Here is a 114,932-nt window from a genome sequence, read left to right on the forward strand (position 1 = left end):
TCTTGACCTCGACGGCGAGGAAGCCGGGACGGTAGACGGTGTTCGCGGCGATCATGACCACGAGCACGAGCGCCGGCCAGAACAGGCGGTGGCCGGTCAGCGGGCGGAGGCGGTCGGCGACGGCGGTCATCGGGTCACCTCCTCCCGGGGCGTTCCACTGGCGATGGTGCGCATGACGCGGTCGGCGTCGAGCGTGTCGTCGTTGTCGAGCTGGGCGACCATCTCGCGGTCGCGCATGACCGCGACCCGGTGGCTCAGGCGCAGCACCTCCTCCAGCTCGGCGGAGATGAACAGCACCGCCATGCCGCCGTCGGAGAGCTGCACGACCAGCTTCTGGATCTCGGCCTTGGCGCCGACGTCGATACCGCGGGTCGGTTCGTCCAGGATGAGCAGGCGCGGTTCGGTGATCAGCCAGCGGGCCAGCAACACCTTCTGCTGGTTGCCACCGGAGAGGTTGCGCACCGGCAGTTCCGGGTTGGCCGGACGGATGCTGAGCGCCTCCATGTACCTGCGGACCAGCTCGTCCTGCCTGCGGCGCGGGATCGGGCGCAGCCAGCCGCGCGCGGCCTGCATCGCCAGGATCATGTTCTCCCGGACCGACAGCTCCGGGACGATGCCCTCGGCCCGGCGGTTTTCGGAGCAGAACCCGACGCCATGCTCGATGGCCTGGATCGGGTTGCGCACCGGCGCCCGGCCGCGGTCGAGCCGGACCTGGCCGTGGTCGGCCCGGTCCGCGCCGAAGATCAGCCGCGCCACCTCGGTCCGGCCGGAGCCGAGCAGGCCGGCCAGGCCGACCACCTCACCGGCGTGGATGCGCAGGCTGAACGGGGCGACCGCGCCGCGCCGGCCGACGCCGGCGGCGTCCACCAGCGGCGCCTTGCCGTCCGGTACGACAGTGGCGCGCTTCTGCTGCTCGTCCAGCCGCTCCAGCACGTCCAGCTCCTGCCCGATCATCTTCTCGACCAGGCTGAACTGCGGCAGCTCCTCGGTGCGGTACTCCCCCACGAGCTGGCCGTTGCGCAGCACCGTGATCCGGTCGGCGATGCCGTAGACCTGGTCGAGGAAGTGGGTGACGAACAGGATCGCGATCCCCTCGTCGCGCAGCTGGCGCATGATCCGGAACAGCTGCGCGACCTCGCCGGCGTCCAGGCTGGACGTCGGCTCGTCCAGGATCAGCACCCGCGCCCGCACGTCGATCGCCCGGGCGATGGCGACCATCTGCTGCACCGCGAGCGAGTACGTGCCGAGCGGCGCGGCGACGTCGAGGTCGAGGTCGAGCCGGACCAGCAGGTCGCGCGCCCGCCGGCGCATCTCGCCCCAGCGCACCGCGCCGAGCCGGCGCGGCTCGCGGCCGATGAAGACGTTCTCCGCCACCGACAGGTTGGTGCAGAGGTTGACCTCCTGGTAGACGGTGCTGACGCCGGCCGCGGCGGCCTGCATCGGCCCGCTGAACGAGACCTGCTCGCCGTCGAGGGTGATGACGCCCGCATCGGTCCCGTAGACGCCTGTCAGCACCTTGATCAGGGTGGACTTGCCGGCGCCGTTCTCACCCATCAGGGCGTGGACCTCGCCCGGGAACAGCCGGAAGTCGACGTCGTGCAGCGCGCGGACCCCGGGGAAGGTCTTGCTGATGCCGGTCATGGTCAGGACCGGACGGTTACCCGTCATCCCATCGGACCTCTTCTAGACGTGGTGGCACGGGGGCCGCCGTCTCGCGACGGCGACCCCCGGGGTGGGTCAGTACTTGCGGTTGGGCAGTGCCTCCTTGGCCTGCTCCTGGGTGAAGGTGGTCTCCTCGGTCTCGATCCGGGCGGGGACCTCCTCGCCGGCCTTGACCTTCTTGGCCAGGTCCATCAGCTGCGGGCCGAGCAGCGGGCTGCACTCGGCGATGAAGTTGAACTTGCCGTCCGCGAGGGCCTGCATGCCGTCCTTCACCGCGTCGACGGTGATGATGGTGATGTCCTTGCCGGGCGTCTTGCCCGCCGCGGTGATCGCCTCGAGCGCGCCCAGGCCCATGTCGTCGTTGTGCGCGAAGAGCACGTCGATCTTCGGGTTGGCCTTGAGGAACTGCTCCATCACCTGCTTGCCGCCGGCGCGGGTGAAGTCACCCGACTGCGAGGCGACGATCTTGAGGTTGGGGTTGGCGGCGATGGCCTCGGCGAAGCCCTTCTTCCGGTCGTTGGCCGGCGCCGAGCCGGTGGTGCCCTGCAGCTCCACGATGTTGACCGGGCCGGACGCCGCCTTCTTCTGCTCCACCAGCCACTCGCCGGCGAGGCGGCCCTCCTTGACGAAGTCCGAGCCGAGGAACGTCTTGTAGAGCGACTTGTCGGCCGAGTCGACCGCGCGGTCGGTCAGGATCACCGGGATCTTGGCGTCCTTGGCCTCCTTGAGCACGGTGTCCCAGCCGGACTCCACCACCGGCGAGAAGGCGATCACGTCGACCTTCTGCTGGATGAAGTTGCGGATCGCCTTGATCTGGTTCTCCTGCTTCTGCTGGGCGTCGTCGAACTTCAGCTCGATGCCCGCCTCGGCAGCCGCCTCCTTGATCGAGGTGGTGTTCGCGGTGCGCCAGCCACTCTCGGCGCCCACCTGGGAGAAGCCCAGGACGATCTTGTCGTTGCCGCTGCCGCTGCCGGAACCGTCGCCGGTGTCGCTGTTGCCGCACGCGGCCATGCTGGCGGCGAGCAGCACGCCGGCGAAGGCCGCGACGACCTTGCGTGCCGTGCTCCTGCTTCTCATCGATTCTCCTCCGGGGTTGGATGTTCCGGGCGCGCGACCGGCGGGAAGCCGGCGCGGCCCGGGTGTGGTGGTGGGGGTGCGCGGCGCTCCCGGGGTTCAGTGCGCCGGCGGGCGTTGGCCGTACACGTTCTGGTAGCGGTCGTAGAGCGAGTCGATGTCGGCCGGCGCGATCGGCACCGGCTGCCCGAGCGCACGGGCCAGGTGGGCGGTTCTGGCGACGTCCTCGCACATCACGGCCGCCTTGACCGCCGCCCGTGCGTCGCGGCCGATGGTGAAGACGCCGTGGTTGCGCATGAGCACCGCGGGTGAGCGGTGCCCGGACAGCGTGCTGACGATGCCCTTGCCGATGTCGTCGCCGCCGATCAGCGCGAACGGTCCGATCGGGATCTCCCCGCCGAACTCGTCGGCCTGCGCGGTCAGCCAGCACGGGATCGCCTCGCCGCGGGCCGCCCAGGCGGTGGCGTACCCGCTGTGGGTGTGCACGACGCCGCCGACCTCGGGCATCGCGCGGTAGACGTAGGCGTGCGCGGCGGTGTCGCTGGACGGGGCGCCGTCGCCGTCGACCACAGTGCCACCCAGGTCGCAGACCACCATGGCCTCGGCGGTCAGGTCGTCGTAGTCGACCCCGCTGGGCTTGATGACCATCAGGTCCTGACCGGGTACGCGGGCCGACACGTTGCCGGCGGTCCAGGCCACCAGGTCGTAGCGGGTCAGTTCGCGGTGCAGGCGGGCCACCGTCTCGCGCAGCGCGTCGACCTGGCTGTTCATCCGACCACCTCCAGGGTCGCGGGGGCGCGGTCCGCGGCGGCGTCGGCCGCCGCGTTGCGGATCGCCCGCAGGCGGAGCATCACGTCGTTCGCGCCGCGACCGAAGTGGTCGTGCAGCGCGCGGTACTCGGCGTACAGGGCGTCGTACGCCCGCACGTTCTCCGGCACGGGCCGGTAGACGGCCTCGTCGATGCGCCCCATCGCGGCGGACGCCTCGTGGATCGTCGGGTACGCCCCGGCGGCGACAGCCGCGTGGACGGCCGAGCCGAGCGCCGGGCCCTGGGCGGAGCCGATGATGCTCAGCGGCCGGTTCGTGACGTCGGCGTAGATCTGCATGAGCAGCCGGTTGGAGGTGAGCCCGCCGGCCACCACCAGGTCGTCGACCGGCACGCCGGCCTGCGCGAACGCCTCGACGATCATCCGGGTGCCGTACGCGGTGGCCTCCAGCAGCGCCCGGTAGACGTCCGGCGGCCGGGTGGCGAGCGTCAGCCCGACGACCATGCCGCTGAGGTCGTGGTTGACCAGCAGGGACCGGTTGCCGTTCCACCAGTCCAGCGCCACCAGGCCGTGCGCGCCGACCGGCTGGGCGGCGGCGGCCTCGGTGAGCCGCTCGTGCGAGTCGAACCCGGCCGGGGCGGCGTGGCGGACGAACCAGCCGAAGATGTCCCCCACGCCGCTCTGCCCGGCCTCGAAGCCCCAGGCGCCGGTGCTGATGCCGCCGTCGACCACGCCGCACATGCCCGGCACCTCGGCCGGGTGGGTGCCGTTGAGCACGTGACAGGTGGAGGTGCCCATGATGGCGACCAGCCGGCCCGGGCGCAGCGCCTGGGCGGCGGCGGCCGTGACGTGCGCGTCGACGTTGCCGACCGCTACCGCGATGCCCTCGGGCAGACCGGTCCAGGCGGCGGCGCGGGCGCCGAGCGTGCCGGCCCGCGCGCCCAGCGGCAGCAGCGGACCGTCCAGCTTGGCCACGAAGTCGGTGAAACCGGGATCGAGGGCGGCCAGGTAGTCCGGCGACGGGTACCGGCCGTCCTGCCGGATGCCCTTGTAGCCGGCGGTGCAGACGTTGCGCGTCTCGGCGTCGCAGAGCTGCCACACGATCCAGTCGGCGGCCTCGATGAAGCGCTCGGCCCGCCGGTAGACCTCCGGGTCCTCCTCCAGGATCTGCAGGCCCTTGGCGAACTGCCACTCCGCGGAGATCTTGCCGCCGTAGCGGCCGAGCCACGGCTCGCCGCGTTCGGCCGCCAGCGCGTTGATCCGGTCGGCGTGCGGCTGCGCGGCGTGGTGCTTCCAGAGCTTCACCCAGGCGTGCGGCCGTTCGCGCAGCTCCGGGAGCTCGCACAGCGGTGTGCCGTCGGCGAGCGTGGGAAGCACAGTGCAGGCGGTGAAGTCGGTGCCGATGCCCACCACCCGGGACGGGTCGACGCCGGCTTCGGCGAGCGCCGCCGGCACGGCGTTGCGCAGCACCTCGCGGTAGTCGTCCGGGTCCTGCAGGGCCCAGTCCGGGGGCAGTGCCGGGCCGCCGTCGGGTAGCGCGGTCTCGATGACCCCGCGCCGGTACTCGTGCACCGCCGTGCCGAGTTCGGCACCGTCCCGGACGCGGACCACGAGCGCCCGCCCGGACAGCGTGCCGAAATCGACCCCGATCACGTACCGGTCGGACGTGTCCACTTCGCTCATTTGCACCTCCGCCGTGTCACGGGGATAGTGTTAGCGCTCACATATACATCCGTCAAGACACGTCCGGGCAACAGGTGCGTAACGAGGATCGGCTCTTCCGGACACGCCCCGACCGGCCCGGACGGACCGGCGCGGCCACCGCCCAGGGAGATCCACACGGGCGCGCCGCCGGCCCGGTCCCCAGCTCTGGAAAACAGCGATGTTAGCGACAACAATCGATGCCTTCGGAGATCGCCAAGCGGGCGCAGCCGGCACCATGGCCCGGAGTGCCGGGGGGATGCCGTTCGGGCCCTCACGGTGCCGCTCAGCGGCACTTTTCCCGGCCGCGCCACCCGCCTGAGCGGTGGTCGCCGCCGTCGCCGCAGGGGCCTCTGCTATTTACAGGCCTGGATGTCAGCGATAACATTCTCGCCATCCCAGCTTCGTGGCGCCGCCGTCCGGGAAACCCCGGCGCCGCAGCCGGGCGGCGACGTGGACGGCGACCCCGTCGACCGCCGGACCCACCACCCACGAGCGCCCGCCGGTGACCGGCCGGCCCCTCTCGACTGCCGTGCCGCGTACGCCCGGTGCCCCACGGGCGACGTCGTGCGCTCGGCGGGCCGCTCCCAACCGGACGCCGGCACGGCCGGCGCCCGGCGACCGAGGAGGATCAGTGCGCAGATGGACCCGACGGACGCTCGCCGTCCTGGGCGTCGCGGCGGTGGCGCTCGCCGCCACAGTCACCGGCCAGGCGATGGCCCCGCGTCCCGCCCAGGCGCTGAACAACGGCGTCGCCCGTACCCCGCCGATGGGCTGGAACACCTGGAACACCTTCGGCTGCAACATCAACGAGACCCTCATCCGCCAGACCGCCGACGCGATCGTCAGCAACGGCCTGCGCGACCTCGGATACAAGTACGTCGTCGTGGACGACTGCTGGTTCGACCCGAACCGGGACGCGCAGGGCAACCTCCAGGCGCACCCGCAGCGGTTCCCCAGCGGGATGAGGTCGCTCGGTGACTACCTGCACGCCCGCGGCCTGCTGTTCGGCATCTACCAGGTGCCGCTGGACAAGACCTGCGCCCAGGTCGGCGGCGCGTTCCCCGGCGCCACCGGCAGCCTCAACCACGAGTACCAGGACGCCCGCCAGTTCGCCGCGTGGGGCGTGGACTACCTGAAGTACGACTGGTGCTCCTCCACCGGCACCATAAACGACCAGGTGGCGCGGTTCGGGATCATGCGCGACGCGCTGGCCGCCACCGGCCGGCCGATCGTCTACAGCATCAACCCCAACAGCTACCACGCCAAGACCGGGCCGCAGCGCAACTGGAGCGACGTGGCGAACCTGTGGCGGACCACCGAGGACATCACGAACGCGTGGAACACCGGCCAGACAAACGGCTACCCGATGGGCATCCAGAACATCGTCGACGTCACGGTGCCCCTGGCCGGGTACGCCGGCCCCGGCGGGTTCAACGACCCGGACATGCTCGAAGTCGGCCGGGGCGGGATGAACGACACCGAGATGCGCAGCCACTTCGCGCTCTGGTCGATCCTGGCCTCGCCGCTGATGATGGGCAACGACGTACGTTCGGCGAACGCGGCCACCCTCGCCATCCTGCGCAACGCGAACCTGGTCGCGATCAACCAGGACACGCTCGGCCGCCAGGCGGTCCAGGTCTCCTTCGACGGCACCCGCCGGGTGCTGGCCAAGCCGCTCGCAAACGGCGACGTCGCGGTGGCCCTGTTCAACCAGGGCGGCTCGACCACCACCGTCTCCACCACGGCGGCGGCGGTGGGCAAGAGCGGCAGCTCGTTCACGTTGCGCGACGCGTGGACCGACGCCACGTCCACCAGCACCGGGACGATCTCGGCGAGCGTGCCCGCGCACGGCACGGTGGTCTACCGGGTCAGCGGGGGCGGCACCACCACCCCGCCTCCGGTCCCGACCACGTTCCGGCTGCGCAGCGAGTCGTCCGGCCGGTGCCTCGACGTCGACAACGCCGGCACCGCCAACGGGACCGGAACGCTGATCTGGGACTGCCACACCAACGCCAACCAGCAGTTCACCGCCAACGGGCAGGCGTTGCAGGTGCTCGGCAAGTGCCTGGACGTGCCGACCAGCGCGACGGCCGGCACCCGGGTGCAGATCTGGGACTGCAACGGCGGCACCAACCAGCAGTGGACGTTCAACGGCAACGGCACGGTGAGCAACGTGCGCTTCCCGTCGCTGTGCCTGGACGTCGACAACGCGGGCACCGCGAACGGCACCCGGGTCATCCTCTGGACCTGCCACGGCAACACCAACCAGCGGTGGAGCCGGGCGTGAGCGGCTACCGCCGGTGAACGGCGGCCGGCCGGACGAAGGGGCGAGCGTCCGGCCGGCCGTCACCGGGCGCCGGCGGCCCGGCGCTTGTTCCAGATGTCGAACGCCACCGCGACGAGCAGCACCAGGCCCTTCACCACCGACTGGACCGACTGGTCGATGCTCATGAGCTGCATCCCGTTGCTCATCACCGCCATGATCAGGCCACCCACCATGGCGCCGACCACGGTGCCGACGCCACCGGTGACCGCCGCGCCGCCGATGAACGCCGCGGCGATCGCGTCCAGCTCGAACATGTTCCCCGCCGCCGGCTGGGCCCCGTTGGAGCGGGACGAGTAGATCACGCCCGCCACCCCGGACAGGAAGCCCATGTTGACGAAGATCCAGAAGTTGACCCGCTTCACCCGTACGCCGGACAGCATCGCCGCCGGCAGGTTGCCGCCGATCGCGTACACCCGGCGGCCGAACACCGTCCGGCGGGTGAGCAGGCCGTAGACGAGCACGAGCACGGCGAGCACGATCAGCACGATCGGCAGGCCCCGGGCGTGGGCGAGCTGCCAGGCGAACCACATGACCACGGCGCCGACCACCACGACCCGCAGGACGAACAGCGGGAACGACTCCACCGGCTGCTCGTGGCGCACCCGGGCGACCCGGGTGCGGAACACGCTCGCGGCGTACCCGACCACCGCGAACGCGCCGATGAACAGCGTGAACGCGTCGTAGCCCTGGCCGCCCAGCAGTCCGTTGAGGAACCCTGCGGCCACCCGCTGGTACTCCTCGGGGAACGGCGACAACGAGATGTTGTCCAGCACGCGCAGCGTCAGGCCACGGAACAGGAGCATGCCGGCCAGGGTGACGATGAACGCCGGGATGCCGGCGTACGCGACCCAGAGGCCGTGCCACGCGCCGACCGCGACACCCACCGCGAGCGCGGCCAGGACGCCTACCCACCAGGGCAGGCCCTCGCGGATGACGAGCACCGCCGAGACCGCTCCGGTGAGCGCCACCACCGATCCCACCGACAGGTCGATGTGCCCGCCGATGATCACGATGACCATGCCGATCGCGAGCACCAGGATGTAGGAGTACTGCAGGACGATGTTCGTCAGGTTGCCGGGGCTCAGCGAGACGCCGTCGGTGAGGACCGCGAACAGCGCCACGATCACCACCAGGGCGATGTAGATGCCGCTCTGCCGCAGGTTGCCCAGGATCAGCGTGCGCGGGTCACTGGTGCCGGTGTGCAGGGTCGCCGCCGCGCCGGTGTCCGGGGTGGCGATCTTCGTGGCGGGGGGAGGCTTCGTGCTGGTCATCGGACGAGATCCCTGTCCTTGGTCATGAGTTCCATCAGGTTCTCCTGGGTGGCGTCGGCCACCGGCATCTCCCCGGTGATCTGTCCGGCCGCCAGGGTGTAGATGCGGTCGCACATGCCGAGCAGCTCGGGCAGTTCGGAGGAGATGAGCACGACGGCCTTGCCGTCGGCCACCAGCCGGTTGACGATCGTGTAGATCTCGAACTTGGCACCCACGTCGATGCCCCGGGTCGGCTCGTCGAGGATCAGCACGTCCGGGTCGGTGAACAGCCACTTCGCCAGCACGACCTTCTGCTGGTTGCCGCCGGAGAGCTTGCCCACCACCGACATCACCGTCGGCGCCTTGATGTTCATGTCGCGCCGCCCCCGCTCGGCGACCTGGATCTCCCGGTTGCCGTCGATCCAGCCACGGTGGGCCAGCTTGTCGAGCGCGGCGGCGGAGACGTTGCCCCGCACGTCGTCGATCAGGTTGAGGCCGTAGTGCTTGCGGTCCTCGGTGGCGTACGCGATGCCGTTGGCGATGGCCTCGGCCACCGTGCGCGCCCGCACCTCGTGGCCCTTGACGAACAGCCGGCCGCGGATGTCCCGGCCGTACGACCGGCCGAACACGCTCATCGCCAGCTCGGTGCGCCCGGCGCCCATCAGGCCGGCGATGCCGACCACCTCGCCGGCCCGCACGCGCAGCGAGGCCCGGTCGACGACCAGGCGGTCCTGGGTCGGGTGGCGCACCGACCAGTCCTCGATCCGCAGCACCTCCTCGCCGGGCGTCACGCTGCGGGTCGGGTAGAAGGCGGCCAGGTCGCGACCGACCATGCCGCGGATGATCCGGTCCTGGGTGACGGCGCCGTCGGACATGTCCAGCGTCTCGACGGTACGGCCGTCGCGGATCACAGTCGTCGAGTCGGCGACGGCGGTGATCTCGCCGAGCTTGTGCGAGATCATGATGCAGGTGATGCCCTGGTCGCGCAGCCGGCGCAGCAGGTCCAGCAGGTGCGCCGAGTCGACGTCGTTGAGCGCCGCGGTCGGCTCGTCGAGGATCAGCAGCCGGACCCGCTTGGACAACGCCTTGGCGATCTCCACGAGTTGCTGCTTGCCGACACCGAGCTGGATGACCGGGGTGACCGGGTTCTCGTGCAGCCCGACCGACCGCAGCAACGCCGCGGCCTCCGCGTTCGTCCGGTGCCAGTCGATGAGCCCGCTGCGGCCACGGCGCTCGTTGCCGAGGAAGATGTTCTCGGCGATCGACAGGTAGGGCACCAGGGCCAGTTCCTGGTGGATGATCACGATGCCGCGGGCCTCGCTGTCCTGGATCCCCCGGAACCCGACCGGCTCGCCGTCGAAGACGATCTGACCGTCGTAGCTGCCCGCCGGATGGACGCCGGACAGCACCTTCATCAGGGTGGACTTGCCGGCGCCGTTCTCACCGCAGATCGCGTGGATCTCGCCGCGCCGTACGGCGAGCGAGACGTCCTGGAGCGCGGTCACCCCGGGGAAGGTCTTCGTGATGCCACGCATCTCGAGGATGTGATCGCTCATGGGTATCCGTCCTGCTCGTGGTCGTGGTGTCCGGAGCGGGCGGGCCCGGGGCGCGGTGGCCGCCGGGCCCGTCGCCGCGGGTCAGCCGGCCCGGCCGGCGGCCACCTCCGCCTCGGTCAGGTAGCCCGAGTCGATGAGGACGGACTTGATGTCCTCCTTGTAGACGGTCTGCACCGGCAGCAGGAAGGCGGGCACGACCTTGACGCCGTTGTTGTACGCCTTGGTCTCGTTGGCCTTCGGCTCCTCCTTGCGCAGGAACGCCTCGGCGGCGATGACCGCCTGCTCGGCCAGCAGGCGGGTGTCCTTGAACACGGTGGAGCTCTGCACGCCGTCGTTGATGAGCTTGACCGAGGCGACCTCGGCGTCCTGGCCGGTCACCACCGGCATCTTCTTCGCGCCGCCGCGGTATCCGGCGTTCTGCAGCGCGGTGATGATGCCGCGGGACAGGCCGTCGAACGGCGACAGCACGCCGTCGACCTTGCTGCCGTCGTTGTAGCTGGAGGTGAGCAGGTCCTCCATCCGCTTCTGCGCGGTCTCCTGCTGCCAGCGCAGGATGGCGGCCTGTTCGATCTTGGTCTGCCCCGACTTGACCTTCAGCGTCCCGGCGTCGAAGTACGGCTTGAGCGTGTCCATCGCGCCGTTGAAGAAGAAGCCGGCGTTGTTGTCGTCGAGCGAGCCGGCGAACAGCTCCACGTTGAACGGGCCGGTCGCGGTGCCCTTGGCGCCGTCCTTGGTGAGCAGGCCGAGCCCGACCAGGAGCGCGTTGGCCTGCGCCACCCCGACCTTGTAGTTGTCGAAGCTGACGTAGAAGCTGACGTTGGGGCTGTTGCGGATGAGCCGGTCGTAGGAGATGACCGGGATCTTCGCCGCCGCGGCGGCCTGGAGCTGGCCGCTGAGGGCGGTGCCGTCGATCGGGGCGATGACCAGCACGTCCGCGCCCTTGGTGATCATCTGGTCGATCTGCTGCGACTGGGTGGGGATGTCGTCCCCGGCGTACTGGAGGTCGACCTTGTAGCCCTTCGCCTGCAGCTTCTCCTTCACCGAGTTGCCGTCGGCGATCCAGCGTTCCGAGGTCTGGGTCGGCATCGAGACGCCGATCGTCAGGTCGCCGGGCTTGGCCGAGCTGGTGTCTCCGCCGCCTCCCGCGCCCTCACCGCTGCAGGCGGTCAGGCTGATCACGAGCGCGGCACCGCTGAGTGCGGCCAGAAGTCGTCTGCGCACGAGCGTCCTCCCTGTCGTGGCGGTCCCTGTGACACAGGTAACCCTCACGGGGAGTGTTAACGCTCACAAGTTGCCCCGTCAACCAATCGCGCGAAATGCGCATGTCTCTTTCTCGTAACAGAGACGACGGTCCAGGTCGGACGGGACACGGGGTGGAGTACCGCGGGGGCGACGGCACGCCGCCCCCGCGGTCACCCGGTTCAGCTGGCGGAGCAGGTGGGCGTCATGCCCGATCCGCTGCCGTTGCCCTGGAAACCGAACTCGGTGCTCTGACCGGCGCCGAGCTGGCCGTTGTAGTCCACGTTCGTGAACCGCACCGTGCCGCTGTTCCCGCTGGCCGTCGCGCTCCAGGTGTTCGTGATGCTCGCGCCGCCCGGCAGCGTCATGCTGACGGTCCAGCCCCGGGTGCCCGACGAGCCCGCCGTCACCCTCACCGTCGCCACGAACCCGCCGGTCCACGAGTTCAGCGTCACCGACGCCGAACATCCGCCCTGACCCGGCGGCGGCGTGGTCGGGTTGTTCGGTGGCGGGGTGGTCGGGTTGTTCGGCGGCGGGGTGGTGGTCGGCGGCGGGTTGTTGGTGCCGGAGTTCAGCGCGTCGAGCACCGCGTTGTACGCCGCCTTCTTGTTGCCCCCGCAGTCGAACAGCAGCGCGTTGTCCGAGCCGCGCCACGAGTCGCAGTCCCGCACGCCCCACACGGTGATGCCGGCGCAGCGCGACACCGCCAGGCAGGCGCGGGTGACGGCGGCGTAGATGTTCGCCTGGTTACCGCCGGTCATCACGTCCAGCTCGGTGATCTGCACCTCGACGCCCAGGTCGGCGAAGCGCTGGAGGTTGGCCTGGTAGTCGCCGGGGATCGTGGTGCCCAGGTGCGACTGGAAGCCGACGCAGTCGATCGGCACGCCGCGCGACTTGAAGTCGCGGACCATGTTGTAGATGCCCGTCGACTTCGCGTTGATGCCGTCGGTGTTGTAGTCGTTGTAGCAGAGCTTCGCGCCCGGGTCGGCCGCGCGGGCCGCCCGGAACGCCGCCTCGATCCAGTCGTTGCCGGTGCGCTGGAGGTTCGAGTCACGGCGACCGCCGCTGCCGCCGTCGGCGAACGCCTCGTTCACCACGTCCCAGGCGTAGATCTGGCCCCGGAAGTGGGTCGCCACCTGGGTGACGTGGTTGATCGCCGCGTTGCGCAGCGCGGTGCCGGACAGGCCCTGCGCCCAGCTCGGCTGCTGCTGGTGCCAGAGCAGGGCGTGCCCGCGCACGCTCATCCCGTTGGCCCTGGCGTGGCTGACCAGCCGGTCACCGCCGGTGTAGGAGAACCGCCCCTGCTGGGGCTCGGTGGCGTCCCACTTCATCTCGTTCTCGGCCACCACGGAGTTGAACTCGCGGTTCAGCACCGTGGTGTACGTGTTGTCGGACAGCTTGCCGGTGGCGACCGCGGCACCGAAGTAGCGGCCCTTCTCGGCCGCCGCCGCGCGCAGCGTCGTGCCGGCGCTCGCGGACGGCGCCAGGGCCACCGCCATCCCGGCGGCGAGCGCGCCGGCCAGGATGCCGGTGGTCAGCAAGGCTCTCTTTCGTCTCATGCGGATTCCTCTTCCGGGGGTTACGCGATGGTGGTGGTGCGACGTCCCGACCCCGCGTCCGGTGGCGGTGTCGGGGTACGACCAGCGCGGCTCGCCCGGTGAGCCTTGCGGTGCTCATGCCCTGCCATCGACTGTGAGCGATAACATCCCCCAGCGTCAACCCCTGCCCTAGGGATAGACGTCCTCGTGCGCCTTGCGGTAGTCGGCGATCTCGTCCAACCGCCCGGCGGCCGCGTACCTCACCCAGGCCGGGTTGCCCAGCAGCGCGCGGCCGAGCGCGACCAGGTCGAACTCCCCGTCCGCCAGCCGCGCGGCCAGCCCCGCCACCGACTCCGGTCCGGCCGGGCGCAGGAAGTCCCGCCGCAGCCCCACCGAGCCGACGGTGATCGCCGGCAGGCCGGTGAGGCGCTTGGCCCAGCCGGCCAGGTTCAGCGCCGAGCCGGCGAACGCCGGTTGCCAGAAGCGCCGTTGCGAGGCGTGCAGGACGTCCGCGCCGGCCTCGGCGAACGCGGTGAGGATCCGCGCCAGCTCGGCCGGGGTCTCGGCGATCCGCGCGTCGAACGCACGCTCCTTGAACTGGGAGAACCGCACGATCACCGGTCGGCCCGCCGGGACCCGCGCGCGTACCGCACGCACCACCGCCGCCGGGAACGCCGCCCGCCGGGCCGGTGAGCCACCGAACGTGTCGGTCCGGCGGTTCGTGTACGGCCAGAGGAACTCGTCCAGCAGGTAACCGTGCGCGGCGTGGATCTCGATCGCGTCGAACCCGGCCCGGACCGCCACCTCCGCCGCGTCCGCGTACGCCGCCAGCAGGGCGTCCGCGTCGGCGACGGTCATCGCGTGCGGCACCGGGCGGCCCGGCTCGCGTACTCCCGAGGGGGTCCAGGCCGGACGGCCGTCCACCGGTTCGCGGAGGCTGCCCAGATGCCACAGTTGCGCGGCGATCCGGCCGCCGGCGGCGTGCACCGCCTCGACCACGCCCCGCCAGCCGGCCTCGGCCGCGCCGGCGGTCATCCGGGGCACGGTGTCCTCGTGGCCGGCGCTGGGATGGTCGACGAGCACGCCCTCGGTGACGATCAGGCCGATGCCCGCCGCGGCTCGGCGCCCGTAGTAGTCGGCCATGTGCGCTGTCGGCACGCCACCCGGCGCGCGGTTACGGGTCATCGGCGCCATCACGAAGCGGGACGCCAACGGCAGTCCGGCGACGGTGACCGGCTCCAGCAGCGGCGCCAGCGGCGATGCGGTGTCCAGTGTCGCGTTCATGACCCGACGCTAGGAGTTGACACCGGTGTCAAGGGCAAGCGTTCAGGCGGCCGGTTCCCGGGTGTCCCCGGTCACCGTCATGTCGGCCACCACGTCGTCGAGCACCGCGACGGCGTGCGCGAGCCGCGCCATCTCCGCTGTCATCCGTGCCCGCTCCTCGCGCAGCCGGTCGGTGAGCCACGAGGTGCGGATCTCCGGATCGGTCACGCAGGGCAGCAGCTCGGCCATCCGGCGACTGCTGAGGCCGGCGTCGAACAGCCGCTGGATGAGCCGGACCCGCTCCACCGCCGGCTCGGCGAAGACCCGCTGCCCGCTCGGCGTCCGCAGGGCGGCGAGCAGGCCCTGCTGCTCGTAGTACCGGATGGACCGGGCGCTGACCCCGGTACGCGCCGACAGCTCCCCGATCCGCATCGCGCCTCCCCGCTCGCCGGACCTCCATCATCGAGCATGCCGCGCCGGTCAGGACAGCAGCTCGACGTAGCCGTCGGTGCCGTGCACGCGGATCCGCCCGCCGTCGGGGATCAGCCGGGTCGCGTCCGGCACCGCGACCACCGCGGGCAGGCCGTACTCGCGGGCGATCACCGCGCCGTGCGTCATCAGGCCGCCCACCTCCGTCACCAGGCCGGCGACGGCCACGAACAGCGGCGTCCAGCTCGGATCGGTGTACGCGGTGACGAGGATGTCGCCCGGCTCCAGGTCGGCACCGGCCAGGTCCGCCACGACCCGCGCCCGCCCCTCGACGACGCCGGCCGAGACCGCCAGCCCGGCCAGGGCGCCCGGCGGCACGTCGTCGCGCCGGTACGCGCCGTCGAGCGCCTCGCCCTCGGAGGTGAGCACCCGGGGCGGGGTGAGCGCCTGGTGCGCCCGGAACTCCTCCCGGCGCCGGCGGATCAGCCCGGCGTCCACCCGGCCGGTGGCCGCGACCGCGCGGAACTCGTCGAAGGTCAGGTAGAAGACGTCCTCGGGGTCGGCGAGCACGCCGGCTCGGGTCAGCCGGCCGGCCTCGGCCGTCAGCGCCTGCTTGTAGACGGCGTAGCGGCTCACGATGTCGTACTTCGGGTACTCGCGGTAGCCGGCGAACGTCCGTACCCGCTCGATCATGGCCTGTGCCTCGGCGGCCCTGCGGTCGCCGTCGGGCAGCGCGCGCAGGCGGTCGAGCACCTCCCGGGCCTTGGCCTCGGCCCGCTCCCGGCCGTGGGCGAAGCGGCGCGCGGCGGCGCCCGGGGCGAAGGTGCGGACGTTGTCCAGGATCAGCGGCACGAGCGTGGCGGGCCGCTCGCTCCACCGGGGCCGGCTGATGTCGATCTCCCCGACGCAGCGCATGCCGTACCGGTCGAGGTAGCCGGCGATGGCGTCGCGCGCCCGCGCGCCGCCCGGCAGCTTCGGCAGCTCGTCCAGGAAGTCGTCGCCTGCGGCGTCCCGCAGGAACGCCACCACCTCGGGGTACGCGCGGATCACGTCGGCCACGTCGAGCAGCGCCAGCCCCATCTCCGCGGTGACGTTGCCGGGTGCGGACAGCGTGAGCGTGTCGGTCGCGCCGCGCTCGCCGAGCCACTCCCCCAGCCTGTCGTCGAGCCACCAGGCGGCCTGCATTCCCGCCATGATCACCTGGCCGCTCAGCGGGTCGGTGAGCACCCGCTTGTGTTCGGCGAACGCGCCGGTCAGGAAGTCGAACAGCTCGGTTCCGGATCGGCCGCGGATGTCGCGGCGCAGGGCGGCGACGGACGCCCGGCTGCGCTCGACCAGCGTGGCGACGATCGCCGGGTCGGTGTCGATCGGGGGCGGCGGGCCGCCGGCCGGGCGGGCGGCCGGGGCCGGATCCGGCGCGGCCGGCAGGACGTCGCGGGCGAGGATCGTCTCCAGCGCGTCCCGGGTGAGCGGGTCGGCCCGGCCGATCATGTCCAGGAACGCGGCACGGCCTGCCCGGGTGGCCAGGTGCGGCGTGGCGTCGACGAACAGCCGGCCGCCCGCCTCGTGCATCGGCGCCATGGCGGTGAGCCGCCACATCGACAGGCCCAGCGGCGTCATCGCGTCGGTCATCATCTGCTGGTGGCCGACCGAGAGGTAGACGTGGAACCGCCCGTCAGCGGCGGCCGGCACCGGGTACAGCGTGGTGATCGGCCGGCTCTGGAGGATGTGGATGTCGTCCCCGGTCAGGGCCCACTCGATGTCCTGCGGGCAGCCGAAGCGCGCCTCGATCAGCCGGCCCAGCGCGGCCAGGCGTACCGCCTGGTCGCCGGTCAGCGCGGGCCGGGCCCGCCGCGCCGGATCGACCTCGGTCTCCCGGGTGCCGCCGCCTGGCGCCGCGTGCACCGCCCGGGACTTCGCGCCGATCGTCCTGGCCACCACCGCGCCGTCGCGCACCGTGAAGACGTCCGGGTTCACCAGGCCGGAGACCAGTGCCTCACCGAGACCGAAGCCGGCCTCCACCGAGACCACGGTCCGGTTTCCGGTGACCGGGTCGGCGGTGAACATGATCCCGGACGCGTCCGGCACGACCATCCGCTGCACCACCACCGCCATCTCCACGGCGCGGTCGTCGATGTCGTGCCGCCGCCGGTAGGTCACCGCCCGCTCGGTGAACAGCGAGGCCCAGCAGCGGCCGATGTGCCGCAGCACCTCGGCCGTGCCCACCACGTTCAGGTAGGTGTCCTGCTGGCCCGCGAACGAGGCGGCCGGCAGGTCCTCCGCCGTCGCGCTCGACCGCACGGCGTACGCGGCGTCCGCGCCGAGCCCGGCCAGCGCGGCGGTGACCGCCGCCGCGACCTCGCCGGGCAACGCGGTCCCCTCGACGACGCGGCGGACCTCGGCGGCGGCCGTCCGGATCGCCGCCGGGTCGTCCGCGTCCGCGCGGGCCAGCCGGTCCAGCGGGCCGGCGAGCGCCGGCGTCCGCGCCACGGCCAGCCGGAAGGCGCCGGTCGTGACGCAGAAACCACTGGGTACGCGGACCCCGTCGATCCGCGTCAACGCGCCCAGATGCGCGCCCTTGCCGCCGACCGCGGCGATGCGTGTCTCGTCCACCTCGCGCAGTTCCCACACGTACCGTCCGGCCATGCCGTGCCCCCGTTTCCGCAGCTCGATCCGCGTCGGGCGAGAATTCTGCGGCACCACCCGGGCCTTGCGGCAAGACCCGGGGTGCGATATATGTTGATAGTGGCGAGGAGATCTGTCTCCTTGCCATTCGTTTTGCGCTCCCCACGGACCCCCTGCCCTGACCCGCCGCCTGGTGAGTCAGATCTCCCCACCCCGGGTGGAGTGCCGAGGGCGCGACGGGGCAAGAATCGACCACGAGGCCGCGGGCACGCCGCGGACTGGACGAGCGGGACCGGACGGGGTGGGGGAGACTCGGGCGATGAGCGGCGCTGACACCGACCCGCGTACGCGTGCCGACGTCTTCGCCGTGGACGGTGAGATCGGGCCGGACCTGGCGCGGATCGACTGGTCGGCGCATCCCCTCGGGCCGCCGGACACCTGGCCGCAGAGCCTGCGGACCGCGGTGCGGATCCTGCTGTCCTCCCGGTTCCCGATGTGGATGGCCTGGGGGCCGCAGCTCAGCTTCTTCTGCAACGCCGCCTACCGGCGGGACACTCTGGGCCGCAAGTACCCGTGGGCGCTGGGGCTGCCGGCGAACGAGGTGTGGGCGGAGATCTGGGACGACATCGGCCCGCGCGTCGACACCGTGCTGCGCACCGGCGAGGCCACCTGGGACGAGGGCCTGCTGCTGTTCCTGGAGCGCGCCGGCTACCGGGAGGAGACGTACCACACGTTCTCCTACAGCCCGCTGCGGGACGACGACGGCGGCCTGGTCGGGATGCTCTGCGTGGTCAGCGAGGACACCGAGCGGGTCATCGGTGAGCGGCGGATGGCCACGCTGCGTGACCTCGGCTCGGACCCGAGCGTCATCCGCACCGAGCAGGAGACGCTGGCGTTCGTCAGCCGCCAGTTGGCCCGCAACCCGCAGGACCTGCCGTTCACGCTCACCTACCTGTACGACGACGACGGCGCCCGGCTGGTGGAGGCGACCGGGCTGACGCCGGGTCACCCGGCAGCGCCGGCCGTCCTGTCCCCCGGTGACCCGGCGGCGCCATGGCCGGCCGGCGCTCCGGCCGACGGCGAGTCGGTGCGGGTCGCGCTCGACGGCCCGGCCTTCACGGACCTTCCCGCGGGTGTCTGGGCCGCCGCGCCCACCGAGGCGCTCCTGGTCCCGCTACGGCAGCAGGGCGGGGCGCCGTACGGTTTCCTGGTCGCCGGGCTGAACCGCTACCGGGCGCTGGACGACGGATACCGCGGCTTCGTGGAGCTGACCGCCGGACACCTGGCCACCGGTATCGCCAGCGCGCGCAGCTACCAGGCGCAGCAGCGGCGGGCCGAGGAGCTCGCCGAGCTGGACCGCGCGAAGACCGCGTTCTTCTCCAACATCAGCCACGAGTTCCGCACCCCCCTCACATTGATCATGGGACCGCTGGACGAGCTGCGCGGCCGGTTGCCGGACGCCGACGAACAGGTCCGCGCCGAGCTGGACGTCATCCGCCGCAACGGGCTGCGTCTGGGCAAGCTGGTGAACAGCCTGCTCGACTTCTCCCGGATCGAGGCCGGGCGGATGCAGGCCCGCTACGAACCGGTGGACCTGGCCGCGGTGACCGCCGACCTGGCGAGCGTCTTCCGGTCGGCGATCGAACGGGCCGGTCTGTCCTTCGAGGTCGACTGCCCGCCGCTGCCCGAGCCGGTGCACCTGGACGTCGGCATGTGGGAGAAGGTGGTGCTCAACCTGCTCAGCAACGCGCTGAAGTTCACCTTCGACGGCGCCATCCGGGTGGAGCTGCGCGCCGAGGGCGACGCGGCAGTGCTGCGGATCTCCGACACCGGCATCGGCGTACCCGCCGACGAGATGCCGCGCCTGTTCGAGCGGTTCCACCGCATCGAGAACGCCCGTTCCCGCTCCGACGAGGGCAGCGGGATCGGCCTGGCCCTGGTCAAGGAACTGGTCACGCTGCACGGCGGCGACATCGACGCGCACAGCGCGGTGGGCAGCGGCACCACCTTCACGATCCGGCTGCCGTTCGGCGCCGCCCACCTGCCCGCCGACGCGCTCGCCCCGGCGGGCACCGGCCGGACGCCCGCGTCGGCCGAACCGTTCGTGCAGGAGGCACTGCGCTGGCTGCCCGCCGACCCGGGAGCCGCGCTCGGTGGCGACGATCCGGCCGGCGGGCCGGTCCAGCCGCTGCCCGGCGGGGCGCCGGCCCGCGTCCTGGTGGCCGACGACAACACCGACATGCGGGAGTACCTCACCCGGCTGCTGCGCTCGGCCGGGCACGAGGTGCAGGCCGTCGCCGACGGGCAGGCCGCGCTGGAGGCCGCCCGCGCGCACACCCCGGACCTGGTGGTCAGCGACGTGATGATGCCCCGGCTCGACGGCCTGCAACTGGTCGCCGCGCTGCGCGCCGACCAGCGTACGGCCGGCACCCCGGTGCTGCTGCTGTCCGCCCGCGCCGGTCAGGAGGCCTCGATCGAGGGGCTGGAGGCCGGCGCCGACGACTACCTGGTCAAGCCGTTCCCGGCCGCCGAGCTGCTGGCCCGCGTACGCGCCAACGTGGAGCTGGCCCGGCTGCGCAACCACCACGCCCGCTGGCGTACCGCGCTCGTCGACTCGTTGCAGGAGGCGTTCTTCGTCTGCGACGAGGAGGGCGCGGTGATCGAGATCAACGCGGCGTTCACCGGCATCCTCGGCTACGACACCGACGGCCTGCCCTACCCGGCGGTGCACCCGTGGTGGCCGGACCGGGAGGCCGAGCCCGAGGCGCACCGCCAGGTGGCGGAGGCGTTCTCCACGCTCGTCGGGCAGACCCGTGGCACCTACACCGTGCCGGTCACCCATCGCGACGGGCACCGGATCTGGATCTCGGCCGCGTTCAACCAGGTCGACGACCCGGACGGCGGGCGCCGGATGATCGTCGGCACGTTCCGGGACGTCACCGCCGAGCACTACGCGGTGCAGCGGGAGACCGCCCTGGCCGGGCTGAGCATGCGGCTGTCGCAGGCCGAGGACCTCACCGACGCGCTGCACGGGGTGCTGGACGAGCTGCGCAAGCTGTGGCGGGCGGCGGGCGTGCTCACCGCCGTCTTCGGTGACCTGCCCGCCCCCGACGTGACCGCCACCGACCCGGCGGCACGGTGGGAGACGTTGCCGCACGAGCGCCGGCAGGCGTTGCTCGCGCTGCGGGACACGCCGCTGCTGACCCCGGTGGCGACACGTACGCACGGGGCCGGCATCGCCGTCGAACACCCGCACGGCACCATGGCGCTCTGGATCGACCTGGGCGAGAAGCGGCCCTTCACCGAGCAGGACCAGACCCTGCTGGCGCTGCTGGCCGGCCACATCGGCCAGGGACTGCACCGGGTGCACCAGATCGACCAGCAGCGGGAGACCGCGCTGGCCCTGCAGCGGGCGATCCTCGGCCCGGCGCAACTACCCGCCGGTTTCGCGGTGCGGTACTCCCCCGCCGCGATGCCGCTCAAGGTCGGCGGCGACTGGTACGACACAGTGGAACTCCCGGACGGGCGCATCGGCATCGTGGTCGGCGACTGCGTGGGACACGGCCTGCGGGCCGCGACGGTGATGGGGCAGTTGCGCAGCGCCTGCCGGGCGCTGCTGTTGCAGGACCCCAGCCCGGCCGGGACGCTCGTGGCCCTGGACCGGTTCGCCGCGCTGCTGCCGGGTGCGGCCTGCGCCACCGTCTTCTGCGGCGTCCTCGACCCGGCCACCGGCCTGCTGCGCTACTCCAGCGCCGGTCACCCGCCGGCCATCGTGGTCCGCGCCGACGGCACTCCCGAGCTCCTGCAGCACGGCCGGTCCCGGCCGCTGGCCGTACGCGCGGGCCAGGAACGGCCGGAGGCGGAGGCGACGGTGCCGCCGCGCGCCACCCTGATGCTCTACACCGACGGCCTGGTGGAGCGCCGCCGCCAGCCGATCACCACCGGCATCGCCCGCGCGACCGACGCGATCCAGCAGGGCCACCAGGCACCGGTCGAGACCCTGGCCACGGAGATCATGGACCGGCTCACCCCCGACGGCGGCTACCACGACGACGTGGCGCTGCTGCTCTACCGCCACCCCGGGCCGCTGGAACTCGAGTTCCCCGCCGAGTCGACGCGGCTGGCCGAGGTCCGCACCGCGCTGCGGGGCTGGCTGGACCGCTGCGGGCTCGCCCCGGCCCACGCCTACAACATCCTGGTGGCGGCCGGGGAGGCGTGCGCCAACGCGATCGAGCACGGGCACCGCGACGACCCGGGCGGCCGGATCCGGCTACGCGCCGCCGCCACCGCCGGCGGCCTGCGCCTGAGCGTCACCGACAGCGGGCACTGGCGGGACCGGGACCAGCCTCCCGACCCGCACCGCGGCCGGGGACTCGTGCTCATGCGCGCGCTGATGGACAGCATCAGCGTCACCCCCGGGGCCACCGGCACCACAGTCGACATGCAGGCGAGGATCACGCCATGAGCACGTCCCTGACTCTGACCACGAGCGACAGCCCCGACGGCGTACGCGTGCTGACCGCCGTCGGTGAGATCGACATGAGCAACGCGTCCACGTTCGCCGACGCGCTGGCCGAGGCCGTACGCCCCGACGGTGAACCCCTGGTGGTGGACCTCACCAAGGTGGAGTACCTGGACAGCGCCGGGCTGGCCGCGCTGTTCCCGCACGCCGACCGGATCGCGTTGATCGCCGGCCCGCTGCTGGAGCCGCTGCTGACCATCTCCGGGCTGGCCGACCTCACCACGGTCCGCGGCGCCTGACACCCGCACGGGCGTCAGGCGCCGCCCGCGAGGTCAGGCGCCGTGGCGCACGATCACCAGCGGCGAGTGGGCGTGGTGCAGCACCGCGTGGCTGACCGAGCCGAGAAGCAGCCCGCCCAGCGCGCCGCGGCCGTGCGCGCCGACCACGACCAGCTGGGCGTCCTTCGACTCCTCGACCAGCACCCGGGCCGGGGCGCCGGAGATCGACCGCTGCCGCACCGGCACGTCCGGGTAACGCTCGGCCCAGCCGGCGATCGACTCGGCGACGACGCGCCGGGACTCCTCGGCGAGCGCCTCCGGGTCGTACACCAGGGGGAGGATGTCGCCGGGGCCGATCGGAGTGGGGTACAGCCAGGCGTGCACCACGATCAGCGGCGCGCTCCGGCGGTCGGCCTCCTCGTACGCGAATCCGACCGCCGCCGTGGACAGCTCGGAGCCGTCCACACCGACCACGACCGGGCCGTCGGCGCGCGCCTCGCCGCGCGTCACCAGCACCGGGCAGTGCGCGCGGGCCGACACCTGGAGCGTGACCGAGCCGATCAGCAGACCGGCGAATCCGCCCAGGCCGCGGTGGCCGAGCACGACCAGCGCCGCGTCGCGGGACTCGGCGACCAGCACCGCCGCCGGAGCGCCGTCGACCACCACGCCGGTCACCGGTACGTCCGGCGCGACCTTGCGGGCCTCGGCGACCGCCTCGGCGGCGCAGCGCTCGGCCTGGTTGCGCAGGCCGGCGCCGGCCGGCGCACCCGGGGCCGGGGTGAGCGGCGCGCGGGTCAGCGGCCAGATGAACGCGTGGACCACCTGCAGCGGGCGGTTCCGGTCGGCGGCCTCACGGGCGGCCACCCGGACCGCGTCCAGCGAGGCGGCGGAGCCGTCCACACCCACCACGACGGGGGCCTGCGAGTGGAGCGTCATGTCGTCCTCCTTCACTCGTCCTCAGCCTGCCCGTCAGGCGGCCGGCCGGGCAGGGCCCGCGGTCCCGGCGTGGGGGTCGTTGGTCCCGCGAAAGCGGCGGGTCAGACGCAGCACCAGGCCGGGCAGCACACCGATCGCGGCGCAGGCGAGCAGGTCGAGCGCGCTCAGCGGGGACGTGCCGAGCAGCTCGCGCAGCGGCGGCAGCAGCACGCCCGCCACCTGGAGCACAGCGGAGATCGCGACGGCCACCGGCAGCGCGAGGTTGCGTTCGCGCGTGCCCGGGGTGCGGGTCGCGCGGACCGCCAGCGCGACGCCGAGCTGGGCCAGGCCGAGCACCACGAACACCACCGACTGCCACGGCCGGTCCGCCGCGGCGGCCCACACACCGGCGCCGAGCGTCGCCGCGGCGATCAGCGCGCCGGTGAGCAGCACGTCCCGGCCCAGGCCGCCGCCGAGGACCGACTCCTGCGGGGAGCGGGGTGGCCGGCGCAGCGTGCCCGGCTCGGCCGGTTCCGCGCCGAGCGCCACCCCGGGAACGCCGTGGGTGAGCAGGTTGATCCAGAGGATCTGCGCCGGCAGCAGCGGCACCGGCAGGCCGAACAGCGGACCGAGGAGCATCACCGCGATCTCGGCCACGCCACCGGCGAGCGCGTAGCGCAGGAACCGGCGGATGTTGTCGTAGATCCGGCGGCCCTCGCCGATGGCGGTCGCCACGGTGGTCAGGTCGTCGTCGACGAGCACCAGGTCGGAGGCCTGCCGGGCCACCTCGGTGCCGCCGCCCATGGCCACTCCGATGTCGGCGCGGCGCAGCGCCGGGGCGTCGTTGACGCCGTCACCTGTCATCGCCACCACGTGGCCCTGGGTCTGGAGACCGGCGATGATGTCGAGCTTCTGCTCCGGCTGGGTCCGCGCGTACACCCGGGTCTCGGGGTGGGCGCGGCCCGGGTCGCCGTCGTCGCCGTTGGCGAGCGGGTCGCCGTCGCGCCAGAGCCCGAGCCGCCCGCCGATGGCGGCGGCGGTCGCCGGGTGGTCGCCGGTGATGAGGACCAGCCGGATGCCGGCCTCCTCGAAACCCGCGGCGATGCCGGGCGCCGCCGCGCGCAGCGGGTCGCCGACCGCGACCAGGCCCAGCGGGCGCAGGCCGGTCGGCCGGGCCGGGTCCGGCAGGGTGTCGGCCACCGCCGAGGCGACCGCGAGCACGCGCAGCCCTTCGGCGGCGAGCCGGTGCGCGGCGTCGGTCAGCTCGGCCAGTTCCCCGGCGTCGGCGTCCACCAGCGGCGCGGCCAGCAGGTTCTCCGGTGCGCCCTTGCAGACCATCAGGTAGCGCCCGTCGCTACGGCGGTGCACTGTGGTCATCCGGCGCAGGTCCTGGTCGAACGGGGCCTCCGCGACCCGGGGCCAGGCGTCGCGGGTGGTGTCCGGGTCCAGACCGCACCGGGCGCCGAACGTGACGAGCGCCGCCTCCAGCGGGTCACCGATGGCGGTCCACTCCGGCCGTTCGTCGGTGGGCGCGCTCACCGTGGCGTCGTTGCAGAGCAGCCCGGCGCGGGCGAGGGCGCGCAGCTCGTCGGGGGCACTCACCGGTTCGCCCCGGTGGTGCACCTCGCCGTCGGGCGCGTAGCCGGTGCCGGTGACGGCGTAGCGGTCGCGGCCGGGGACGACCGCGTACTGCACCGCCATCCGGCCTTCGGTGAGCGTGCCGGTCTTGTCGGAGGCGATCACCGTGACCGAGCCGAGGGTCTCCACCGCGTGCAGGCGGCGGGGGATGGCCCGGCTGCCGGCCATCCGGCGCGCGCCCAGGGCGAGCGCGAGCGTGACGACGGCGGGCAGCGATTCCGGTACGGCCGCCACCACGAGGCTGACCGCGGTGACCGCCATCTGCGTGACCGGCCGCCCGTCGAGCACGCCGATGGCGAAGACCAGCCCGGAGAGCAGCACGGCGGTCAGGCCGAGCACCCGGCCGAGCGAGGAGAGGCGTCGTTGCAGCGGGGTGGGCGCCGGCCGGGTCGCCGCGACCAGGGCGCTGATCCGGCCCAGTGCGCTCGCCGCGCCGGTACGTACCACGGTTCCGGTGGCACGGCCGGTGGTGACCACGGTGCCCGCGCTCGCCTCCTCCCCCGCGACCCGGGCCACCGGCACCGACTCGCCGGTCAGCGCCGACTCGTCCAGGCTGAGGCGTACCGCGTCGGTGAGGCCCAGGTCGGCGGGCACCACGTCGCCCGCCTCCAGCCGGACCAGGTCGCCGCGGACCAGGTCGGCGGCGGGCAGCACGAGGTCGCGGCCGTCGCGTACGACGCGCGCGGTCGGCGCGGCGAGCCGGTCCAGCGCCGCGACCGCCCGGTCGGCGCGTACCTCCTGCACCACGCCGATCGCCGTGTTGATCAGGACGACCAGGACGATCACCGCGGTGTCCGGGTAGTCGCGCAGCAGCGTGGTCACCACTGCGGCGGCCAGCAGGAGCGCCACCAGCGGGTCGGTGAGCTGGCGGAGGACCCGGCCGGCGAGGCCGCGCTTGCGCGGGGCGGCCACGGTGTTCGGCCCGTCGGCGCGCAGCCGGGCGGCCGCCTCGGCGGAGCCGAGCCCGGTCGCGGGGGCCGGAGAGATCTCGGTGGGCGTCGTCGCTGTAGCGGGCCCGCCGTTGATCACCACATCGTCCTCCATGTCGTCGCCGCCCGCGCCGGGCATTACCAGCATGCCGCGCGATTGTCCCCGGTTAGCAGGCCCGAGGGCCCGCCGGGCCCGGGACCAACGGCCCTGCGCGGTACGGGGCAGCGCGGCGCCCGGCTCGTCGGTAATGTCTGCGCGGTGAGCCGGACACTCAGCGCCACCGGGCCGAGACCTCACTCGGGTCACCGGTGGGTCCGCGGCGCGCTCGCGGTGCTTCTGCTCGCGTCGGTCGGCTGCGGGAAGGCGATCGGGGAGCAGAGCGGCGACACACTGGCGCGCGACGCCGCGGCGGTGGAGGCGAAGCAGCTCAACACGGAGTTGGGCCACCGTAACCGGGTGCGCGACGCGGGGTCGATCGCGGCGGCCGAGATCGTCCAGGAGACGGAGGACGCCACGTCGGGCGGCGGTGCGGCAGTCCGGCGGGAGGCGCTGGCCTGGTCCGGCCGCACCGCCGGGGACGAGCGGGCCACCGTCGACGTGCGGTTCGTGGTGACGGTGCCCGAGCAGCCGGCGGTGTCGATCGGCGGCGCGAGCAACACCGCCGGTGAGGCCGTCCGCTGCTACCGCTACGAGTTCCAGCTCTACCGCTACACGACGTACCACGAGATCGGCTGCCCGAGCGGCGCTGCTCCCCCGCCGCCCACTGCCGCGCCGGTGCCGCGCCTGCCCGAGGACGGGCGGAAGCGGCTGACAGCGGTGCTGCGCGACGCCACCCCCGCCACGCTCGCCGCAGCGGTGCGGGCGGCCTTCCCGCAGGAGTGGATCACGGTCGACACGACTGTGCACGAGGGCGCGCTCGTCGCCGCCGTCGGCGTACCGGCCGAACGGGACTGCCTGCTGCTCGTCCGCACGCCCGCCGGGAAGATCGACTCTCCCGGGTACGACCGGATCTGGCTGGAACCGGGCGAGACCGGCTGCAAGACGGGCCTGTACGTCTCACCGCCGCGCTGAGCACGTGCCGGTTTGCCGCGCGACGGCCGGGGCACCTGACGGGCATGACGGATCCGGAGCAGTCCCAGCGGCAGCAGGAGGGCGCGCTCGAGCGCGGGCAGGTGTTCCAGGACGCGGAGGGGCGGCGCACCCGGGATCCGGGCGCCGGGGCGGAGAACGCCGAGAGCGAGGCCGACCGCAACGCCGAGCACCTGGCACGCGGCGAGGTCGGCCCGGGCGTCCCGGAGGACTGACACACCGACCCGGATGTCAATGTAGCGTTGACGGGTGAACCTGGGGAGCCTGTCCGAGATAGCCGCGGCCCGGATCGCGCTGGACGACCGCGAGCTGGACCTGATCGACCGGGCCCGCCACGACGGCGCCACCTGGGCCGAGATCGCGCAGGCGCTGGGCCTGGCCAGCCGGCAGGCCGCCGAGCAGCGCCGGCAACGCCTCGTGGCGGCCCGCCGTGCCCGGCTGAGCCGGCTCGACCCGGCCGGCTCCCCCGATCTGCCCGCGCTCCGGGCAGGCGTCACCGACCTGCACCGCTGGATCGAGGCGGACCGTGCGTGGGACGGCCGCTTCCCCCGCGCGGCGTTGACGCGCCGCACCTGCGCGCTCGCGCTCGACGCCGCCGCCGGGCCACTGCACACGCTGGCCGCACACCTCGCCGACGACCTGGCCGGCGCCGGGCAGCGGCTGCCCGGCCCGGCACGCGACGCGGCCCGGCGCATCACCACCGCACTGTCAACCTTTCGTTGACATGTGATCGACACATTGCCTCGTCATGGCTCAACTCGGAAGGATGTGAGTCCATCGGACTCAACCGTTCGGGGGATCCATGCGTCGCAACGCCGTCCTGTTCGTGGCCGTCTCACTGCTGTCCGGCCTCGGCGGCAGCGCCATGGCGCTGGTCTCCGGCATCTGGATCCTGGACCTCACCGGTTCCACCGGGCTCGCCGCCCTGGCCGGTCTCTGCGTCTACGCCCCGACACTGGCCGGACCGTGGCTCGGCGGCCTGCTCGACCGGGCGCCCCGGCGCCCCCTGGTGATCGGCGTCGACCTCGCGCTGGCCGCCGCGCTGCTGAGCCTGCTGGCGGTCCGCGGGCCCGGCCAGGCATGGCTGGTCTACGCCGTCTCGCTCGCCTACGGCGTCGGCTACGTGCTCGTCGACGCCGGCGAGACCGCGCTGCTGCCCGCCGCGCTCCCGCCGGCCCGGCTGGCCGACGTCAACGGCTGGCGGTCGAGCGCGCAGGAGGGCATGAAGCTGGTGGCGCCGCTGGCCGGGGCGGGTCTGTACGCGTGGCGGGGCGGGCACGTCGTCGCGGTGCTCGCCGCCGTCGTACCGGTGCTCGTGGCCGCCCTGTACGGCGCGTTACGCCTGACGCGGACGGCACCCGTTCCCCCGCCCGCGCGCCCGGTGGGAGTGCGGGACGGGCTCGCCGCGCTCCTTGCCCGGCGGGCGGTACGCGTGCCGGTGGCGCTCGCGGCGGTGTCCATCGCGATGTCCGGCTTCACCACCGCGGCGCTGTACGACGTGGTGGTGACGGACCTGGCGCTGCCGGCGACCTTTCTCGGCGTGCTGGCGAGCGCGCAGGGCGGGGGCTCGCTGCTCGCCGGGCTGGTCGCCGGCCGGCTCGTCCGCCGCCACGGCGAGATCACGGTCGGGGTCGCCGGCGCCGTCCTGTTCGCCGCCGGCTGCCTGGGACGCTGCCTGCCGTGGTGGCCGGGCACGCTCGCCGCCTCGGTGGTGATCGGCGTCGGTCTGCCGTGGACGCTCGTCGCGGCGGTCACCGCCGTGCAGACGTACACGCCGCAGGCGATGCTCGGGCGGGTCGCCGCAAGCGCCAACACGGCGATGTTCGGCCCGATCACACTCGCCATCCCGCTCGGGTCGGCGGCGGTCGCCGTCGGCGGCCGGCCGCCACTGGTGCTCGCCGCAGTGGTGTGCCTGGCCGCGGCGCTGGTCGTTCGCGGCCGCCTGACCGCGCGGATGCGGCCCGTCCCCCAGGGGTGAGGGGACGGGCCGCACGATCGTCAGCGCCAGGTGTCGCTGACGGCCCGGGTGCCGCCGGCCGGCGTGGTGAGCGTCCGGTTCGCGCCGGACTCCCAGGTCACCGTGCCGTCCGGGTTCTTCTTGACGTACTTGTACTCGACCGCGGTGTTGGCGGGCAGGTCGACGGTGGCCCGCCACACGGGGTAGGCGGCCGACGAGAGCGCGACCGCGCTGGCCGGGTTCCAGCCGCCGAGCGCCGGGATGTTGCCGACCACGAACACGTTCTGCCCGTAGACGGTGGTCGCGGTGACGGCGAACGTGGTGGCGACAGCCGTGCTGACGGTGTCGCCGCGGAACGTCTCGGTCACCGCGGCCGTGCCGCCGGCCGGCGTGGTGAGCGTCCGGTTCGCGCCGGACTCCCAGGTGGCGGCACCGGAGGCGGTCAGCTTGACGAACTTGTACTCCAGCGCGGTGGACCGGGGCAGGTCGGCGGTGGCGCGGTAGGTGCCGCCGCCCTGCGCGGTGAGCTTGACGCCGCGCGCGGGCGTCCACGAGCCCAGCTCGGGGATGCCGCCGACGACGTACACGTCCTGGCCGGCGGCCAGGTTCGCGGTGACGGTGAACATGGTGGCGATCCGGTCACTCGGGCTGACCGTGGGGGACGCGGTCGGCGAGGCCGTCGGCGACGCGGTCGGAGAAGTGGTCGGGGAGGCCGTCGGGGACGGGCTCGCGCCCGGCCGGGCGTTCACGTGGATCGCGACCGCGTCGTTGGCCGGGATCGTCACCGTCGCCCGGCCGCCGGAGACGGTCACCGTGGAGCCGGTGCAGCCGCTGCCGGTGGCGACGCCGGAGATGACGTCGCAGTACCGGCCGTCGGCGAGCCCGGTGACGAAGGTGGCGGTGGTGGCGGAGCCGGAGTCGTTGATGCCGATCCACGCCCGGTCGCCCCGGTGGAAGCCGATCACGTTGCTGCTCACAGTGGTGAAGTCCGAGACGGTCTTCACCTGGCGGGCGGTGTTGGCCCAGCCCACCATGCCCTTGACGCCGGTGCTGCGGCTCAGGCAGGTCCAGGCGGTGCCGCAGACCGTGTCGGTGACCCGTCCGGTGCCGTCGTGCGGCGGGGACTGGTTGCGGTTGGACCAGGTGAAGCTGTCGTAGACCGACGGCTTGCCGTGCGGATAGGCAAGCGCGAAGTAGTTGGCCAGCACGTAGTCGGTGCCGTTCTTGTACGACAGCACCACGCCGTCGCGCTCCAGGTCGTGGTTGGTGACCATGGCGAAGACGTTCGCGCCGGGCGCGTCGAGGTTCCAGCTCGGCACGTTTGCCAGCGCCGAGACGGAGCCCTGGAACGCCGAGCGGATGCCCTTGGCGTACGCGAAGTCGAGCACGTCGCCGTTGCCGATGTACGCGCGGGCCTGCAACGCCGGATTGCTCGCCCCGTCGAAGATCTCCTGCGCGACGTACGGACGCCGGCCCTCGGCGACCGTGTTGTTCAGCTTGCCGAGGACGGCCGCGAAGTCGTCCTTGCGGATGTGCTTGACCGCGTCGACCCGGAAGCCGTCGACGCCGAGCCCGATCAGGTCGTTGAGGTAGCCGGCGATCTTGTTGCGGACCGCTTCCTTCTCGGTGTACAGGTCGGACAGCGACAGCAGCTCGCAGCTCGTGACCTGGGCCTCGTTGTTCCAGTCACTGATCGCGCCGCCGGTCGGGCAGTTGTCACCGGGGCGGTGGAAGTCGCCGGCGCCGTACGGCACGGCCGGGTAGCTGTAGCCGGAGAACTCGGTGCCGGCGTAGCCGCGCGTACCGGCCGGGTTGTTGGTGCCGGCCATGTGGTTGACCACCGCGTCGACGTAGACGCGGACACCCGCGTTGTGGCACGCGGTGACCATGGCGGCGAACTGCTGGCGGTTGCCGAACCGGCTGTCCAGCTTGTACGACACCGGCTGGTACACCTCGTACCAGGGGTACGCGCCGTCGACGCTGGCCGGCAGCTTCACCGACTCCTGCGGCGGCGCCACCTGCACCGCGCCGTAGCCGGCCGGTCCGAGGTGGTCGGTGCAGGCGGCGGCGACCGAGGTCCAGTTCCATTCCCAGAGGTTGGCGGTCACCTCGCTGTCGTTGAGGACGACGGCGGCGCGGGCGGGGGTCGGGGTGGTGGTGGCAGCGGCGACGGCGACAGTGCCGCCGGCCGCGACGAGCGCGGCGGCGAGCAGCAGGCGACCGGCACGGCCACGGGGGTGTGGCCTGGCGGATGGCATGGTCGGGGGACCTCTTCCGTGGGGTCGAAAGGGCGAGCGGGGGTGGGGCGGCCGTCCCGGGTAGCGAACACCATGCGCCATCCATGAAATTCTTTGCAAGAGCTTGCGGCAAAGTTTTCGAAACCAGCAGGCAACACGAATGGGGACGGATTTACGTTCACCAGCGGCGATCCACGCTGGACAGCACGGCCGGACATCGGAGGAGGTTCCCGATGCGCGGGAGGGGTTGGCTCACTTCGCGGGAAGACCGCAACTTCCGAACAGATTTTCCAGCGTTTGCGGGTGCGCCCGACACCCGCCGGACACGGACGAGCCCCGGCCCGTCGCGGCGCGACGGACCGGGGCTCGCTCAGATGTGGCGGATCAGGCCAGGTCGAAGCGGTCCAGCTCCATGACCTTCGTCCAGGCGGCGACGAAGTCGCGGACGAACTTCTCCCGCGCGTCGTCGCTGGCGTAGACCTCGGCGAGCGCCCGCAGCTGCGAGTTGGAGCCGAAGATGAGGTCGACAGCGGTGGCGGTCCACTTCACCTGGTCGGTCGCCAGGTCCCGGATCTCGTACACGTGCTCCTCGGACTCCGCGGCCTTCCACCGGGTGCCCGGGGACAGCAGGTTGACGAAGAAGTCGTTCGTGAGCACTCCGGGCCGGTCCGTGAGCACGCCGTGCGCGGCGCCACCGACGTTGTTGCCGAGCGCGCGCAGGCCGCCGACCAGGACGGTCATCTCCGGCGCGGTCAGGTTCAGCATGTACGCGCGGTCGATCAGCAGCACCTCCGGCTGGGTCTTCTCGCCCGGCCGCAGGTAGTTGCGGAACCCGTCGGCGCGCGGCTCCATCACCCGGAACGACTCGACGTCGGTCTGCTCCTGCGTGGCGTCGGTGCGGCCCGGGTGGAACGGCACCGCCACCTCGACACCGGCGTCGCGCGCCGCCTGCTCGACAGCGGCCGAACCGGCCAGCACGATCAGGTCCGCGAGCGAGATCCGGGCGCCACCGGCCGCGTTGAACTCCTGCTGGATGCCCTCCAGGGTGGACAGCACGGTGGCGAGCTGCTCGGGCTGGTTGACCTCCCAGTTGCGCTGCGGCTCCAGCCGGATCCGCGCGCCGTTGGCGCCACCGCGCTTGTCGGTGGAGCGGTAGCTGGCGGCCGACGCCCAGGCGGTGGAGACCAGCTGGGCGGTGGTGAGGCCGGACTCCAGCACCTTTGCCTTGAGCGCGGCGACGTCGGCGTCGTTCACCAGCTCGTGCTCGACAGCCGGCACCGGGTCCTGCCAGAGCTGGGCCTCCGGCACCCACGGGCCGAGGAAACGGCTGACCGGGCCCATGTCACGGTGCAGCAGCTTGTACCAGGCCTTGGCGAACGCCAGCGCGAACTCGTCCGGGTTCTCCAGGAAGCGGCGGGAGATCTTCTCGTACGCCGGGTCGACGCGCAGCGACAGGTCAGTCGTCAGCATGGTCGGCTTGTGCTTCTTGGACGGGTCGTGGGCGTCCGGGATGATCGCCTCGGCGCCCTTGGCGACCCACTGCTTCGCGCCGCCGGGGCTGGTGGTCAGCTCCCACTCGTAGCCGAAGAGGATCTCGAAGAACCGGTTGCTCCACTCGGTCGGGCGGTCGGTCCAGGTCACCTCGAGACCGCTGGTGATCGTGTCGCCGCCCTTGCCCTCGCCGTACGTGCTCAGCCAGCCGAGGCCCTGGGCCTCCAGCGGCGCGGCCTCCGGCTCGGGGCCGACGTGCCGGTCGGCGGGGCCGGCGCCGTGGGTCTTGCCGAAGGTGTGGCCACCGGCGATCAGCGCGACGGTCTCCTCGTCGTTCATCGCCATCCGGCGGAACGTCTCGCGGATGAAGTGCGCCGCCGCCAGCGGGTCGGCGTTGCCGCGCGGGCCCTCGGGGTTGACGTAGATCAGACCCATCTCGGTCGCGCCGACGCCGGCCACCATCTCCTTCTCGGAGGAGTAGCGCTCGTCGCCCAGCCAGGCGTCCTCGGGGCCCCAGAAGATCTCCTCCGGCTCCCAGACGTCCTCACGGCCGAAGCCGAAGCCGAAGGTCTTGAAGCCCATCGCCTCCAGCGACACGTTGCCGGCGAGCACCAGCAGGTCGGCCCAGGAGATCTTCTGGCCGTACTTCTGCTTGACCGGCCAGAGCAGGCGGCGGGCCTTGTCCAGGTTGGCGTTGTCCGGCCAGCTGTTCAGCGGAGCGAACCGCTGCCCGCCGTCGCCGGCGCCACCGCGGCCGTCCTCGATCCGGTAGGTGCCGGCGGCGTGCCAGCTCATCCGGATCATCAGGCCGCCGTAGTGGCCGAAGTCGGCCGGCCACCAGTCCTGCGAGGTGGTGAGCACCTCGGTGATGTCCCGCTTGAGCGCCTCGACGTCGAGCTTGGCGAACTCCCTGGCGTAGCTGAACTCCGGCCCCAGCGGGTTGCCCTTGTCCGCGTGGGCGTGCAGCACCGACAGGTCGAGCTGGTTGGGCCACCAGTCGCGGTTGCTACGCGGACGACCGCCGGTCTTCGGGGTCGGCGAGTCGATCGCCGGGTTCTCGCTCTCGCTGCCGTGCGCGGTCACGGAGTCGTGCGCGACCGGGCAGCCGGCCGCCTCCTTGGCGTCCACGCCCTGCGGGCTGACGGGCCGGTTGTCCTGGGTGTCGCTCATCTGCTTCCTTCCGAACTGCGGATCACTGGGCGGTGCGGTCGGCCGCGCAGCCGGGGCAGGTGCCCCAGTAGACGACCTCCGCCTCGTCCACCACGAAGCCGTGGTCGTCGGAGGCGGTGAGACAGGGGGCGCGGCCGACGGCGCACTCGACGTCGGCGATGGCGCCGCAGGAACGGCACACGACGTGGTGGTGGTTGTCTCCCACCCGCGATTCGTAGCGCGCCGTGGCGCCGGCCGGCTGGATGCGCCGGATCAGCCCGGCATCGGTGAGTGCCCGCAGCACATCGTAAACCGCCTGGTGGGAGACGGTGGGCTGCTCGGCGCGGACCAGTGCGATCACGGTGTCGGTGTCGACGTGCGGGTGGTCACGCAGCGCGGCCAGCACCGCTAGGCGGGGCCGGGTCACCCGCAACGAGACCGCCCGGAGCTGCGTCTCGAAGTCGGCCGTCATGCGACGACCTTAGTCCGGTCTTTTGGAATGAATCAAGTTTTTGCCGAGGTGTGTCGGCTGTCACATGACCGCGCTTCGGGCACGCGAAACGGGGGTGCCGCGCCAGGCGCGGCACCCCCTCCCCGGAAGAAGGTTCAGGCGGCGGAGCAGCTCGCCGTCGGCGTGTTGCTGTTGCCGTTCTTGTAGAGCGTGATGCCGAAGTTGTTGCCGTTGCCGTTCGGGCGCGCGGTGAGCGTGCCACTGGTGCCGCTGACCGACGCGTTCCAGCTGTTCTGCAGGCTCTGGCCACCCTGGGTCTGGATGTTGACCACCCAGTTGCTGGTGCCGCTGACCGAGAAGGTCACGTTGAACCGGTCGCCCCACTCCTCGGCCCGGCTGACGCTGACCGTGCAGCCACCGTTGTTCGGCGGCGGGGTGGTCGGGTTGCCACCGCCGGTCCCGCCGATCGTGATGTTGGAGTTGCCGCTGCTCTGGTAGCCCTCGGTGGCCAGGATCTGGTAGTCGTGCGTACCGAGGTTCATGCCGTAGCGGGACCAGGCGTCGAAGTGGTTGCCGGCGGTGATGGTGCCGCCCACGCGCTTCGACTGCCGGACGCTCCAGTACTGGTAGAACGTCCGGGTGCCCTCGATCGACGGGGCGTTGACCCGCTGGGTCCGGTAGATGTCGTACGTGCCGCCGTCGGAGGACACCGAGCCCATGTAGCCGCTGCCCGGCGGGCGCCAGCTACCCCAGCTGTCGACGATGTAGTACTCGACCAGCGGGTTGCGCGTCCACCCGTAGAGCGTCAGGTACGCGTTGCCGGACGGGTTGAAGCTGCCGGAGTAGCTGACCGTGCGGCGGCCGCCCGGGTTCCAGCCCTTGCCGGCGACGAAGTTGTTGATGTTGCTCCACTGGGTGCTGTACTGACCGCCGTTGCCCATGGTCATGGAGACGTTGCCACTGTCTTTCCAGAAGGAATAGAAGTAGCCGTTGTTGGTGCCTGTCGAGTTCGACGTGACGGTGGTGTCGGCGTAGGCCGGACCCGACGTGACCGCCGTCGCCCCGGCGGCGATCAGCGCCACGGCGCAGGCGCCGCCGAGGACCATCCTGAGGCGTCCGCGCCTGCGGATGCCCGTACGGACGGGGGCGTCTTTCATGGACGGGTTTCCTCCCTGTGACGGCTGGCGGGCGGCCAGCCGGGTGGCGCGAGCCGCGTGCGCTCGCCCGCCCGCGGACGGCGGGACCGGGGCGACAGCCGCGCCACGGCGGTGGTGGGACATCGACGTCAATCGAGATACGCCGATGGCCACAGTATTGGAGCCCTGGTTCATCCTGTCAACAAGTTCCGGAAATGTTGTGGTAACCGCAGCCCGGGCCCTGAACGGGCGTTACGGCAGCCGGAAAGGGCGTCCGATCAGCGCCTACAGAGGGGGCAGCGGGCCGCTAACCGGGGGCGAACCGGTGTCGGTTTCCGAAACTTTCGGATCCGTTCCGGATCACCGTCGCCGCACCCGGGCCGCCCCATCGGAGTGTCCACATTGACGGCCCCGCCGGCCGGTCGGTTCAATGGCGGCCGGATCGGAGCCGGACCGATTCCGGCCGGGTGAACCGAGGACGTCGCACACCCGTCCGGCGTACGCCATCACCGGAAGGACCGCCTGTGACCCCCGATGCCCCCGGCCCGCGCTCCCGGCCGCGCCGGATCCCGCGCGGCGTCGTCGCCGCCGGAGCCGCCGGCCTGGCGGCGCTGAGCCTGGTGGTCGCCGCCCTCGGCTGGAACGTCGCCACCGCCCGCGACGACGCGCCGGCCGGCCGGACCGTCACCGCCGAGCAGCTCACCGCCATCCGGGCCGCGAGCCGGTCCTGCCCCGTGCTGACCCCGGCGCGGCTGGCCGGCCAGTTGATGGCCGAGTCGGGTCTGGACGGACGGGCCGAGCGGACCGCGTCCGGCGGGCGGGGCCTGGCCGGACTGGACGACGAGCGGTGGCGGGCCTGGGCACCGTGGCCGGACGCGCAGCGCACGGACGCCGGCGCCAACGTCCTCGCGCTGGCGCACCACATGTGCGACCTGACCGGGCAGCTGCGCGCGGCGGCCGTGCCCGGCGACCCGTGGCGGCTGTCGCTGGCCGCCTTCCACACCGGCTTCGACGAGGTCCGGTCCGCCGCCGGGGTGCCGGCGGCGGCGACCGGGTACGTCGACGAGGCGACCCGGTACGCCGCGCACTACGGCCGGCTGGCCGGCTTCACCGAGTCCGGTCCGGGCGAGGGCGATCGGCGGCAGCCGAAGGCGGTCCCCGCCGCGTACGTCCGCCTGGTGGTGCGGGCCGGCTCGGTGTGCCCGCAGGTGCCGCCGGCCGCGGTCGCCGCCCAGCTGATGGCCTCCTCCGGCTTCGACCCGAACCTGCTCGGCGACGACGGCCGCAAGGGCATCGCCCAGTTCCGGCCCGACGTGTGGCGTGCCCACGGGCCGGCCGGCGCCTCGCCGTGGGATCCCCAGGCGGCCGTGCCGGCGGCCGGCGCCACGCTCTGCGCGCTGCGCCGGGAACTGGCCGCGCTCGACGGCGACCCGGACCTGCTGGCGCTGGCGGCGTACCGCAACGGGACCGACGCCGTGCGCCACACCGGTGGCGACTTCGACGCCGGCACGCAGGCGTTCCTGCGCACGGTCCGGGAGTTCACCGACTTCTACGCCCTCGACGGCCGGCTGCGCGGCACGCCGCCGGGCTCCGCCACGCCCACTCCTGGCACGCGTACGCCGAAGCCGTCGTCGTCCCCGTCCACGCGCCCCTCCACGCCGTCACCGGCGGCGGGCCGTCCGGACGAGCCGGAGAAGCCGGCCGCACCGGCCCGCCCGGCCGGGGCGAAGCAACTCGTCGGCAAGGAGACCGGCCTGTGCGCCAGCGGCGGCAGCGGAGACGGCGTACGCGTCGTGCTGCGGCAGTGCCGGGAGGAGCGCCTGCAGTGGTGGACGTTCGCGTCCGACGGCAGCGTCCGGGTCGACGGCGGCCTCTGCCTGGACGTGGCGTGGGGCGAGAAGCGCGACGGCGTGCCGGTGCAGACCGCGTGGTGCAGCGGCAACCCGGCCCAGAAGTGGGAGTGGATCGAGAGTCAGGGGCGGCGTTCGCTGTTCAACCGGGCGACCGACCGCTGCCTGGACGTCGACGGGCACGCCGCGGGCGCCCCGCTGAACGCCTGGACCTGCGTGTTCAACGTGAAGCAGACCTGGTCGCTGCGCTAGCGGTGCGGCCGGGCCGCCAGCCGGACCGGATCAGGGGGTCGTGGCCAGGAAAACCCCGAACACCCCGCAGCAGACCAGGCCGACGACGGCCAGCGTGACCAGCAGGAAGCTGTAGTTGGACCACAGGCCGAACCGGGTGACGTCGGTGCCGTACCCGTCGTAGACCCGGTTGCGCCACCCGCCGAAGCGGAACGAGAGGTGGTGCGCCGCCCCCGGCTGGACCGCGAGCGCCGTGGTGATGAGCGGGACACCCATGAAGTCGGTGTACCGGACGTCGTGCGACCCGGCCGGGACCGCCACGTGCCACGTCCCCTCGCCGGGAATCGCGACCAGCTGCCGGTCGATCTTGAAGCGGCTGGTCACCGGCGCGGGGATCATGTACGGCCCGCGGTTCACCGAGACGACGAGCACGCCGCAGCCGGGCGGCGGGGCGATCGGGTGCGGGTAGGCGATCAGCGGGCTGACGCCGCCGGGCATCGGCGGGTACGGCTGCGAGGGGAGGTAGGACACGGCCAGATTCTGGCACGGCCCCGCCAACCGTCGATCTTCGCCTGACGGCCCGTGGCACCGGGCGCGCGGGCGCGGTGCCGGCGTGACGGGCGCGGTTACGCTGCCGTCCATGCGGGACGTCGTCCGGGTCTGGATCGTCGCCGTCGCGGTGCCGGCGGACGAGCTGGCCCGCTACCGGGCGGTGCTCGACGCGGACGAGCGGCGCCGGGCCGCGCGGCTGGACACCGAGGCGCTGCGGGACCGGTTCACCGTCGCGCACGGCGCGCTGCGTCTCCTGGCCGGGCGGGCCACCGGCGCGGCACCGGCGACGCTGGCCTGGCGGCCGGGCCGGTACGGCAAACCGGCGCTGACCGGGCCGTGGGACGGCCTGCACACGAGCCTGTCGTACTCCGGCGATCTCGTGGCGGTCGCGTTGAGCGAGGGCCGGCCGGTGGGGGTGGACATCCAGCACGTCGCGCCGGGCGGGGATCCGGTGTCCGCGTCCCTGCGTCTCTTCCATCCGCAGGAGGCACGGCACGTCGCCGCCGGGGCCGACCACGCCGACCGGGCGCTGCGGTTCACCCGGCTGTGGGCCCGCAAGGAGGCGGCCGTCAAGGCGGCCGGGGGCCGGCTGTGGCCCAATCTCGGCATGCCGGTGCACCGGGGCGACGTGGTCGAGTGCGTCGAGCCGGCCGGCCCGCACCGGCTCGCCGACCTGCCCGCGCCCGCCGGGATCGCGGTGGCTGTGGCGCTGGCCGGCGACGGGCCGTACGCCGTCGAGCGCCACTGCGGCGCCGGCGGGTGACGGTCGCGGTCAGCCCGCGGTGGCGCCGCACCCGTCCTCGCCGACACCGGCGAGCATGTCGGTGGTGGTGTGCGCCCGGATGCCGGGCGGCACCGGGTCGGCGAACCGCGCGACGACCGCGCGGACGTGGGTCTCGGCGGGCTCGGCCAGGCCGTCGTAGACGGCCACGAACACGTCCCGGGCCGCCCGGCGCGGCCACCCGGCCGGGAGCAGTTCCAGCGGCAGCCGCGGGTCGAGGGTGGGAAACCGCCGGTACGTGTCCATCACCTCGGTCCGCGCCCGCACGGCGGTGGCGCCGTCGACTGTGGCCAGACGTGACACCAGCGGGCTCCACCGGCGCAGGAACGCCTCGTACCGTCCGCTTATCGCGTCGACGTCCCAGGCGTCGACGGGGGCACGCTGGCCGATCGTGTCCAGCGCGTCCTGCCGGCCCCGGAACACGGTGACCGCGCCGAGGGCGAGCTGGGCGAGCCGGGCCCGCGCGGGCGCGGCGAGCTCGTACGGCGAGATCCACAGCCCGTCGTAGAGCGGCGCGAAACCGAGCCAGCGCAACTGGCCGCGCAGCGCCCGGCGCTGCGCGCCGTGGTCCTGCGGCAGCGAGAAGGCGACGATGGTCCAGCAGCCGTCCCACGCCTGCACGTCGGTCGTGGAGGCGATGATCCAGTTCCCGCCGGCGGACAGGTACTCGGCGGCGGAGCGGCTGAGCCGGTAGAAGCTGTTGCGGCCCTGCCGGCTGCCCTCCAGGACACCGCGGCGGGCCAGCCGGCTGATCGCGGTACGGGCGCCGGCGCTCGTCACGCCGGCCTCGCCGAGCAGGGCGACGATCGCCGCGGACGGCAGGGCGGCCCGGGTTCGCAGCGTGTAGTCGGCGAGCAGGGTCACCGCGACGCTCTGCGGCGACGTGCCCGCCTGCCGCCGGGGCAGCCGCGCCGCGGGCCCCTCGTCCGGGTAGATCTCCTCGATGTCGAACGGGTCTGCCACACGCGCTCCGGGCTCGGCTCAGGGACGGTGCACCGACTGTAGACGAACGCCGCCGCAGCTCATCGGAGTGCATCGATTGACACTTCAGCGCCCGGCGGGAACACTATGTGCCACACGACGGAGCCGGGCCGGGCGAGACACGTCAGTGGGCGAGGCGCGGCAACCGCGGCGGTCCGGGCCGCCGACGCGGCGCGTACCCGCCCGTCACCGCCCGCACAGGGCGATCGAAGGAGATTCCGTGAGAATCAGAGCCAAGATGGTGGTGGCCCTGGCCGCGTCGCTGGCGGCGGCCGGCCTGGTGCTCCCCACCGTCCAACCCGCGTACGCGGCGTCGCTGGCCGAGGTGACCAGCTTCGGCGACAACCCCGGCCGGATGCGCATGCACGTCTACGTGCCGGACAACCGTCCGACCCGGCCGGCCACAGTGGTGGCCATGCACGGCTGCGGCGGATCCGGCCCCGGCTTCTACTCCGGCAGCGAGTTCGCCGGCCTGGCCGACCGGTACGGGTTCATCGTCATCTACCCCAGCGCCACCCAGCAGGCCGGCTTCGGCAACTGCTTCGACACCTGGTCCGACGCGGCCAAGCGCCGCGGCGGCGGCAGCGACCCGGTGTCGATCATCTCGATGATCCGCTACGTCCAGCAGCAGTACGGCGCGGACCCGGACCGGGTCTACGCCACCGGAAGCTCGTCCGGCGGCATGATGACCAACCACATGCTGGCGCTCTACCCGGACGTCTTCAAGGCCGGCGCGGCGTTCATGGGCGTGCCGTTCAACTGCTTCGCCGGCGCCGCCGACTATCCCCCCGGCTCCAGCCAGTGCACCGGCGGGAACATGAACCGCACCCCGCAGCAGTGGGGTGACGCGGTCCGCCAGGCGTACCCCGGCTACACCGGGCCCCGTCCCCGGGTGCAGTTGTGGCACGGCACCAACGACACGCTGGTGCCGTACTCGCTGCTCCAGGAGACGATCGAGCAGTGGACGAACGTGTTCGGGCTCAGCCAGACACCCACGTCCACCGACGCGCCGCAGTCCGGCTGGAACCGGCGCCGCTACGCGGACAGCACCGGCACGGTCCAGGTCGAGGCGTACAGCATCCAGGGCGCCGGGCACAGCCTGCCGTCGGCCGGCATGGCCGCTGCCGCCGTGGCGTTCTTCGGCCTGACCACCACGCCCGGCCCGACCACGCCGCCGCCCGGCCCCACCACGCCCCCGCCCGGACCGACCACTCCCCCGCCGGGCCCGACCACCCCGCCGCCGGGTCCGACCACGCCCCCGCCCGGCACCGGCGCGTGCTCGGTGAGCATCGAGCTGAACGCCTGGAACAACGGGCTGACCGAGAACATCACCATCACCAACACCGGCTCGACCACGGTGAACGGCTGGTCGCTGACGTTCACGCTGCCCGGCGGCCAGACCATCACCTCGGGCTGGAACGCGTCCTACTCCCCCTCCTCGGGTCAGGTGACCGCGCGCAACGTCGGGTACAACGCGGTCATCCCGGCTCGCGGCTCGACCAGCATCGGGTTCCAGGCCACGCACACCGGCAACACCGGCCGGCCCGGCTCGTTCAGCCTCAACGGCGCGCCCTGCACGCTCGCCTGACCGGCGCTCCACACTCCGGCGTTCTTCCCACGGCGCCGGGGACGGCCCCGCGACCCGAGAGGTCGCGGGGCCGCTTCGCGCATGCTGATCATCGGCCCGGCCCGGCGGCGCCGTCACGGATTGTGGTCGGGCAGACAGCCGTGTCCGTCATTTTTGCCGACACCGCGTTGTTAACATAGCGACATGGTGTCGACAAGTTTGAGAGGTGGCGGCTGATGTTCCTGGCCATTCGCGAGCTGGGGTTCGCACGGCTGCGATTCGCCCTGATGGGGGCCGTGATCGCGCTGATCTCGGTGTTGATGGTGATGCTGTCCGGCCTGTCCGTCGGGCTGGTCCGCGACGGCGTCTCCGGCCTGCAGAACCTGCCGGTCACCTCGTTCGCCTTCGCCCACGGCGTGCAGCACGACTCGGCCTTCTCGCGCAGCGTGGTGGACGCCTCGGCGGTGGACACCTGGCGCGACCAGCCCGGCGTGGCGGAGGCGACCCCGTTCGGCAACACGCTCATCAACGGGCGCACCGACGGGGGCACCGAGGTCGACCTGGCGCTGTTCGGCGTCGAGACCGACTCGTTCCTGTCGCCCGCCGTCAGCGAGGGCGACCGCCTCGGCCCGGCGGACGGGATCGTGGTGAGCCCCACCGCCATCGACGCGGGCCTGCGCGTGGGCGACACCGTGACGGTGGACCGGCTCGGCACGCGGCTGCGCGTGGTCGGCGTCACCGAGCAGCAGGACACCTTCGGCCACGTCGACGTGGCGTACGTGCCGCTGGCCACCTGGCAGGCGGTCAAGTCCGGCACCCCGGCCGGCGCGCAGGTGCCGGCGCAGGCGGCCCAGGAGATCACCGCCGTCGCGGTCCGCGCGGCCGACGGCGACTCGGTGAACCTGGCCGCAGGCGACAAGGCCGCGGGCACGGAGAGCCTGACCCTCGAGGAGTCCTACGGCGCCTCGCCGGGCTACACCGCCGAGACGACCACGCTCCAGTTGATCCAGGGCTTCCTCTACGCGATCTCGGCGCTCGTGGCCGGCGCGTTCTTCGCGGTCTGGGCGATCCAACGCAAGCAGGAGGTCGCGGTGCTGCGGGCACTCGGCGCCTCGACCCGCTGGGTGCTGCGCGACGCCCTCACCCAGGCGCTGATCCTGCTGGCCCTCGCCATCGCCGTCGGCATGGGGATCGGCCTCGGACTCGGCGCGCTGATCTCCGGCGGCAACGTGCCGTTCGCGCTGCACCCGCAGAGCATCGCCGCCGCCGCGGCCGGGCTGCTCGTGCTCGGCCTGGTCGGCGCGGCAGCCGCCGTCGTCCGCCTCACCTCCATCGACCCGGCGACCGCCCTGGGAGGCAACCGATGAGCAGCCGGACCACCCCGTCCCCCTCGACGCCGGGCACCGCCCCGGCCGAACTCGGCCTGGTCATGCGCGGCGTGCACCTTCGCCACGGCGACGGCGCGGAGACCGTGCACGCGCTCGACGACGTCGACCTGACCGTCACGCCGGGCGAGCTGGCCGCGATCGTCGGGCCGTCCGGCGCGGGCAAGTCCAGCCTGCTCGCCGTCGCCGGCGGGCTGGCCCGCCCCGACGAGGGCACCGTCACGGTGGCCGGGCACGACATGACCGTATCCAGCCGCCGGGCGCGCACCGAGCTGCGCCGCCGGCACGTCGGGTTCGTGTTCCAGTCGGGCAACCTGCTGCCCGCGCTGACCGCCGCCGACCAGCTGCGCCTGCCGCTTCGGCTGGGCGGGCGGCGGGAGCGGTCCGGACGCGACCCGCTGGAGATGCTCGCGCACGTCGGCCTGGCCGGCAAGGCCGACCGCCGGCCGCACCAGCTCTCCGGTGGCGAGCGCCAGCGGGTCGGTATCGCCCGGGCGCTGATGACCGAGCCCTCGGTGCTGCTGGTGGACGAGCCGACAGCGGCCCTGGACCGGGCCCGCAGCCACGACATCGTCCAGCTGCTCGCCCAGGAGGCGCGGGAGCGCTCGGTGGCGGTCGTGATGGTCACTCACGACCATGACGTGCTGCAATACTGTGACACCGTTTACGAGATGGTCGACGGCAAGCTCGCCGCGAGCTGAGCACGACAGCGGGGAACGACGCGGGCGGCGGACAGAGACGGGGAGGTCGGCGTGCCGAAGATCCAAGCCTCGACCGTTGCGGAACACCGGGCCGCGCAGCGGGCGGCGTTGCTCGACGCCGCCCGCGCCCTGCTCTCCGAGCACCCGGAGCGGATCCCGAGCCTCGCCGACGTGGCCCGGCACGCCGGGCTGGCCCGGTCCAGCGCGTACTCGTACTTCAAGTCCCGCACCGACATGTTCGACGTGCTGGTCGCCGACACCTTCCCCCGGTGGTCGGCCTTCGTCGAGGAGCAGATGGCCGAGGCCGGCACACCGGGGGCGAGGATCCTGGCGTACGTCGAGGCCAACCTGCAACTGGTCGCCCGGGGGGACCACGCGCTGGCCCGGGCGCTGGCGTCGGCGGGTGACAGCGAGGTGCTGGCGACCTCCAGCCGGCTGCTGCACGACAGCCTCGAAGCGCCGCTGCGCGCCGCGCTCACCGAGCACGGGGCCAGCGACCCGGACCGGATGGCCGAACTCGTCCAGTCCATCGTGTACACCCTCAGCCGGATGATCGAGAACGGGCTCGACCTGGCGGTCGCGACCGGTCTCGCCCGCGAGCTGCTCACGCCGTACCTGCGCCCGGACGCCGGCTGACCCGGAGCCCGCAGCCGGGCCGGCGGCGGGTGCGACGGGTGCCGGCCCGGCGCGGGTCAGGGCGTGCCGAGGGTGGCGCGGGCGGCCAGGATGTGCGCCCGCATCACCGAGCCGGCCCAGGCCCGGTCCCGCGCCTCGAACGCGTCGATCAGCTCCCGGTGGTGCGACATGCTGCGCGCCATCGCCGCCTCGTCGTAGCGGCGGAAGGTGCGGTTCACCAGCGGCGTCTGCACCACCGCCCCGAGCAGCGCGCTCAACCGCCGGTTCCGCCCGGCGCCGAGGATGATCTCGTGGAACTGCGCGTTGCAGACCGCGATCCGGTCCGCCCGGTCCCGGCGCTGGCCGGCCGCGTAGCCCTCCATCTCGGTGCACAGCTCACGCAGCCGGGCGATCTCCTCCGGCGTGATCCGGGTCGCGGCCAGCTCCGCGCCGTAGCCCTCCAGCAGGGCGCGCAGCTCGAAGATCTCCTCCAGGTCCTGCTCCCGCCAGGCCGGGACGGTGGCGCCCCGGTTGGCCTCCCAGTCCACCAGGCCCTCGGCGTGCAGCCGGCGCAGCGCCTCCCGCACGGGGGTACGGCTCACCCCCACCGCTGCGGCGAGATCCTCCTCGGAGAGCTTCTTCCCCGGCTCGTACGCCCCGCCGAGGATGCGCGTCTTGATCGACTCGTACGCCGACTGCGTGGCCCGGCCCATGCGTCCCCCTTTGTTCACCGATGGTGAACCTACATCGACGCGGTGGAACCGCCGTTGACGGCGTACTCCGAGCCGGTCACCTGCCGGGCCCGCTCCCCGGCGAGGAACAGCACCACCTCGGCGACGTCCTCCGGCTCGTTCATCCGGCCCAGCGGGAGCTTGCGCAGGTCACGCACGACGTGGTCGGCGGCGGCGGAGACGTCGATGCCCAGCCGGAGCGCGACCGACGCCAGGTAGGCGTCCATGGTCGCGGTCCGCGTCGGGCCGGGTGCGACGGTGTTCACCCGCACGCCCCGGGAGCCGTACTCCAGCGCCAGGCCCTTGGCGAGGCTGAGCAGCGCCGCCTTGCTGACCGCGTAGTCGAGCATGTGCGGCTTCGGGTGCCGCGCCGCCTCGGAGCCGATGTTGACCACGCTGCCGCCGCCCCGCTCGACCATGAGCGGCACGAGCGCGCGGCACAGGCGCACGCAGGACATCACGTTGACGTCCCAGGTGCGCTGCCAAGCCGCGTCGTCGATGTCGGTGAACGCGTCCCGGTACGGCGCGAGCGCCACGTTGTTGACGAGCACGTCAGCGCCGCCGTACCGGCTGGTCACCTCCCGCACGACGGCGGCGACGCCGGCCGGGGTGCCCAGGTCGGCGGTGACCGCGACCCCGGCGCAGGCGGACACGTCCAGGTCGGCGGAGAGCACCTCGGCGCCCTCGCCGGCCAGCCGGCGGGCGACGGCGAGCCCGATCCCCGATCCGGCGCCGGTGACGACGGCGACAGTGCCCCTCATCCGCTGCTCCCCTCGGCGCCGCCAGCGAGCACCTCGTCGTTGTGTTCGCCGAGCGTCGGCGCGAGCCGGCCGCGCGGCAGCGGCGAGGCCGACATGACGATCGGCGAGGCGATGCTGCGCAGCCGTCCGGCCACCGGGTGCTCGACCGTCGACACCAGGCCCGACTCGGCCGACTCCTCGTCGCGCAGGATCTCCTCGTAGCCGGCCAGCGGCGCGCACGGCACGTCGATCGCCGACAGCTCCGCCAGCCACTCGGCCGTGGTACGCCCGCGCAGCACCTCGGCGACCACCCGGTAGAGCCCGTCGGCGTTGGCGATCCGCTTGCCGACCGTGTCGTAGTCGGGATGGCGCAACAGGTCGGCGCGGCCGACCAGGGTGAGGAACCGTTCCCACTGCCGGCCGGTGTAGATCAGGACGCAGAGGTGCCCGTCGGCGGTGGCGTACGGGCGGCGGTTCGGCGCGGCGGTACGCGGGTAGCGCGGCGGCCCGGTCGGCGGGTCGAACGTCCAGCCGTCGAGCTGTTCGAGCAGGCCGAAGGCGACCATCGTGTCGAACATCGGCACCTCGACCCGCTGCCCCTCGCCGGTGGCGTCGCGGTGCCGCAGCGCGGCGAGCACGGCGGTGGACGCGGTGAGCCCGGTGATCTTGTCGGCGAGCGGCGTGACGACGTACCCGGGCTGGTCCTGGTTGACGCTCTGGAGCGCGGCGATCCCGGAGGCGCCCTGGATCACGTCGTCGTAGGCGGGCCGGTCGGCGTGCCGGCTGGTGCCGCGGAAGCCCGGGATCGCGCAGTAGACGATCGCCGGGTGCAGCGCGCGTACGTCGTCGTAGGTGAGCGCGAGCCGGGCCGCGGCGGCCGGGCGCATGTTGTGCACCAGCACGTCCACGGCCGGCACCAGCCGGTCGAAGGCGGCCCGGTCGGCGGGCGCCTTGAGGTCCAGCAGGACGCTCTTCTTGCCCCGGTTCATGTTGAGGAACACCGCCGCCATGCCGGGGGTGCGGGCGGCGCCGAGCTGGCGGGCGATGTCGCCGCCCGGCGCCTCCACCTTGATCACCTCGGCGCCCAGGTCGGCCAGCATCAGCGTGCAGTACGGGCCGGAGAACGTGCTGGTCAGGTCCAGCACCCGCAGTCCGGTCAGCGGCCCGGTCACGGGAACCCACCGGCCCGGCTCAGCACGCCCGGCAGTTCGGCGCCGAACACTTCGCCCAGCCACCTGGCGTTGCCGATCGCCGCGTCCAGCGACACCCCGGTACGCGTCCCGGAGCGTTCCAGCGCGTACACCACGTCCTCGGTGGCCACGTTGCCGGTGGCGGCCGGCGCGAACGGGCAGCCGCCGATGCCGCCGACGCTGGCGTCGATCGCCCGCGCCCCGGCCCCGACGGCGGCCAGGACGTTGGCCGTGCCCAGGTTGCGGGTGTTGTGGAAGTGCCCGCGCAGGCTCGCGCCGGTGCGGTCCCGTACGGCGGTGAACAGGCGCTCCACCTGCGACGGCACGGCGACGCCGATGGTGTCGGCCAGCGCCACCTCGTCCGGCGCCACCGGTGCCAGGTCGTCCACGACGCGCAGCACGCGCCCCGCGGGCGTCTCGCCCTCGAACGGGCAGCCGAACGCGGCCCCGACCGTCACCGACGTGCGCAGCCCCTGCTCGCGGGCGCGGGGCAGCAGCCGCCGCACCTGCGCCACCGCCTCGGCGGTGGACGTGCCCTGGTTGCGCCGGCAGAACGTGTCGGTGGCGACGACCACGAAGTTGACCTCGGTGACGCCGGCCGCGACCGCCCGGTCCAGGCCGCGCCCGTTCATCACCAGGCCGATCGAGGCCAGGCCCGGCTCGTCGCGGACCAGTGCCATCACCGCGTCGGCGTCGGCGAGCTTCGGCACCTTCGCCGGGTTGACGAAGCTCGTCACCTCGACGCGCCGGCTGCCCGCCGCGACCGCGCGGCGTACCAGTTCGGCCTTCTGCCCGGTGGTCAGCTCCGCCGGGTGGTTCTGCAGGCCGTCCCGGGGGCCCACCTCGACGATCTCGACGTTCAAGACAGCGCCTTCAGTCCGGCCTGCGCGACCTCCATGTCCTGCGTGTAGTGGCCGCCGCTGACCCCGATGCCGCCGACCAGCACGTCGTCGACCTTCACCGGATAGCCGCCGCCGAAGGTCACCAGCCGGTCGATCGCGGGCGGGGCGCCCATCGCCAGCGGGCCGTCGTCCTTGATGAAGTCGTACCAGCCGTCGCTGCTGAGCCCGAAACCCACCGCCGTGTACGCCTTGTCCTGCGCCAGCTGCACGCTCACCAGCGGCGCGCCGTCCATCCGCTCGTACGCCTTGAGCACCCCGCTCTCGTCGCACACGGCGACGGTGACCGCGAAGCCCATCTCCTCGGCCCGGGCGACGGCGGCGGCCACCATCGCCCGCGCGGCCGGCCCGGAGATCGAGCGCTTCTTCACCACGTACGGGTTCTTCGCCATGACTGCCTCCTCAGATCGCGCCGGCGGCGCGCAGTTCGGTGATCCGGTCGTCGGCCAGGCACAACACCTGGCGCAGGACCTCGTCGGTGTGCTCGCCCAGCCGGGGGCCCACCGAACGCAGCCGGCCCGGGGTGCGGGACAGCCGGGGCGCGACGTTCTGCATCGGGAACGCGCCCATCTCGGGGTGGTCGAGTTCGACGATCGCCTCGCGCGCGGCGAAGTGCTCGTCGGCCAGCATCTCCCGGGCGGTGTACACCGACCCGGCCGGAACGCCGCCGAGATGCAGCAGCCGCAGCAGCGCGGCCGGCTCGAACGTGACGGTCCACGCCGCGATCAGGTCGTCCAGTTCGGCCTGGTGCGCCCCACGGGCGGCGTGGGTGGCGTAGCGGGGATCGTCGGCCAGCTCCGGCCGGTCCATCACCGCGGCCAGGCGGCGGAACACGGTGTCCTGGTTCGCGGCGATCAGGACGGTGGCGCCGTCGCGCGTCGGGTACGCGTTGCTGGGCGCCACGTTGGGCAGGATCGAGCCGGTCCGCTCCCGGATGTAGCCGGTGAGCGCGTACTCCGGCACCAGCGACTCCATCAGGGCCAGCACCGACTCGTAGATGGCGCTGTCCACCACCTGGCCCTGGCCGGTGCTGCCCGCCACCCGCAACGCCATCATGGCGCCGAGCGCGGCGAACGTGCCGGCCAGCGAGTCGCCGAGGCTGACGCCGATGCGGCTCGGCGGCGTGGACGGGTCACCGGTGACGTACCGGATGCCGCCCATCGCCTCGCCGATCGAGCCGTAGCCGGCCCGGGAGGCATACGGGCCGTCCTGCCCGAAGGCGGTGACCCGCACGACTACCAGCCGCGGGTTGATCCGGTGCAGCTCCTCCGGCGCCAGCCCCCAGCGCTCCAGCGTGCCCGGGCGGAAGTTCTCCACGAACACGTCGGCGCCGGCGAGCAGGTCGCGCATCACCTGCTGCCCCTCGGGCATGCGCAGGTTGCAGGTGACCGACTTCTTGTTGCGGGCCACGACCGGGAACCACAGCGACTTGCCGTGCGGCTTCTCCCGCCCCCACTGCCGCATCGGGTCGCCGCCGTCCGGTTGCTCGACCTTGATCACCTCGGCGCCGAAGTCGCCGAGGAGCTGCGCGCAGAACGGCCCGGCCAGCAGCACGCCGGCCTCCACCACGCGTACGCCGGTGAGCGGCCCGTCGGGAAAGCCGCCGGTCATCCGGCCGGCTCCGACAGGCCGAACATCCGCTCGATGCGCGCCTCGGCGAACCGGGAGACCGCGCCCGCGCGGGACACCGAGCGCACCCCCTCGATCTTCAGCAGCGCCGGGCGGACCAGCGAGCCCATGGTGACCGGCGCGGACGGGCAGGCCGCGCAGCGGCCGTGGAACGTCACCCGGGCGTCGCCGTCGGCGTCCACGTCGACCGTGACGCCGCCGCCGTGCGCCTCGACGAGCTGGCGTACCTTGCCGTCCAGCGCGCGGTCGGCGGCCTTCGCCGTCTTCTCAGCGCCCATCCTTGCGGCCCTTCTTCGCGGACTTCTTGCCGCTCTTGCCGTACAGCTCCTTCTTCTTGGCCTTCACGTCGATGCCGAGCACCCGGGCGAAGTTCAGGCCGAAGATCTTCTCCTTGATCTCGTCGGTCAGCTCCGGGTAGCCGTAGCCGTCCTGGAGGTCCTCCGGCATGCGCATCTCGGCGAACAGGTCGATGTACGCCTGCACCTTCGGCCAGACGAACGCCTCGGAGCCCCACAGCAGCCGGTCCGGGCCGACGTGCAGCAGGCACTTGCCGATGGCGTGCAGCGCGGCCCGGGGCGCGACCGGGTACTGGTTGATCCAGGCGGTCAGCGCGAGGTGGATGTTCTCGTACCGGGCCGCGATGTTGATCGTCTCGTTGATGAACGGCTCACCGAGGTGGTGCACGATGAACGTCATCTCGGGGAAGTCCTGCGCCGCGCGCTCCAGGTCGTACGGCGCCAGGTCGGCGATGTGCTGGGTGTTGAACGCCAGCCCCTTGTGGAACTGCACGTTCGTCACGCCGTGTTCGAGGGCGGTCTCCCACAGCGGGTACGCGACCTGCCGGTCGTCGATCTTCCAGGACAGGCCGCCGGAGTGCGCCTGGTAGAACTTGAAGCTGGTCGCGCCCCACTCCTCGATCTGCCGGATCATCTCGGTCACCGCGCCGTAGCGGCCGTGGGTGATCGGGTCGACGCCGCCGCAGAACAGCACCCGGTCCGGGTACGCCTCCTTGAGCTTGTAGTTGTTCTCCGCCGGGGAGAACCCCAGCTTCCAGCCGCCGTGGCTGGGCACCGTCTGGGCCATCGCCATGTCGGTGTCGGACTCCTCGAACATCAGCCGGTACGCGTCCTCGACGGAGAGTTCCCGGCCGGAGATGTCGTCGTACGGGTAGCCCGGGGCGGAGTACTTGCGGGCGTACTCGACGAGCGCGTTCGTCGACTTCTTGCCGCCGTGGTTGAAGTCGATGTTCTCGTCGGTGAGTTTGTACATGTGGATCGCGTTGTCGAGGACGAAGAAGTCGTTCTTCATGTGCTGGGGCGTCCCTTCGGGGTGGTGTCGTTCTCCAGGCGTTCGACGTGCCGGACCGCGAGCTGGCGGCGGCGCCGCACCGACCACGCGGCGACCGAGACGCCGGCGATGACGGCGAGGCCGTTGAAGACGCGCTCGATCCAGGTCGCGGCGCCGAGGTGTTGCAGGCCGGCGATGGTGAAGGTGATGAAGTACGCGGCGATCACCGTGCCGAGGATGTTGACCCGGCCGGGCCGCAGCGCGGCGGCGCCGAGGAAGGCGGCGGCGAAGGCGGGCAGCAGGAACTGCTCACCGACAGTGGGCTGGGCCGAGCCGATCCGCGAGGCCAGCAGCACGCCCGCGAGCGAGGCGAGCACCGCCGCACCGACGAACGCCCGGATGGTGTAGCTGCGGACGTTGATGCCCGCCCGGGCGGCGCCGCGCAGGTTGCCGTCCATCGCGTAGAGCCGCTGCCCGAAGGGCGTCCACACGACGATGAACTCCAGCACCAGCACCAGCACCACGAGGTAGATCAGCGGCAGCGGGACGCCGCCCAGGTCGCCTCGGGCGATCTCGGTGAACGCCGGCGGCACGTTCTGGTACAGCACCCGGCCGCCGGTGACCATGTAGAGCAGACCCATCAGCAGGCTGCCCACGGCGAGCGTGGCGATGATGGAACTCATCCCGAACTTCAGCACCAGCAGGCTGTTGAGCAGGCCGACCGCGACGCCGACGGCGAGCACGGCGAGCAGGGCCAGCCAGATCGGCACGTCCCGCACCGCCATCAGCCAGATGCTCACGCCCTGCGCCAGGCCCAGCATCGGGCCGACCGACGCGTCCAGGTAGTGCGCCAGCAGCGGCAGCGTGGCCGCCATCGCCACGATCACCGTCACGGTCTGGTTGACCAGGATCAGCCGGAAGTTCGTGGTGGTGAAGTAGGTGTCCGGGGTGAGCACGGAGAAGACCGCGATCACCAGCACGAGCATGCCGAGCAGCCCGAACCGGCTCACCCCTTCGACCGCCCGCTCCCCGGCCCCGGCGCGGGACCGGTCGGCGCTCTGCTTGACGACCGTACGGCCGCCGCCCGGCGGCTTCCGTGTCGTGGCGGCGGTCATCGGACCGCCTCCCCCGCCGTGACGAGCGTGCCGGCGACGATCAACTGCACGCACCGTTCGACGTCGAGCCCTTCGGTGGGGCCGTGGTAGACGTTGCGGCCGCCCTTCATCACCAGCAGCCGGTCGGCCATCGAGAGGATCTCCGGGATCCGGTGGCTGATCACGATGACCGCGTAGCCCCGGTCCCGGAGGCGGCGGATGAGGGCGTTGACGCCGTCGGACTCGGTGGTGCCGAGCGCGGCGGTCGGCTCGTCCATCACCATCACGCGCGGCTCGTTCTCGGTGACCAGCGCGCGGGCGATGGCGACCATCTGCCGCTGCCCGCCGGAGAGCCCTTCGACCAGGACGTTCATGTCGTGCAGGTCGATGCCCAGTTCCTCCAGCACCGCCCGGGTGCGCTCGCGCATCGCCCGCTTGCGCAGGACGGGCAGGCCGTGCACGCCGCCGGTCCACTCCCGGCCGAGGAAGACGTTCTCGACGATGCTCAGGTTGTCGGAGAGCCCGAGATCCTGGTAGATCATCTCGATCCCGGCGGCCCGGGCCGCGCCGATGGTGTGCGGTGCGAGGTCCCGGCCGGCCACCCGCAGGCGGCCGGAGTCCGGTGCCAGCGCGCCGCTGACCATGCTCATCAGCGTCGACTTGCCGGCGCCGTTGTCCCCGACGACGCCCAGGATCTCGCCCGGGCGTACGTCGAAGGAGACATCGGTGACGGCGCGTACCCGGCCGTAGGACTTGCTGACGCCCACCGCCTCCAGCACCGGGGCGGCACTCATCGGGCCTCGCTCCACATCTTCTCGTAGCGCTCGGCGTAGTTCACGTAGCTGTTCCAGTCGACCGCGCCGTCCTTGGGGGCGTTCGACTTGTCGAACACGGTCGCCGGGATGCCCTGCTCGGCGTCGGGGAGCGCGGGCTGACCGGCGGCCAGCCGGCCGACCTGGTCGATGGCGGCGTAGGCGTTCCAGCCGCGGATCGCGCCGAAGTCGGCGAGCTGGTCACCGGCGGCCACGCTGCCCAGCCGCTCCGGCTCGGCGTTCTTGGACAGCACCTTGATGTCGTTGCGGCCGGCGGCCCGGATGGCGGCGATGACGGACTCCACGCCGTTGCCGTACGGGGTGAGGATGTACTGCAGCTTGTCGCCGTGCTTCTGGATCAGCGAGGTGGTGATGTTCTGCATCTCGATCGGGTCGACCGCCTGCGCCAGCGTGCGCTCGCGGACCTCCAGCAGCTCGCAGCCGGTGCAGCCGGCGAGCACGCGCTTGCTGGCGTTGAGCGCCTCGACAAGGTGCGGGTAGCCGACGTCCCAGAGGAAGACGACCTTGGCCTTGCCGTTGGAGTCGGCGACGGCCTTGGCGGTGGCCAGCACCGCCTGGAACGTCTCCCGGCTGGACACGTGCGCGTCGTATCCGACCGCGCCGCCCTCGGCGACGGCGGAGACACCGACGACCGGGATCTTCGCCTTCTGCAGTTCGGCGATGCCGTCGGCGACCTGGTTCTCCGGGATCGCGACGGTGATGACGGCGGTGGGCTTGTTGGCGGCGGCGGTGGCCAGCGCCTTCTGGTAGCCCTCCGGGGTGCCCTGCCCGTCCAGGATCTCGGCGCTCCAGCCGAGCTTCTCGGCGATGGCGGTGGCCCGCTTGCCGACCTCCTCGCAGGAGGTGCCGATCTTGCAGACGATGATGTTGAGCTTGCCGTTGGCCGGCGGCTTCACCGACGTCGTCGGCCCGGACCACTCCTCGTAGACCTTGATCTTGTCGAGGGTGATGTCGGCTTCCTTGCCCTCGAAGTAGAGCATCCCGCCGGTGCCGGCGTCGATCAGCTTGCGGGCCATCTCGGTGTACTCGTCGTTGACCGCGGCGGGCGTGCCGGAGGCCGCACTGTCCTCACCCGAGCCGCAGGCGGCGGTGGTGAGCAGAAGGGCGGCCACCCCGAACGCGGCGGCTGCGGCGCGGAGCCGGCGGGCTCCGAAAGTGTGTGTCACGGTGCTACTCCCTCGGTGGGTGGCAGGCGTCGAAGAGAAGCGAGTCGATGAGTCGGCGCAGAGGGGCAAGAACCGAACCTGGCGCGGGACGGCGCCTCGGGTTGCATGCAATCGCAGTCCAACACGATCAACATCGACAGTCAATAGTTCACAATGCCGAAACATAAGCCCTGTTAGAGGGCGTTTCCGCAGCCCGGGAAGGGGCAGGATTCACCCCGACCGGACGGAGAAATTGTATTTTTCCGACGTGCGGATCTCGATGCGCGTCAGTGGGCGGACGCCCTCGGACGACCGACGCTCAGGATCTCCCGGCCGTGCTCGGTCATCGACGCCTCGGACCAGCCGGTGCTGTCGCCCCACTCGACCTCGACCTCGTCGACCTCCGGCGCCAGCCGTCCGATCTCCCGCCGCACGCTCTGCTCGAAGAACGGCGTGTACATGCAGAACGGACCTGTGGTGATCAGGTCGAGCGACACCCGCAGCCGGCCGTCCGGCTCCCGGCGCGCCCGCACGTCACGCACCAGCCCCATGTCGACGATGCCCACGCGCCGGCCGACACCCAGCCCGCAGGGGTCGTAGACGGTGTTGCAGGCCCGCAGCAGGCGTGCCCGCAGCTCGGCCGCGGCCGGGTCCACGCCGCTCACGCGGCCAGCCGTTCCCGGTGGCGGGCCCACGGCCGGGGGGCGTGCGCGAGATACTCCTCGCGCCGCCGGGCCGGCTCGTCACCGGCCACCGCCGCGCGCACCTTCTCCTCGTCCAGGCCGTGCAGGCGCAGGGCGTTGCCGCCCATCAGCTTGGCGAGCACGTCCGGGGTGAACTCCGGAAAGCCCCACCCGTCCACCAGGTCCCGGGGCATCTCGAAACTCATCAGGGCGTCGATGATCGGCTGCGGGTGCGCGGACGGCACGCCGGTGGCGAACATGATGCGGTCCGTGCCGCCGTGCATCATGAGCATGCCGACGATCTCGGCAAACCGGCGCGGCTTGCGCACGATCATGTTCGACACCGACTCGATCGTCGCCCAGATGTTCGGGTGCGTCCGCAGTTGCAGCGCGCAGTCCTCCAGGAACGCCCAGCCGCTGTGCACCACCTCGAACGTCAGGTCCGGGAAGGCGATCGCCGCGCAGGTCACGTCGTCCACGTGGTTGAGCACCCGCGGCCCGGCCCCGGCGGGCACCGCCTTGTGCGCGCCGATGTGACGGACGCCGAGGTCGAGAGCCTTCTGGAGGTAGGGAAACGCCAGCTCGCGGTCGTCCAGCAGCATCAGCTTCGAGGAGTTCACCTCCGGGTCGATCAGCCCGTTCGTCGGGTAGAACTTGAACCCGTCGATGTCGTCCTCTTCGGCGCGCTGCTGCATCAGGTCCAGCTCGGCGGGGCCGCGCAGCGGATCCACCGGCGCGAAGAGCAGCACCCGGTCCGGGTACCGCCGCTTCAGCTCGCGGCCCAGCTCGTACGGCGACGCGCCGCCGTCGAAGAACCCGTCGATCTCCACCCCGTGGTAGATCATCACGTCGACGGCGCTCTCCACGAACACGATGTCCGCCAGTTCCTCGGCGGTCCAGCCGGCGGTGAACTCGTCCCGGGTCATGAGGTAACCGGGCGCCGGCGACTCGACCGAGGTGTGGCCGATGCGGTACAGCGCGTTCACCATGCCGTCGTACGCGGCCTGGGAGCAGTGCGGCGCCCGGTTCCCGGGCCGGAAGTCGTACCCGTGGACGACACCGTCCACCACGACCATCCCATTGATCATGTCAACTCCGTTCTCCTGTCGACGGGAGTGCGACGAGGCGGTGGACGGGCACGGCCGGTCACCGCGCCGGCCGCCCGTCGCAGCAGTGCGCGGCATGTGATCGCGGCCACCATCGGCCCGAGAATGTACACAACATAGGGGCGCACTTCCGGGTGGTCAAGAAGGCGCCGCCGCCAACAAGGGCGGCCGGCGCGCACCGCGGCGACGCCATCACCTGGTGTTTTTCCCGATTTTCTCGACACGTCGGGTCGAATGGAACCCAACCTGGAGCGCTACAGGCCTCGCCTCATCGCGAACCCTTGACAGTGATTGCATACATTGCTTGACTCCCTCGGCATGACAGAGCAGGCAGCGGCAGTCCCACGTCCCGGGGACGTCGAGCGCCGCCGGGACGAGGTCCCACCCCCCACCACCACACCGGTCCTGCATGCGCGGGGCATCGCTCGCAGCTTCGGCGCCGTGCGGGCACTGCGCGACGCGTCGCTGACGTTGCGGCGCGGCGAGGTCATGGCACTGATGGGCGACAACGGCGCCGGCAAGTCGACGCTGGTGAAGACGCTCGCCGGCGTGGTCACACCGGACCGCGGCGAGATCCTGGTCGACGGGACGCCCCGCCGGTTCGCCGGTCCCGCCGACGCGCTCGACGCCGGCATCGAGACCGTCTACCAGGACCTGTCACTGATCGACTCGATGAGCGCGGCGGAGAACGTCTTCCTCGGCCGGGAGCCGCTGGGCCGCGGCCCGGTGTCCCGGCTGCTGCGCCTGGTGGACCGCCGGGCGATGGCGCAGCGGACGCAGAAGGCCGTCGACCGCATCGGCGCCCGGCTGCCCTCGCTGTCCTCCCACGTGTCCTCGATGTCCGGCGGGCAGCGCCAGGCGCTCGCCGTCGCGCGGGCCACCATGTGGGGCCGCAACATCGTGATGCTCGACGAGCCGACCGCGGCGCTCGGCGTCACCGAGTCCGGGCACGTCCTGGAGATCATCACCGCGCTCAAACAGCAGGACATCGCCGTGCTGATGATCTCGCACAACCTCGAACACGTCTTCCGCGTCGCCGACCGGGTCACGGTCATGCGACAGGGACGCACGGTCGGCGAGCTGACCACCGCCGAGGCGTCCTCCGGCGACATCGTCGCGCTGATCACCGGAGCGGCGCCCGCCGCGACGGTGACCGAGTCCTGACACCGGCCACACCGGCCGAAGCAAGCCGAGAGAAGGGATCAGAGTGAGACGCAGATCGTTCGCGAGCGCCGCGCTCGTCGTCGCGCTGGGTATGACGGCGGCGGCCTGCTCCACCGAGGGGGCCGCCCCGGCGGCGCCCGCGGAGGGCAAGGCGATGGAGGCCAAGGACGTCCGGATCGGGTTCGCCAACTTCGCGGAGCCGGCCAGCCCCGTCCTCGGGGCCATCGACGTCGGCATGCGCAAGGAGGCCGAGAAGCGCGGGTGGGAGATTCTCGTGCTCAACAACGACCGGGACGGGCCGACAGCTGTCGCCAACGCCGAGACGATGGTCTCGCGCGGCGTCACCCACGTCGTGGAGTTCCAGGGCGACGGCAAGGTCGCGCCGCAGATCATGGACATCTTCAACAAGGCCGGGATCCCGGTCATCGCGATCGACATCGCCCACCCGGGCGCGCACTTCTTCGGGATCAACAACGTCGAGTCGGGGCGGCTGTCCGGCCGGGCCGGCGGGACGTACGCGAAGGAGAAGTGGGACTGCAAGCCGGACCTCGTCACGGTGCTGGAGAACGAGGAGTCGGGTGACGTGGCGCTGCTGCGCACCGAGGGCATCCTCAAGGGACTCAAGGAGGTGTGCCCGGACATCGACGGCGTCATCACCCGGCGCAACTCGCCGACCACGCCGGACGGCGCCCAGGGTGTCGCCCGCGACATCCTGGTCTCCAAGCCCGACGCGAAGAAGATCCTGGCGCTCGGCGGCAACGACAACATGATCATCGGCACCATCAACGCCGCGGAGCAGCTCAGCCGCGCCGGTGACATCTACGGCTACGGCCTCGGCGCCGACCTCATGCTGTTCGGGGTCGACACGCCGGGCCTGGGCGGCTCGACAGCGTTCTGGTACGAGGGCTACGCCAAGCAGATCTACACGATCCTCGACCGGATGGTCGGCGGCGAGAAGATCCCCGTGGTCGACTCACCGAAGGACCCGAACGCGCTGTTCAACCCGGTGTGCGCGTTCCCGAAGGACGCCGTGCCGTCCATCCCCCCGCTCAAGGAGCGGATCGACGCGCTCTACGCGAAGGACGCCCCGGCCAAGTCTGCCGCCGAGCAGTACTGTCCCGCGGGCACCGAGACGTACGGGCTCGACAAGTGAGCACCTGACCATGTCCCTGTCTGCCCCGCAGGCAGCCGTCCGGCGGAGCACGGTCCTTCCCGTGCTCCGCCGCCACGGCGCCACACTCGCCCTGGTCGCGCTCTGGGTCGCGCTGGTATTGGCCACCGCCGCGAAGTCGCCGGCCTTCCTGTCCCACCAGACCGTCATCGCCGTGGCCTTCAACATGGCGTTCATCGGCGTCCTCGTCGTCGGCGTCAGCCTGGTGATGCTCAGCGGCGCCGAGTTCGACCTGTCCGTCGGCGTCACGGCGGTCGCCGCCGCGCTGATCGCCGCCCAGTTGCTGACCGACGGCGCGTCGTTCGCCGTGGTCCTGGTGGCGGTGCTGGTGTTCGGCACGCTCATCGGCATCGTGAACGCGGTGCTGATCGTGCGCGTGCGCATCCACCCCATCGTCGCCACCCTCGGCACGATGTTCCTGGTCAGCGGCACCACCCGGCTGTTCATCGAGTTCGTGCCGATCCCGCGCGAGAGCTTCCTGCGCCGGCACGTCGCCGGCGACCTGTTCGGCGTACCGCGGGTCTTCTGGATCATGGTGCTGCTGCTCGCCGCCGTCGCGTTCGTGGTCGGCCGGATCCGCCTGGGCCGGCACGTCGTCGCGGTGGGCGGAAACCGGCACGCCGCGCTCGTACGGGGTCTGCGTCCGGACCGGATCCAGGCCGGCGCGCTGGTGTTCTGCGGCCTGGTCGCGGGGCTCGCCGGGCTGGTCCTCGCCTCCCAGGGCGACATCGTCCAGTCCACGCTGACCCCGGGCACCGAGTTCCGGGTGATCTCGATCCTGCTGCTCGGCGGGATGGCGCTCACCGGCGGCCGGGGCAGCTTCGTCGGCGTCGCCGCAGCGCTGCTGCTGCTCAACACGCTGCCCACGGCCATCGTCACCTGGGGGGTCTCCTCCAGTTGGCAGCCGGTCGTCGAGGGAGTCGTGCTCGCGGTCGCGCTCGCCGTCAACAGCGTCAGGAGCACACCATGACGACCACACGTACCCGGGCCGGATGGACCGGCCTGCTCAGCCGCCCGTCCGCCACGAGCGTGCTGCTGTTCGTGGTGGCGCTGGCCGCCGCGCTGAGCTTCGCGCCCGACTTCGCCAGCCGCGCCAACATCTCCAGCATGCTCGGCGACCTGCTCGCCCCGGCGATCATCCTGCTGGCGGCGAGCCTGGCGATGACCGGCGGCGTCGCCGACCTGAGCGTGGGCTCGGTCCTCGGCCTCGGCGCGGTCGTCTACGCCACCGTCTACACCGCTTCGGGTTCGTGGCAGGCGGGCGTGCTCGCCGCGCTCGGCGTCGGGCTGCTGGCCGGACTCACAAACGGCGTCCTCGCCCTGGCGTTCGGCGTCTGGCCGCTGATCGCCACGCTGGGCATGCTCGTCGCCGCCCGGGGCCTGGCCAAGGTGATCAGCGACGGCAGCTCGGTGGCGGCGTACACCCCGGAGCTGAGCACCGCGCTGAAGACCACGATCGGGCCGCTGCCGGTGCCGGTCCTGGTGGTGCTGGGACTCGCGCTGGTGTGCAGCGCGCTGGTCCGCCGGTCCCGCTGGGGCACCCACCTGCGGGCCACCGGGGGCGACGAGGTCGTCGCCGCCCGCGCCGGCATCCGGGCCGGCCGGGTCCGGCTGGCGCTGTTCGTGCTGACCAGCACCGCCGCCGCGGTCGCCGGCTGCGTCCAGGTCATGCGCACCGGCGCCTCGGCCATCACCCTCGGCGAGGGCACCGAGCTGTACGTCTACGGCGCGCTGCTGATCGCCGGGTTCCGGCTGGCCGGCGGCGGGCACGGAAGCCCGATGACCGCGTTCCTGAGCCTGCTCTCGCTGAGCATCGTGCTGAACATCTTCCGGCTGCGCGGCATGCCGCTGCCGCTGGGCGACATCCTGCTCGGCGTGACGCTGCTCGGCGCGGTGTCGCTCGGCTGGATCCGCGAGCGCACGCAGCGGCACTCCCCCGAGCCGGAACCCGAACCGGAGGCCCGGCCGCACGCCGTGCCGGCCTGAGCCTCCGCCCGCACCAACGAGACGACCGACGAGAGAACAGGGACGACATGAACGACTACGCCCGCGGCCCGCTGTCCGGCTTGCGCGTGATCGAAGCCGGGGTCCTGCTGGCCGGGCCGTTCTGCGGCCAGATCCTCGGCGACCTCGGCGCCGACGTGATCAAACTGGAGGAGCCGGGGCGGGGTGACCCGATGCGCGAGTGGGGACGCGAGCGCCCGTACGGCAAGTCGCTGTGGTTCCCGGTGCTCGGCCGGAACAAGCGCTCGGTGACCCTCAACCTGCGCGTCCCGGAGGGGCAGGAGGTGCTGCGCCGGCTCGCCGCCGAGGCCGACGTGCTGGTGGAGAACTTCCGGCCCGGCACGCTGGAGCGCTGGGGCGTCGGCCCGGACGTGCTGTGGGACATCAACCCGCGGCTGGTGATCGTCCGGGTGTCCGCGTACGGGCAGTCCGGGCCGTACGCCGAACGCGCCGGGTACGGCTCGATCGGCGAGGCGATGGGCGGCATCCGCTACACCACTGGCGATCCCGACTCGCTGCCCAGCCGCGTCGGCATCAGCATCGGCGACTCGCTGGCCGGCACGTTCGCCGCTGTGGGCGCGATGGGCGCGCTGCGGGTGGCCGAGGCGACCGGCCGGGGCCAGATCGTCGACAGCGCCATCTACGAGTCGGTGCTCGCGCTGATGGAGTCGCTGGTGCCGGAGTACGCGATCGGCGGCTACACCCGGGAACGCACCGGCTCGATCCTGCCGAACATCGCGCCGAGCAACGTCTACGTCGCCTCCGACGGCGGCATGGTGGTGATCGCGGCGAACCAGGACACCGTCTTCCGGCGGCTCGCCGAGGCGATGGCGCAGCCGGAGCTGGCCGCCGACCCGCGGTTCGCCGGGCACACCGACCGCGGCCGGCACCAGCGCGAGCTGGACGAGCTGATCGCCAAGTGGTGCGCCGGCTACGCCGGGGACGAGCTGCTGGAGCTGCTGCACCGCCACGGTGTGCCCGCCGGGCGGATCTACACCGCCAAGGAGATGCTCGCCGACCCGCACTTCGCCGCCCGGGACGCGATCGTCCGGCTGGAGCACCCGGACCTCGGGGAGTTCCCGATGCAGAACGTCGTGCCCAAGCTGACCGCGACGCCCGGCGGTGTCCGCCGCGTCGGGCCCGAGCTGGGCGAGCACACCGACGAGGTGCTCCGCGACGTCGCCGGACTCGACGGCGACGAGATCTCGCGCCTGCGCGCCGCAGGCGTCGTCTGAGCCCCGCTCCACCCACCCACCACGGAAGGAAGCCCCTCATGGACAACTTCACCAAGACGTCGGTCACCATCGGCGCGGCGCAACGGATCCTCGCCGCCGCGATCGGCAAGGCCGAGCAGATGGCGCTGCCCTGCGTCATCGCCGTCGTCGACGAGAGCGGCGTGCTGAAGGCGTTCGCCCGGATGGACGGCGCCGCGCTGCTGTCGGTGCAGGTCGCGCAGGACAAGGCGTACACGGCGGCGGGATTCGGCATGCCCACCGACGGCTGGTACGACTTCATCAAGGACGACGCGCCGCTGGCCACCGGTGCGACCACCGGCATCGACCGGCTGGTGGTCTTCGGCGGCGGCTACCCGATCACCGCCGACGGCGCGGTGATCGGCGGCATCGGGGTCAGCGGCGGGCACTACACGCAGGACATGGAGGTCGCGCGCGCCGGGCTGGACGCCGTCGCGTGAGCCGGATGCCGGCACGGGAGGGGGGCCGCCCGGCCCTCGGCCCCGTGCCGGCTCCCGCCCGGCGCGCCCCGGCTGGTCCCGCCGGGGCGGAACGGCCGGGGCGGGCCGGAGCGGCCGGTTCACTCGATGCCGGCCAGCCAGGACTCGTAGTCGAGCGCGGCGGTCAGCTCCGGCCGGTCCCGGCCGCGCAGCGCGCGGGCCAGCGCCGAGGCCGGGCCCGCGCCGATCGAGGCGAGCCTCCCGGCGAGCGCGGCCCCGGCGTCCGGATCGTCCGACACCGAGCCGACCAGGCCGTGCCGCAGCGCCTCCTCGGCGTCGAGCGTGGCGCCGGTCCAGGCCAGGTGCGCCAGCACGCCGGCGCCGGCGACACCGGCGAGCAGCCGTCCGGCGCCGCCGGCCAGGAACGCCGCGGGCGAGCCGGTGCCGAACGTCGCGGTCGGCGCGGCGACGCGCAGGTCCGCCGCGAGCGCCAGGCCGAGCCCGAGACCGCGTACCGCGCCGGTCACGTGGACGACCACCGGGCCGGGCGCGGCCTGCACCCGCAGCACCAGTTCGTGCAACTGCCCGCGTACGACCGGCTGGGCGAGGTCGTCGGGCTCGTGCCGCCAGGCGTCGCCCTGGACCCGGATCAGCAGCGGCTCCCCCGGCGTACGGGCGTGGCGCTTGAGCGCGTCGAGCAGGGCCGCGCGGGCGGCCGGGCCGAGCCGTTCGCCCGCACCCGGGTCGGTGGCCTCGTGTACCTGCGTCACGTGTCTCTCCTATCGGCCGGTGAAGCGGGCCGGACGCTTCTCCAGGAACGCGTCGATGCCCTCGATGTGGTCGTCTGTGGACAGCAGCGTCAGCAGCAGCGAACGCTCGTGGGCGAGGCCGGCGGTCAGGCCGACCTCCTCGGCGGTACGCAGCGCCTGCTTGCCGAGGCGGGCCGCCACCGGGCTGCGGGCGGCGATCGAGGCGGCCAGCGCGATCCCCGCCTCGACCACCCGTTCGGCGGGCACCACCTGGCTGACCAGGCCGATGCGCTGCGCGGTCCAGGCGTCCACGAGGCGACCGCCCAGGACCAGCTCGGCGGCCCGGAACCGGCCGGCGACACGGGCCCAGCGCTGCGTGCCGCCGGCACCCGGGATGATGCCGAGGTTGATCTCCGGCTGGCCGAACACGGCGGAGTCGGCGGCGACCACGGCGTCACACGTCATGGCCAGTTCGCACCCGCCGCCCAGCACGTATCCGGCGACGGCGGCGACGGCCGGCTTGCCGAAGCGGGCGAACCGGTGCCAGCACTCCAGCCGTTCGGAGAGCAGGTAGTCGGCCGGGGACGTGCGGCGCAGCTCGCGGATGTCCGCGCCGGAGGCGAACAGCCGGGGGCCGCCGGTCAGCACCAGCACCCGTACCGCCGGGTCGGCCTCGGCCCGGTCCATCGCCGCGGCGAGCGCGCGCAGGACGTCGGCGCTGAGCGCGTTGCGTGTCTGCGGCCGGTCGATGGTGGCGACCGCCACCGCGTCGTGTACCGCGTAACCGACGGGTTCCACGGATCACCTCCCTGTCGTCCACACCAGGCGAACATACTCTTCGGTATGTCGTCAAGATCTTCGTGGACGGCGGAAGAAGCGCAATGCACAAGGGAAAACAGCATCCGGGAAGCGCTTGACATGCCTGCCTGGCACCACCTAGACATCTAGACATACGCAACGGTATGGCGCTGCGCGCAACGACCGGCCCGCGCCGGAGAACCGGGAGGCACCACGTGTCCGTGATCTGGGAGCCACGCCTCGACGACGAGGGGCGCCACTGGCGCGACCTCGCCCGGGACGTGGCGGCACGCCACTTCGCGCCGCTGGCCGAGGAACTCGACCGGGAGCAGCGCTACCCGTGGGAGAGCGTGCGGGTGCTCGTCGAGCAGGGGCTGGCCGGGCTGCTCGTGGAACGCGAGCACGGCGGGCGGGGCGCGTCGTTCGTGACCGCCTGCGCGGTCATCGAGGAGGTCTCCCGCGCCTGCCCGTCGACCGGCGCGATCCTCACCGCGTACGCGCTCGGCGCCACCCCGCTGATGCTGGCCGGCACGCCCCAGCAGCGCGAGCGCTACCTGGGCGGCCTGGCCCGGGGCGAGGCGATCAGCTTCGCGCTGACCGAGGAGGGTGCCGGCAGCGACGCCGCCCGGATCCGCACCACAGCCGAGCGCGAGGGCGCGGGCTGGCGGCTACGCGGCGAGAAGATCTACATCGGCAACGGCGGCGCGTCGCGGTACTACGTGGTCTTCGCGCTGACCGACCCGCAGGCCGGCACCCGCGGCATCACCGCGTTCCTGGTGGACAAGGACGCCGACGGCGTGGTCATCGACAGGTACGAGGACAAGATGGGCATCCGCGGGACGCTCACCAGCAACCTCAAGCTGGACATCTGGGTGCCCGACGGCGACGTGCTCGGCGACCTCAACCGGGGCATGCGGCTGGCCATGCGGACGCTGTCCGCCGGGCGGATCAGTGTCGCGGCCCAGTCGCTCGGCGTCGCCCTGGCCGGCTTCGACGTCGCGTCGCGGGAGGCGGCCCGGCGGGAGACGTTCGGCCGGCCGATCATCGACAACCAGGGCATCTCGTTCCCGCTGGCGGACGTGGCCACCGGCATCACCGCGGCCCGGATGATCACGTTCGAGGCCGCCCGGACGCACCAGGAGGGCGGCGACGTCGGCATCCTCGGCGCGATGGCCAAGCTGTACGCCAGCGAGGTCGCGCACCGGGCGGTGGACACCGCCGTGCAGGTGTTCGGCGGCGACGGCTTCTGCAAGCCCTGCCCGGCCGAACGGCTCTACCGGGACCAGCGGATCCTGGAGATCTACGAGGGCACCTCGGAGATCCAGCGGCTGGTGCTGGGCCGGGCGATCAAGGCGTCGGTGGCGGCATGAGCGCGTCCTGGCGGCTGAGCGTCGACTGGCCCGCGTCCGGCGCCGCGCGGGTGTTCGACCTGGCGCAGCAGATGTACACGGGCATCCCGCACCACCCGAACCACCCGCCGTACAGCTTCACACTCACCAAGCGGCACGGCGAGATCATGTACCCGGACGGCGTCTCCGCCGCCGCCGAGATGATCACCACGGGCGGACACGTGGGCACCCACGTCGACGGGCTCGCCCACGTCTCCCGGCTCGGCAAGGTGTACGGCGGCGTGGATGTCACCGCGAGCCAGTCGTACGCCGGCGGGGTGCCGGACGTGTCGGTGCACGAGCTGCCGCCGATGCTGGCGCCCGGTCACCTGGTGGACGCGACAGTGGCGCTCGGCCGGCCGTTGACACCGGCCGACGGCGTCGGCGCGGAGCTGTTCGAGCGCTGGTTCGCCGACCGGCCCCGCCCCCGCCCCGGCGCCGTGGTGCTGGTGCGCACCGGCTGGGACGAGAAGTGGACGGACAACGCCGCGTACCTCGGTGTCGCCACCGGCGCACCCGGCGTGGACGTCAGCGGCGCGCGCTGGCTCACCGACCACGGCGTGGTGGCGGCCGGCGCGGACACCATCGCGTTCGAGCACATGCCCAGCCCCGCGCTGGCCGTGCACTGCCACCTGCTCGTCGACAACGGCGTGCCGATCATGGAGGCGATGAACCTCGCGCCGCTGGCCGCCGAGCGGGTCTGGGACTTCTTCTTCATCGCCGCCCCGCTGTCCATCCGGGGCGGCACCGGGTCGCCGATCCGCCCGCTCGCCGTCGTACCCGACACCACCGCACCGGAGACCACAGCATGACCGCCGACGACGAGACCACCGCGCGTCCGCCCGCCCCCGGCCGGCGGGACATCCTGGAGGCCGCCGCCACCGCGTTCACCCGCAACGGGTACGCGGCCACCACCATCGACGACATCGCCCGCGAGATGGGCGCCACGAAGGGCCGCGTCTACCACTACTACCGGGCGAAGGCGGACGTCTTCCTGGACATCGTCACCACCGGCATGCAGGAGCTGATCGACGGGATCGAGCCGATCGCCGGCAACGCCGGCCTCGATCCGGCCAACCGGCTCTGGCGGATGGCGCACCACCACGCCGGCCTGATGATGACCCGCAACTCGTTCCAGCGGGTGGCGATGCGCGCGGTCGAGATGCGCCGGCTCGGCGAGGCCCCGGCCCAGCAGCAGGCGTTGGAGACCGTGATCGCCATGCGCGACCGGTACGAGCAGATCTTCGCCGACGTCATCGACGAGGGCCGCAAGGCCGGGGTGTTCCGCGAGGTGGACAGCCGGCTGGCCACCAAGCCGCTGCTCGGCGCGCTGAACTGGATCAGCCTCTGGTACGACCCGCAGCGCGGTGACTACAACACCCGCCAGCGGCTCGCCGACGAGTACGCCGACTTCATCGTCGGCGGGCTGCGCCGGAGCCCGCGATGACCGGGCCGTTCTCCGAGCGCCACTGGCACGAGGCCGAGACGTGGCCGCGCGAGCGGCTGGCCGCGTACCAGCTCACCCGCCTGAAGTCGCAACTGTCCTACGTGTACACCGCCAGCGACTTCTACCGCACCCGGTGGGACGCGCTCGGCTTCCACCCGGGCGACGTGCGCGAACTGGCCGACCTGCGCCGCCTGCCGCTGGTCGGCAAGGCCGACTACGTGGCCGACCTGGCCGCCCACCCGCCGTGGGGCAGCGCCGTCGCCGCGCCGGTCGCCGACCGCCGCCGCGTGCACTTCTCCTCCGGCACCACCTCGAACCCCACCCCGGTGCTGTGGACCGCGCACGACCTGGACCGCTGGGCCGACCTGTACGCGCGGGCCGCGTACAGCCAGGGCGTGCGGGACACCGACGTGTACCAGTGCCTGTTCAGCTACGCCTGGTTCGTCGGCGGGCTCGGCGCGACAGCCGGCTACCAGCGCATCGGCGTGACGCTGCTGCCCGCCGGCTCCGGCGACACCCAGCGCCAGATCGACACGATCTTCCGGTACGGCACCACAGCCGTCGGCGGCACACCGTCGTTCATGCTGCACCTGGCCGAGACCGCGGAACGCGCCGGCACCCCGCTGCGCGACTCGCCGGTGCGGCGCATCCAGGTCGGCGGCGAACCGGGCGCCGGGGTGCCGGCCACCCGCGCGCACATCGAGCAGCGCTGGGGCGCGAAGTGCTTCGACGGGTACGGCAGCCTGGAGTTCCAGCCGATCGCCTGGGAGTGCGAGGAACAGGCCGGCGGCCACCTGGCCGAGGACTTCGCGTACGCCGAGGTGCTCGACCCGTACACCCACGAGCCGGTGCCCGACGGCACGCCCGGCCTGCTGGTGCTCACCCACCTGGACAAGCGGGCCACGCCGCTGGTGCGGTGGGCGACCGGCGACGTGGTGGTCCGCGACAGCGCCGCCTGCCCGTGCGGGCGCACGCTCGCCCGGCTGCCGGGCGGCGTCGTCGGCCGGGCCGACGACATGCTCGTGGTACGCGGGGTGAACCTGTTCCCGTCCGCAGTCGAGCAGGTCGTCCGGGCCACGCCCGGCACCTGCGGCGAATACCTGATCGTCCTCGACGAGGACGTCACCGACCCGGCGACGGGCTACCTCACCGGCATCAAGCTGCGCGTCGAGGTGGCCGGCGACGGCCGGCGGGTCGCGCGCGAGCTGGCGCACGCCGTGCGCGCCGAGCTGACGGTGCGCGCGGTGGTGGAGACCGTCGCCGAGGGCACGCTGCCGCGCAGCACCCACAAGAGCAAGCGCGTCGTACGCGCCGACCGAGAGGCTCCGTGATGGACAGGCAAGCGTTCCTGGTCGGCGCCGTGCGGACCCCGCACGGCCGGTACGGTGGCGCGCTGCGCGACGTGCGGGTGGTGCGCCTGGGCGGGCTGGCCGGCGCCGAGGCGCTGGCGCGGGCCGGCGTGCCCGCCGAGGCGGTGGACGAGACGGTGGTGGCCAACTGCCGCCAGGCGGGCAACGGGCCGAACCCGGGACGGCAGATCTCGCTCGCGGCCGGTGTGCCGGTGCCGGTCCCGGCGCAGACGATCAACATGGCCTGCGCCTCCGGCCTCAAGGCGGTGCAGCTCGCGCACCGGTCGGTGCTGTCCGGCGAGGCCGACGTGGCGCTGGCGGTGGCGGCCGAGAGCATGAGCACGATGCCGTACCTGGCGCCGTACACGCTGCGCTGGGACGGGGTGCGGCGCGGCGACGTCCTGCTCCAGGACGGCTGGCGCGACGGCGGCACCGACCCGATCTGCGGCATGAGCATGGGCGAGACGGCGGAGAAGGTGGCCCGCGAGTTCGGCGTGTCCCGCGCCGACCAGGACGCCTGGTCGGCGCGCAGCCACCAGCGGCTGGCCCGCGCCTGGGAGTCCGGCGCGATGGCCCGGGAGGTGCTGCCGCTGGACGAGCTGGACCGCGACGAGACGGTACGCCCCGACACCACACCGGACCGGCTCGCCCGGCTGCGTCCGTCCTTCACCGACGGCGGCACCGTCACGGCCGGCAACGCCAGCCAGATGGCCGACGGCGCCGCCGCGGTGGTGGTGGCCGGCGGCGAGGCGGTACGGCGGCACGGGCTCACCCCGCTGGGCCGGATCGTCGGGTTCGCGGCAGTCGGCGTCGACCCGACGATGATGGGCGTCGGACCGGCGGAGGCGATCCCGCTCGCCCTGCGCCGGGCCGGGCTGACCGTACGCGACGTGGACCTGTTCGAGATCAACGAGGCGTTCGGCGCGCAGATCGTGCAGAACGTGCGCGCGCTGGGCCTGGACGAGGAGCGGGTGAACGTCAACGGCGGCGGCATCGCCCTCGGCCACCCGACCGGCCAGAGCGGCGCCCGGCTGGTCGTCTCGCTGCTGCACGAGCTGGCCCGCCGCGACGGCCGGTACGGCGTGGCGAGCCTCTGCGTCGGCGGCGGGCAGGGCATCGCCGCGGTGATCGAGCGGGTGACCCGGTGATCGCCGTCGTGGTCGGCCTGGGCCCGATGGGCCGGGGCATCGCGCAGGTCCTCGCCGGGGCGGGGCACACCGTCCGGGTCGTGGACGCCACCGCCGAGCTGGGCCGCGCCGGCCTGGAGCGGATCCGTGCCGACGGCGCGACCGGCGATCTCGACGCCGCCGCCGACGTGGAGACCGCGCTGGCCGGCGCCGACGTGCTGATCGAGGCGATCGTGGAGGACATGGACGCCAAGCGCGCCCTGCTCGCCCGGGTCGCCGCCGCCGGCGGGCCGGACCTGCTCGTCGCCTCCAACACGTCGTCGCTGAGCGTCAACGAGATGGGCCGCGCGTTCGGCGCCCCGGAACGCCTGCTCGGGCTGCACTTCTTCAACCCGCCCACCCGGATGCGCCTGGTGGAGGTGATCTCCGGCGCGGCCACCGGCGAGGCGGCCGTACGGCGGGCGCTGGCGCTCGTGGAGTCGCTCGGCAAGACCGCTGTGGTGTGCCGGGACTCGCCGAACTTCATCGTCAACCGGGTCTGCCGGCCGCTGTACTACGAGGCGCAGCTCCTGCTCGCGCAGGGCGTCGAGGCGGCGGTGGTGGACGCGGTCGCCCGGGGCGCGCTCGGGCACCCGATGGGACCGCTGCAACTGCTCGACTTCACCGGGCTGCACACGCACCTGGCCTCCTCGGAGACCGCGCTGCGCGAGTTCGGCGACCCCCGCTACCGGCCCATCCCCCAGGTGCGCGCCCTGGTCCGGGCCGGCCTGACCGGCAAGGCCGCCGGCCGCGGCTTCTACGACTACGCCGCCGAGTCGCCGCGCGACGCCAACGCCCGGGTGGTCCGGCGGCCCGGGCCGCCGAACGGTCCGGCGGCCCGCGTGGTGAGCCTCGGCGCGCCGACCCCGCAGCGGGTGGCGGAGCTGGCCCGGCTGGCGGGGCGGCAGAACGTGGTGCTGGACAGCTCCGACGCCGGCTGGGCCGACGTGCTGCCCGCCGAGGTCGGCTGGATCCGGCTGCACCGGCGCGCCGACGACGCCGTGTTCGCCGAGGTGGTCGAGGACCCGGTCGCGGGCGTCGCCGTCCCCGGCTTCGTCGACCGGCTGCTGGATCACCTCGGCGCGCCGTCGGTGCGGGTGCCGGCGCTGCCCGGCCTGGTCGGCGATCGGCTCGCCCACTGCCTGGTGAACGAGGCGGCCACCGTGGTCGAGGAGGGCACCGCCACCGCCGACGACGTGGACGTGGCGCTGCGACTGGCGATGAACCATCCGCGCGGCCCGTTCGAGACGCTGCGATCGACAGGGGCGGGGACCGTGTACGAGGCGCTGCGGTCGATGGCCGACGCGTTCGGCGATCCCCGCTACCGGCCGGCGCAACTGCTGCGGCGGCAGGCGATCGGCGAGGCGAGGGCCGCCCGGTGACGCGGGACGACGACACCGGCGTGGGTGTGCTGCGCGCCGGCCTCCTCGCCGGTCGGCACGCCGTGGTGACCGGCGCCGGCAGCGGCATCGGCCGGGCGGTGGCGGTACGCCTGGTGGAGCTGGGCGCACACGTCACCGGGCTGGGCCGGCACGCGGACACGCTCGCCGCCACCGGCGAGGCGATCACCGGCGAGGCGGCCACCGGCGGCGGGCGTTACACGTACGCGGTCTGCGACGTCCGCGACCACGACCGCGCCGCCGCCACCGTCGCCGGGGCAGGCGAGGCGCACGGCATCGACCTGCTGGTGAACAACGCCGGCGGGCAGTTCTTCGCCCCCGCCACGCGGATCTCGGCGGGCGGCTGGGCGGCAGTGGTCGACCTGAACCTGACAAGCGTCTTCCACCTCACCACCGCCGCGTACCCGTACCTGCGGCGTGCCCGGGGCGCGGTGGTGAACATGTCGCTGTCCGGTGTGGAACGCGGCGGGCAGGGCATGGCGCACGCCGTCGCGGCCCGCGCCGGGGTGCTCGGGCTGACCCGGACGCTGGCCCTGGAGTGGGCCGCCGACGGCATCCGCCTCAACTGCCTCGGGCCGGGCACGGTGCTCACCGCCGCGCTCGACGCCGAGGCCGACCGGCACGTCCGGGACAACCTGGTGGACCGGGCCACGCCGCTGCGCCGCCCGACCCGCGCCGAGGAGGTCGCCGAGCTGGTGGCGTTCCTGGCCGGCCCGGCCGCCGCCATGATGACCGGCCAGCTCATCCAGCTCGACGGCGGCGCGCACCTGGGCCCGGGGCTGCACATGCTGGCCGAGGCGTACCGGTGAGCCGCGCCCTCGCCGCCGTCGTGGCCGAGCACGTACGACCGGGCCGGCGGGTCTACCTGGGCAACTTCGGCGCGCAACTGTTCGCCGTGGGCCACGAGATGATCCGGCAGCGGATCCGCGACGTGGACGTGGTGATCGCCTCCGGCGGGCTGCTGATGGACCAGTTGCTCGGAGCCGGCGTGCTGCGGTCGGCCACGTACGGCCACTGCTGGAGCCCGGTCGGCCCGGCGCCGGCCTGGAACTTCCGGCGGGCCGCGCAGGACGGCGACACCCGGGTCACGCTGCACGAGCTGAGTCTCGGGCTGCTCACCGCCGCGCTCACCGCCGGCGCCTGGCGGGTGCCGTTCATGCCGGTGCCGGACCTGCCCGGCACCGGCTACGTGGACGAGGACTGGAGCCGGGGCCGGCTGTCCCGGGTCGACTCGGCGTTCGGGGCGGCCCGGGTGGTGCGGGCCGAGCGGCCCGACGTGGCGTTCGTCCACGTGGACCTAGCCGACACCGGCGGCAACGGCGTGATCCGGGGCCCGCTGGGTGAGGTGCTGGTGGCCGCCCAGGCGTCCCGCCGTACCGTGCTCGTCGCCGAGCAGGTCACCGACGCGGAGACGGTCCGCGCCGCCGGGATCAGCATCCCCGGGCTGCTCGTCGACGCGGTGGTCGAGCACCCCGGCGCGGTGCGCCCGGACGGCGCGGTCGGCCGGTACCCGCGCGACGTGCGGGCGTACGAGCGGTACGCCAGCTGTTCGGCCACGCCCGACGGGTTCCGGCGGTGGCTCGCCGAGGAGGTGCGGTGACCACCGCCGACTTCCTGGTCCGGGCGGCTCGGGAGTTCCGGCGCGGCGGCTGGGTGTTCACCGGCTTCCACTGGCCGGTGCTCGCCGGCCAGTGCGCGTACGCGCTGCCCGGCGAGCCGTTCAGTCAGGTCTTCGAGGCCGGCGCCAGCGCGCACCGGCCCGGCGCCGACGTGCCGACGAGCACCACCGACTACCCGGCGTACGCCGACGGGTTCGGCTGGCTGGGCGGCACCGCCGACGTGCTGCTGGCGATGGGTCACCGGTTCGACCGGGTGGTGCTCGACGCCGGCAACGTCGACCTGCGCGGCCGGATCAACTCGTCGTACCTGGGCCCCCGGGAGCGGCCCACGGTGCGGCTGCCCGGCGGCGGGGGCGCCGCCGACATCGCGGCGGCGGCGCGGGAACTGGTGCTCCTGCACGGGGCGAGGGATCCGCGCCGGATCGTGCGCGCGGTCGAGCACGTGACCGCCGCGCCCGCACCGGACGCGCTGGTGCGGCTGCACACCCGGTGGGGCGTGGTGCGGCTCGGCGCCGACCCACGGCTGGAGGAGGTCACCGCCGACGGCGAGGTGCTGCGCGGCCACCTGGCCGCGCTCGGCGTACCCGTCGGCGACGCGGCGCCCGCGCCGCCGGTCGGCGACGCCGAACGCGCCGCGGCGGTCGGCGTACTGCGGCGGGCCGCCGCGCGCGGTTACTCAGTGGCGAAGGGAACGGACAGGGGATGACTGACGACGATCTCGGCAAGCTGCGCCGGCAGGTACGGGAGCTGGTCGGCGAGTGGCGCGACGACGACCGGTTCCGGCCGGTGTGCGACGCGTGGCTGCGCTCGTACGACACGGAGTTCAGCCGCGCGCTGGCCGGCCGGGGCTGGATCGGCCTGACCTGGCCGCGCGAGTACGGCGGGCAGGCCCGCTCGAACCGGGCCCGGCTGGTGGTCACCGAGGAGCTGCTGCGCGCCGGGGCGCCGGTGGCGGCGCACTGGATCGCGGACCGGCAGATCGGCCCGGCCGTCCTGCGGTACGGCTCCCCCGCGCTGCGCGAGCGGTACCTGCCGGCGATCGCCGCCGGTGCGGTGACGTTCTGCCTCGGCATGAGCGAGACCGAGTCCGGCAGCGACCTCGCCTCGGTGCGTACCACCGCCCGCCCGGACGGCGACGGCTGGCGGCTCACCGGCGGCAAGATCTGGACCAGTCACGCCCACCGGTCCACGCACGCCTACGTGCTGTGCCGTACCGGCACCGGCGGCGACCGGCACGAGGGGCTGACCGAGCTGATCGTGGACATGTCCGCGCCCGGTGTCACCGTCCGGCCGATCGTCGACCTGCGCGGCGAGCACCACTTCAACGAGGTCGTCTTCGACGACGTGCGCGTGCCCGGCGACCACGTGCTGGGCACCGCCGGCAACGGCTGGACGCAGGTCACCGAGCAGCTGTCCTTCGAGCGCGGCGGGATGGAGCGGGTGCTCAGCACGTATCCGCTGCTGGCCGCCACGATCGACGCGTGCGCGGACCGGCGGGACGCGGACGCGGTGCTCGGCGAGGCGCTGGCCCGGCTGGCCGGGCTGCGCGGCCTGGCCTGGCGCATCGCCGGTGAGCTGGACGGCGGGCGGGCCCCGGTGCACGCGGCGGCGGTGCTGAAGGACCTGGGCACCGAGTTCGAGGCGGACGTCAACGAGATCGCCCGTACCGTGCTCGACGTCGAGCCCGACCCCGACGGCGACGGACCGGCCGGGCTGCTCGCCCAGGGGCTGCTGGCCGCGCCGGGCTTCTCGATCCGCGGCGGTACCACCGAGGTGCTGCGCACAATCATCGCCAAGGACGCCGCCCGGCCGCCCCGGCGCGGCGGCGACGAGCTGCGGGAACTGACCGACGACGTGCTCGGCGGGCACGGCGGCGACCCGGACGGCCTGCCCGCGCTCTGGTCCACGGTGCACGAGCTGGGCTGGACCGGCGTGTCGGTGCCCGAGGGCGCGGGCGGCTCCGGCGGCACGCTCACCGACCTGGCCGCGCTCGTACGCGGGCTGGGCCGCCACGGCGTCTCCCTACCGCTGGCCGAGACCGTGCTGGCCGCCCGGCAGCTCGCCGCCGCCGGCCGCGACCTGCCCGACGGCGTCGCCACTGTGGTCACCGGAGGCGGGCTCACGGTGGCCGGCGGGCGGCTGCGCGGCACGGCCGCCCGCGTGCCGTGGGCCGCCGCCGCGCGGACCCTGCTGGTGTACGCGGGCGACGAGGCCTTCGTGGTGCCCGCCGACCATCCCGGCGTCCGGGTCGCACCCGGCCGCAACCTGGCCGCCGAGCCGCGCGACGACGTCGCGTTCGACGTGCCGGTCACCGACGGCATGCGGCTCACCGGCGCCGCCCCCGCCGCGACGGTACGCGCCGAGGCGGCGCTGCTGACCGCCGCCGCGCTCACCGGCGCGCTCGAGACAGCCGTGGAGCACACCCGGCAGCACGTGACGACGCGGGAGCAGTTCGGCCGGCCGTTGCTGGCGTTCCAGGCGGTCGGGCAGACACTGGCCCGGATGACGTCGCACACGCTGCTGGCCGGCACCGCGGTGGACGCCGCGCTGGCCGGCCCGGACCCGCTGCGGGTCGCCGCCGCGCGGGTGCTCAGCGGCCGGGCCGCGACGCTGGTGGCGCGCGGCGCGCACCAACTGCACGGGGCGATGGGCGTGACCCGGGAGCACCCGCTGCACCTGTCCACCCGCAGGCTCTGGTCCTGGCGGGACGAGAACGGCACTCAGCGGTTCTGGGCCGCCACGCTCGGCGCGGCGCTGGTGCCGCGCGGCAGCGCGGGCGTCTGGTCCTGGCTGACCGAGCAGGAGGACGAGTCATGAGCAGAGTGGAACTGCACAACGCGGACGGGCGCTGGACGCTCACACTCAACGACCCGGACCGGCGCAACGCCATCGACGCGGAGATGCGCGACGCGCTCGGTGACGCGATCGCCGAGGTGGCCGCCGACCGGTACGCCCGTACGCTCGTGGTCACCGGCGCGGGCACGGCGTTCTGCGCGGGCGCCGACCTGCCCGCGATGTTCGGCGAGCCCGGCCGCGGCGTCGCGGAGATCCGCGCCGACCTGCACCGCGTCTACGACAGCTTCCTGCGGGTACGGGCGCTGCCGATCCCGACGATCGCCGCGGTGCAGGGACCGGCGGTGGGCGCCGGGCTGAACCTGGCGCTGGCGTGCGACACCCGGATCGTCGGGCCGAAGGCGAAGCTGATCGCGTCGTTCACGAAGCTCGGCCTGCACCCGGGGGGCGGCTGCACCTGGTTCCTCACCCGGGCGCTCGGCCCGGAGCGCGCCCTGCAACTGCTGCTCGACGGCGGGAGCGTGGACGGACCAGAGGCGGTACGCGTCGGGCTCGCCGCGACACTCGCCGACGACCCGCTGGCGGCCGCGCACGAGCGCGCCGAGCGGTGGGCGGCGCTGGACCCGGCGCTGGCCCGGGACATCAAGACGTCGGTGCGCACCGCGGAGACGTCCGGTTTCGCCGCCGCCCTGGAGTTCGAGTCGTGGGCGCAGGCGTCCTCGGCGACCGGGCCGGCGATCCAGGAGGCGGTGGCCGCGTTCCGCAGGTGAGCCGGCCGGCGTGAACCGGGCGGGGCGCTCCTGTGCGCCCCGCCCGGCGGCGTCTGCCGGTGGTTGCGGTCAGACCACAGCGGGCTGCGCCTCGACGGCCAGGGCGAGCGAGCCGAGCAGCGCGGCGTCCTGCGCGAAGTCCGACAGCACGATCTCCGGCGGGTACGGCAGCGTGTGGTTGAGCCGTTCGGTCAGCAGCTCCCGCACCAGGTCGTTGCCGGCGACGCTGCCGACCAGCACGATCCGCTGCGGGTCGAGCAGGAGGCAGCACGTCACCAGCTGGCGGGCCAGTTCGTCCACCCGGAGGCGGAGCTGCTCGCGTACCGGGCCGGGCTGCTCGGCGGCCGCGCACAGGCCGGCCGCCCGGCCGTCCACCCCGAGCCGCTGCGCCAGCTCGTCGAGGGCCCGGCCGGAGAATGTCGCCTCCAGCATCGGTTCCAGGCGGGGCGGCCAGCTGAGGTCGGTCAGTCCGTAGGCGATCTCGCCGGACGCGCCGTGGCGACCCGGCAGCACCTCGCCGTTGACGGTGACCGCTGCGGCCACCCCGGTCCCCAGCCCGACGACCAGTCCCGGGTCGGCGTCGCGCAGCGCGCCGAGCCGCAGCTCGGCGTGCGCGGCGGCCTTCAGGTCGTTCACCACCCGCACGTGCGTCAGGTTCAGGTGGGCGCGGACCGCGTCGGCCAGCCGCAGCCGCTCCCAGCCGGGGACGTTCGGCGCCAGCTCGATGCCGTCGTCGTGCACGATGCCGGGTGAGGCGATGCCGGCCGCGACGATGGTGCCGCCGGTCTGCTCGGCGAGGTCGCGCGCCCGGTCCAGCGCCCGGGTGAGGGCCTGCGGCGCGCCCTGCTCGGCGTTCGTGGGCAGGCGCTCGGAGACGAGCAGCCGGCCGTCGGTGTCACCCACGCCGATGGCCATCTTGGTGCCGCCGAAGTCGATGCCGAGCAGGCGCGGATTTGCCGGTCGTTCCATGGTGATGTCAGATCGCCCTTCGGGCCGTCGGTCCAGATCACGTGGTCGCCGCGACACGACGTCCGCGACCACGGCCAGCGGCGTCGGCCGGCCCGTCACTGGCCTGCCCTCGCCGCGACCGCCTCGGCGAGAGCCGCGTCGGCACGGGTCAGCCGGTCGCGCAACGCCTGCGCCCGCTCCTGCACCGCGTCGAGCATTGTAGACAGTCGTCCGACCTGGTCCCGGACGGCCGTCTCGCCGGGCCCGTCGGCCTGGGCCCGGCGCAGCACGAGTTCGGGGCGGACGGCGGCGGCCAGCAGGTCCCGTACCGCGGCGCCGTCGAGCGTCAGGCCGAGGTCGGCCGCGGTGGACCGGACCAGCTCCCCGGTCCAGGTGGCCGGAGCGCCGCCGCGTACCAGCCGGCCGAGCAGCGAGTGGGCGCCCCGGAACGGCACGCCGTGGCGGGCCAGCGCGTCGGCCGCCGCGGTGGTGGTGGCGCCGGAGGCCACGATCTCCTCACCGGACGGCGGGCGCAGCGGGTCAAGCTTCTCGATCAGGCCGCCGAGCAGCGAGAAGAACCGGTACGCCCGGTCGTCGCCGTCCCAGAGCCGGGCCTGCACGTCGGTGGTGGCGTTGTTGGAGTCCTCCCACCAGGCCGCGCCGACGTTGTTCAGCACGCTCGCCGCGTCGGCCGCCGAGGCGCCCGCCATCGAGACGAGGTGCTCCAGCACCACCGGGTTGCGCTTCTGCGGCATGATGCTGCTGCCCTGGGTGAACTCGCCGGGCGTGACCACCCAGCCCCAGCTCAGCCAGTCCATCAGCGTGCGGGCCAGCCGGGCGCCGGTGGCGAGCGCCTGCGCGTTGAGCGTGGCGACCCGGACGAGGTGGTCCGCGCCGGCCACCGCCTCGTACGAGTTGACGATGAGCTGGTCGAAGCCGAGCAGGTCGGCCAGTCGGCGGGGCGAGATGTCCAGGTCGGTGCCGGCGAACGCGCAGGAGCCCAGCGGCGAGCGGTTCATCTCGTCCAGCAGGTCGGCGTACGCGGCGGCCTCACCGGCGAGCGCCTCGGCGTAGCCGGCGAAGACGTGCCCGATGCTGGTCGGCTGGGCCGGGCGGCGGTGCGTGTAGCCGGTGATCACCACGTCGGCGTGCCGGTCCGCGCGGTCCAGCACGGTACGGCCGGTGGCCAGCAGCGCGTCGAGCACCTGGAGCAGCTGGTCGCGCAGCACCATCCGGAACACGCCGGCGTCGAGGTCGTTGCGGCTGCGCGCGAGCTGCACGCTCAGTTGCGACACCTCGATGCCGGCCGCGGCGGCGAGCCGCTTCTCCAGCGTGTAGTAGACGTCCTCGACGCTGCCGTCGTACTCCAGTTCCTCCGGCCGGTCGCCGGTGAGGGCGACCAGGCCTCGCAGCATCGTCGCGGCGGCCTCGTCGGAGATCAGTCCCTGCTCGGCGAGCATCACGACGTGGGCCTTGCTGGCCGTGACCATCGCCGGGTAGAGGTGGGCGACGTGGTGGTCGAACACGACGCGCAGATGGTGCTGTTGGTAGACGGTCAGTGACGGGCTCATGGTGGCCTCCCGAGGTGGTGCGTTGTCGTGCGGCGTGCCGCGCGTGGTCATCCGGTCGTCCGGTCCGGCCGGTCGGCGCCGGGCGGCCCGGGCAGCGGCGCGGCCAGCCACGCCTCGACCAGCTGGCGCAGGCGGGTGCCGGCGGTGACGCGGATCCGGTCGCCGGCCTCCCGGCCGGCCAGCGAGACGTGGCCCGACCAGCCCTGCCAGGGATCCGGCCGCGACTCCACCAGCACGTACGGGTACGGGGTGGGCAGTTTCGGTTTCGGCGGCAGGTCCGGCGCCGCGTCCAGGCGCACCGCGTCCGGGTCGAAGCCGAGCACCGCGGAGCTCTCGTACGCGCCGCCGTGTCCCCGGGCCGGCAGCTCACCGAACATCTCGGTGGTCTCGTCCGGGCCGACGAGCTGGAACCAGTTCACCAGCATCATGCTGGCCCGGTGCCGCCCGGACACCCACTCCATCGCGGCGCGGACGGTGGACATGTTGGCGTCGTGCCCGTTGACCACGAGCACCCGGGTGAAGCCCGCCTCGACGATGCCGGCGAGCACGTCGGCGAGGTAGCCGACGGCGATCTCCGGCCGCAGCGCCACGGTGCCCGGCCACTGCCGGGTCTGGCCCGGGCAGGCGGCGTACGGCGTGGCCGGGAACAGCACCGCCCGGGCGGACCCGGTGGCCAGTTCCCCGGCGAAGCCCTCGGCCAGGATCAGGTCGGTGCCGATCGGCAGGTGCGGACCGTGCCACTCGACCGCGCCGACCGGCAGCACCGCCAGGTCGGCCGCCTCGGTCACGGCGGCGAACGCGTGCCCGGGCACCCGGGTGACCGGGAGCAGCCCTCCCCCGGTCCGCCACCGCTCGATCAGTTCGTCCACTGCTCGGCCCTCCGGGTCGCGGTGCGGCTGCTCTCCAGCCGCCCGGAGAACCACATCACCACGAAGATGAGCAGCACCTGGAGCATGCCGTAGGCGGCCGCGGTGCCCAGCTCGAAGCTGTACATCCGGTTGTTGATGGCGACCGAGATCGGCACCGTCGACGAGGTGTAGATGAGCACCGAGGCGACGAACTCGCCGACACCGTGCACGAACGCCAGCAACGCGCCGGCGAGCACGCCGGGCAGCATCAGCCGCACGGTGATCGTGTAGAACGCGCGCAGCCAGGAGGCGCCCAGGTTGCGCGCCGCGTCCTCCAGCGACGGGTCGATCAGCGCCAGCGTCGCGGAGCTGGACCGGAACACGATCGGCAGGAACCGCACGAAGTAGGCAAGCGGCAGGATCCAGAACGTGCCGACCAGCACCTGCCCGAAGCTGAAGGCGTTGCCGGTGCTGAACGCCGAGATCAGGTTGATCGCCACGACGGTGCCGGGCAGCGCCCAGGCGATCATCACGGCCACGTCGAGCAGGCCGCGCCCGACGAACGTCAGCCGCCGCACCGCGTACGCGACGAGCACGCCGATGACCACGCAGCCCACGACCGCGAGGAGGCTCATCTGCACCGAGTTGAGGATCGGCTGGAACGCCTTGGGGTCGGTGAAGATGGTGACGAAGTTCTCGAAGGTGTACGTCGGCGGCAGCACCTCGGTGGTCCAGGACCGGTCCTCGGAGAACGCGACGAGCGCGATCGCGCCGACCGGGGCGAGCAGGACCAGCGTGGCCAGCACCGAGGCGAGCGGGGCCAGCCAGCGGCCGATCGGGTTGGTGATCTCCCGCCGGACCGCCGAGACGCCCTTGGACTGGGACTGGTAGTTACGCCGCCCCTCGTACCAGCGCATGCTCAGCAGGAAGATGATCGAGACGATGCCGAGCACGGAGGCGTACGCGGAGGCCATCGGCAGGTCGCCGTTGGTGCGGTTGATGTAGATCTGCATCGTCATGGTCTGGCTGACGTTGAACAGCAGCGGCGCGGTGTAGGACGCCAGCGACGTCATGAAGACCAGCAGCGACGCCGAGATCAGCGCCGGGGTGAGCATCGGCAGCAGGACGGTGCGCCACACGCGTACCCGGCCCGCGCCGAGGTTGTACGCCGCCTCCTCGACCGACGGGTCCATGCCGGCCAGCGCCGCCGAGGCGGCCAGGAAGAAGAACGGGTACATGGTGAACGTGTGCACCACCAGCACGCCGGCGATGCCGTCGAAGGCAAGGACCGGCTTGTCGGTGCCGAGCAGCGCCTGGAGGCCGCGCGGCACGATGCCGATGTTGCTGTAGAGCAACTGGAAGGACACGGCGCCGATCAGCGGCGGCAGCGCCGCCGGCACCAGGATGAACGCCTCGATGAGCCGCCGGCCGCGGAAGTGGAACCGCTTGAGCAGGAACGCCATCGCCACGCCGACGACGCCGCAGAGCAGCACGCTCGCGGCCGAGATGAACAGCGAGGTGAACAGCGACTCGCGGGCCACCCCGGAGGAGGAGAGGAACTGGAGGTAGTTGTCGCTGCCGTTGGCGCTGACGCTCTCCCGGAAGGTGGCGAACATCGGCTGGACGACGAAGCCCCAGAGCACCAGGACCAGCGGCAGCACCAGCAGGTAGGGGAACCATCGGGAGTTCGCCCCGCCGGCCAGGCGCCGGCCGAGGGCCGCCGCCCAGCCGGGGGCGGTCGGGGTCGCAGCGGTCACGGCTTGACCACCCAGAGCCGCTCCGGTGTGAGCCGCAGGCCCACGACGTCGCCGAGCGCGATGCCGGCGGGCGCGTCGACCAGGGCGGCCATCACGTCGTCGCCGTCGACGTCGACAGTCACGTGGGTGGCCATGCCGGTGAACTCGACGTGGCTGACCCGGCCGCGCATGGCCGCAGTCTCGTCGTCGCCGCCGAGCGCGATGTGCTCGGGGCGCGCGGAGACCAGCGCGGTGTCGCCCTCGGCGAGACCGTGTCCGGTGGGCGCGCCGATCTCGATGGTGGCGCCGCCGGGCAGGCGTACCCGGACGCGCTGCTCCGTCGCGCCGGTCACCGGCAGGCTCAGCACGTTGCTGCGTCCGATGAACCGGGCCACGAACGCGTTCGCGGGCTGGTAGTAGACCTCGTGCGGGGTGCCGACCTGCTGGACCCGGCCGGACTCCATCACGGCGATCCGGTCCGACATCGCCATCGCCTCGGCCTGGTCGTGCGTGACGTAGATCGAGGTGGTGCCGCTCTCCCGCTGGATGCGCCGGATCTCGGCGCGGGTCTCCTCGCGCAGCTTCGCGTCGAGGTTCGACAGCGGCTCGTCGAGCAGCATGGTGCGGGGACGGATGACCAGGGCCCGCGCCAGCGCGACGCGCTGCTGCTGGCCGCCGGAGAGCGCGTCGATGCGACGGTCGCCGTACCCGGCGAGGTGCACCTGGGCGAGCGCCTCGGTGACCCGGCGGGCCTGCTCGGCGCGGGAGACCCGGCGGACCTTGAGCCCGTACGCGACGTTCTGCGCCACAGTCATGTGCGGGAACAGGGCGTAGTTCTGGAACACCATGCCGGTGTCCCGCTTGTTCGGCGTCCAGTGGGTGACGTCGTCGTCGCCGAAGTGGATGTGACCGGACGTCGGGAAGTAGAAGCCGGCCACCATGCGCAGCGTCGTCGTCTTGCCACAACCGCTCGGTCCGAGCAGCGTGAAGAACTCGCCGGCTCCGATGGTGACGGTGACGTCATCGACCGCCGCGGAGTCGCTCGACTTGGCGAAGCGCTTACTGACCGCCGTCAGTCGGACATCGATCATTTCGTGGGTCCTTCCAGGACGAAGCCGGGCCGTGCCGAGGCACGGCCCGGTTCCGAGCGTCTTAGCCCTTACCCTTGATCTGGGCGTTCCAGTGGGTGATCCAGGCGGTCTCGTTCTTGCCGATCACGTTCCAGTCGACGTCCATCGGCTTGAGGTCGAGCTTGGTCAGCCACTCGGGCTTCTCGGCGATGTCGACGGCGGGGATCTGGAAGTAGTCCTTGGCCAGGCTGGCCCGCAGCGAGTCGTCGAACAGGAACTCGAGGAACTTCTTCGCGCCCTCGCTGTTGCCGCCCTTGACCGCCGCGACGCCGTCGACGAGCACCGGCGCGCCGGAGGCCGGCATCACGTAGCCGAAGGGCATCTTCTCGTTGGCCTGCAGCAGGATGTCCTGGAGGTTCCAGGCGCTGACCACGCCCTGCTCACGCGACATCTTCAGGTAGAGGTCGCTGGGGTTGGCGGCGTACTCGACGGTGTTGGCGTCGAGCTTGCGCAGCCAGTCGTAGCCGGGCTGCGGGTTGGACCCGTCGGCCGTGAAGCGCTGGATCATCGAGGCGTAGATCGAGCGCATGGTGCCGGAGGCGGCCACGTCCCGGATGATGATCTTGTCTTTCCACTTCGGGTCGACCAGGTCGTCCCAGTCCTTCGGCGCGGTCTCCGGGGTCAGCGCCTTGTTGTTGTACATGATGACCTCGGGCAGCAGGATCTCGCCGAACCAGCGGCCCTCGGCGTCCTTGTACCGCGCGTCGATCTTCGAGGCGAAGGACGGCTGCCAGGACTCCAGCAGGCCCTCCGACGCGCCGGCGGCGAGGCCCTGCTGGGTGCCGCCCCACCAGACCGACGCCTGCGGGTTGGCCTTCTCGGCGCGGACCCGCTCGAGCACCTCCTGGGCGCCCATGTTGAGCACCTCGACCTTGCCCTTGTACTCGGGGTTCTTGGCCGTGAACTGCTCGACGACGTAGTCGGTGACCGACTTGTCGCGGGCGCTGTAGATGACGACCTTCTCGGCCGACGCGGAGCCGGAGGAGCCGGTGTCCTTGTCGTCGTCGCTGCTGCCGCACGCGCTGACGGCAAGCAGTGCGCTGAACGCGACGGCCAGGGCCAAACGACGTTTCATTGGTACCTCCATTTTGCGGGGGAACTATCGGAAGCGGGGAAAGTCGGTGTGCGATCCCGTCCCGGGACCGGGGTGTGCCGCATCGCGCCGCGACCGGCCGTCCGGCGTACGGACGCGGTCGCCGCGAGGACGGCGGTGACGATGGGGTGGGTGTGGTGTCGGGGCCGGGGTCAGGGGTAGTCGGGGGCCGGGGTCGGGTGGTGGTCAGGGAAGCGAGGGTCGGGGCACCGCGGCCGAGAGCGCGTAGCTGATCGCTCCGTGCAGCACGGCCTGGTCGCCCAGGGTGGCGCGGCGCACCTCGGTGGGGGCCGGCGTCCGGGCGGAGACGAGGGCCTGGAGCTGGTCCAGGGCCGCGTCGTCGAGTTCCGCGGCGGCGCCGCTGAGCAGCACCAGCCCCGGATCGACCACGCAGGCACAGGAGAGGATGAGCCCGGCCCAGGCGCCGAGCACCTCGTCGAGGTAGTCGCGGGCCGGCGCCGAGGTCGCGGCGAGCCGGCTCAGCTCCCGCACCGGCGACTCGGGCCGGCGGCCCGGGTTGAGCGCGACCACCCGCTCCGCTATGGCGTTCACCGACCACTGGGCCTCGAACTCGCCCACACCGGTGTAGCGGCGCTCGGTCGCGCCGCCCAGCGGCAGGAAGCCGACCTCGCCCGCGGCCCCGCTGGCGCCGCGGCGGACCTTGCCGTCGAGCACGAGCCCGGCGCCGATGCCGTCGGCAACGTGGATCAGCAGCAGGTTGGCCACGTCCGCGCCGGCGCCGGCGACGCACTCGCCGGCGGCCATGAGGTTGACGTCGTTGTCGACGACCACCGGTACGCCGAGCCGCCGCTGCACCGACTCGCCGATCGGCCACGCCTCGACCAGTCCGACCGACGGCGCGAGGCGTACCGCGCCGTTGCTGGACACCCCGGGCACCGCGATCGCGACGCCGCGAAGCGACGGCAGGTTGTCGCCGACCAGGTCGAGCACGAACTCGCAGACGGTCTCCACCACGTCCGCGCCGAGACGCGCGACGCGGTGCGCGATGACCGCGCCCTCGCTGTCGGCGATCTCGCAGCTGATCCGGGGCGGCTCCAGCGACACCGCCGCGACGAGCTCGGCGCGGGGGTTGAACTCGAGCATCTCCCGGGGCCGGCCGGTGGTGGGCGCGCCAGGGCCGCGTTCGATGAGGTAGCCCTCGGCGACCAGCTCCCGCACGAGCGCGGTCACGGTGGCCGCCGAGAGGCCGGTCATCTCGGCGAGGTCCACCCGGGACAGCCGTCGGGCCTGCCGGGCGGCCAAGATCACCGAGAGACGCTTGATCTCACGGGACCGCTCACGGCTGACCGGGCTGGTCGGGGCTTTGTCAGACACGCTTTCTTCCTAGTGAGAAAAAAGTGTGGCGTCAAGTAACGAGATGATCTCGACGCTCCGACCAGGAAATTTTTGGGAAGCCGCAAGCCGGGCGGGCCGGGGCCACCCCGACATGGCGCGCAAAATTGGGCCCTCGCGTCCACATTGGCCCCGCAAACCCGGACAAAGTATTTCCCGCGCCTGCTGCCGCTTCGACACACAGACCGCTGAGCTGGGCGGATCGTTTCTTCGAATAAGGAAGAAAGTCGGCGAGGGCTATTGACGACACCTCCGCAAGATCCCTAGGTTACGGCCCGAAGGCCTTCCGGTGGATCGACCCGTTCCCACCGTCTGCACCGCTCACGCCGTGACGGTGCGCGTAACCACCATCCCGTTGTCGAGCACCACGACCAGTGAGGACGCGTGGTCCTCAGTGGACAGCTGTCCGTGTCACGGACCCGACGCGAGCCACCGGGTCAGCCGGCCCGCGCCGGGTCCGTGACCGTCCCCCAGCCGCAGCACTCCCGCTTCGAGACGAAGAGGTATGCCCATGAGATGGCGCACCAGCGCGGCGATCGCCATGTGCGGTCTGCTGTCGTTGGGCCTGGCCACTCCGGCCCAGGCCAACCCCCAGAACGCAGCACCGAAGAAGTCCGACAAGCCCGTCGACCTGGACATCATGTTCATCGGCGCCCACCCGGACGACGAGGCCGGCCAGCTCGGCATGCTCGGATACTGGAACGAGTATCACGGCATGAAGGCGGGCGTCATCACCACCACCCGCGGCGAGGGCGGCGGCAACGCCACCGGTCTCGAAGAGGGCCCGGAGCTCGGCATCCTGCGGGAGGCCGAGGAGCGCAAGGCCGTCGGCTGGGCCGGCGTCGAGCACATCTACAACCTGGACGCGCTCGACTTCTGGTACACCGCCAGCGCCCCGCTGACCGAGGAGGTCTGGGGCCACCAGGAGACGCTGTCCCGGATCGTGCGGGTCCTGCGGACCACCAAGCCCGAGGTCATCCTCACGATGAACCCGTCGGCGACGCAGGGCAACCACGGCAACCACCAGAAGGCGGCCATGCTGGCCGTGGAGGCCTTCTACGCGGCGGCCGACCCGAAGGCGTTCCCGGACCAGATCAAGAAGGAGGGCCTCGCGCCCTGGCGGGTCTCCCGCATCTTCCAGACCGGCGGCAGCGGCACCGCCAGCAACGGCCCCGCCTGCGAGACCACGTTCACGCCGGCCGAGGCCAGCAACGTCGTCTTCGGCACCTGGCAGGGCTACGAGTCGGCGCGCCACGACGGCAACCGGTGGAACACGGTCCAGACCTGGGCCCGCCGGGAGTACGTGTCGCAGGGCTGGGGCAACAGCTCCTTCCCGACCACCAACCCCGACGCCATCGGCTGCAACCGGCTGACGCTGATCGACACCCGCACCCCGTACCCGGACCCGAACGTCGGCGCCGGCACGGGCGCGCTCCAGGGCGCCACCGTGCGCGCCCCGGGCGGCCTGCCGCTGGGCACCGAGGTCCATGTGCGTCCGCGCACCTGGGAGGCCGTCGCGGGCCAGCCCATCAAGGTGGACACCGTCCTGTACGCCGAGAAGGCCATCCCGGGCGCCAAGGTCACCCTGAACGTGCCGGCCGGCTGGACGGTCAGCGGCAACGGCGAGGTCGGCACGCTGACCCCGCGTAAGCAGGTCGTGAAGACCTTCACCGTCACGCCGCCCGCGCAGGTCGAGGTGGGCACCCGCTTCAAGCTCGACGCCACGCTGACCAGCAAGAAGGACGGCAGCGGCACCAGCAGCGCCCGGGTTCAGGGCACCGCGCCGGTGCGCGGCACGCTGGAGCCGCTGGAGGAGATCGCCGACTTCCGCGCGTGGGCCGTGCGGAACAAGACCCAGCAGCTCGACGCGCTCATCGAGTCCCTGCTGAACATCCCCAGCGGTGGCACCCGCAGCGTCAAGGTCAACCTGACCAACCACGGCACCCGCGTCGAGTCCGGCGCGGTCAAGCTGAACGTCCCCGCCGGCTTCTCGGTGGCCGAGCAGCAGGTGCCGTACAGCGGGCTGCAGCCGGGCGCCAGCACCTCGGTGACGTTCACCGTCACCAACACCGACACGTCGCTGCCGACGGCCAACCGGGCGCCGGACAACGGCGCCTACCGGGTGCAGATCGAGACCAGCTACACCGGGGGCAGCGCCAGCGAGCCCGGCGCGTTCAACCTGGTCCCGGTCACCACGATCCCGAAGGCCACCACCGCGCCGACTGTGGACGGGCACGCCCACGACCACGAGTACACCGGCGAGGTCATCGACATCTCCACCCGCTGGGAGGGCACCGCCGCCCCGGCGTCGGACATCTCCGGCACCGCCCAGCTGACCCACACCGACGACGCCCTGTACGCCCTCTTCACCATCACCGACGACGTGCTCGGCACCGTCCTGCCGCCGGAGGACTGCAAGCGTCCGCGGCGTAACGACAACATCGAGTTCGGCATCGACCCGCGCGGCAACTCGGCGAACACCTCCACCGTGTTCAACATGGCGCTCTTCCCGGCCACGAACGACCCGGCCAACGGGAACCCGCCGTGCTTCGCCCGGGAGCGGGACAACCACCAGGGCGGCCCGGAGACCGCGCCGGGTGTGGAGATCGCCTCCGTCGTGACCAGCAACCCGTACACGGGGTACCGGATCGAGGTCAAGATCCCGTTCAGCGTGCTGCCGGACACCATCGACCCGAACCGGATGGGCCTGAACATCCTGGTCAACGACTCGGACACGCAGGACCTGACCGCGCAGACCCGGGTCGGCTGGTCGACCTGGAGCGGCGTACGGGCCGACCCGTGGCGCTGGGGCAACGCGACGCTGCCGGACCTGGCGGCGAAGCCGTCGGCGCCGAAGGCTCCGATCATGCCGGACACCGCGGCGCTGAGTGTCGACTCGCCGCAGACCCTCCTGCAGTCCGTCTCGGACGGGGTGGCGCCCGGCGGCTACGCCAAGCTGCCGGACGACACCGTGAAGATCAAGAAGGTCACCCACACCGCGAACAAGGTGTCGGTCCAGCTCCAGGTGAAGAAGGCGGGCACCGCCCGGGCCTTCGTCTGGGACGGCACCCGGGTCGTGGCGCAGGCCAAGGCCGACCTGCGCAAGGAGGGCACGCTCGTCCTGCCGGTGACCGGGTCGCTTCCGGCCGGCACCTCGCTGCTCGTCTCGTACGAGCACGACGGCGCCACCACCGCTTCGGCGAAGAAGCTGAGCTGACCGGACGGTGAGCGCGTCGACCTGACGCGTGCGCCGCGATGGGCCGGGCCGGCAGGCCCGGCCCATCGTGCCGTCGTACTACCCGGACCGTGAGCCGATCGGCGGACCGGCGCCGATCGCGGCCGGCGCCTCGGCCGGCTCTCGCCACCAGCGGCGTGACGCCAGCGCGGCCAGCCCGGCCCCGGCGGCGTTGAGCAGGACGTCGTCGACCGAGGAGACCCGGTCCAGCCGCAGGACGTACTGCGCCACCTCGACCACTACCGAGCAGCCGGCGGCGAGCGCCAGGATCCGCGGCACCGATGCCAGCGCCGCGAACCGCAGCGGGGCGAAGAACCCGAGCGCCGCGAAGACCAGCAGGTTGCCGACGATCTGGACCGTCACCGTCAGCGGCCCGCTCGCGAGGACGGTGAGCAGGTCCCGCAGCGGCACCAGGCTCACCCGGCCGGGGACGGCACCGGCCCGCTCCCCCGGCAGCATGATCATCCAGACCCAGGGCGCGGTCCCGTAGACGATGCCCACCTCGGCCACCGACCTGCGCCATACCGCCGCCCCGGCGCCGCGCCGGCGGGCCAGGAGCCACACCGCGAGCGCGGCGGCCGGCAACGCGGCCACCGTGACGAGCACGACCCCGGTGATCGTGCCGAACCAGCCGTGCCATCCCGCGACCACGCCACCTCCACCTCCGTCCGGCCGGCGGCCGTCCGGGTGCCATCCTGCCTCCCGCCGCGCGTCGTCGTCAGCGAGCACCGGCCGGTCCCGTCGAGTACGCGGGGAGCCCGGCCGGCACGCCCCCGGTCCTCACCCGTCGGCGCGGGCCGCCGGCGGCGTGGCCATCCGGTGATTCTGGCCGGGCACCCGGAAGTGGTGGAACGTGACGGTGGCGCTGAGATCGAGCGCGTGCACCCAGTGCCACCACCCGACCGGCACCAGCAGCATCTGCCCCGGTTCGAGCACGGTCTCCAGCACCGTCGCCTCGGCGTACCGGGGATGGCGGTCGAAGTCCGGCCGCGCCGCGTCCACCGCGCTGAACGTCCCGCCGCGGGGGTGGACCAGATGCCGCTGGTACGACGGCACCAGCCGGACGTGCTTGCGGCCGAGCACCTGGCAGAGCAGCACCGTGCTGTTGTCCACGTGCAGCGGCGTCACGGTGCCCGCCGGTCCCAGCAGCAGGTGGCCGCCGCCGGCCGGGTCGACGAGGTGCGCGGGCGGCCGCACGTCGGCGGCGAGCGCCCGCAGCGCCCCGTTCCAGTTCTCGTTGCGGGGCACCATGTAGTAGTCGTTCGTCCGCGCGCCGGAGCCGAGCATCGCCAGGTAGTCGACGAAGGCCATGGTGGTGCGGTGCCTGTCGTACTGCCAGGCGTGGTCGGGGTTCGCCTCCCGGCCGGTCATCACCTCGACGACCGCGTCCGGGCAGCTCCGGGCCATCCGGTCCAGTGTCCAGTCCAGCGCCGGCCAGTCCGCCATCAGGCCGTCGAGCACGACCGGCCGGTTGCCGTAGTAGTAACGGCCGAAGAACTCCTCGGCGGTGATGTCGGCCCGGCGCTCCAGGACGCGGCCCCCGTCGTCGTCGCGCAGCACCCGGTAGGTGTCCAGCACCGACTCCATCCAGTCGTAGCGCAGCGCGAGCCGCCGGCAGACGGCGAAGTACGGATGGTCGGCGAGCGCCGCCAGCTCGGCGTCGACGGCGTCGGCGTCCGCGCCGCCGGCCACGGCCGCCGCCCGGGCCTGCCCGGCGGCGACTCCCATCGCCAGGTTCTCGGCGAGCCACTCCCGCCAGACGGGGAGCAGGCCCGGCGCGGCGGCCACGGTCACCGGGTGGCCTCGACGGACGGAGCGGCCGGCGCGGACGGCCGTAGTGCCAGCACCACGGCGTCGACGCGGCCGTCGGTGGGCGGCGGGGTGAGCCGGGGCGCCCGGGTGTACTCGGAGCAGTTGACGTAGGAATTCTTGACGTGGGCCGGGATGTGGTCCGGCGTGGTTTCGGTCATGCCGGGCAGTCAAGCGGCGAGGCGTCCCGGTCCGCCAGGGACGCCGATCCCGTCCGGCCCGGGACGCCGCCACCACGCCGCACGGCCGATCCCCGGTCCCGTCCCGGCCGGGACATCCGCCCCCGGCCGCCGGGACACCCCCGCCCGGCCTGCCATCCGGCTCACGCCGTTCAGGTGGTCCCCGGCGCCGTGCGTCCTGACACAGTGGACCCGACATGCGTGACGACTTCCGTACCCGGAGGGCGGTGGCCTGGGCGGTCCTCGCCGCCACCGGCGTGCTCACCCTCGGCGCGGTCGCCGGCTGGGCGGTGGCGACTCCCCCGTTCACCGCCACGCAGCTCTACTCGCTCGTCGACCTGCTCGACGGCGTCGTCTACGGCGCGGTGGCGTGGCTGATCCTGAGTCGCCGGCGCAGCGGCGGCCGGCTTCCGGGGTGGATCGCCACCGCGACAGCGCTCGGCGGCGCGCTCGCCGCGTGCTGCGGCCAGTGGCAGCTCGCCGTCGGCGGGCCCGCGCTGTTGACCGCCCTGCACCACTGGGCCTGGGTGCCGGGCCTCTACTCGCTCGTCGTGGTCATGCCCTGGCTGCTGCCGGAGCGGCCACCCGGCCGGCTCGAGCGGATCGCCGTCGCGGCCGGCCTCGGGTACGTGGCGCTGACGGTGGCCGTCCTCGTCACCGCGCCGCCTCCGGTGGGCGTGGTGCCGCTGACGCCGGAACTGCGCGAGGCACGCGCCGCGCTGCTGCGACAGCTGTCGCCCGTGCTGCCGTACGCGCTGGTCGTGCTCGGCGTGCTGGCCGCCGCCGGCGTCGCGTGGCGGTGGCGGCGCGGGGAGCCCACACGGCGCAACGGCCTCGGCTGGGTGACCGCGGGCAGCGCGCTGCTCACCCTGGCCTTCCTGACCACGCTCCTGCCGCCGGCGGTGGCGCCGCCGACCGCGCCCGCGCTGCTGATGCTCGCCTCCCAGGCGTTCTTCCCCGCCGCGGTGGCAGTGGTGGTGCTGCGCCAGCAGTTGTGGGGAATGCGGCTGGCCGTGCGGCGCACCCTGGTCTGGTACCTGATGACCGCCATGGTGATCGCCGCCTACTGCGTGGCGGTCGCGTTGCTCGACCGGCTGCTGCCGCGGGCCGTGCCGCTGCCGCAGCTGCTGGTCACCGGCGCGATCGCGGCCGCGTTCCAGCCGGTCCGCGCGCTCGTGCAGCGACGGGTGGACGGCCTCGTGCACGGTGAGGCGCCCGAACTCCTGCTGCACCGGGTGGTGCGCAGCGGCGGCAGCACGAGCGACATCGGCGCGGCGGTGGCCACCGCGCTACGGCTGGCCGACGTGCTGATCACCGAGGACGAGGCGCAGCCGCCGCCGCGTGAGGGCGGCCCGCCGGTCACCGTGCCGCTGCTGCGGGGCGACCGGCTCGTCGGCCACCTGCACGCCTGGCCCCGGCCCGGCGAGCTGCTCGACGAGCGGGCCGGCGAGGCGCTCGCCGTGCTCGCCCCGGTGGTCGCCGCGATGGTGGAGCTGGTCGGCACCAACCGGGATCTGGCCCGGTCGCGGCAACGGCTGGCGGAGGTACGCGACGAGGAGCGCCGCTCCCTGCGCCGGGACCTGCACGACGGCCTCGGGCCGGCGCTCAGCGGCATCGGACTGGGCCTGGCGGCCACCCGCAACCTGCTGCGCCGCGACCCGGACCGGGCCGAGGAGCTGCTGGACCGGTTGACCGAGGAGCTGACCGCCCGGGCGGCGGAGGTGCGGGAGATGGCACACGGACTGCTGCCTCCGGTGCTCGCCGACGGCGGGCTGCGCCCCGCCCTGGACGTGCTGCGCGCGCAGTACGCGCGGGCCGGGCTGCGGATCGTGATGCGGGCTCCCGCCTCGCTGGACCCGCTGCCGGAGCCGGTCGCCACCGCCGCGTACGGCGTCACCGCCGAGGCGGTGCGCAACGTGCACCGGCACGCCGGTGTGGACACCTGCACCGTGTCGCTGGACCGGCGGCCGGATCTGCTCCGGGTCACCGTCACCGACGAGGGCCGGGGGGTGGCCGCCGGGCCGGTCCGCCCGGGCGTGGGCCTGCACGCCATGCGGGAACGCGCACAGGCGGTCGGCGCGACGCTGACCGTCGGACCGGCCGCCTCCCGTGGCACCACCGTCTGCCTGACCGTCCCCCTGGAGCGCCGGTGACCGACCGCCCGATCCGCGTCGTCGTGGTGGACGACCACCCGGTCTTCCGGCTCGGCATGAGCGCGCTGCTGGACACCCTCGACGGCATCGAGTGCGTCGGCGAGGCCGCCGACGCGACCGGGGCCGGGACGCTCGTCGACCGGGCCCGGCCCGACGTGGTGCTGATGGACCTGCATCTCGGTCAGGGATCCGGGATCGAGGCCACCCGCGCGCTGAGCCGGGCGCATCCGGAGGTCCGGGTGCTGGTGGTGACCATGCTCAACGACGACGCCTCACTCGTCGCCGCGGTACGTGCCGGAGCGCGTGGTTACGTGCTCAAGGGTGCGTCGGCCGCGGACGTGGAACGGGGCATCAGGGGCGTGGCCGGCGGGGATCTGGTCCTCGGCGGTCCGCTCGCCGACCGCGCGGCCGCCCTGCTGGGCGCCCGCGCCGACGGCCCGTTCCCAGAGCTGACCGAACGGGAACGTGAGGTGCTGGACCTGCTCGCCCGGGGCCTGTCGAACCCGCTCATCGCACACCGGCTCGGGCTGAGCGCCAAGACGGTGCGCAACAACGTCTCCGCCATTCTGGTGAAACTCCGCCTCGGCAGCCGCGCCGAGGCGATAGCCCGGGCGCGCGACCACGGTATCGGTGTGCCGAACGCCCCGGAACTGCCTCCGTCCCGGGCCCGCTGACCGGCGGGCCGTGCAGTTCCGCTTTCCGATCCCGGGCGATTCCGCACCGGTGCCGGGTGCCGATTCCCGCGCACCTGACCAGGCCGGGAGCGGATCGGTAAAGGGCAGCAGCACGCGCGAGGAATCAAAGCCTTCCCTAACGAAGGCAAGGCTCATCTTCGCCGAGCCCGGACACCACACGGAAACGGCGGTTAACCGCCACCGGCCCCGTATTCCGTTGTTAGGGTGAGCATGTCCGAACTGGCGGCCGACGGGTTTGCGAACCGGCCGCTCGGCAAATACCAGATGGCGTTCGAGCACCACGAGGCCGGCCTTTCCGTTCCGCCGGCCCGCATGACTTGGAGGCACCATGAAGACGCTGTTGCAGTCTCCGCCGGTACGTGAGTGCGCCGCCACCGCGTGCAGCTTCAACGACAACGGCTGTCACGCTCCCGCGATCACCGTCGCGGCGTCCGCCGACGCGGCCTCCTGCGCGACCTTCGTCGAGTCGTCGCTCAGCGGCGGGATCGCTGAGGTCACCGGCGCGGTGGGCGCGTGCGCGCGGGCCGAGTGCGTGTTCAACACCAACCTCGCGTGCACGGCCGAGTCGATCACGGTCGGGCCGGGCGCCACGGTCAGCGACTGCCTGACCTACCAGCCCGCCTGACGAATCCGGACACCGCGCTCGTACGGGTCACGACGGTCACCGTCGTGACCCGTACCGCGTGTGCGGCACCCGACCCGCCGTTGCACAGGTAAGCCTTACCTACTACCGTCTGACCTGGGCCGACATCACCCTTCCCGGCCGAGGAGACAGACATGGCGTTGCACCCCGCCGGGCGCCCGGCCCTGCCGGCCGGCGTCGCCCCGCTCATCGTGGGGCCGTCGGCGGTCACCGCCACGCCTCGCGACGCCGTCGCCGCCCGGTGCGTGCTGAGCGCCGCCTCCTCGCTGCGGCTCACGCTCGGCGACACCACAGCCGATCTCCTCCGCGCCCACGTCGTCCTCCCCGACGGCACGATCGTCCTGGCTGTCGACGCGATGAGCCGCACCGGTGGCCTGCTGGTCGCCGCGCGCGGCCACGGCGGCGCGGTACGCCTCGACGTGACCGACCTCGCCCCGGTCGCCGTACGCTCCCGGGTGCGGGCCCGGCTGCGGGTCCTCGGCACCGTCCGCCGCTTCGACCCGGCAGTCCTCGACGCCTGCGATCCGGTCACCGTCATGTCGCTGCTCGACCTGCCCCCGGTGGCGTTGTGGGCGATCGAGCCGGACGAGATCGTCCTCGACCGGGCCGCCGCTCCCGTCGCGGTGGACCCCGGCGCGTACCTCGCCGCCCGGCCGGACCCGATCGCCGTCGACGAGGCCGCCCACCTCGCGCACCTGGCCCGCTGCCACGGCGACGTCCTCGACCGGCTCGCCGCGCTCGTCGACCCCGCCGTCAGCACCGGCGCGACCCGGATCGTCCCGGTCGCGCTCGACACCGGCGGCATCGTGCTGCGCGCGGAGCGGGCGGACGGTCACGCCGACACCCGGCTGCCCTTCACCCGCCCGGTCACCTCGGGCACCGGCCTGGCCGAGGCGCTGCGGACGCTGCTCGCCCGCTAGCGGGCGAGGTGTGCGACGGTGACGGCGAGGCGGCGGGGCACGGCCGGGGGGCTTGCACGTTGATTAGATACCTGTCAACCTAGAGGCATGTCGAATCAGCAGCCGCCGATCCCCTTCGTCGACCTCGACGCCGACCCGTCGTGCTGCCCCTCACTGGCGCAGCGCCGGGTCCCGGCCGAGACGGCTGCGGTCCTCGCACCCGCCTTCAAGGCCCTCGGCGACCCGGTACGGCTGCAGCTGATGTCGATGATCGCCTCCGCCGAGGCCGGCGAGGTGTGCGTGTGCGACCTGACACCGGCGTTCGACCTGACCGGGCCGACGATCTCCCACCATCTCCGGACGTTGCGCGAGGCGGGCCTGGTCGACGCCGAGCGGCGGGGCACCTGGGTCTACTACCGCCCACGGCCGCAGATCCTGCGCCAGCTCGCCGGCCTGCTGTCGATCGATCCGGCCGCCGCGGCGCAGCGGTAGCCGCTGTGGCGCCGACACCCACAGGAGTACCCATGAGCACCCTCACCGGGGCCGGCCACGCCCCGCCGGTGGCGGCACGCCTGTCGCGCCTGGACCGGTTACTGCCGGTCTGGATCGGCCTGGCCATGGTCGCCGGCCTGCTGCTCGGCCGGATCGTTCCCGGCCTGGACGACGCTCTCGACGCCGTCAAGGTCGGCGGCATCTCCCTGCCCATCGCCCTCGGCCTGCTGATCATGATGTATCCGGTGCTGGCCAAGGTCCGCTACGACCGCCTCGACACCGTCACCGGCGACCGGCGTCTCCTGGTCTCGTCGCTGATCCTCAACTGGATCGTCGGTCCCGCACTCATGTTCGCCTTGGCCTGGGTGTTCCTGGCCGACCAGCCGGAGTACCGCACCGGTCTGATCATCGTCGGCCTGGCCCGCTGCATCGCGATGGTCATCATCTGGAATGACCTGGCCTGCGGCGACCGGGAGGCGGCAGCGGTCCTCGTGGCCATCAACTCGGTGTTCCAGGTCCTCGCCTTCGGCCTGCTCGGCTGGTTCTACCTGTCCGTGCTGCCGGGCTGGCTCGGTCTGGACGGCGCCGCGCTGGAGGTCTCCGGCTGGGACATCGCCGGCAACGTGCTCGTCTTCCTCGGCATCCCACTGCTCGCCGGCTATCTCTCCCGCCGCCTCGGCGAGCGCGCCAGGGGCCGCGACTGGTACGAGCGGCGATTCCTGCCCCGGGTCGGGCCCGTCGCACTGTACGGGCTGCTGTTCACCATCGTCGTTCTGTTCGCTCTGCAGGGCGAGGCCATCACCGACCGGCCGGTCGACGTGGCCCGCATCGCCCTGCCGCTGCTGGCCTACTTCGCCCTCATGTGGGCCGGCTCCTACCTGCTCGGCCGGGCCATCGGCCTGAACTACGAACGCACCACCACGCTGGCGTTCACCGCCGCGGGCAACAACTTCGAACTGGCCATCGCGGTCGCGATCGGCACCTTCGGGATCGCCTCCGGCCAGGCTCTCGCCGGTGTCGTCGGCCCGCTGATCGAGGTCCCGGTTCTCGTCGGCCTGGTCTACGTGTCGCTGTGGGCCCGCACCCGCCTGTTCGCCACGCCGGGAACCCGGCCATGACATACGGAGGCCCGATGAGCGGCAAGCCCAGCGTCCTGTTCGTCTGCGTGCACAACGCCGGCCGGTCCCAGATGGCCGCCGGGTGGCTGCGCCACCTCGCCGGCGACACCGTCGAGGTCCGGTCCGCCGGCAGCGCACCCGCCGACCGGGTCAACCCTGCCGCCGTCGAGGCCATGCGGGAGGTCGGCATCGACATCACCGGTCAGACCCCCCGGCTCCTCCGGTACGAGACGGCGGAGTCCTCGGACGTCATCGTCACCATGGGCTGCGGTGACGCCTGCCCCGTCTTCCCCGGCAAGCGGTACGAGGACTGGAAGCTCGACGACCCCGCAGGCAAGGGCGTCGACGCGGTGCGTCCCATCCGGGACGAGATCCGCACCAGGGTGGAACGGTTGCTCGCCGAGCTGCGCCCCGATGCCTGACACCGCCCGTACGGTCACCCGCCGGCGTCGCACTGACGGTGGTCCGGTCCTGGTTGCACCGGCACGCGGCCGGAGTTGGTGCAACGATGCAGGCGTGGGAACTGCGAAGACTGCCACCCCTGCCATCTCGCCGCTCGCCGGTGAGCCGATCAAGCGCGCCGACGCCGAACGGCTCGCGGGAGTGCTGAAGGCGTTCGCCGATCCGGCCCGGCTACGCCTGCTCAGCCTGATCCAATCCGCTCCGGACGGCGAGGCGTCCGTCAGCGACCTCACCGCGCCGCTCGGTCTCTCCCAGCCGACGGTCAGCCATCACCTCCGGATCCTCACCGAGGCGGGCCTGATCGAGCGGGAGAAGCGGGGTGTGTGGGCGTACTACCGCCTGGTCCCGTCCGCGATCTCGGCGATCGCCGAGTTGTTGACGCCGCCTCGTAAACGGCCGACGAAGAAGGTCCGCTGAGCCGGGGACCGCAGAGCACCAGTACCCCGGCGCCCGCCGGCCCGGCCGCACCACGGCCGGTTCCGGCGACGCCGGTGGATCAGGCGTTGCGCGGGCGGTGGGCGACGGTGAGGACGTGGGTGGTCGGCCAGTCCAGCGGCCGGCCGTCCAGGTCGGTCAGCGACGCGACCGGCGCGATCCGGTTGTCGATCACCCAGTCGTTGCGGACCGGGGCCGAGGCCGGGCCGATCTCGAAACCCACCTCGGTGAGCAGGCCGGTCCAGTCGGCGAAGCTGAGGCCGCAGAACTGCTCCCTCGTCTCCGACAGCCAGTTGTCGGTGTAGTCCTTGCGGGTCAGGTAGTCCATCGCCGCGCCCAGGGCGATGCGGACCGCGCCGCCGGCCAGCGGCTCGTAGGCGAGGCCGAACGCGAAGTCCACGGCGAACTGGTCCAGCCGCGCCCGCGTCGACAGTCCGGAGACGTACCGCCTGACCTCGGCCGAGGACAGGTCGGCGAGATCCCGGCGCGGTGTCGCCGGGTTGTCCCCGTCGTCGGTGGCGAGCCGCAGGATCACCGGCCGGCCGCCGTCGTCGGGTCCGCACACGTCGCTGTTGATCCACACGCCGCCGGGTGCGGTGTGGTCGTGGATGCGGCGGGCGAACTCCAGCAGCGACTCCCGCTGCCGCCCGTACGACCAGATCTCGTGGGTGAGCGCGAAGGTGAGTGTGGTGTCCACCGAGCGGTCCTTGAACACCGCGCCGCCGAGCACGTTGCGCTGGAAGAAGTAGACGTTGGCGTTGCGGAACACGCCCTGCGCCTTCTTGTGCAGGCACTCCTGGTAGAGGTGGCGGGCCACCTCCACGCCGATCAGGTCGCTCTCCCGCAGCGCGGCCTCCCGGTCGGCCAGTTCCAGCACCGAGCCCGCGCCGCAGCCGATGTCCACGATGCGGCCGGGCTGCACGTACCGGCGCACCGAGTCCCACTTGCGGTGCGCGGCCGAGGCGAACGCCTCCACGTACGTCCGGTAGTCGCGGGTCACGGTGAGGCCGCCCTCGTCCCCGACCAGCGGGTCGTTCACCACCGACCGGATCGCCTCGACCAGCCGGTAGCGCTCGAACACGTCGATCGTCGCCGGGTGGGTGAGCGTACGCCAGGTCTCGTCGCCGGCGGCCAGGCGCAGCAGCACGTCCCACGGCCGTTCGGGCGTCTCCGGCAGGTCCGGGTCGGCCTCGACCGGCGCGATCGGGAAGCCGAGCCGCTCGTACAGCTCGGCGACCTCCGGGGTGGAGCAGGCCACCACCGTGTCGGCCGGGACGAGGTCGATGCCGGTGGCCACCGCGATGCTCTTGAGCGTCACCTCCGCGAACGCGTCCGTGTACGCGGTGTCGAAGATCGGCACGGCCAGCGAGCGCAGCCCGGTCAGCACGCTGAACCGCTCGATCGCGGCCTCCCGCCTGTGGTACGCGACGGGATTGCGACGGGTGTTCTCGTGGTTGGCCGACGTCACCGCCCAGACCACTGTGGCCTCGTCACCGGCGAGCCGGCTCAGGTAGTCGGCCTGGAACCGGGTCAGCAGGTGATGCCGCCCGGGGAACAGCACGAAGCGGGTCGGCAGGTCGGTCATGGACACCTCGCCTGGGCGGTGGAGCGGTCGGTGATCATACGGGGACGCGCCAGGAACGCCACAGGTGCCCGTACCGGCCGTCGGCGGCGAGCAGCTCGTCGTGCGTGCCCTGCTCCACGATCCGGCCGTGGTCGAGCACGACGATCCGGTCCGCGGTGACCGCCTGGCTGAGCCGGTGCGCCACGATCAGCGTGGTACGCCCCCGCGTGGCCGCGAGGGCCGCCCGGTCCAGGTCGCGGGCTCCGGCGCTGCCGGCCTCGGCGGTCGCCTCGTCCAGTACGGCGACGGCGGGCGAGGTGAGCACCAGCCGGGCCAGGGCCACCTGCTGGGCCTGGGCGGCGGTGAGCCGGTGGCCGCCCTCGCCCACCGGCGTCGCCAGCCCGTCCGGCAGGGCACGCAGCCAGGTGGTGGCGCCGACCCGGTCCAGCGCGTCCAGCAGCTCGGCGTCGGTCGCGTCCGGGGCGGCCAGGCGCAGGTCCTCGGCGAGCGCACCGGCGAAGACGTGCACCTCCTGGCTGACCAGCGCCACGTCGCGGCGGGTGGTGGCCTCGCCCGTCCCGGTCAGCGGCACGCCGTCCAGGCGTACCGATCCGTCGGTGGGCGCGATGATCCCGGCGGCGATGCCGGCGAGCGTGCTCTTGCCGGCGCCGCTGGCACCGACGAGCGCGACCCGCTCCCCCGGCGCCAGGCGCAGCTCGACGTCGGCCAGCACCAGCGGGCCGTCGTCGTAGTGGTGCCGGCGCACCGTGACGTCCAGCGCCGCCGCGCCGCGCGGGCCGGCGGGCCGGGCGGCCGGGCCGGACGCGGTGGGTGGGCCGGACGCGGTGGGTGGGCCGGACGCGGCGGGTGGGCCGGACGCGGCGGTTGGCGCGGTGTCGGGCAGCTCGGCCACGCCGACCAGCCGGGCGAGGCTCGCGCCGGCCTGCAACACCGAGTCGGACTCCATCAGCAGCAGGCCGATCGGGTTGAACAGGCGGTGGAAGTACAGCGCGGCGGTGGTCGCCGCGCCGACGGTGACCAGGTCGTCGCGGACCAGGAAGAACCCGGCCACCAGCACCGCGGCCAGGCCGAGGAACTCCGACCTGTTGATCCGCAGCCCGAAGCGGGTGTGCAGGTTGAAGATCTCCAGCGACAGGTCCCGCGCCACGCCGGAACGCTCGGCGATCGCGGCCACGTGCGCGTCCTCGGTCCGGTACGCGCGCACCGTCGCCGCGCCGCGCAGCGCGCCGGCCATCGCCTGCGTCCGCTCGCCGGTGGCGATCCGCTCCCGGGCGTAGTACGGCGCCGAGCGCCGCAGGTACCAGCGCAGCGCCAGCGCGTACGCGGGCGCGGCGACCAGCCCGGCGAGGCCGAGCCGCCAGTCCAGCGCGACCAGCCCGAACACGGTGAGCACCACGGACAGCAGCGCGCCGACGAACGCGGGGCCGCTCACCGCGATCACGTTCGTCACCACCGCCACGTCGTCGCCGACGCGGGCCAGCAGGTCGCCCGTGCCGGCCCGCTCCAGCGTCGCGGACGGCAGGTGCAGCGCCCGGTCGAGGACGCGCTCACGCAGCCGGGCCAGCACCGTCTCGCCGAGCCGGGACGCGAGCGCGGCGCCGAGTGCCGTGAGCAGGCCGGTGAGCACCGCGGCGGCGGCGATCACCGCCACCCGGCCGGCGATCCGGGAGGCCGGGGCGTCGGCGATGACGTCGTCGACCAGGCGGCCGAGCACCCAGGGGGCGACCAGGCCACCCGCGGCGGCGGCGACGAGCACCGTCGCGGCCGCGGCGCTGAGGCCCGGCCGTTCGCGGAACCGGGCGGCGAGCGTGGTCCAGGTCTGCCGGGCGGACGCGACAGGCAGCAACGTCCGGCCGGGGGTACGCGGGTCGGCGGTCACCGCAGTGTCTCCTCGCGGTAGCGGGTGTCCTCGGCGAGCAGGCGCTCGTGCGGTCCCTCGGCGGTCACCCGGCCGTCGGCGATCACCACCACCCGGTCGGTGATCCGCAGCAGGGCCGGGCTGCTGGTGACCAGCACCGTGCCCCGGGGCGCCGCCCGGCGCGCCCGCGCCAGTCCGTCGGCGAGCTGCGCCTCGGTGGCCGCGTCGACGGCGGTGGTGGGGTCGTGCAGCACCAGCACCGGCGGGTCGGCGTGCAGCGCCCGCGCCAGCCCGAGCCGCTGGCGCTGCCCGCCGGAGAGGTTCGCGCCCCGCTCGACGAGCCGGTGCTCCAGGCCGCCGGGGTGCGCGTCCACCACGTCCTGCGCCGCCGCGGCCCGGACGGCGGCGTGCAGCTTCGCCTCCTCGGTCCGGGCTCCGGCGGCGAGGTTGGCCGCCACCGTGCCCTCGAACAGCGTCACGTCGTGCGGCTCGACGAGCACCGTGCCGCGCAGCGCGTCGACGTGCAGCTCGTCGGCGGGCACGCCGTCGACGCGTACGGCGCCCCGGCGCTGGTCCGGCGGCACCCGCCCGGACAGCAGCGCCACCAGCGCCTCGGCGTCGGCCGGGTCGTACGCGAGCACACCGACCATCTCGCCGGGGCCGACGCGCAGGCTCACCCCGTCCAGCCCGGCGTGCCCGACGTCGTCGAGGGCGAGCCGTGGCCCGTCCGTGTACGGCGGCGCCGCGGCGTCGCCGGGCCGGGTCAGCGGTTCGGCGCCGAGCACGCGCGCCACCCGGGCGGCCGAGGCGCGGGCCATCGCGAACAGTTGCACGCAGTAGCCCATGGTCTGCACCGGCTCGGCGACGAACTGCGCGAGCCCGACCACTGTGACCAGCTCGCCGATGGTGAGCCGGCCGCGCAGGGCGAGCCAGCCGGCCACCCCGGCCACCGCCGCGAGGAACAGGCCGTTGGCGGCGGTGGTCAGCCCGAGGTGCAGTCCCTTGGTGTTCGCGGCGCGCAGCGTCACGGCGAGGGCGTTGCGGCTGGCGGCGGCGTACCGGCCGGCGGCGTGGTGCTGGGCGCCGATGCCGCGCAGCACACGCAGGCCGGAGACGAGGTCCACGGCGAGCGCGGTGGTCTCCGCGAGCGCCTCCTGCTGGGAGGCGCTGCGCCGGGACAGCAGCGGCGCCATCCGTTGCAGCACCAGGACCAGCACCGGCACGCCGACGAGCACGCCGAGCCCGAGGGGGATGTCGATGACCAGCAGCGCGGTCGCCGCGACGGTCAGCGCGGTCACCGCCGCGACACCGAACCCGGCCACCCGCACCACGTACGCGGAGAGTTCGGCGTCGGAGGCGGCGACGGAGAGCAGTTCGCCGTCGCGCAGGCCGGAACGGTGCCCGCGCGGGTCGAGCGCACGCTCGGCGATCTCCACCCGCAGCAGGTGCGCCTCCCGCTCCACCGCCGCGAACGCCTGGCGGGCGCCGTTGCGGTAGGCGAACGCGAGCACGGCGAACAGGGTGGCGAGGCCGGCGACCGAGTACGCCAGCGCCCACGGGTCGCCGGTCACCACGGCCCGGTCGATGATGACGCCGATCGCCACCGGCACGAGCGCCTCGGCGACCTGGTGCAGGCCGAGCAGCGTGACGCCGATCAGCACCGGACGCCGCTGACGGCGCAACGCCTGACGGAGCACGTACCGGGCCGTGACAGCGCGGCCGGCGGGTTGCGGGGACACGAGGGGACGCCTCCAGTGCTCGAAGTGAGGACAGCCTAACCTCAGCCCCGGAAGCGACCGAGGCGGGTGGCACGGCTCACCACGGCCTCCGCCAGCGGGGTCCGGTGACCGCCGGTAATGTTGATCAGGCCGAGAGTGCACCCAAATGTCCGCTGCCCCAGAGGAGCGACCATGCTCGATCACGCGTCCGGCCGAATCGACATCGCCCGCCTCCAGGAGACGCTCGACGGACCGTGGTCCGAGGTCCGCCAGGCCCACCGCAAACACCTCGACGAGCGCTTCCTGCCGGTCTACGGCGAGACCGGCGACCAGGCGCGGGAGCGGATCACCCGGCTGCTCGGCGAACTCCCGGTCGAGCTGGGCATCGCCGCGGGCTTCCCGGCCGAGTACGGCGGCCGGTCCGACATCGGCGCCTCGATCGTCGCCACCGAGATGCTGGCGCAGGTCGACCTGTCACTCATGGTGAAGGCCGGCGTGCAGTGGGGCCTGTTCGGCGGCGCGGTCGCCGCCCTCGGCACCAAGCGCCACCACGACGCCTACCTCCGGGACATCGTCGAGGGCCGTCTCTTCGGGTGCTTCGCGATGACCGAGACCGGTCACGGCTCGGACGTGCAGCAGCTGCGCACGACCTGCGTGTACGACCCGCTGACGCAGACCTTCGACCTGCACACGCCGCACGAGGCGGCGCGCAAGGACTACATCGGCAACGCCGCGCGGGACGGGCGGATGGCCGTGGTCTTCGCCCAGCTGATCAGCGGCGGGCACCGCCACGGGGTGCACGCGTGGCTGGTGCCGATCCGCGACGAGCACGGCAACCCGATGCCCGGCGTGAGCATCGGCGACGCCGGCCCCAAGGCCGGGCTGCTCGGCGTGGACAACGGGCGGCTCAGCTTCGACCACGTCCGGGTGCCCCGGGAGATGCTGCTGGACCGGTACGCGCAGGTGGCCGAGGACGGGACGTACTCCAGCGCGATCGAGAACGACTCGCGCCGCTTCTTCACCATGCTCGGCACGCTGGTGCGGGGCCGGGTCAGCGTGGGCGGCGCCGCGTCGGCGGCCACCAAGGCGGCGCTCGCCATCGCGGTGCGCTACGGCGACATCCGCCGCCAGTTCAGCGACGGCGACGGCGACCGCGAGGTGCTGCTCAACGACTACCTGGCCCACCAGCGCAAGCTGCTGCCCGCGCTCGCCACCACGTACGCGCTGCACTTCGCCCAGACCGAGCTGGTCGCCGCGCTCGACGAGATCCAGGGCGGCGACGGGCCGGTCGACGAGCACCGGCAGCGGGAGCTGGAGTCCCGGGCCGCCGGGCTCAAGGCGGCGCAGACCTGGCACGCGACGCGCACCATCCAGACGTGCCGGGAGGCGTGCGGCGGCGCCGGCTACCTGTCGGAGAACCGGCTGCCCAGCCTGAAGGCCGACACCGACGTGTTCACCACGTTCGAGGGCGACAACACGGTGCTGCTCCAGCTGGTCGCCAAGGGGCTGCTGACCGGCTACCGGGACGAGTTCGGCTCGCTGGACGGCTGGGGACGCGCCTCCTTCGTCGCCGAGCAGGTACGCGAGATGGTGCTGGAGCGCACCGCCGCGCGGGCGCTCATCGCGCGGCTGGTCGGCGCCGTGCCGGGCCGCGACGACGAGGTCGCGGTCACCGACCGGGGCTGGCAGCTCAAGGTGTTCGAGGACCGCGAGGAGCACCTGCTGGACAGCGCGGTCCGCCGGCTGCGCGGCGGCGCGTCGACGAAGAAGGACCGTCCCTTCGACATCTTCAACGACGTGCAGGACCACGTCCTCGCCGTCGCCGCCGCGCACGTCGACCGGGTGACCCTGGAGGCGTTCGTCGCCGGCATCGACGCCACCGCCGACCCGGCGGTCAAGGAGCTGCTGTCCCGGGTCTGCGACCTGTACGCGCTGAGCGTCATCGAGGCGAACAAGGGCTGGCTGCTGGAGCACGGCCGGCTCACCCCGGCCCGGTCCAAGACGATCACCAGCGTGGTGAACGGGCTGCTCAAGGAACTGCGGCCGTACATGCGCACGCTGGTGGACGGTTTCGCCATCCCGGACGCGTGGCTGCACGCCGCGATCCTGCGCGAGGAGCCCGGACGCCAGGAGCAGATGGCCGCCCACGACGCGGAGGCACAGGCAGCCGCCGGCTAGGGCCGGCCGTGGCGCCACGGCCCCCGGTCAGGTGCCGGGGGCCGGCGCGGGTCGCGGTCGTACCGGCGGATCCGGCGTCCCGGCCGGGTCGGCCGCGGCGGCCCGCGACGCGGCGTACCCGCTCGCGCCGATCGCCAGGTACAGGCCGCCGAACAGCCAGAACGCGGCGAACAGGAAGCCGCGCTCGGCCATCGCGAGGGTCATCACGAGCGCCCCGGCCACCGCGGTCACCGCGTAACCGGCCCGCATGCCGTACGCGCACAGCGCGCCGACGGCGAGTGGTGCGGCGATCCACAGCGCCGCGCCCACCCAGCCGACGCCGACCGAGCCGCCCGCCGACGCGACCGCCACGAGCACGCCGGGCATCGCCACGAACCCGCCGGTCAGGTAGTGCCCCCACCGTCCACCGGCTCCGCGCCGCAACGCCCACGGCACCAGCGCCGCCGCACCGGCCACCAGCGCGAGCGGGAAGTAGTGCAGGCCGATCTCGCCGGACGCGCAGGCGAACAGCGCCAGCACCGCCGCGCCGGCGAACCGGGCCGCGCCGCGGACCCGGTCGGGCAGCACCAGCGGCGCGGCCGCGAGGAGCGCCGGCAGCACCGTGAGCATCGCGATGCCGGGGCCGAACCGGCGGACGAGGCCCTGCTCGCCGGAGTCGGCGCCGAGCGGGTACACCGGCACGGTGGACGGCAGCAGGAAGCTCACGCACACGGCGATCAGCACACCGGCCGCCACCGCTACCACTGACAGCATCCGGGCGGCCCGCTCCGCGCCGTCCTGGACCGGCAGGCCCAGCTCCTCCCGCGCCTGGCCCGCCACCTCGTGCGGCTCGCCGAGACCGGCGAGGATCTCGGCGATGTCGCGTCCACCGTCCAGCGCGTCGGCGATGTGCGCGCGGACGTCCGCGACGATCTCGCCCGCCGCGCCCGGCGGGACCTCGGACAACTCCGCGTCGAGGGCCCGCAGATAGGTCTCCGCCGCCTCCGGGAGGCCGTCGTCGCTCATGTCTCCTCCGCCATCAACTCGTCGACGTGCGGCTGGATCTCCCGCCACACCCCCGCGAACAACCGCAGGTGCGCCCGCCCCTGATCGGTGATCGTGTAGTACCGCCGGGCGTGCCCCTGCTCGGGCGCCACCCACCGGGTCTCCACGGTGCCCGCCTGCCGCATCCTGGCGAGCAGCGGATACAGGCTGCCCTCGCTCGCGGTCAGGCCACGGACGGCGAGCCACTCGGCCAGTTCCAGGCCGTACATGTCGCGCCGCGCGAGCAACGCGAGCACGCAGAACTCCAGCACGCCCTTGCGGATGTTCGTGGTGATCCGCTCGCGTGCACCGTCCATGCTTCGCAAGATACCTTGCTATGCAAGACCTCTGACGCGAGGGGTCCGCGGCACGCCACGCTCACGTGCCGCGGACCGGCGTCGCGGGGGTCGCTCAGAGCGTCCGGTACGAGCCGAAGGTGCCGCGCGTCGTCCAGCCCCGGAAGAGGCCGAGCCCGTACCCCTCGCCGCCGCAGTCGGCGGATTTGTAGCCGATGACGTTCTGGAAGCCTCCGCTCCAGGCCAGCAACCAGTCGGAGTCCGCCGGGAAGGGGCGGCAGAGACCGTCCGGCGCGGCCTGCCGGGCGACCACGGCGAGCGGATTGCTGGAGTAGAAGACCAGGCCCGTGTCGGGGTTCGGGATCGTCGCCGGCTCGGCGGCGGCGGGCGTGGCGAGCAGCGGGACGGTCAGGGCCGCGGCGGCGAGACCGGCGGCGATTCGCATGGTGGACGTGCGCATTCTGTCCTCCAGGGACGGTGGGCGGCCAGGGAGGGGCGGCGGTTTCCCGCCCCGCCAGGAGCGATGCGCATCGATGCCAACCGTGCCGGAGAAAAGTTGAGTTGTCAACCAAATCGGCGTCAGGCATCGACCGACGTGCATTGACACATTTGGTTACGGCGGTGATAGTAACTGCAAAGCTCCCGCCGGTCCCCCCGCGGGGACGCACCCGGCGGCGCCACGCCGACGTGGCCGACAGACCGCCACCACCACCTCCCAGGGAGCGCCGTCACGACGTCCCCTGGAGGACGCATGAGAACAAGATCGAAGATCTACGCCGGGCTGGCGGCCGCCGTCGTCCCGATCGCCTCGGTGATCGTCGCGCTCGGCGCGACACCGGCGGGCGCCGCGATCGGCGGCTCGGGGCCCTACCCCGCCGACTACGAGACCTCGTCGAGCCTGCCCAACCACACCATCTTCCGGCCCCAGACGCTCCCGTCCGAGCGCCTTCCCGTCCTGGTGTGGGGCAACGGCGCGTGCTCGGCCAACGGCCTCTCCCAGGGCAACTTCCTGCGCGAGATCGCCTCCCACGGCTTCCTCGCCATCGCCAACGGCGCACCGAACGGCTCCGGCTCCACGAACTCCCAGATGCTCACCCAGTCCATCGACTGGGCGGTGGCGGAGAACTCCCGGTCGGGCAGCAAGTACTACAACCGGATCGACACCACGAAGATCGCCGTGGCCGGGTTCTCCTGCGGCGGCCTGGAGGCGTACGCGGTCTCAAACGATCCGCGCGTCACCACCACCGGCATCTTCAGCAGCGGCCTGCTGAACGACGCCGACGACTACCAACTGCGCCGGCTGACCAAGCCGATCGCGTACATCGTCGGCGGGCCCAGCGACATCGCGTACCCGAACGCGATGGACGACTGGGGCAAGCTGCCGCCCGGGCTGCCCGCCTTCATGGGCAACCTGAACGTCGGGCACGGCGGCACGTACGACCAGCCCAACGGCGGCGAGTTCGGCCGGGTCGCGGTGCTCTACCTCAAGTGGCGGCTGAAGGGCGACATCGGCGCCGGGGCCAACTTCGTCGGCCCGGACTGCGGGCTGTGCCGCACCCAGTGGAGCGTGCAGCAGAAGAACCTGACGCTCGACGGCCCGCCGCCCACCACTCCCCCGCCCACGACCCCGCCGCCCACCACGCCGCCGCCGACGACGCCTCCGCCCACCACCCCGCCGCCCGGCGGGGCCTCCTGCACCGCCGTCTACGCCGTCCAGGACCAGTGGAACGGCGGCTTCGTCGCCAGCGTGACGGTCACCGCCGGGAGCGCCGCGCTGACCGGCTGGCGGGTGACGCTCACCCTGCCCGGCGGCGCCGCGATCAGCTCGCTGTGGAACGGCGTGCCGAGCGGCACCAGCGGCACCGTCACGGTGGCCAACCAGAGCTACAACGGACGGCTCGGCGCGGGGCAGACCACCACCTTCGGATTCCAGGGCACCGGCAGCGGCGGCGGCGCCACCGCCACCTGCGCCGGCAGCTGAACCACTCCGGCGGGGGCCGGCGCCGGACGCCGGCCCCCGCCGAGGTGAGTATCGTCTCGCCGGTACGCACGGCCGCCCGCCGATCCCTCGTGGACGGTCTGGACCGGCCTCGCGAAGACTGCCTGCTAGCGCGACCACCGGCGGCCGGAGGTAAACATTTCGCGCACCGGAAAGCCCTGTGCCGTAAGCCTTCCGGCCATCCACACGAAGTTGACATGGTAGATGGTTGGGCTAGGGTTCCGCCGAACGGTTGTCACCGAGGCAGGTATCCGGTCACCACGAGGACGGCATGACGGCACAGTGCAGTGGCTTCGACATCCGCTTGCTGGGCAGTCTCCGGATCACGTACGCCGGGCGGGAACTGCCACTGCGCTCGGCTCAGCGCCGGGCCGTCTTCAGCGCGCTGGCGCTCACCCCGGAGCGGGGCCTGTCCCGGGACGAGCTGATCGCCGCCGTCTGGGGTGAGCATCCCCCGGCCAGCGCGACCGGCAACCTCTACACGTACGTCTCCGCCCTGCGCCGCATGCTCGAACCGGACCGGCACAGGTGGTCCTCCGGCGGGGTGCTCACATCCGAGGGCGGCAGCTACCGGCTGCACGTCGACGCCGACGCGGTCGACGTGCACCGCTTCGAGCGGTTACGGGAGCGCAGCCGCGCGCCGCGCGCCGCCGGGGACACGGCCGGTGAACTGGCCGCGCTGGACGCCGCACTGGCCGAGTGGCGGGGCGACGAGGCGCTCGTCGGCGTACCGGGACCACGAGCCGCCGGCCATCGGATCCGGCTCGGCGAGCTGTACCTGACCACAGTGGAGCGGCAGGCCGAGCTGATGCTGGGCCTCGGACGCGGCGCCGAGGTCGTCGACCGTCTGCTCGCGCTCGCCGGCCGCCACCCGGCCCGGGAGAGCCTGTACGCGGTGGCCATGCGGGCCCTGGCCGCGCAGGGGCGTACCGCCGAGGCGCTGGCGCTGTACGCCGCACTGCGGGACCGGCTGGTCGAGGAGGCCGGCACCGAACCCGCCGCCGCGCTCCGGCAGATCCACGAACAGCTCCTGGGCGGCAACCCGGCGCACCCGCGCGCCCCCGGTCCGGCGCCGTCCCGGCACCCCGGCTTCCGGGGTCGCTCCGCCGCGCTGGCCCACCTGCGGTCGGCGGTCACCGGCCTGGCCGGCGGACGCGGCGGCAGCGTCTGGGTCAGCGGCGAGGCCGGCATCGGGAAGTCCGCGCTGCTGGCCGAGGGACTGAGCGGCGCGGCCCCGCTCGGCGTCCGGGTCGGCTGGGCCGTCGGCGACGAGCTGGCGTACCGGATGCCGTTGAGCATCGTGCTGGAGTGCCTGTCACTGGGCGACGCCGGCCTGCCCGCCTCCTTGCACGCCTGCACGGGCGGGGCGTCACCGACCATGACCGTGATCGACACGGTCCAGCGGTTCGTGGTCGCGCGGTGCGCCGAACGGCCGCTGCTGCTGGTCCTCGACGACCTCCAGTGGGCCGACGACATGTCGCTGCTGATCTGGCACGCGCTGCACAAGCTCACCACGCGGCTGCCGCTGCTGCTCGTCTCCGCCGCCCGCCCGGTGCCCGCCGGGTACGAGGTGCGGCTCCTGCGCCGGGTGCTGCCCCGCGACGGCACCGCGCTGATCGAACTCGGGCCGCTGGACGACGACACGGCGGCCGGCCTGGTGCGCACCTGGTCCCGCCCGCCCGGCCCGGATCTGGGCACCGCGCGCTCGTTCGTCGCGGCGGCCGCCGGGAACCCGTACTACCTGCGGCATCTCGTGCTCGCCGACCGCGACGGCCGGACCGCCGACACGCCCGGACCGGAACTGACCGACGCCGTCTCCCGGCACCTGCAACCGCTCGCCGACGACACCCGTCAACTGCTGCGGGCGATCGCGTTCCTCGGCAACAACTACCTGGTGACCGACCTCGCAGCGGTCACCGGCAGATCGGCGCCGGAGCTCCTGCCGGCCGTGGAGGAGGCGCTGGCCGCCGGCCTCCTCGTCGAGGACGGACGCCGCCTGCGGTTCCGGCACCCGGTCATCCGCCGGGTCCTGCGCGGCGCGATCCCGACCGCGCTGCGGGTGCTGATGCACAGGCAGTTCGCCCAGCGGCTCGCCGAGGCCGGCGGCGACCTCGGCCGGGTCGCGGGCCAGTTGCTGGCCGGGCCGGTGCCGGTCGACGCGTGGGTGCAGGACTGGCTCACCGCGCACGCCGCGCAGCTGAGCGCTGTCGCCCCCGCGCCCGCGATCGCGGTGCTGCGGCACGCCGTCGCCGCACCCGGCCTCTCCGCACCGGCCCGCGAGCTGCTCACCGCGCAGCTGGCCCGGGTGCTGCACCGCAGCGGGCTGCCCGCCGGCGCCGAGGCGAGCTGGGTGTCGGCGCACACCGGGGACGCCGCGACGCGCGCCGAGATGGACCGGATCGCCGTCGGGACACCGGTCTCCGGCCAGCGGTGAGAAGACTGCGCGTCACCGTTCTGGGGCCGGTACGCGCCTGGAACGGCGAGGTCGAGATCGACCTCGGCCCGGCCCGGCGGCGGGCCCTGTTCGCGGTGCTGGCGGCGAACGCCAACCGCCCGGTCACCCGCACCGAGCTGATCCGCGCGCTCTGGGGCGAGTCGGCGCCGAGCACCGCGGCGGGCAACATCTACACCTACGTCTCCGGGCTGCGGCGCGGCCTCGGCCCGGCCGGAGGGCTGCTGCGCTCCGGCCGGACCGGCTACACGTTGCGCCTCGAACCGGGCGCGCTGGACGCCGACCGGTTCGAGAGGCTGTGCGAGGCGGCCGGGGCGGCGGCCGCCGCCGGGCGGTCCGGGGAGGCAGTGGCCCTGCTCGACGAGGCGCTCGCGCTCTGGCACGGCGAGGCGTACGCGAACGTCACCGGCCTCTTCGCCGACCTCGACCGGCACCGCCTGACGGAGCTGCGGATCGCCGCGGCGGAGCGGCGGGCCCGGCTGGTCCTGGCCGGCGGCGGCGACGACGCGCTGATCGCCGAGCTGACCGGCCTGGTCCGCGACCACCCGCTGCACGAGCCGTTCCACGAGCTGCTGATGGGCGCGCTGCACCGGGCGGGCCGGGGCACCGAGGCGCTCGACGTCTTCCACGCCGCACGCCGGGTGCTCACTGCCGAACTCGGCGTCGAGCCGGGCCCGGCCCTGCGCGGGCTGCAGAGCCGCATCCTCGCCGAGCCGACGCCGGCCGCCGCTGCGGCACCGGCCGCCTCGGCAGCCGTGGCGGCGCCCGCCGTACCGCCGCGGGGTGCCCTGGTCGGACGCGACGGCGACCTGGCGTTGCTGGCCGGCCTGCTGGGAGCGGGCCGCAGTGCGATCGTGTGGATCGAGGGCGAGCCGGGCATCGGCAAGTCCGCACTGCTCGACGCCGCCCTGGACGAGGCGCGGGCGCGGGGCCACCGGGTCGCGCGCGGCGTCGCCGAGGAACTCACCAGCCGCATCCCGCTGCACGTGATGCTCCGGGCGCTGGCCCTGGAGGACGCGCCGCACGAGGACCTGGCCACGGCCGTCGACCGGGTGCTCGACCACGTCCGGACGCTGACCGCCACGGGCCCGCTGGTGCTGGCCGTCGACCATCTCCAGTGGGCCGACGAGGTGAGCCTGCTGGCCTGGGAGCGGCTGGCCGCGCTGACCCGGTGGCTGCCGCTGCTGCTCGTCGCGACCGCCCGGCCCGAGCCCGGTCGCCGCGACCTGGCCCGGCTGCGGCGCGGGGTGAGCACCCGCGACGGGCACCTGATCCGGCTCGCCCCGCTGCCCGCGCCGGACATCGAACAGATCTTCGGTACGACGGTGGGCGTGCCGCCCGGCGCCACGCTGCGGTCACTGGCGCCGCTGGCCGCCGGCAATCCGCTGTACGCCCGGGAACTGGTCGCCGGACTCGTGGCGGAGGACGCGGTACGGGTGGTCGACGGGCTCGCCGAGGTCGACGCGCGCGCCGACGACATGCCGCGCTCGCTCCTGGACACCGTGCGGGCCAGCCTCGACCACCTCTCCCCCGGCGCCCGGGAGGCGCTGCGTTACGCCGCCCTGCTCGGCGGCGAGTTCGCCGTGGCCGAGGTCGCGGCGGTCACCGGACGGTCGCCGTTCGACCTGATGGCCGGGCTGGAGGAGGCGGTCGCTGCCGACGTCCTCGTGGCCGCCGGCAGCGAGCTGGCGTTCCGGCAACCCGTGCTGCGGCGGGCGCTCGCCGCAGGCATCCCCGCCGCGCTGCGCCCGACGCTGCACCGGCACGCGGCGCAGGCGCTCGCCGAGAACGGAGGCGCGCTCATCCGGATCGCCGAACACCTGCTCGCCGGTCCGCCCGAGGTGGACGAATGGCTGGTCGGCTGGCTGGTCGCGCACGGCGACGAGCTGTTCCGCCAAGCGCCGGAGGCGGGCCGGGAACTGGTGCGCCGCGCCCTGGCGAGCCGCCGGCTGTCGCAGGCGCAGCGGGCGACGCTCGCCGCCCTCCGCGACGGGTAGGCCCTCAGCGCAGCCCGGGTACGCCCGTGAACCGGCGCGCGGCCGCCGCCGGGACCGGCGTACCCGGGCCGGTGCGGCGCGCGAGATGCTGGCGCAGGGCGGCCAGGGCGAGGGCGTCGAAGCGTACCCGCCCGTCGACCGGCGGCTCCTCCACTGTCAGTTCCCGCAAGAGCAGCCGGGCCGGGGCACCGGCCTCCGGCTCCTGCACCTGGAGCACCGTGAACGCCGTACCGGGGAGGAAGAGGACCCGGGCCGGCACGCCGTCGCCGGTCTCGAACACGGCGGTGCGCCGCGCCGTGGCCGACCAGATCAGCACCTCGACCGTGCCCGGCAGGTCGGCGGGCGGCTCGGCGAGCGCGTTTGTGAACCCCCAGTCCGTCAGCACCCGGCGCTGCGCGATCCGGCGCAGGTCCGCCGTGGTCAGCTCGGCGCCGGCGTACGCGACGCCGCGGTGCGCCGGCAGCCGGCGTACGCCCGCCGACACGCACCTGGCGAACGGCACGTGACCACCCGGCTCGGCGGACCGCAGCGCCTGGTCCAGGCCGTCACCGGCGGCGGAGAGGTAGAGGCGGACGGCGGTGGCGTACTCCACCGCGCCGGCGCCGCCGGCGAGCGCCGGGTGCGCGGCGAGCACGCCCGCCACGTCGGCGGCGACGGCGGCGATCTCCCGGCGGAACGCGCGCCGGAACCAGGTCCGTTCCTCGTCCAGGTCGGGCCCCGGGCGTACGCCCCGCGCGTCGTCGCCGGGCGTGCGCTGGAAGCGGACGGGCGCCGGTGCGGGACGGTGCACCGGCAGCGTCATCGTCGGGCTGGTCGCCCAGCCCGCGCCGCCGCCGAGCACCGGCCCGGCCACATCCGGTCCCTCGCCGTGCGGCCCCGCCACGCCTGACCCGGCACCGTGCGGTCCGGCCACCTCCGGCGCCGCGCCGGGTAGTCCGGAGCCGGCCGGCAGGGCCGCGTCCGGCGGGGCGGCGGGAACGGCCACCCCGGCAGCGGCCACCTCGCCGGTCGGCGGCGCGGGCGGACCGGCCACGGCGACGGGCACCGGTTCCGGCACGGCCGCCGGCACCGGGACGGGCGGCACGGCCGCCGGCGGCGCGGAGACCGGACCGGCGGCGTCACCGGTCGTGTGCCAGTACGTCCCGGCCTCGAACCCGCGAGCCGAGAGCCCCGGACGTCCCGGCGCCACGGCCGAGGACGGCTGTACCGCCGTTCGCCCGCGGGTCGCCGGGTCCAGCCGCGCGGTCAGGTCGCCGGCCAGTTCCCGGTGGCGGTCAGCCACGGCCGGTGCCGGATCGTCCACCACCAGCCGGGCGCGGTTCGGGTCCATCGGCACCGCGCGGATCCGGTCGGCGTGCCGGGGCGCCTCGGGGCCGCGCAGCCAGAGGCCGGACGGGATCACCTCGACCACCGCGTCGTGGGCGTACTGGTAGACGCGGGGGCCGACCGGCTCGCCGAGTTCCGGCGGCGCGCGGTGGCGCAGGATGCGCGGCGTCACCGCCTTCGCGCCCAGGGTCTGCCGGGGACGGTAGGCCAGTTCCTCGGCGAAGACCTGCCAGCCGGGCCGCCCGTCGGTGTCGACGGTGAACATCGCCGGACCGTCCGGACGGCCGGTGGGCACGCCGGTGAAGACGCGCACCGGGCAGCGCAGCAGGTCGGCCAGCGCCTGCCCGAACTGGTCGCCCTCGGGCAACGCGACCGGGCCGTACTGGACGAAGCGGGCGTGCTCGCGGCCCTCGGGCGCCAGCCCGCGCCAGAACCGGGCAATGTCGTCCAGGCGCAGCGGCGCCGTTCCGGGGCAGCCCACCAGCACCGGCATCGCGTCCGGCAGGCACGGCATCGTCGCGGTGAGGTGACTTCCGTGTACGGCGACGGCGGCCTCGTCGCGGCTCTCCCGCAACCACACGCCGCCGGGTAGCGGCTCGGCGGCGCAGGTCGAGCTGATCGTCAGGTGGTCGACGGCGGCGCCGTCCCACGCCGGTACGGGATAGCGCTTCGACTGCCAGACCGGCGTCTGGCCGCGCCGGTAGCAGACCCAGCCGCCCAGGTCGGTCGCGTGCACGAACAGCAGTCCCGCCGCGCCCGGGATCATCCGCCCGAAGGGGGCGATCACCGGCCGGCCCAGCCGGTCGGAGAGCCACTGGCCGGCCAGCGCCCCGGTCTCCGGACGGGCGCCGCAGACCACCAGCCGGATGCCCCGGCGCAGGCGCTGCCGGCGCAGCTCGGTCGCGACCGTGTCCCAGATGTCGAACGGCAGCTCGTGTTGCAGGTCGAGGATCACGATGTCGTTGTCGGGATCCCGGTCCACCGAGAGCGCGACCGTGCGGGCCTCCGTGCTGATCCGCTCACTGGCGTGCAGCACCAGGGCGTTGCCGACGGTGTGGCGCGTGATCACCTCAGATCATGCCGGAGCGCAGGGCGTAGGCCACCGCGTGCGAGCGGTTGCGCAGCTTCAGCCGGTGGTTGAGGCCGTAGATGACGTTCTTCACCGTGCGCTCGGAGTAGCGCAGCTCGTCGGCGATCTCGTTGGTGTCGAAGCCCTCGGCCATCAGCCGCAACACGTCGATCTCCCGCGCGGTCAGGCCGGAAGCGTTCAGCCCGTTGGGGTTGAGCACGTCGCGCTGGAGCCGTTCGATGTGTTTGAGCAGCTCGCCCACCAGGTTCGGGGGCAGTACGCCGCCGCCGGAGGCGGCCGCCCGGACGCTGTGCGCGAGGCGTTCGGCGGTGACCGCCGCGCGCGGCAGGACCGCCACCACGCGGCACTCGACGGCGGTCAGCAGTTCCTGCTCGCTGACCTCCGTGGTGATCAGGACGACCGGGGCGCCGATCTCGGTCGCCGCGAGACGCAGCATGGCGATCACGTCGGTGGTGAGCCGTTCGGCGGCGACGACGAGGACCCGCGCCCGCGTGCGGTCCGCGCTGTCCAGCAGCGTGATGTCCGGACACGACCGGAGGTGGGCGGTCAGGCCGGTGTGGGTCAGCGGGTCGGGCGCGTGCACAAAGACGGCAACTTGCTCCACAGCCATCTCCATCACTGTCAGTAGGGGCTGACAGTCTCATGGAGAGTCCTTCAGGAAATCTCCACAGTCTCCGGCCGGAGGGCTGTAAGGCGTGAAGATGTGCGAGTAACCGCTGGTCAGACTTTTTTCAGTCAGTGAAGATTGATTTCGACAGGGCCCATCTTCTCCGTCGCGAGCTTCCCGGCATTCTCGCCCGCGGCCTGGATCGCCTCCATGATCGCCGCCTGCAACGACGCTGCGTCACGCCGTTCGTATACCACCGGGTCGACCCGGACGGCCTGGACCCTGCCCAGGCCGCTGGCCATGACGACCACCGTGGCGTCCTGCGAGCGGCCGGTCACGACCGCCTTCGCCAACTCCGCCTGCGCGCCGCGCATCTGGTCCTCCAGGCGCTGCGCGTTCTCCATGAACTCCTGGAACGAGGGCGGGATCGGCTTGGACTCGGGTTGCATGCCGGGCCTTTCTGTCCGGGACGGGCGGGTGGTCAGCCGACGGCGGCCAGGCCGCCGAGCCGTTCGCCGACCGCCGGGCCGGGCGCGGCCAGGTCGGCGAGGGCGAGGGTACGGGAGCCGGTGCGCCGGGTCAGCGCGAGCGAGAACTGGTGGGCGGCGTGGACGGTGCGCTCGGGCAACCGCCCGGCCATCTGCGTCAGCGCGGCCCGGACGTCGTCGGGCACCTCGTGGCCCCGCCGCTCCAGGTGCCGCAGCACGATCGCGGCCAGCTCGTCGGTGCTGAACTCGGGCACCGACCACTGCTGGCCGAACACCTCGTTCACCGCCGGCACCGCGGCCCGCAGGCCCGCCAGCGCCGCCTCGTCGCCGGTCAGCACCACCACCGGGTCACCGAGCCGGGAGCGCATCCGGCCGACCAGCGCCTCGGCGATCTCCGGCGCCACGCCGGAGCCGTCGTCGACGTAGTCGAGCTGGAGCACCCCGCCGGCCGCGTCGTCGAGCACCGCGTCGACGAGACTGCCGGTCTGGCCGGGCCACTGCGGCGCCAGCTCCCGGCTGGTGCCCGCCCGCACCAGGTGGCCGACCGGCACCAGGCCCAGCTCGGACAGGCAGGCCGCGTAGAGCCGGGCGTACTCGCTGCGGCCGCTGCCGGCCCGGCCGGCGAGCAGCACGTTGCCGGTGCGGCCGGGGCCGCGCCGGCGGTTGCGCCCCTCGCAGAGCTGCAACAACGTCTGCCCGGCCGCCTCCTTCACCCGCTGCCCGCCGACCAGGCCGCAGATCCTTTTCCAGCTGCGGGCAGCGTTTATCGCGCCGGTGGGATCGGTCGCCGCGTCGGGTTGCTCACCCTGCTCGACCGGCAGGTCCTCCAGCAGCGCCAGCTCCGGTTCGACGTCGGCGGC

98 protein-coding genes (2 of these 98 running past the window's edge) are annotated in these 114,932 nt (G+C 73.3%); 43 read left to right on the forward strand and 55 right to left on the reverse strand.

Annotation, left to right across the window (positions count from 1 at the left end):
- The 5 genes from AB0B20_RS03515 to araB form a co-directional block, all read right to left on the reverse strand.
- Positions 1–130 carry the 5' portion of an ABC transporter permease gene (locus AB0B20_RS03515; RefSeq protein WP_357467779.1) on the reverse strand. The gene continues 941 nt to the left of window position 1, outside the view, so the window shows 130 of its 1,071 coding nt (coding positions 1–130); it begins with the start codon at positions 128–130; its stop codon lies off the left edge, out of view.
- On the reverse strand, positions 127–1,668 hold the full coding sequence (locus tag AB0B20_RS03520; RefSeq protein WP_357467783.1) for a sugar ABC transporter ATP-binding protein: 1,542 nt from the start codon (positions 1,666–1,668) through the stop codon (positions 127–129). Before AB0B20_RS03520 ends, AB0B20_RS03515 begins: the two co-directional genes overlap by 4 nt.
- A 69-nt stretch (positions 1,669–1,737) precedes the next feature.
- Complete coding sequence (locus AB0B20_RS03525) at positions 1,738–2,739, reverse strand: ABC transporter substrate-binding protein (RefSeq protein WP_357382982.1); 1,002 nt, start codon at positions 2,737–2,739, stop codon at positions 1,738–1,740.
- A gap of 96 nt (positions 2,740–2,835) precedes the next feature.
- The gene (locus AB0B20_RS03530; protein ID WP_357382980.1) at positions 2,836–3,507 is read right to left on the reverse strand and encodes an L-ribulose-5-phosphate 4-epimerase; all 672 of its coding nucleotides are present in this window, start codon (positions 3,505–3,507) and stop codon (positions 2,836–2,838) included.
- Complete coding sequence (gene araB / locus AB0B20_RS03535) at positions 3,504–5,186, reverse strand: ribulokinase (protein WP_357467786.1); 1,683 nt, start codon at positions 5,184–5,186, stop codon at positions 3,504–3,506. The genes AB0B20_RS03530 and araB overlap by 4 nt, the downstream gene beginning before the upstream one ends.
- A gap of 652 nt (positions 5,187–5,838) precedes the next feature.
- Here araB and AB0B20_RS03540 point away from each other — a divergent pair.
- Positions 5,839–7,494 (forward strand): ricin-type beta-trefoil lectin domain protein, encoded by a 1,656-nt coding sequence (locus AB0B20_RS03540; protein WP_357467788.1) that lies wholly within the window; start codon positions 5,839–5,841, stop codon positions 7,492–7,494.
- Between the two features lie 59 nt (positions 7,495–7,553).
- Here AB0B20_RS03540 and mmsB read toward each other — a convergent pair whose 3' ends face one another.
- The 7 genes from mmsB to rph form a co-directional block, all read right to left on the reverse strand.
- On the reverse strand, positions 7,554–8,804 hold the full coding sequence (gene mmsB / locus AB0B20_RS03545) for a multiple monosaccharide ABC transporter permease (RefSeq protein ID WP_357382974.1): 1,251 nt from the start codon (positions 8,802–8,804) through the stop codon (positions 7,554–7,556).
- Positions 8,801–10,339 carry a multiple monosaccharide ABC transporter ATP-binding protein gene (gene mmsA / locus AB0B20_RS03550; protein WP_357467790.1) on the reverse strand — a complete coding sequence of 513 codons (1,539 nt, stop codon included), beginning with the start codon at positions 10,337–10,339 and terminating at the stop codon, positions 8,801–8,803. Before mmsA ends, mmsB begins: the two co-directional genes overlap by 4 nt.
- Before the next feature lie 81 nt (positions 10,340–10,420).
- Complete coding sequence (chvE, locus tag AB0B20_RS03555; RefSeq protein ID WP_357382970.1) at positions 10,421–11,560, reverse strand: multiple monosaccharide ABC transporter substrate-binding protein; 1,140 nt, start codon at positions 11,558–11,560, stop codon at positions 10,421–10,423.
- A gap of 200 nt (positions 11,561–11,760) precedes the next feature.
- Positions 11,761–13,137, reverse strand: coding sequence for an endo-1,4-beta-xylanase (locus AB0B20_RS03560; protein WP_357467793.1), 1,377 nt, complete (start codon positions 13,135–13,137; stop codon positions 11,761–11,763).
- 168 nt (positions 13,138–13,305) lie between these two features.
- The gene (locus AB0B20_RS03565; protein WP_357467796.1) at positions 13,306–14,400 is read right to left on the reverse strand and encodes a 12-oxophytodienoate reductase; all 1,095 of its coding nucleotides are present in this window, start codon (positions 14,398–14,400) and stop codon (positions 13,306–13,308) included.
- A gap of 42 nt (positions 14,401–14,442) precedes the next feature.
- Positions 14,443–14,811, reverse strand: a complete 369-nt coding sequence (locus AB0B20_RS03570) for a MerR family transcriptional regulator (protein ID WP_357382964.1) — start codon at positions 14,809–14,811, stop codon at positions 14,443–14,445.
- A 48-nt stretch (positions 14,812–14,859) separates the two neighbouring features.
- Positions 14,860–17,454, reverse strand: coding sequence for a rifamycin-inactivating phosphotransferase (gene rph / locus AB0B20_RS03575; protein WP_357467799.1), 2,595 nt, complete (start codon positions 17,452–17,454; stop codon positions 14,860–14,862).
- Between the two features lie 298 nt (positions 17,455–17,752).
- On the opposite strand from rph, the gene AB0B20_RS03580 reads away from it, so the two are divergent.
- Both AB0B20_RS03580 and AB0B20_RS03585 read left to right on the forward strand, forming a co-directional pair.
- The gene (locus AB0B20_RS03580; RefSeq protein WP_357467804.1) at positions 17,753–21,898 is read left to right on the forward strand and encodes a SpoIIE family protein phosphatase; all 4,146 of its coding nucleotides are present in this window, start codon (positions 17,753–17,755) and stop codon (positions 21,896–21,898) included.
- The gene (locus tag AB0B20_RS03585) at positions 21,895–22,194 is read left to right on the forward strand and encodes an STAS domain-containing protein (protein ID WP_357382958.1); all 300 of its coding nucleotides are present in this window, start codon (positions 21,895–21,897) and stop codon (positions 22,192–22,194) included. Before AB0B20_RS03580 ends, AB0B20_RS03585 begins: the two co-directional genes overlap by 4 nt.
- 33 nt (positions 22,195–22,227) lie before the next feature.
- On the opposite strand, the gene AB0B20_RS03590 is transcribed toward AB0B20_RS03585, so the two are convergent.
- Together AB0B20_RS03590 and AB0B20_RS03595 are read right to left on the reverse strand one after the other, a co-directional pair.
- A complete protein-coding gene (locus AB0B20_RS03590) occupies positions 22,228–23,109 on the reverse strand; it encodes a universal stress protein (RefSeq protein WP_357382956.1) in 882 nt (293 codons plus the stop codon).
- A gap of 33 nt (positions 23,110–23,142) precedes the next feature.
- The gene (locus AB0B20_RS03595; protein WP_357382954.1) at positions 23,143–25,803 is read right to left on the reverse strand and encodes a cation-transporting P-type ATPase; all 2,661 of its coding nucleotides are present in this window, start codon (positions 25,801–25,803) and stop codon (positions 23,143–23,145) included.
- A gap of 111 nt (positions 25,804–25,914) precedes the next feature.
- On the opposite strand from AB0B20_RS03595, the gene AB0B20_RS03600 reads away from it, so the two are divergent.
- The 4 genes from AB0B20_RS03600 to AB0B20_RS03615 all read left to right on the forward strand — a co-directional run bounded on the left by AB0B20_RS03600 (position 25,915) and on the right by AB0B20_RS03615 (position 28,723).
- Positions 25,915–26,727: a hypothetical protein gene (locus AB0B20_RS03600; RefSeq protein WP_357382952.1), complete on the forward strand. Its 813-nt coding sequence runs from the start codon at positions 25,915–25,917 to the stop codon at positions 26,725–26,727.
- A 44-nt stretch (positions 26,728–26,771) separates the two neighbouring features.
- Positions 26,772–26,960: a ribonuclease gene (locus AB0B20_RS03605; RefSeq protein ID WP_357382950.1), complete on the forward strand. Its 189-nt coding sequence runs from the start codon at positions 26,772–26,774 to the stop codon at positions 26,958–26,960.
- 34 nt (positions 26,961–26,994) lie between these two features.
- Positions 26,995–27,468 (forward strand): hypothetical protein, encoded by a 474-nt coding sequence (locus AB0B20_RS03610; protein ID WP_357467807.1) that lies wholly within the window; start codon positions 26,995–26,997, stop codon positions 27,466–27,468.
- 79 nt (positions 27,469–27,547) lie between these two features.
- Positions 27,548–28,723 (forward strand): MFS transporter, encoded by a 1,176-nt coding sequence (locus tag AB0B20_RS03615; RefSeq protein WP_357467810.1) that lies wholly within the window; start codon positions 27,548–27,550, stop codon positions 28,721–28,723.
- Between the two features lie 20 nt (positions 28,724–28,743).
- Here the strand turns inward: AB0B20_RS03615 and AB0B20_RS03620 are convergent, their stop codons facing one another.
- From AB0B20_RS03620 to AB0B20_RS03635, 4 genes are all read right to left on the reverse strand, one after another.
- The gene (locus tag AB0B20_RS03620; protein WP_357467813.1) at positions 28,744–30,960 is read right to left on the reverse strand and encodes a carbohydrate-binding module family 20 domain-containing protein; all 2,217 of its coding nucleotides are present in this window, start codon (positions 30,958–30,960) and stop codon (positions 28,744–28,746) included.
- 363 nt (positions 30,961–31,323) lie between these two features.
- Positions 31,324–33,600: a catalase/peroxidase HPI gene (gene katG / locus AB0B20_RS03625; protein ID WP_357467816.1), complete on the reverse strand. Its 2,277-nt coding sequence runs from the start codon at positions 33,598–33,600 to the stop codon at positions 31,324–31,326.
- Between the two features lie 22 nt (positions 33,601–33,622).
- Positions 33,623–34,051 (reverse strand): Fur family transcriptional regulator, encoded by a 429-nt coding sequence (locus AB0B20_RS03630; protein WP_302907400.1) that lies wholly within the window; start codon positions 34,049–34,051, stop codon positions 33,623–33,625.
- A 134-nt stretch (positions 34,052–34,185) separates the two neighbouring features.
- Positions 34,186–35,187: a glycoside hydrolase family 11 protein gene (locus tag AB0B20_RS03635; RefSeq protein ID WP_357467821.1), complete on the reverse strand. Its 1,002-nt coding sequence runs from the start codon at positions 35,185–35,187 to the stop codon at positions 34,186–34,188.
- 503 nt (positions 35,188–35,690) lie between these two features.
- Here AB0B20_RS03635 and AB0B20_RS03640 point away from each other — a divergent pair.
- A complete protein-coding gene (locus AB0B20_RS03640) occupies positions 35,691–37,268 on the forward strand; it encodes a ricin-type beta-trefoil lectin domain protein (protein WP_357467824.1) in 1,578 nt (525 codons plus the stop codon).
- A gap of 30 nt (positions 37,269–37,298) precedes the next feature.
- On the opposite strand, the gene AB0B20_RS03645 is transcribed toward AB0B20_RS03640, so the two are convergent.
- The gene (locus tag AB0B20_RS03645; RefSeq protein WP_357382937.1) at positions 37,299–37,778 is read right to left on the reverse strand and encodes a hypothetical protein; all 480 of its coding nucleotides are present in this window, start codon (positions 37,776–37,778) and stop codon (positions 37,299–37,301) included.
- Between the two features lie 109 nt (positions 37,779–37,887).
- On the opposite strand from AB0B20_RS03645, the gene AB0B20_RS03650 reads away from it, so the two are divergent.
- Positions 37,888–38,562 carry a 4'-phosphopantetheinyl transferase superfamily protein gene (locus AB0B20_RS03650; protein WP_357467828.1) on the forward strand — a complete coding sequence of 225 codons (675 nt, stop codon included), beginning with the start codon at positions 37,888–37,890 and terminating at the stop codon, positions 38,560–38,562.
- A 9-nt stretch (positions 38,563–38,571) separates the two neighbouring features.
- Here AB0B20_RS03650 and AB0B20_RS03655 read toward each other — a convergent pair whose 3' ends face one another.
- The gene (locus AB0B20_RS03655) at positions 38,572–39,543 is read right to left on the reverse strand and encodes a PaaX family transcriptional regulator C-terminal domain-containing protein (RefSeq protein ID WP_357382933.1); all 972 of its coding nucleotides are present in this window, start codon (positions 39,541–39,543) and stop codon (positions 38,572–38,574) included.
- A 238-nt stretch (positions 39,544–39,781) separates the two neighbouring features.
- Here AB0B20_RS03655 and AB0B20_RS03660 point away from each other — a divergent pair, with 238 nt between their 5' ends.
- The 4 genes from AB0B20_RS03660 to AB0B20_RS03675 all read left to right on the forward strand — a co-directional run bounded on the left by AB0B20_RS03660 (position 39,782) and on the right by AB0B20_RS03675 (position 43,850).
- Positions 39,782–41,149 (forward strand): PHB depolymerase family esterase, encoded by a 1,368-nt coding sequence (locus tag AB0B20_RS03660; RefSeq protein WP_357467833.1) that lies wholly within the window; start codon positions 39,782–39,784, stop codon positions 41,147–41,149.
- A gap of 215 nt (positions 41,150–41,364) precedes the next feature.
- Positions 41,365–42,495, forward strand: coding sequence for an ABC transporter permease (locus AB0B20_RS03665; protein ID WP_357382906.1), 1,131 nt, complete (start codon positions 41,365–41,367; stop codon positions 42,493–42,495).
- Positions 42,492–43,214 carry an ABC transporter ATP-binding protein gene (locus tag AB0B20_RS03670; RefSeq protein ID WP_357382904.1) on the forward strand — a complete coding sequence of 241 codons (723 nt, stop codon included), beginning with the start codon at positions 42,492–42,494 and terminating at the stop codon, positions 43,212–43,214. The genes AB0B20_RS03665 and AB0B20_RS03670 overlap by 4 nt, the downstream gene beginning before the upstream one ends.
- A gap of 51 nt (positions 43,215–43,265) precedes the next feature.
- The gene (locus AB0B20_RS03675) at positions 43,266–43,850 is read left to right on the forward strand and encodes a TetR/AcrR family transcriptional regulator (protein WP_357467835.1); all 585 of its coding nucleotides are present in this window, start codon (positions 43,266–43,268) and stop codon (positions 43,848–43,850) included.
- Between the two features lie 56 nt (positions 43,851–43,906).
- On the opposite strand, the gene AB0B20_RS03680 is transcribed toward AB0B20_RS03675, so the two are convergent.
- From AB0B20_RS03680 to AB0B20_RS03740, 13 genes are all read right to left on the reverse strand, one after another.
- Positions 43,907–44,542 (reverse strand): GntR family transcriptional regulator, encoded by a 636-nt coding sequence (locus tag AB0B20_RS03680; RefSeq protein WP_357382900.1) that lies wholly within the window; start codon positions 44,540–44,542, stop codon positions 43,907–43,909.
- 29 nt (positions 44,543–44,571) lie between these two features.
- Positions 44,572–45,321, reverse strand: coding sequence for an SDR family oxidoreductase (locus AB0B20_RS03685; protein WP_357467839.1), 750 nt, complete (start codon positions 45,319–45,321; stop codon positions 44,572–44,574).
- Positions 45,318–46,472 (reverse strand): CoA transferase, encoded by a 1,155-nt coding sequence (locus AB0B20_RS03690; protein WP_357382896.1) that lies wholly within the window; start codon positions 46,470–46,472, stop codon positions 45,318–45,320. Before AB0B20_RS03690 ends, AB0B20_RS03685 begins: the two co-directional genes overlap by 4 nt.
- The gene (locus tag AB0B20_RS03695) at positions 46,469–47,353 is read right to left on the reverse strand and encodes a hydroxymethylglutaryl-CoA lyase (protein ID WP_357382894.1); all 885 of its coding nucleotides are present in this window, start codon (positions 47,351–47,353) and stop codon (positions 46,469–46,471) included. Before AB0B20_RS03695 ends, AB0B20_RS03690 begins: the two co-directional genes overlap by 4 nt.
- Complete coding sequence (locus tag AB0B20_RS03700) at positions 47,350–47,781, reverse strand: heme-binding protein (RefSeq protein WP_357382891.1); 432 nt, start codon at positions 47,779–47,781, stop codon at positions 47,350–47,352. Before AB0B20_RS03700 ends, AB0B20_RS03695 begins: the two co-directional genes overlap by 4 nt.
- Before the next feature lie 10 nt (positions 47,782–47,791).
- Entirely contained in the window at positions 47,792–49,000 is a 1,209-nt protein-coding gene (locus AB0B20_RS03705) for a CoA transferase (protein ID WP_357382889.1), read from the reverse strand.
- On the reverse strand, positions 48,997–49,296 hold the full coding sequence (locus tag AB0B20_RS03710) for a NifU family protein (RefSeq protein ID WP_357382887.1): 300 nt from the start codon (positions 49,294–49,296) through the stop codon (positions 48,997–48,999). The genes AB0B20_RS03705 and AB0B20_RS03710 overlap by 4 nt, the downstream gene beginning before the upstream one ends.
- Positions 49,286–50,326 carry an amidohydrolase family protein gene (locus AB0B20_RS03715; RefSeq protein WP_357382885.1) on the reverse strand — a complete coding sequence of 347 codons (1,041 nt, stop codon included), beginning with the start codon at positions 50,324–50,326 and terminating at the stop codon, positions 49,286–49,288. The genes AB0B20_RS03710 and AB0B20_RS03715 overlap by 11 nt, the downstream gene beginning before the upstream one ends.
- Positions 50,323–51,420 (reverse strand): ABC transporter permease, encoded by a 1,098-nt coding sequence (locus tag AB0B20_RS03720; protein WP_357382883.1) that lies wholly within the window; start codon positions 51,418–51,420, stop codon positions 50,323–50,325. Before AB0B20_RS03720 ends, AB0B20_RS03715 begins: the two co-directional genes overlap by 4 nt.
- Positions 51,417–52,193 (reverse strand): ATP-binding cassette domain-containing protein, encoded by a 777-nt coding sequence (locus AB0B20_RS03725; protein ID WP_357382881.1) that lies wholly within the window; start codon positions 52,191–52,193, stop codon positions 51,417–51,419. The genes AB0B20_RS03720 and AB0B20_RS03725 overlap by 4 nt, the downstream gene beginning before the upstream one ends.
- Positions 52,190–53,398 carry a substrate-binding domain-containing protein gene (locus tag AB0B20_RS03730; RefSeq protein WP_357382879.1) on the reverse strand — a complete coding sequence of 403 codons (1,209 nt, stop codon included), beginning with the start codon at positions 53,396–53,398 and terminating at the stop codon, positions 52,190–52,192. The genes AB0B20_RS03725 and AB0B20_RS03730 overlap by 4 nt, the downstream gene beginning before the upstream one ends.
- Before the next feature lie 266 nt (positions 53,399–53,664).
- The gene (locus AB0B20_RS03735) at positions 53,665–54,042 is read right to left on the reverse strand and encodes a hypothetical protein (protein ID WP_357382877.1); all 378 of its coding nucleotides are present in this window, start codon (positions 54,040–54,042) and stop codon (positions 53,665–53,667) included.
- Positions 54,039–55,148: an amidohydrolase family protein gene (locus tag AB0B20_RS03740; RefSeq protein WP_357382875.1), complete on the reverse strand. Its 1,110-nt coding sequence runs from the start codon at positions 55,146–55,148 to the stop codon at positions 54,039–54,041. Before AB0B20_RS03740 ends, AB0B20_RS03735 begins: the two co-directional genes overlap by 4 nt.
- A gap of 336 nt (positions 55,149–55,484) precedes the next feature.
- Between AB0B20_RS03740 and AB0B20_RS03745 the strand changes: the two genes are divergently transcribed.
- The 6 genes from AB0B20_RS03745 (at position 55,485) to AB0B20_RS03770 (ending at position 61,198) form a co-directional block, all read left to right on the forward strand.
- Positions 55,485–56,330: an ATP-binding cassette domain-containing protein gene (locus AB0B20_RS03745; RefSeq protein ID WP_357382873.1), complete on the forward strand. Its 846-nt coding sequence runs from the start codon at positions 55,485–55,487 to the stop codon at positions 56,328–56,330.
- Positions 56,331–56,373: 43 nt separating this feature from the next.
- Positions 56,374–57,483 carry a substrate-binding domain-containing protein gene (locus AB0B20_RS03750; RefSeq protein WP_357382871.1) on the forward strand — a complete coding sequence of 370 codons (1,110 nt, stop codon included), beginning with the start codon at positions 56,374–56,376 and terminating at the stop codon, positions 57,481–57,483.
- Between the two features lie 61 nt (positions 57,484–57,544).
- Positions 57,545–58,471 carry an ABC transporter permease gene (locus AB0B20_RS03755; RefSeq protein WP_357382869.1) on the forward strand — a complete coding sequence of 309 codons (927 nt, stop codon included), beginning with the start codon at positions 57,545–57,547 and terminating at the stop codon, positions 58,469–58,471.
- Positions 58,468–59,487, forward strand: a complete 1,020-nt coding sequence (locus tag AB0B20_RS03760) for an ABC transporter permease (protein WP_357382867.1) — start codon at positions 58,468–58,470, stop codon at positions 59,485–59,487. The genes AB0B20_RS03755 and AB0B20_RS03760 overlap by 4 nt, the downstream gene beginning before the upstream one ends.
- A 47-nt stretch (positions 59,488–59,534) precedes the next feature.
- Positions 59,535–60,740 carry a CaiB/BaiF CoA-transferase family protein gene (locus tag AB0B20_RS03765; protein ID WP_357467845.1) on the forward strand — a complete coding sequence of 402 codons (1,206 nt, stop codon included), beginning with the start codon at positions 59,535–59,537 and terminating at the stop codon, positions 60,738–60,740.
- Between the two features lie 38 nt (positions 60,741–60,778).
- Complete coding sequence (locus AB0B20_RS03770; protein WP_357382863.1) at positions 60,779–61,198, forward strand: heme-binding protein; 420 nt, start codon at positions 60,779–60,781, stop codon at positions 61,196–61,198.
- 119 nt (positions 61,199–61,317) lie between these two features.
- Here the strand turns inward: AB0B20_RS03770 and AB0B20_RS03775 are convergent, their stop codons facing one another.
- A complete protein-coding gene (locus tag AB0B20_RS03775) occupies positions 61,318–61,947 on the reverse strand; it encodes an enoyl-CoA hydratase-related protein (protein ID WP_357467849.1) in 630 nt (209 codons plus the stop codon).
- A gap of 9 nt (positions 61,948–61,956) precedes the next feature.
- A complete protein-coding gene (locus AB0B20_RS03780) occupies positions 61,957–62,724 on the reverse strand; it encodes an enoyl-CoA hydratase-related protein (protein ID WP_357382859.1) in 768 nt (255 codons plus the stop codon).
- A 215-nt stretch (positions 62,725–62,939) separates the two neighbouring features.
- Between AB0B20_RS03780 and AB0B20_RS03785 the strand changes: the two genes are divergently transcribed.
- The 11 genes from AB0B20_RS03785 to AB0B20_RS03835 are packed head-to-tail and all read left to right on the forward strand — an operon-like array spanning position 62,940 to position 74,656.
- Entirely contained in the window at positions 62,940–64,094 is a 1,155-nt protein-coding gene (locus tag AB0B20_RS03785) for an acyl-CoA dehydrogenase family protein (protein ID WP_357382857.1), read from the forward strand.
- Positions 64,091–64,924, forward strand: a complete 834-nt coding sequence (locus AB0B20_RS03790; RefSeq protein ID WP_357382855.1) for a cyclase family protein — start codon at positions 64,091–64,093, stop codon at positions 64,922–64,924. Before AB0B20_RS03785 ends, AB0B20_RS03790 begins: the two co-directional genes overlap by 4 nt.
- Entirely contained in the window at positions 64,921–65,559 is a 639-nt protein-coding gene (locus AB0B20_RS03795; protein ID WP_357382853.1) for a TetR/AcrR family transcriptional regulator, read from the forward strand. Before AB0B20_RS03790 ends, AB0B20_RS03795 begins: the two co-directional genes overlap by 4 nt.
- Entirely contained in the window at positions 65,556–66,890 is a 1,335-nt protein-coding gene (locus AB0B20_RS03800) for an AMP-binding protein (RefSeq protein ID WP_357382851.1), read from the forward strand. The genes AB0B20_RS03795 and AB0B20_RS03800 overlap by 4 nt, the downstream gene beginning before the upstream one ends.
- Positions 66,890–68,056, forward strand: coding sequence for a thiolase family protein (locus AB0B20_RS03805; protein ID WP_357383221.1), 1,167 nt, complete (start codon positions 66,890–66,892; stop codon positions 68,054–68,056). The genes AB0B20_RS03800 and AB0B20_RS03805 overlap by 1 nt, the downstream gene beginning before the upstream one ends.
- The gene (locus AB0B20_RS03810) at positions 68,053–69,456 is read left to right on the forward strand and encodes a 3-hydroxyacyl-CoA dehydrogenase NAD-binding domain-containing protein (protein WP_357382849.1); all 1,404 of its coding nucleotides are present in this window, start codon (positions 68,053–68,055) and stop codon (positions 69,454–69,456) included. Before AB0B20_RS03805 ends, AB0B20_RS03810 begins: the two co-directional genes overlap by 4 nt.
- The gene (locus tag AB0B20_RS03815) at positions 69,453–70,283 is read left to right on the forward strand and encodes an SDR family oxidoreductase (RefSeq protein ID WP_357382847.1); all 831 of its coding nucleotides are present in this window, start codon (positions 69,453–69,455) and stop codon (positions 70,281–70,283) included. The genes AB0B20_RS03810 and AB0B20_RS03815 overlap by 4 nt, the downstream gene beginning before the upstream one ends.
- Positions 70,280–71,074 (forward strand): CoA-transferase, encoded by a 795-nt coding sequence (locus AB0B20_RS03820; RefSeq protein ID WP_357382845.1) that lies wholly within the window; start codon positions 70,280–70,282, stop codon positions 71,072–71,074. Before AB0B20_RS03815 ends, AB0B20_RS03820 begins: the two co-directional genes overlap by 4 nt.
- Positions 71,071–71,799, forward strand: coding sequence for a co-chaperone HscB (locus AB0B20_RS03825; protein ID WP_357382843.1), 729 nt, complete (start codon positions 71,071–71,073; stop codon positions 71,797–71,799). Before AB0B20_RS03820 ends, AB0B20_RS03825 begins: the two co-directional genes overlap by 4 nt.
- Positions 71,796–73,910, forward strand: coding sequence for an acyl-CoA dehydrogenase family protein (locus tag AB0B20_RS03830; RefSeq protein WP_357467853.1), 2,115 nt, complete (start codon positions 71,796–71,798; stop codon positions 73,908–73,910). Before AB0B20_RS03825 ends, AB0B20_RS03830 begins: the two co-directional genes overlap by 4 nt.
- Complete coding sequence (locus tag AB0B20_RS03835; RefSeq protein ID WP_357382839.1) at positions 73,907–74,656, forward strand: enoyl-CoA hydratase; 750 nt, start codon at positions 73,907–73,909, stop codon at positions 74,654–74,656. Before AB0B20_RS03830 ends, AB0B20_RS03835 begins: the two co-directional genes overlap by 4 nt.
- Before the next feature lie 69 nt (positions 74,657–74,725).
- Here the strand turns inward: AB0B20_RS03835 and AB0B20_RS03840 are convergent, their stop codons facing one another.
- The 7 genes from AB0B20_RS03840 to AB0B20_RS03870 form a co-directional block, all read right to left on the reverse strand.
- Entirely contained in the window at positions 74,726–75,625 is a 900-nt protein-coding gene (locus AB0B20_RS03840; RefSeq protein ID WP_357382837.1) for an ROK family protein, read from the reverse strand.
- A gap of 95 nt (positions 75,626–75,720) precedes the next feature.
- Complete coding sequence (locus AB0B20_RS03845) at positions 75,721–77,175, reverse strand: lyase family protein (RefSeq protein WP_357467857.1); 1,455 nt, start codon at positions 77,173–77,175, stop codon at positions 75,721–75,723.
- Between the two features lie 47 nt (positions 77,176–77,222).
- Positions 77,223–78,044, reverse strand: coding sequence for a creatininase family protein (locus AB0B20_RS03850; RefSeq protein ID WP_357382833.1), 822 nt, complete (start codon positions 78,042–78,044; stop codon positions 77,223–77,225).
- Entirely contained in the window at positions 78,032–79,780 is a 1,749-nt protein-coding gene (locus tag AB0B20_RS03855; protein ID WP_357382831.1) for an iron ABC transporter permease, read from the reverse strand. The genes AB0B20_RS03850 and AB0B20_RS03855 overlap by 13 nt, the downstream gene beginning before the upstream one ends.
- A complete protein-coding gene (locus AB0B20_RS03860) occupies positions 79,777–80,850 on the reverse strand; it encodes an ABC transporter ATP-binding protein (RefSeq protein WP_357382829.1) in 1,074 nt (357 codons plus the stop codon). Before AB0B20_RS03860 ends, AB0B20_RS03855 begins: the two co-directional genes overlap by 4 nt.
- Before the next feature lie 61 nt (positions 80,851–80,911).
- Positions 80,912–81,964 (reverse strand): extracellular solute-binding protein, encoded by a 1,053-nt coding sequence (locus AB0B20_RS03865; protein WP_357382827.1) that lies wholly within the window; start codon positions 81,962–81,964, stop codon positions 80,912–80,914.
- A 204-nt stretch (positions 81,965–82,168) separates the two neighbouring features.
- Complete coding sequence (locus AB0B20_RS03870) at positions 82,169–83,317, reverse strand: ROK family transcriptional regulator (RefSeq protein ID WP_357382825.1); 1,149 nt, start codon at positions 83,315–83,317, stop codon at positions 82,169–82,171.
- Positions 83,318–83,846: 529 nt separating this feature from the next.
- Between AB0B20_RS03870 and AB0B20_RS03875 the strand changes: the two genes are divergently transcribed.
- Positions 83,847–86,552: a sugar-binding protein gene (locus AB0B20_RS03875; RefSeq protein WP_357467864.1), complete on the forward strand. Its 2,706-nt coding sequence runs from the start codon at positions 83,847–83,849 to the stop codon at positions 86,550–86,552.
- Between the two features lie 78 nt (positions 86,553–86,630).
- Here the strand turns inward: AB0B20_RS03875 and AB0B20_RS03880 are convergent, their stop codons facing one another.
- The 3 genes from AB0B20_RS03880 to AB0B20_RS03890 form a co-directional block, all read right to left on the reverse strand.
- Positions 86,631–87,221, reverse strand: coding sequence for a VanZ family protein (locus AB0B20_RS03880; protein ID WP_357382821.1), 591 nt, complete (start codon positions 87,219–87,221; stop codon positions 86,631–86,633).
- A 129-nt stretch (positions 87,222–87,350) separates the two neighbouring features.
- On the reverse strand, positions 87,351–88,364 hold the full coding sequence (locus AB0B20_RS03885) for a cupin-like domain-containing protein (RefSeq protein ID WP_357382819.1): 1,014 nt from the start codon (positions 88,362–88,364) through the stop codon (positions 87,351–87,353).
- Positions 88,361–88,540: a hypothetical protein gene (locus AB0B20_RS03890; protein WP_357382817.1), complete on the reverse strand. Its 180-nt coding sequence runs from the start codon at positions 88,538–88,540 to the stop codon at positions 88,361–88,363. Before AB0B20_RS03890 ends, AB0B20_RS03885 begins: the two co-directional genes overlap by 4 nt.
- A 215-nt stretch (positions 88,541–88,755) precedes the next feature.
- On the opposite strand from AB0B20_RS03890, the gene AB0B20_RS03895 reads away from it, so the two are divergent.
- The 8 genes from AB0B20_RS03895 (at position 88,756) to AB0B20_RS03930 (ending at position 95,437) form a co-directional block, all read left to right on the forward strand.
- Complete coding sequence (locus AB0B20_RS03895) at positions 88,756–90,711, forward strand: sensor histidine kinase (RefSeq protein ID WP_357467871.1); 1,956 nt, start codon at positions 88,756–88,758, stop codon at positions 90,709–90,711.
- Positions 90,708–91,385, forward strand: a complete 678-nt coding sequence (locus AB0B20_RS03900; protein WP_357382813.1) for a response regulator transcription factor — start codon at positions 90,708–90,710, stop codon at positions 91,383–91,385. The genes AB0B20_RS03895 and AB0B20_RS03900 overlap by 4 nt, the downstream gene beginning before the upstream one ends.
- A 349-nt stretch (positions 91,386–91,734) precedes the next feature.
- Positions 91,735–92,031 (forward strand): DUF1540 domain-containing protein, encoded by a 297-nt coding sequence (locus AB0B20_RS03905; protein ID WP_013286940.1) that lies wholly within the window; start codon positions 91,735–91,737, stop codon positions 92,029–92,031.
- A gap of 152 nt (positions 92,032–92,183) precedes the next feature.
- On the forward strand, positions 92,184–92,969 hold the full coding sequence (locus AB0B20_RS03910; RefSeq protein ID WP_357467876.1) for a DUF2470 domain-containing protein: 786 nt from the start codon (positions 92,184–92,186) through the stop codon (positions 92,967–92,969).
- 87 nt (positions 92,970–93,056) lie between these two features.
- On the forward strand, positions 93,057–93,440 hold the full coding sequence (locus AB0B20_RS03915) for a metalloregulator ArsR/SmtB family transcription factor (RefSeq protein ID WP_357382808.1): 384 nt from the start codon (positions 93,057–93,059) through the stop codon (positions 93,438–93,440).
- A 32-nt stretch (positions 93,441–93,472) separates the two neighbouring features.
- The gene (gene arsB, locus AB0B20_RS03920; protein ID WP_357382805.1) at positions 93,473–94,558 is read left to right on the forward strand and encodes an ACR3 family arsenite efflux transporter; all 1,086 of its coding nucleotides are present in this window, start codon (positions 93,473–93,475) and stop codon (positions 94,556–94,558) included.
- 14 nt (positions 94,559–94,572) lie between these two features.
- On the forward strand, positions 94,573–94,980 hold the full coding sequence (locus tag AB0B20_RS03925) for an arsenate reductase ArsC (RefSeq protein WP_357382803.1): 408 nt from the start codon (positions 94,573–94,575) through the stop codon (positions 94,978–94,980).
- Between the two features lie 94 nt (positions 94,981–95,074).
- Positions 95,075–95,437: a metalloregulator ArsR/SmtB family transcription factor gene (locus AB0B20_RS03930; RefSeq protein WP_357382801.1), complete on the forward strand. Its 363-nt coding sequence runs from the start codon at positions 95,075–95,077 to the stop codon at positions 95,435–95,437.
- Between the two features lie 79 nt (positions 95,438–95,516).
- Here the strand turns inward: AB0B20_RS03930 and AB0B20_RS03935 are convergent, their stop codons facing one another.
- Genes AB0B20_RS03935 through AB0B20_RS03945 form a run of 3 tightly spaced genes read right to left on the reverse strand, consistent with a single transcriptional unit; the run spans position 95,517 to position 100,637 of the window.
- Positions 95,517–97,040 carry a class I SAM-dependent methyltransferase gene (locus AB0B20_RS03935; RefSeq protein ID WP_357467882.1) on the reverse strand — a complete coding sequence of 508 codons (1,524 nt, stop codon included), beginning with the start codon at positions 97,038–97,040 and terminating at the stop codon, positions 95,517–95,519.
- A gap of 34 nt (positions 97,041–97,074) precedes the next feature.
- Positions 97,075–98,919, reverse strand: coding sequence for an ABC transporter ATP-binding protein (locus tag AB0B20_RS03940; protein ID WP_357467886.1), 1,845 nt, complete (start codon positions 98,917–98,919; stop codon positions 97,075–97,077).
- Positions 98,916–100,637, reverse strand: coding sequence for an ABC transporter ATP-binding protein (locus AB0B20_RS03945; RefSeq protein ID WP_357390912.1), 1,722 nt, complete (start codon positions 100,635–100,637; stop codon positions 98,916–98,918). The genes AB0B20_RS03940 and AB0B20_RS03945 overlap by 4 nt, the downstream gene beginning before the upstream one ends.
- Positions 100,638–100,808: 171 nt before the next feature.
- Between AB0B20_RS03945 and AB0B20_RS03950 the strand changes: the two genes are divergently transcribed.
- Positions 100,809–102,794, forward strand: a complete 1,986-nt coding sequence (locus AB0B20_RS03950) for an acyl-CoA dehydrogenase (protein WP_357390914.1) — start codon at positions 100,809–100,811, stop codon at positions 102,792–102,794.
- Between the two features lie 27 nt (positions 102,795–102,821).
- Here the strand turns inward: AB0B20_RS03950 and AB0B20_RS03955 are convergent, their stop codons facing one another.
- The 3 genes from AB0B20_RS03955 to AB0B20_RS03965 all read right to left on the reverse strand — a co-directional run bounded on the left by AB0B20_RS03955 (position 102,822) and on the right by AB0B20_RS03965 (position 104,573).
- The gene (locus tag AB0B20_RS03955) at positions 102,822–103,799 is read right to left on the reverse strand and encodes a hypothetical protein (RefSeq protein WP_357467890.1); all 978 of its coding nucleotides are present in this window, start codon (positions 103,797–103,799) and stop codon (positions 102,822–102,824) included.
- Positions 103,796–104,134, reverse strand: a complete 339-nt coding sequence (locus AB0B20_RS03960) for a PadR family transcriptional regulator (protein WP_357390918.1) — start codon at positions 104,132–104,134, stop codon at positions 103,796–103,798. The genes AB0B20_RS03955 and AB0B20_RS03960 overlap by 4 nt, the downstream gene beginning before the upstream one ends.
- Before the next feature lie 94 nt (positions 104,135–104,228).
- Positions 104,229–104,573 carry a hypothetical protein gene (locus AB0B20_RS03965; RefSeq protein WP_357390920.1) on the reverse strand — a complete coding sequence of 115 codons (345 nt, stop codon included), beginning with the start codon at positions 104,571–104,573 and terminating at the stop codon, positions 104,229–104,231.
- Between the two features lie 291 nt (positions 104,574–104,864).
- On the opposite strand from AB0B20_RS03965, the gene AB0B20_RS03970 reads away from it, so the two are divergent.
- The 3 genes from AB0B20_RS03970 to AB0B20_RS03980 all read left to right on the forward strand — a co-directional run bounded on the left by AB0B20_RS03970 (position 104,865) and on the right by AB0B20_RS03980 (position 110,561).
- Positions 104,865–106,094: a cellulose binding domain-containing protein gene (locus tag AB0B20_RS03970; protein ID WP_357390922.1), complete on the forward strand. Its 1,230-nt coding sequence runs from the start codon at positions 104,865–104,867 to the stop codon at positions 106,092–106,094.
- Positions 106,095–106,383: 289 nt separating this feature from the next.
- A complete protein-coding gene (locus AB0B20_RS03975; RefSeq protein WP_357467894.1) occupies positions 106,384–108,546 on the forward strand; it encodes a BTAD domain-containing putative transcriptional regulator in 2,163 nt (720 codons plus the stop codon).
- A complete protein-coding gene (locus AB0B20_RS03980) occupies positions 108,543–110,561 on the forward strand; it encodes a BTAD domain-containing putative transcriptional regulator (protein WP_357467897.1) in 2,019 nt (672 codons plus the stop codon). Before AB0B20_RS03975 ends, AB0B20_RS03980 begins: the two co-directional genes overlap by 4 nt.
- A gap of 4 nt (positions 110,562–110,565) precedes the next feature.
- On the opposite strand, the gene AB0B20_RS03985 is transcribed toward AB0B20_RS03980, so the two are convergent.
- The 4 genes from AB0B20_RS03985 to AB0B20_RS04000 form a co-directional block, all read right to left on the reverse strand.
- On the reverse strand, positions 110,566–112,956 hold the full coding sequence (locus AB0B20_RS03985; RefSeq protein ID WP_357467901.1) for a hypothetical protein: 2,391 nt from the start codon (positions 112,954–112,956) through the stop codon (positions 110,566–110,568).
- Between the two features lies 1 nt (position 112,957).
- The gene (locus AB0B20_RS03990) at positions 112,958–113,593 is read right to left on the reverse strand and encodes a response regulator transcription factor (protein WP_357390930.1); all 636 of its coding nucleotides are present in this window, start codon (positions 113,591–113,593) and stop codon (positions 112,958–112,960) included.
- Positions 113,594–113,712: 119 nt separating this feature from the next.
- On the reverse strand, positions 113,713–114,033 hold the full coding sequence (locus AB0B20_RS03995; protein ID WP_357390932.1) for a YbaB/EbfC family nucleoid-associated protein: 321 nt from the start codon (positions 114,031–114,033) through the stop codon (positions 113,713–113,715).
- Between the two features lie 32 nt (positions 114,034–114,065).
- A protein-coding gene (locus AB0B20_RS04000; protein WP_357467904.1) for a right-handed parallel beta-helix repeat-containing protein crosses the window boundary here: on the reverse strand, positions 114,066–114,932 show its end. 2,415 nt of this gene lie beyond the right edge of the window; the window shows 867 of its 3,282 coding nt (coding positions 2,416–3,282); the start codon falls outside the window, past its right edge — the gene reads right to left on this strand; the stop codon is at positions 114,066–114,068.

The organism is Micromonospora sp. NPDC049151, from assembly GCF_040648395.1.
Lineage (GTDB): Bacteria > Actinomycetota > Actinomycetes > Mycobacteriales > Micromonosporaceae > Micromonospora.

Bases quoted from the DNA above. Each gene is read 5' to 3' on its own strand.
- AB0B20_RS03670 (WP_357382904.1), top strand. From the start codon at position 42,492: ATGAGCAGCCGGACCACCCCGTCCCCCTCGACGCCGGGCACCGCCCCG.
- AB0B20_RS03620 (WP_357467813.1), bottom strand. From the start codon at position 30,960: ATGCCATCCGCCAGGCCACACCCCCGTGGCCGTGCCGGTCGCCTGCTG.
- AB0B20_RS03665 (WP_357382906.1), top strand. From the start codon at position 41,365: ATGTTCCTGGCCATTCGCGAGCTGGGGTTCGCACGGCTGCGATTCGCC.
- AB0B20_RS03910 (WP_357467876.1), top strand. From the start codon at position 92,184: ATGGCGTTGCACCCCGCCGGGCGCCCGGCCCTGCCGGCCGGCGTCGCC.
- arsB (WP_357382805.1), top strand. From the start codon at position 93,473: ATGAGCACCCTCACCGGGGCCGGCCACGCCCCGCCGGTGGCGGCACGC.
- AB0B20_RS03725 (WP_357382881.1), bottom strand. From the start codon at position 52,193: ATGAGTGCCGCCCCGGTGCTGGAGGCGGTGGGCGTCAGCAAGTCCTAC.
- AB0B20_RS03950 (WP_357390914.1), top strand. From the start codon at position 100,809: ATGCTCGATCACGCGTCCGGCCGAATCGACATCGCCCGCCTCCAGGAG.
- AB0B20_RS03585 (WP_357382958.1), top strand. From the start codon at position 21,895: ATGAGCACGTCCCTGACTCTGACCACGAGCGACAGCCCCGACGGCGTA.
- AB0B20_RS03860 (WP_357382829.1), bottom strand. From the start codon at position 80,850: ATGATCGATGTCCGACTGACGGCGGTCAGTAAGCGCTTCGCCAAGTCG.
- AB0B20_RS03590 (WP_357382956.1), bottom strand. From the start codon at position 23,109: ATGACGCTCCACTCGCAGGCCCCCGTCGTGGTGGGTGTGGACGGCTCC.
- AB0B20_RS03760 (WP_357382867.1), top strand. From the start codon at position 58,468: ATGACGACCACACGTACCCGGGCCGGATGGACCGGCCTGCTCAGCCGC.
- mmsB (WP_357382974.1), bottom strand. From the start codon at position 8,804: ATGACCAGCACGAAGCCTCCCCCCGCCACGAAGATCGCCACCCCGGAC.
- AB0B20_RS03745 (WP_357382873.1), top strand. From the start codon at position 55,485: ATGACAGAGCAGGCAGCGGCAGTCCCACGTCCCGGGGACGTCGAGCGC.
- araB (WP_357467786.1), bottom strand. From the start codon at position 5,186: ATGAGCGAAGTGGACACGTCCGACCGGTACGTGATCGGGGTCGATTTC.
- AB0B20_RS03965 (WP_357390920.1), bottom strand. From the start codon at position 104,573: ATGCGCACGTCCACCATGCGAATCGCCGCCGGTCTCGCCGCCGCGGCC.
- AB0B20_RS03715 (WP_357382885.1), bottom strand. From the start codon at position 50,326: ATGAAGAACGACTTCTTCGTCCTCGACAACGCGATCCACATGTACAAA.
- AB0B20_RS03565 (WP_357467796.1), bottom strand. From the start codon at position 14,400: ATGAACGCGACACTGGACACCGCATCGCCGCTGGCGCCGCTGCTGGAG.
- AB0B20_RS03580 (WP_357467804.1), top strand. From the start codon at position 17,753: ATGAGCGGCGCTGACACCGACCCGCGTACGCGTGCCGACGTCTTCGCC.
- AB0B20_RS03525 (WP_357382982.1), bottom strand. From the start codon at position 2,739: ATGAGAAGCAGGAGCACGGCACGCAAGGTCGTCGCGGCCTTCGCCGGC.
- AB0B20_RS03915 (WP_357382808.1), top strand. From the start codon at position 93,057: ATGTCGAATCAGCAGCCGCCGATCCCCTTCGTCGACCTCGACGCCGAC.
- AB0B20_RS03680 (WP_357382900.1), bottom strand. From the start codon at position 44,542: ATGGGCCGGGCCACGCAGTCGGCGTACGAGTCGATCAAGACGCGCATC.
- AB0B20_RS03595 (WP_357382954.1), bottom strand. From the start codon at position 25,803: ATGCTGGTAATGCCCGGCGCGGGCGGCGACGACATGGAGGACGATGTG.
- AB0B20_RS03790 (WP_357382855.1), top strand. From the start codon at position 64,091: ATGAGCGCGTCCTGGCGGCTGAGCGTCGACTGGCCCGCGTCCGGCGCC.
- AB0B20_RS03740 (WP_357382875.1), bottom strand. From the start codon at position 55,148: ATGATCAATGGGATGGTCGTGGTGGACGGTGTCGTCCACGGGTACGAC.
- AB0B20_RS03630 (WP_302907400.1), bottom strand. From the start codon at position 34,051: ATGACGGCCGACTTCGAGACGCAGCTCCGGGCGGTCTCGTTGCGGGTG.
- AB0B20_RS03875 (WP_357467864.1), top strand. From the start codon at position 83,847: ATGAGATGGCGCACCAGCGCGGCGATCGCCATGTGCGGTCTGCTGTCG.
- AB0B20_RS03765 (WP_357467845.1), top strand. From the start codon at position 59,535: ATGAACGACTACGCCCGCGGCCCGCTGTCCGGCTTGCGCGTGATCGAA.
- AB0B20_RS03895 (WP_357467871.1), top strand. From the start codon at position 88,756: ATGCGTGACGACTTCCGTACCCGGAGGGCGGTGGCCTGGGCGGTCCTC.
- AB0B20_RS03905 (WP_013286940.1), top strand. From the start codon at position 91,735: ATGAAGACGCTGTTGCAGTCTCCGCCGGTACGTGAGTGCGCCGCCACC.
- AB0B20_RS03890 (WP_357382817.1), bottom strand. From the start codon at position 88,540: ATGACCGAAACCACGCCGGACCACATCCCGGCCCACGTCAAGAATTCC.
- AB0B20_RS03970 (WP_357390922.1), top strand. From the start codon at position 104,865: ATGAGAACAAGATCGAAGATCTACGCCGGGCTGGCGGCCGCCGTCGTC.
- katG (WP_357467816.1), bottom strand. From the start codon at position 33,600: ATGAGCGACACCCAGGACAACCGGCCCGTCAGCCCGCAGGGCGTGGAC.
- AB0B20_RS03705 (WP_357382889.1), bottom strand. From the start codon at position 49,000: ATGACCGGCGGCTTTCCCGACGGGCCGCTCACCGGCGTACGCGTGGTG.
- AB0B20_RS03795 (WP_357382853.1), top strand. From the start codon at position 64,921: ATGACCGCCGACGACGAGACCACCGCGCGTCCGCCCGCCCCCGGCCGG.
- AB0B20_RS03560 (WP_357467793.1), bottom strand. From the start codon at position 13,137: ATGAGACGAAAGAGAGCCTTGCTGACCACCGGCATCCTGGCCGGCGCG.
- mmsA (WP_357467790.1), bottom strand. From the start codon at position 10,339: ATGAGCGATCACATCCTCGAGATGCGTGGCATCACGAAGACCTTCCCC.
- AB0B20_RS03990 (WP_357390930.1), bottom strand. From the start codon at position 113,593: ATGGAGATGGCTGTGGAGCAAGTTGCCGTCTTTGTGCACGCGCCCGAC.
- AB0B20_RS03685 (WP_357467839.1), bottom strand. From the start codon at position 45,321: ATGAGGGGCACTGTCGCCGTCGTCACCGGCGCCGGATCGGGGATCGGG.
- AB0B20_RS03960 (WP_357390918.1), bottom strand. From the start codon at position 104,134: ATGGACGGTGCACGCGAGCGGATCACCACGAACATCCGCAAGGGCGTG.
- AB0B20_RS03650 (WP_357467828.1), top strand. From the start codon at position 37,888: ATGCGGGACGTCGTCCGGGTCTGGATCGTCGCCGTCGCGGTGCCGGCG.
- AB0B20_RS03955 (WP_357467890.1), bottom strand. From the start codon at position 103,799: ATGAGCGACGACGGCCTCCCGGAGGCGGCGGAGACCTATCTGCGGGCC.
- AB0B20_RS03840 (WP_357382837.1), bottom strand. From the start codon at position 75,625: ATGGAACGACCGGCAAATCCGCGCCTGCTCGGCATCGACTTCGGCGGC.
- AB0B20_RS03830 (WP_357467853.1), top strand. From the start codon at position 71,796: ATGACTGACGACGATCTCGGCAAGCTGCGCCGGCAGGTACGGGAGCTG.
- AB0B20_RS03800 (WP_357382851.1), top strand. From the start codon at position 65,556: ATGACCGGGCCGTTCTCCGAGCGCCACTGGCACGAGGCCGAGACGTGG.
- AB0B20_RS03835 (WP_357382839.1), top strand. From the start codon at position 73,907: ATGAGCAGAGTGGAACTGCACAACGCGGACGGGCGCTGGACGCTCACA.
- AB0B20_RS03530 (WP_357382980.1), bottom strand. From the start codon at position 3,507: ATGAACAGCCAGGTCGACGCGCTGCGCGAGACGGTGGCCCGCCTGCAC.
- rph (WP_357467799.1), bottom strand. From the start codon at position 17,454: ATGGCCGGACGGTACGTGTGGGAACTGCGCGAGGTGGACGAGACACGC.
- AB0B20_RS03805 (WP_357383221.1), top strand. From the start codon at position 66,890: ATGGACAGGCAAGCGTTCCTGGTCGGCGCCGTGCGGACCCCGCACGGC.
- AB0B20_RS03520 (WP_357467783.1), bottom strand. From the start codon at position 1,668: ATGACGGGTAACCGTCCGGTCCTGACCATGACCGGCATCAGCAAGACC.
- AB0B20_RS03770 (WP_357382863.1), top strand. From the start codon at position 60,779: ATGGACAACTTCACCAAGACGTCGGTCACCATCGGCGCGGCGCAACGG.
- AB0B20_RS03975 (WP_357467894.1), top strand. From the start codon at position 106,384: ATGACGGCACAGTGCAGTGGCTTCGACATCCGCTTGCTGGGCAGTCTC.
- AB0B20_RS03935 (WP_357467882.1), bottom strand. From the start codon at position 97,040: ATGACCGACCTGCCGACCCGCTTCGTGCTGTTCCCCGGGCGGCATCAC.
- AB0B20_RS03865 (WP_357382827.1), bottom strand. From the start codon at position 81,964: ATGAAACGTCGTTTGGCCCTGGCCGTCGCGTTCAGCGCACTGCTTGCC.
- AB0B20_RS03720 (WP_357382883.1), bottom strand. From the start codon at position 51,420: ATGACCGCCGCCACGACACGGAAGCCGCCGGGCGGCGGCCGTACGGTC.
- AB0B20_RS03925 (WP_357382803.1), top strand. From the start codon at position 94,573: ATGAGCGGCAAGCCCAGCGTCCTGTTCGTCTGCGTGCACAACGCCGGC.
- AB0B20_RS03635 (WP_357467821.1), bottom strand. From the start codon at position 35,187: ATGAAAGACGCCCCCGTCCGTACGGGCATCCGCAGGCGCGGACGCCTC.
- AB0B20_RS03615 (WP_357467810.1), top strand. From the start codon at position 27,548: ATGCGTCGCAACGCCGTCCTGTTCGTGGCCGTCTCACTGCTGTCCGGC.
- AB0B20_RS03700 (WP_357382891.1), bottom strand. From the start codon at position 47,781: ATGGCGAAGAACCCGTACGTGGTGAAGAAGCGCTCGATCTCCGGGCCG.
- AB0B20_RS03710 (WP_357382887.1), bottom strand. From the start codon at position 49,296: ATGGGCGCTGAGAAGACGGCGAAGGCCGCCGACCGCGCGCTGGACGGC.
- AB0B20_RS03995 (WP_357390932.1), bottom strand. From the start codon at position 114,033: ATGCAACCCGAGTCCAAGCCGATCCCGCCCTCGTTCCAGGAGTTCATG.
- AB0B20_RS03570 (WP_357382964.1), bottom strand. From the start codon at position 14,811: ATGCGGATCGGGGAGCTGTCGGCGCGTACCGGGGTCAGCGCCCGGTCC.
- AB0B20_RS03845 (WP_357467857.1), bottom strand. From the start codon at position 77,175: ATGAGCCCGTCACTGACCGTCTACCAACAGCACCATCTGCGCGTCGTG.
- AB0B20_RS03605 (WP_357382950.1), top strand. From the start codon at position 26,772: ATGACGGATCCGGAGCAGTCCCAGCGGCAGCAGGAGGGCGCGCTCGAG.